General features: G+C 39.9%; 84 protein-coding genes and 1 pseudogene. 31 read left to right on the top strand and 54 right to left on the bottom strand.

The features are described from left to right. Window positions 1-242: 242 nt before the first annotated feature. From porN to QWZ08_RS23260, 8 genes are all read right to left on the bottom strand, one after another. Window positions 243-1,283 (bottom strand): type IX secretion system ring subunit PorN/GldN, encoded by a 1,041-nt coding sequence (porN, locus tag QWZ08_RS23295; protein WP_290340003.1) that lies wholly within the window; start codon window positions 1,281-1,283, stop codon window positions 243-245. Window positions 1,284-1,295: 12 nt separating this feature from the next. Next, window positions 1,296-2,816: a type IX secretion system motor protein PorM/GldM gene (gene porM, locus QWZ08_RS23290; RefSeq protein ID WP_290340002.1), complete on the bottom strand. Its 1,521-nt coding sequence runs from the start codon at window positions 2,814-2,816 to the stop codon at window positions 1,296-1,298. Window positions 2,817-2,915: 99 nt separating this feature from the next. Beyond that, on the bottom strand, window positions 2,916-3,674 hold the full coding sequence (gene porL, locus QWZ08_RS23285) for a type IX secretion system motor protein PorL/GldL (protein ID WP_290340001.1): 759 nt from the start codon (window positions 3,672-3,674) through the stop codon (window positions 2,916-2,918). A gap of 145 nt (window positions 3,675-3,819) precedes the next feature. Further along, window positions 3,820-5,115 carry a T9SS ring complex lipoprotein PorK/GldK gene (gene porK / locus QWZ08_RS23280; protein WP_290340000.1) on the bottom strand — a complete coding sequence of 432 codons (1,296 nt, stop codon included), beginning with the start codon at window positions 5,113-5,115 and terminating at the stop codon, window positions 3,820-3,822. Window positions 5,116-5,267: 152 nt separating this feature from the next. Beyond that, entirely contained in the window at window positions 5,268-7,337 is a 2,070-nt protein-coding gene (locus tag QWZ08_RS23275; protein ID WP_290339999.1) for a thioredoxin domain-containing protein, read from the bottom strand. A 187-nt stretch (window positions 7,338-7,524) separates the two neighbouring features. Continuing rightward, window positions 7,525-8,316, bottom strand: a complete 792-nt coding sequence (locus QWZ08_RS23270) for a uroporphyrinogen-III synthase (RefSeq protein WP_290339998.1) — start codon at window positions 8,314-8,316, stop codon at window positions 7,525-7,527. A 32-nt stretch (window positions 8,317-8,348) separates the two neighbouring features. Beyond that, window positions 8,349-9,284: a DUF4271 domain-containing protein gene (locus QWZ08_RS23265; RefSeq protein ID WP_290339997.1), complete on the bottom strand. Its 936-nt coding sequence runs from the start codon at window positions 9,282-9,284 to the stop codon at window positions 8,349-8,351. Between the two features lie 36 nt (window positions 9,285-9,320). After that, the gene (locus QWZ08_RS23260; protein ID WP_290339996.1) at window positions 9,321-11,129 is read right to left on the bottom strand and encodes a BamA/TamA family outer membrane protein; all 1,809 of its coding nucleotides are present in this window, start codon (window positions 11,127-11,129) and stop codon (window positions 9,321-9,323) included. Window positions 11,130-11,189: 60 nt separating this feature from the next. On the opposite strand from QWZ08_RS23260, the gene hemW reads away from it, so the two are divergent. Further along, window positions 11,190-12,341 carry a radical SAM family heme chaperone HemW gene (gene hemW, locus QWZ08_RS23255; protein WP_290339995.1) on the top strand — a complete coding sequence of 384 codons (1,152 nt, stop codon included), beginning with the start codon at window positions 11,190-11,192 and terminating at the stop codon, window positions 12,339-12,341. Window positions 12,342-12,359: 18 nt separating this feature from the next. On the opposite strand, the gene QWZ08_RS23250 is transcribed toward hemW, so the two are convergent. From QWZ08_RS23250 to QWZ08_RS23235, 4 genes are all read right to left on the bottom strand, one after another. Then, window positions 12,360-13,376 carry an NAD(P)H-dependent glycerol-3-phosphate dehydrogenase gene (locus tag QWZ08_RS23250; protein WP_290339994.1) on the bottom strand — a complete coding sequence of 339 codons (1,017 nt, stop codon included), beginning with the start codon at window positions 13,374-13,376 and terminating at the stop codon, window positions 12,360-12,362. Window positions 13,377-13,613: 237 nt separating this feature from the next. Further along, the gene (gene rnc / locus QWZ08_RS23245) at window positions 13,614-14,324 is read right to left on the bottom strand and encodes a ribonuclease III (RefSeq protein WP_290339993.1); all 711 of its coding nucleotides are present in this window, start codon (window positions 14,322-14,324) and stop codon (window positions 13,614-13,616) included. A gap of 262 nt (window positions 14,325-14,586) precedes the next feature. Next, a complete protein-coding gene (gene fabF / locus QWZ08_RS23240; protein WP_290339992.1) occupies window positions 14,587-15,840 on the bottom strand; it encodes a beta-ketoacyl-ACP synthase II in 1,254 nt (417 codons plus the stop codon). A gap of 36 nt (window positions 15,841-15,876) precedes the next feature. Next, window positions 15,877-16,113, bottom strand: coding sequence for an acyl carrier protein (locus QWZ08_RS23235; RefSeq protein ID WP_290339991.1), 237 nt, complete (start codon window positions 16,111-16,113; stop codon window positions 15,877-15,879). Window positions 16,114-16,411: 298 nt separating this feature from the next. Between QWZ08_RS23235 and QWZ08_RS23230 the strand changes: the two genes are divergently transcribed. After that, window positions 16,412-16,843, top strand: a complete 432-nt coding sequence (locus QWZ08_RS23230; protein WP_290339990.1) for a GNAT family N-acetyltransferase — start codon at window positions 16,412-16,414, stop codon at window positions 16,841-16,843. Window position 16,844: 1 nt separating this feature from the next. Here the strand turns inward: QWZ08_RS23230 and QWZ08_RS23225 are convergent, their stop codons facing one another. Then, entirely contained in the window at window positions 16,845-17,321 is a 477-nt protein-coding gene (locus QWZ08_RS23225; RefSeq protein WP_290339989.1) for a YcxB family protein, read from the bottom strand. Window positions 17,322-17,707: 386 nt separating this feature from the next. Between QWZ08_RS23225 and QWZ08_RS23220 the strand changes: the two genes are divergently transcribed. The 3 genes from QWZ08_RS23220 (at window position 17,708) to lpxD (ending at window position 20,715) form a co-directional block, all read left to right on the top strand. After that, window positions 17,708-18,580, top strand: a complete 873-nt coding sequence (locus QWZ08_RS23220; RefSeq protein WP_290339987.1) for a lysophospholipid acyltransferase family protein — start codon at window positions 17,708-17,710, stop codon at window positions 18,578-18,580. 29 nt (window positions 18,581-18,609) lie between these two features. Then, a complete protein-coding gene (locus tag QWZ08_RS23215; RefSeq protein WP_290339986.1) occupies window positions 18,610-19,608 on the top strand; it encodes a fatty acid desaturase family protein in 999 nt (332 codons plus the stop codon). A 69-nt stretch (window positions 19,609-19,677) separates the two neighbouring features. Next, window positions 19,678-20,715 carry a UDP-3-O-(3-hydroxymyristoyl)glucosamine N-acyltransferase gene (lpxD, locus tag QWZ08_RS23210; protein WP_290339985.1) on the top strand — a complete coding sequence of 346 codons (1,038 nt, stop codon included), beginning with the start codon at window positions 19,678-19,680 and terminating at the stop codon, window positions 20,713-20,715. Between the two features lie 425 nt (window positions 20,716-21,140). Here lpxD and QWZ08_RS23205 read toward each other — a convergent pair whose 3' ends face one another. Continuing rightward, window positions 21,141-24,524, bottom strand: a complete 3,384-nt coding sequence (locus QWZ08_RS23205; protein WP_290339984.1) for a vitamin B12-dependent ribonucleotide reductase — start codon at window positions 24,522-24,524, stop codon at window positions 21,141-21,143. Window positions 24,525-24,891: 367 nt separating this feature from the next. Here QWZ08_RS23205 and dtd point away from each other — a divergent pair, with 367 nt between their 5' ends. From dtd to QWZ08_RS23190, 4 genes and pseudogenes are all read left to right on the top strand, one after another. Continuing rightward, entirely contained in the window at window positions 24,892-25,344 is a 453-nt protein-coding gene (gene dtd, locus QWZ08_RS23200) for a D-aminoacyl-tRNA deacylase (RefSeq protein WP_290339983.1), read from the top strand. A 109-nt stretch (window positions 25,345-25,453) separates the two neighbouring features. Continuing rightward, window positions 25,454-25,873, top strand: a pseudogene (locus QWZ08_RS28260) (GxxExxY protein). Further along, entirely contained in the window at window positions 25,843-26,169 is a 327-nt protein-coding gene (locus tag QWZ08_RS23195; protein WP_290339982.1) for a nucleotide pyrophosphohydrolase, read from the top strand. The pseudogene QWZ08_RS28260 and the gene QWZ08_RS23195 overlap by 31 nt, the downstream one beginning before the upstream one ends. A 248-nt stretch (window positions 26,170-26,417) precedes the next feature. Next, the gene (locus QWZ08_RS23190) at window positions 26,418-27,878 is read left to right on the top strand and encodes a glycine--tRNA ligase (RefSeq protein ID WP_290339981.1); all 1,461 of its coding nucleotides are present in this window, start codon (window positions 26,418-26,420) and stop codon (window positions 27,876-27,878) included. A gap of 54 nt (window positions 27,879-27,932) precedes the next feature. On the opposite strand, the gene QWZ08_RS23185 is transcribed toward QWZ08_RS23190, so the two are convergent. From QWZ08_RS23185 to QWZ08_RS23120, 14 genes are all read right to left on the bottom strand, one after another. Next, entirely contained in the window at window positions 27,933-28,331 is a 399-nt protein-coding gene (locus QWZ08_RS23185; protein ID WP_290339980.1) for a hypothetical protein, read from the bottom strand. 10 nt (window positions 28,332-28,341) lie between these two features. Further along, on the bottom strand, window positions 28,342-29,745 hold the full coding sequence (locus tag QWZ08_RS23180; protein WP_290339979.1) for an NADH-quinone oxidoreductase subunit N: 1,404 nt from the start codon (window positions 29,743-29,745) through the stop codon (window positions 28,342-28,344). 68 nt (window positions 29,746-29,813) lie between these two features. Then, the gene (locus QWZ08_RS23175; protein ID WP_290339978.1) at window positions 29,814-31,304 is read right to left on the bottom strand and encodes a complex I subunit 4 family protein; all 1,491 of its coding nucleotides are present in this window, start codon (window positions 31,302-31,304) and stop codon (window positions 29,814-29,816) included. An 87-nt stretch (window positions 31,305-31,391) separates the two neighbouring features. After that, window positions 31,392-33,395, bottom strand: coding sequence for an NADH-quinone oxidoreductase subunit L (gene nuoL, locus QWZ08_RS23170; RefSeq protein WP_290339976.1), 2,004 nt, complete (start codon window positions 33,393-33,395; stop codon window positions 31,392-31,394). A gap of 39 nt (window positions 33,396-33,434) precedes the next feature. After that, window positions 33,435-33,749, bottom strand: a complete 315-nt coding sequence (gene nuoK / locus QWZ08_RS23165) for an NADH-quinone oxidoreductase subunit NuoK (RefSeq protein ID WP_290339975.1) — start codon at window positions 33,747-33,749, stop codon at window positions 33,435-33,437. Beyond that, the gene (locus QWZ08_RS23160) at window positions 33,746-34,264 is read right to left on the bottom strand and encodes an NADH-quinone oxidoreductase subunit J family protein (RefSeq protein ID WP_290339974.1); all 519 of its coding nucleotides are present in this window, start codon (window positions 34,262-34,264) and stop codon (window positions 33,746-33,748) included. Before QWZ08_RS23160 ends, nuoK begins: the two co-directional genes overlap by 4 nt. Window positions 34,265-34,508: 244 nt before the next feature. Further along, a complete protein-coding gene (locus QWZ08_RS23155) occupies window positions 34,509-35,036 on the bottom strand; it encodes a 4Fe-4S binding protein (protein ID WP_290339973.1) in 528 nt (175 codons plus the stop codon). A 114-nt stretch (window positions 35,037-35,150) separates the two neighbouring features. Next, on the bottom strand, window positions 35,151-36,200 hold the full coding sequence (nuoH, locus tag QWZ08_RS23150; RefSeq protein WP_290339971.1) for an NADH-quinone oxidoreductase subunit NuoH: 1,050 nt from the start codon (window positions 36,198-36,200) through the stop codon (window positions 35,151-35,153). Between the two features lie 213 nt (window positions 36,201-36,413). After that, complete coding sequence (locus QWZ08_RS23145) at window positions 36,414-37,529, bottom strand: NADH-quinone oxidoreductase subunit D (protein ID WP_290339970.1); 1,116 nt, start codon at window positions 37,527-37,529, stop codon at window positions 36,414-36,416. Window positions 37,530-37,635: 106 nt separating this feature from the next. Further along, entirely contained in the window at window positions 37,636-38,094 is a 459-nt protein-coding gene (locus QWZ08_RS23140; RefSeq protein ID WP_290339969.1) for an NADH-quinone oxidoreductase subunit C, read from the bottom strand. 57 nt (window positions 38,095-38,151) lie between these two features. Next, on the bottom strand, window positions 38,152-38,718 hold the full coding sequence (locus QWZ08_RS23135; RefSeq protein ID WP_353960501.1) for an NADH-quinone oxidoreductase subunit B: 567 nt from the start codon (window positions 38,716-38,718) through the stop codon (window positions 38,152-38,154). Between the two features lie 102 nt (window positions 38,719-38,820). Next, window positions 38,821-39,171: an NADH-quinone oxidoreductase subunit A gene (locus QWZ08_RS23130; RefSeq protein WP_290339968.1), complete on the bottom strand. Its 351-nt coding sequence runs from the start codon at window positions 39,169-39,171 to the stop codon at window positions 38,821-38,823. Between the two features lie 140 nt (window positions 39,172-39,311). After that, window positions 39,312-40,031 carry a ferredoxin--NADP reductase gene (locus QWZ08_RS23125; protein ID WP_290339966.1) on the bottom strand — a complete coding sequence of 240 codons (720 nt, stop codon included), beginning with the start codon at window positions 40,029-40,031 and terminating at the stop codon, window positions 39,312-39,314. A 123-nt stretch (window positions 40,032-40,154) separates the two neighbouring features. Then, window positions 40,155-45,458, bottom strand: coding sequence for a S8 family serine peptidase (locus tag QWZ08_RS23120; RefSeq protein WP_290339965.1), 5,304 nt, complete (start codon window positions 45,456-45,458; stop codon window positions 40,155-40,157). 192 nt (window positions 45,459-45,650) lie between these two features. On the opposite strand from QWZ08_RS23120, the gene mfd reads away from it, so the two are divergent. Beyond that, on the top strand, window positions 45,651-49,127 hold the full coding sequence (gene mfd / locus QWZ08_RS23115) for a transcription-repair coupling factor (protein WP_290339964.1): 3,477 nt from the start codon (window positions 45,651-45,653) through the stop codon (window positions 49,125-49,127). Between the two features lie 100 nt (window positions 49,128-49,227). Here the strand turns inward: mfd and QWZ08_RS23110 are convergent, their stop codons facing one another. Both QWZ08_RS23110 and gyrB read right to left on the bottom strand, forming a co-directional pair. Then, window positions 49,228-49,428 carry a hypothetical protein gene (locus tag QWZ08_RS23110; protein ID WP_290339963.1) on the bottom strand — a complete coding sequence of 67 codons (201 nt, stop codon included), beginning with the start codon at window positions 49,426-49,428 and terminating at the stop codon, window positions 49,228-49,230. Between the two features lie 107 nt (window positions 49,429-49,535). Then, entirely contained in the window at window positions 49,536-51,527 is a 1,992-nt protein-coding gene (gene gyrB, locus QWZ08_RS23105; protein WP_290339962.1) for a DNA topoisomerase (ATP-hydrolyzing) subunit B, read from the bottom strand. A 268-nt stretch (window positions 51,528-51,795) separates the two neighbouring features. Between gyrB and QWZ08_RS23100 the strand changes: the two genes are divergently transcribed. From QWZ08_RS23100 to QWZ08_RS23090, 3 genes are all read left to right on the top strand, one after another. Beyond that, entirely contained in the window at window positions 51,796-52,731 is a 936-nt protein-coding gene (locus QWZ08_RS23100) for a helix-turn-helix domain-containing protein (RefSeq protein WP_290339961.1), read from the top strand. 474 nt (window positions 52,732-53,205) lie between these two features. Continuing rightward, on the top strand, window positions 53,206-56,619 hold the full coding sequence (ileS, locus tag QWZ08_RS23095; protein WP_290339960.1) for an isoleucine--tRNA ligase: 3,414 nt from the start codon (window positions 53,206-53,208) through the stop codon (window positions 56,617-56,619). Between the two features lies 1 nt (window position 56,620). Beyond that, a complete protein-coding gene (locus tag QWZ08_RS23090) occupies window positions 56,621-57,622 on the top strand; it encodes a TraR/DksA family transcriptional regulator (protein WP_290339959.1) in 1,002 nt (333 codons plus the stop codon). 61 nt (window positions 57,623-57,683) lie between these two features. Here the strand turns inward: QWZ08_RS23090 and QWZ08_RS23085 are convergent, their stop codons facing one another. The 5 genes from QWZ08_RS23085 to mscL all read right to left on the bottom strand — a co-directional run bounded on the left by QWZ08_RS23085 (window position 57,684) and on the right by mscL (window position 61,883). Beyond that, window positions 57,684-58,394, bottom strand: a complete 711-nt coding sequence (locus tag QWZ08_RS23085; RefSeq protein ID WP_290339957.1) for a pirin family protein — start codon at window positions 58,392-58,394, stop codon at window positions 57,684-57,686. A 107-nt stretch (window positions 58,395-58,501) separates the two neighbouring features. Beyond that, window positions 58,502-59,302, bottom strand: coding sequence for a segregation and condensation protein A (locus QWZ08_RS23080; RefSeq protein ID WP_290339956.1), 801 nt, complete (start codon window positions 59,300-59,302; stop codon window positions 58,502-58,504). Between the two features lie 72 nt (window positions 59,303-59,374). Then, the gene (locus QWZ08_RS23075; RefSeq protein ID WP_290339955.1) at window positions 59,375-60,370 is read right to left on the bottom strand and encodes a DUF3078 domain-containing protein; all 996 of its coding nucleotides are present in this window, start codon (window positions 60,368-60,370) and stop codon (window positions 59,375-59,377) included. A 92-nt stretch (window positions 60,371-60,462) separates the two neighbouring features. Next, entirely contained in the window at window positions 60,463-61,383 is a 921-nt protein-coding gene (locus QWZ08_RS23070; RefSeq protein WP_290339954.1) for a DUF3078 domain-containing protein, read from the bottom strand. A 122-nt stretch (window positions 61,384-61,505) separates the two neighbouring features. Beyond that, window positions 61,506-61,883: a large conductance mechanosensitive channel protein MscL gene (mscL, locus tag QWZ08_RS23065; protein WP_290339953.1), complete on the bottom strand. Its 378-nt coding sequence runs from the start codon at window positions 61,881-61,883 to the stop codon at window positions 61,506-61,508. Window positions 61,884-62,044: 161 nt separating this feature from the next. On the opposite strand from mscL, the gene QWZ08_RS23060 reads away from it, so the two are divergent. Beyond that, entirely contained in the window at window positions 62,045-62,920 is an 876-nt protein-coding gene (locus QWZ08_RS23060; RefSeq protein WP_290339952.1) for a DMT family transporter, read from the top strand. Between the two features lie 49 nt (window positions 62,921-62,969). On the opposite strand, the gene QWZ08_RS23055 is transcribed toward QWZ08_RS23060, so the two are convergent. Both QWZ08_RS23055 and QWZ08_RS23050 read right to left on the bottom strand, forming a co-directional pair. Continuing rightward, entirely contained in the window at window positions 62,970-63,482 is a 513-nt protein-coding gene (locus QWZ08_RS23055) for a DUF1573 domain-containing protein (protein ID WP_290339951.1), read from the bottom strand. A gap of 29 nt (window positions 63,483-63,511) precedes the next feature. Beyond that, window positions 63,512-64,000: a DUF1573 domain-containing protein gene (locus QWZ08_RS23050; protein WP_290339950.1), complete on the bottom strand. Its 489-nt coding sequence runs from the start codon at window positions 63,998-64,000 to the stop codon at window positions 63,512-63,514. 120 nt (window positions 64,001-64,120) lie between these two features. Here QWZ08_RS23050 and QWZ08_RS23045 point away from each other — a divergent pair, with 120 nt between their 5' ends. Together QWZ08_RS23045 and QWZ08_RS23040 are read left to right on the top strand one after the other, a co-directional pair. Beyond that, entirely contained in the window at window positions 64,121-66,517 is a 2,397-nt protein-coding gene (locus QWZ08_RS23045) for an alpha-ketoacid dehydrogenase subunit alpha/beta (RefSeq protein WP_290339949.1), read from the top strand. A 35-nt stretch (window positions 66,518-66,552) separates the two neighbouring features. Continuing rightward, on the top strand, window positions 66,553-67,347 hold the full coding sequence (locus QWZ08_RS23040; RefSeq protein ID WP_290339948.1) for a PhzF family phenazine biosynthesis protein: 795 nt from the start codon (window positions 66,553-66,555) through the stop codon (window positions 67,345-67,347). Window positions 67,348-67,451: 104 nt separating this feature from the next. Here QWZ08_RS23040 and QWZ08_RS23035 read toward each other — a convergent pair whose 3' ends face one another. Further along, a complete protein-coding gene (locus QWZ08_RS23035) occupies window positions 67,452-68,162 on the bottom strand; it encodes a YebC/PmpR family DNA-binding transcriptional regulator (protein WP_290339947.1) in 711 nt (236 codons plus the stop codon). A gap of 227 nt (window positions 68,163-68,389) precedes the next feature. On the opposite strand from QWZ08_RS23035, the gene QWZ08_RS23030 reads away from it, so the two are divergent. After that, on the top strand, window positions 68,390-70,144 hold the full coding sequence (locus QWZ08_RS23030) for an ABC transporter ATP-binding protein (protein WP_290339946.1): 1,755 nt from the start codon (window positions 68,390-68,392) through the stop codon (window positions 70,142-70,144). 22 nt (window positions 70,145-70,166) lie between these two features. On the opposite strand, the gene QWZ08_RS23025 is transcribed toward QWZ08_RS23030, so the two are convergent. Continuing rightward, window positions 70,167-73,895 (bottom strand): TraB/GumN family protein, encoded by a 3,729-nt coding sequence (locus tag QWZ08_RS23025; protein WP_290339945.1) that lies wholly within the window; start codon window positions 73,893-73,895, stop codon window positions 70,167-70,169. Window positions 73,896-74,137: 242 nt separating this feature from the next. Between QWZ08_RS23025 and queA the strand changes: the two genes are divergently transcribed. Next, window positions 74,138-75,187, top strand: coding sequence for a tRNA preQ1(34) S-adenosylmethionine ribosyltransferase-isomerase QueA (queA, locus tag QWZ08_RS23020; RefSeq protein ID WP_290339944.1), 1,050 nt, complete (start codon window positions 74,138-74,140; stop codon window positions 75,185-75,187). A gap of 296 nt (window positions 75,188-75,483) precedes the next feature. Continuing rightward, window positions 75,484-75,948: an Mpo1 family 2-hydroxy fatty acid dioxygenase gene (locus QWZ08_RS23015; protein ID WP_290339943.1), complete on the top strand. Its 465-nt coding sequence runs from the start codon at window positions 75,484-75,486 to the stop codon at window positions 75,946-75,948. A gap of 1 nt (window position 75,949) precedes the next feature. On the opposite strand, the gene QWZ08_RS23010 is transcribed toward QWZ08_RS23015, so the two are convergent. The 3 genes from QWZ08_RS23010 to QWZ08_RS23000 form a co-directional block, all read right to left on the bottom strand. Then, window positions 75,950-77,272, bottom strand: a complete 1,323-nt coding sequence (locus QWZ08_RS23010; RefSeq protein ID WP_290339942.1) for an aspartate kinase — start codon at window positions 77,270-77,272, stop codon at window positions 75,950-75,952. Window positions 77,273-77,342: 70 nt separating this feature from the next. After that, the gene (locus QWZ08_RS23005; RefSeq protein WP_290339941.1) at window positions 77,343-78,419 is read right to left on the bottom strand and encodes an Ldh family oxidoreductase; all 1,077 of its coding nucleotides are present in this window, start codon (window positions 78,417-78,419) and stop codon (window positions 77,343-77,345) included. A 128-nt stretch (window positions 78,420-78,547) separates the two neighbouring features. After that, window positions 78,548-79,318: an AMP nucleosidase gene (locus tag QWZ08_RS23000; RefSeq protein ID WP_290339940.1), complete on the bottom strand. Its 771-nt coding sequence runs from the start codon at window positions 79,316-79,318 to the stop codon at window positions 78,548-78,550. 69 nt (window positions 79,319-79,387) lie between these two features. Here QWZ08_RS23000 and QWZ08_RS22995 point away from each other — a divergent pair, with 69 nt between their 5' ends. Further along, window positions 79,388-79,825 (top strand): type I restriction enzyme HsdR N-terminal domain-containing protein, encoded by a 438-nt coding sequence (locus QWZ08_RS22995; RefSeq protein ID WP_290339939.1) that lies wholly within the window; start codon window positions 79,388-79,390, stop codon window positions 79,823-79,825. Window positions 79,826-79,905: 80 nt separating this feature from the next. Here QWZ08_RS22995 and frr read toward each other — a convergent pair whose 3' ends face one another. Then, the gene (gene frr / locus QWZ08_RS22990) at window positions 79,906-80,469 is read right to left on the bottom strand and encodes a ribosome recycling factor (protein ID WP_290339938.1); all 564 of its coding nucleotides are present in this window, start codon (window positions 80,467-80,469) and stop codon (window positions 79,906-79,908) included. Window positions 80,470-80,550: 81 nt separating this feature from the next. Next, entirely contained in the window at window positions 80,551-81,675 is a 1,125-nt protein-coding gene (locus QWZ08_RS22985; RefSeq protein WP_290339937.1) for a glycosyltransferase family 4 protein, read from the bottom strand. 267 nt (window positions 81,676-81,942) lie between these two features. Here QWZ08_RS22985 and QWZ08_RS22980 point away from each other — a divergent pair, with 267 nt between their 5' ends. Then, window positions 81,943-82,779 (top strand): transketolase, encoded by an 837-nt coding sequence (locus tag QWZ08_RS22980; RefSeq protein ID WP_290339936.1) that lies wholly within the window; start codon window positions 81,943-81,945, stop codon window positions 82,777-82,779. Between the two features lie 99 nt (window positions 82,780-82,878). Here the strand turns inward: QWZ08_RS22980 and QWZ08_RS22975 are convergent, their stop codons facing one another. The 3 genes from QWZ08_RS22975 to dxs all read right to left on the bottom strand — a co-directional run bounded on the left by QWZ08_RS22975 (window position 82,879) and on the right by dxs (window position 86,832). Further along, window positions 82,879-84,102, bottom strand: a complete 1,224-nt coding sequence (locus QWZ08_RS22975; RefSeq protein WP_290339935.1) for an FtsX-like permease family protein — start codon at window positions 84,100-84,102, stop codon at window positions 82,879-82,881. 54 nt (window positions 84,103-84,156) lie between these two features. After that, on the bottom strand, window positions 84,157-84,549 hold the full coding sequence (gene rbfA, locus QWZ08_RS22970) for a 30S ribosome-binding factor RbfA (RefSeq protein ID WP_290339934.1): 393 nt from the start codon (window positions 84,547-84,549) through the stop codon (window positions 84,157-84,159). A gap of 348 nt (window positions 84,550-84,897) precedes the next feature. Further along, window positions 84,898-86,832 carry a 1-deoxy-D-xylulose-5-phosphate synthase gene (dxs, locus tag QWZ08_RS22965; RefSeq protein ID WP_290339933.1) on the bottom strand — a complete coding sequence of 645 codons (1,935 nt, stop codon included), beginning with the start codon at window positions 86,830-86,832 and terminating at the stop codon, window positions 84,898-84,900. Window positions 86,833-87,149: 317 nt separating this feature from the next. Here dxs and QWZ08_RS22960 point away from each other — a divergent pair, with 317 nt between their 5' ends. Genes QWZ08_RS22960 through QWZ08_RS22945 form a run of 4 tightly spaced genes read left to right on the top strand, consistent with a single transcriptional unit; the run spans window position 87,150 to window position 89,794 of the window. Beyond that, entirely contained in the window at window positions 87,150-87,926 is a 777-nt protein-coding gene (locus QWZ08_RS22960; RefSeq protein WP_290339932.1) for a prolipoprotein diacylglyceryl transferase, read from the top strand. Further along, window positions 87,898-89,304: a radical SAM protein gene (locus QWZ08_RS22955; protein ID WP_290339931.1), complete on the top strand. Its 1,407-nt coding sequence runs from the start codon at window positions 87,898-87,900 to the stop codon at window positions 89,302-89,304. The genes QWZ08_RS22960 and QWZ08_RS22955 overlap by 29 nt, the downstream gene beginning before the upstream one ends. Before the next feature lie 9 nt (window positions 89,305-89,313). After that, window positions 89,314-89,511, top strand: a complete 198-nt coding sequence (locus QWZ08_RS22950) for a hypothetical protein (protein WP_290339930.1) — start codon at window positions 89,314-89,316, stop codon at window positions 89,509-89,511. A 10-nt stretch (window positions 89,512-89,521) separates the two neighbouring features. Continuing rightward, window positions 89,522-89,794 carry a hypothetical protein gene (locus tag QWZ08_RS22945; protein ID WP_290339929.1) on the top strand — a complete coding sequence of 91 codons (273 nt, stop codon included), beginning with the start codon at window positions 89,522-89,524 and terminating at the stop codon, window positions 89,792-89,794. On the opposite strand, the gene QWZ08_RS22940 is transcribed toward QWZ08_RS22945, so the two are convergent. From QWZ08_RS22940 to QWZ08_RS22925, 4 genes are all read right to left on the bottom strand, one after another. Beyond that, window positions 89,791-90,492: a peptidoglycan DD-metalloendopeptidase family protein gene (locus QWZ08_RS22940; RefSeq protein WP_290339928.1), complete on the bottom strand. Its 702-nt coding sequence runs from the start codon at window positions 90,490-90,492 to the stop codon at window positions 89,791-89,793. The genes QWZ08_RS22945 and QWZ08_RS22940 overlap by 4 nt on opposite strands. A 51-nt stretch (window positions 90,493-90,543) precedes the next feature. Next, complete coding sequence (locus QWZ08_RS22935) at window positions 90,544-91,032, bottom strand: hypothetical protein (protein WP_290339927.1); 489 nt, start codon at window positions 91,030-91,032, stop codon at window positions 90,544-90,546. Window positions 91,033-91,143: 111 nt separating this feature from the next. Further along, window positions 91,144-91,554, bottom strand: a complete 411-nt coding sequence (locus QWZ08_RS22930; RefSeq protein ID WP_290339926.1) for a hypothetical protein — start codon at window positions 91,552-91,554, stop codon at window positions 91,144-91,146. Between the two features lie 454 nt (window positions 91,555-92,008). After that, on the bottom strand, window positions 92,009-94,828 hold the full coding sequence (locus QWZ08_RS22925) for a leucine--tRNA ligase (protein ID WP_290339925.1): 2,820 nt from the start codon (window positions 94,826-94,828) through the stop codon (window positions 92,009-92,011). 438 nt (window positions 94,829-95,266) lie between these two features. Between QWZ08_RS22925 and QWZ08_RS22920 the strand changes: the two genes are divergently transcribed. The 5 genes from QWZ08_RS22920 (at window position 95,267) to QWZ08_RS22900 (ending at window position 99,663) form a co-directional block, all read left to right on the top strand. Next, window positions 95,267-96,145, top strand: coding sequence for a cell division protein FtsX (locus QWZ08_RS22920; RefSeq protein WP_290339924.1), 879 nt, complete (start codon window positions 95,267-95,269; stop codon window positions 96,143-96,145). A 60-nt stretch (window positions 96,146-96,205) separates the two neighbouring features. Beyond that, window positions 96,206-96,460, top strand: coding sequence for a DUF3098 domain-containing protein (locus tag QWZ08_RS22915; protein ID WP_290339923.1), 255 nt, complete (start codon window positions 96,206-96,208; stop codon window positions 96,458-96,460). Window positions 96,461-96,533: 73 nt separating this feature from the next. Next, window positions 96,534-97,325: an undecaprenyl-diphosphate phosphatase gene (locus QWZ08_RS22910; protein WP_290339922.1), complete on the top strand. Its 792-nt coding sequence runs from the start codon at window positions 96,534-96,536 to the stop codon at window positions 97,323-97,325. 105 nt (window positions 97,326-97,430) lie between these two features. After that, window positions 97,431-98,711 carry an MFS transporter gene (locus tag QWZ08_RS22905; RefSeq protein WP_290339921.1) on the top strand — a complete coding sequence of 427 codons (1,281 nt, stop codon included), beginning with the start codon at window positions 97,431-97,433 and terminating at the stop codon, window positions 98,709-98,711. Between the two features lie 58 nt (window positions 98,712-98,769). After that, window positions 98,770-99,663 (top strand): MBL fold metallo-hydrolase, encoded by an 894-nt coding sequence (locus QWZ08_RS22900; protein ID WP_290339920.1) that lies wholly within the window; start codon window positions 98,770-98,772, stop codon window positions 99,661-99,663. Window positions 99,664-99,813: 150 nt separating this feature from the next. Here the strand turns inward: QWZ08_RS22900 and QWZ08_RS22895 are convergent, their stop codons facing one another. Continuing rightward, on the bottom strand, window positions 99,814-100,620 hold the full coding sequence (locus QWZ08_RS22895) for a DUF3108 domain-containing protein (RefSeq protein ID WP_290339919.1): 807 nt from the start codon (window positions 100,618-100,620) through the stop codon (window positions 99,814-99,816). Beyond that, a complete protein-coding gene (locus QWZ08_RS22890) occupies window positions 100,617-101,597 on the bottom strand; it encodes a lysylphosphatidylglycerol synthase domain-containing protein (RefSeq protein ID WP_290339918.1) in 981 nt (326 codons plus the stop codon). Before QWZ08_RS22890 ends, QWZ08_RS22895 begins: the two co-directional genes overlap by 4 nt. A gap of 161 nt (window positions 101,598-101,758) precedes the next feature. Here QWZ08_RS22890 and ruvC point away from each other — a divergent pair, with 161 nt between their 5' ends. Then, on the top strand, window positions 101,759-102,322 hold the full coding sequence (ruvC, locus tag QWZ08_RS22885) for a crossover junction endodeoxyribonuclease RuvC (RefSeq protein WP_290339917.1): 564 nt from the start codon (window positions 101,759-101,761) through the stop codon (window positions 102,320-102,322). A gap of 3 nt (window positions 102,323-102,325) precedes the next feature. On the opposite strand, the gene QWZ08_RS22880 is transcribed toward ruvC, so the two are convergent. Next, window positions 102,326-102,715, bottom strand: coding sequence for an HIT family protein (locus QWZ08_RS22880; protein ID WP_290339916.1), 390 nt, complete (start codon window positions 102,713-102,715; stop codon window positions 102,326-102,328). Between the last annotated feature and the right edge of the window lie 41 nt (window positions 102,716-102,756).

Raw genomic sequence — 102,756 nt, 5'->3', positions numbered from 1 at the left:
AGCAAGGTTGAGCTGATCGATTACACTATCAACAATGCGGACAGGATGACCCTGCGGTATCTTTTCCTCCCAGCTTTGGGGAATCAGCAGCAACTGATTGCGGGTGTAGGTTTTAAATTTTGCTTGTGCCATACTATACATGCCGCAAAATCAATGCAAATCCTGAACCCGTTTTTCCACAACTGTGAATTAAAAAAGGCTGCCCCTTTTGAGACAGCCTCTTTTAATATTTTACTGGAAAATTAGTAACTCCATAAGTCTTGCTCGTAATTAAAAATTTTCTCTTTAATGCGTTCGCCCTCAAGCAATTGAAATACGCCATTGTCTTTCAATCCTGGATTAGCAGCTATAAATAAATCGAACGGATTGTCCATCGTACTCTTTATGATGCGGCCACTGAACATCCTGGTTTCAAATAATTCTTCCCATGTCATCCTTGCTCCAAAGTTTTTACCATTATAAGTCTGGTACTTTGCGAAGATTGGACGCATATCTGGATAATAAACCCAAAAAACGTCAGCGGGTCCCTGATATTCGCCGCTTGAAGAATAAATATTCCTAACGGGAGCGATACCTAAAATACGCCAGAATAATCTCGAACTTTCTTTATCAAAAATTACCTCTTCCTTAATTTTAAACTTATAAATTGAATCCAGATTTATTTCTCTCGCTTTATAATCATAACGGTCAATCACACCCTGATCATTGTAATGTGGAACAGTATCACCACCTCCTCCAAGTAATTTAGATACCTGAGAAATAGTAAGTGGTGTAGTAAACCGGTCATCAATCGGGTCAAAAACTGTGACAGCACTATCCTGTATAGCTTTGAGTAAAATGCTTATGAATCGCTGATTGCCCGTGTTCTCATCGGCGGAGTACCTGAACGGCAAATTGACTTTTTCCCTGGTATCTATTTCTCTCCATATTTTATGACGAAAAACAGCATCGTCAGCCCGCAAATGTTCATAGGCCAGAGGAGTCCTATCCATAATATCTTTTGTTTCTACAGCTTCGTCCAACCGTAAAGACTTTTTTACTTTTGGAACGGGTAAGCTATCAATTCTTGGCGCAGCCGGAGGTGCTGATACCACTGCTGCAACAGAATCGACCTGGCCACCAGATTTAATATTTGCCTTGGTTTTACCCTTGGTTGTTTTTTTTGTGGTGGTGTTGCTTCGCTTGGTAGCCGCACGCTTTTTCTGTTTCTGTGCGTCTGCTACTGAGAATACAAGGGTCAGTACAACCGTCAGGCACAAAAATTTAGTAAGATACTTTTTCATATTTAAGATATTTTAGAATAACACAAAAGACACGGGCGGTATGGTTCTTTGCCTGCCATCAGGTCCTACTACTTTCAAATCATCAAAAGTCACTGTAGATCCGGGTTTACATAAATCAAGTTTACTTCTTATAGGTGCAAAACTTCCGCTATTCATTGTCGCTGTCTGTACGCTTCCGCTACTGGTAAATCCTGCTCCTGCAAAATAAACAGTCGCACTGGCTACACTGAATTTAGCGTCAAAATCAAAGTTTTTAAGTTCTGCCCGTAAAAAATCCTGTGCTTTAAAAACATTTGACTGTACTTTTCCTCCTGGGCTAGGACCAACCATCCCGATTGGATCAGGTATGGTTTTAATCCTGAAATCAAATTTGCTTGATTTTCCATCAGCAGTTACGGTTATGCTTGCCGCAGTTCCACCGCTAACAGTTACTACACGATTACCATTAGAACCACTCAGAGTACCACCAGTCATTGAAACAGTCGTCTTATCCCAGCCTGAACCAGATGAAATAGTTATTGGATTAGGAACTCCTATGTAAAATACATTCATTTTATCAAGCATAATGGCAGCTCCTCCGGGAGTTCCTACTGTGTACTCAACAGTTTCAGTTTTTGTCTGGGACACTCCATCCTGATCAAGATAGGTAACTGTTACCGGAACTGTATGGGGGCCTGCACCGCTGGCTGTTACTTTATAAGTAGCTTTCCCGTCAACAACCGCAGGATTTGTTCCTCCGATTGAAATTTTTGGCTGGGCGGCAGAACTATATGCTCCGATTCCGGCAGTAATTTCCATTTCCTGTCCAGGCATTAGATAATTGGAACTCTGTCCTACCAACACACCAGTTTTATCAAATTTAATTTTTACAGCACCGATTTGTTCGTGGCAAAATGTAACCACTTGATTTTCTGCATTCTTAATATTATTTTGAAATTTACTTAATAACGTTAAGGCTGCTACGGTTGGTGTCATATGAAAGTAACCTGTCGTAAAGTCTTTTTTAACCCCATCTTGTCCTACAGGGGGATCTGTATCTATGGGCAACGTCTTTTCAAATTTTGCCCTGATTTCTGGATCAACGTCCAGCATTGCCTTTTTATAGGCCGCTAGTCTTGCCTCCAGTTCTTTTCCCTTACCTTGGTTATCAAATAAACGGGTAGCAGCGTCTAGATTATCTTCTTTGAAAGACTCTTTACCATCTATCATAGTAAGGTCAGAAGCTTTTTTAAGTTCTGTCTTTAATCCATCAAGATAGGTAATGAAATCATCAGACAATTTTTTCGCCTGTTCAGCTTTCGGCTCCCAAATTTTAGCCTTTTCAGCAGTTTTGGGATCTGCCAGTTTTTCGGTTAGTGAGGCATATAAAGTGGTGTTCGCAGCAGTGAGGTTGGCGCTGGAATTTTGCAAACTTTTATCAACCACTTTAAAGGCATTCAGAATTTCGCTTGATACATTCAGTGCCAGCAATGCTGTCAACACCAGATACATCAGGTTAATCATCTTCTGCCGGGGCTCTTTAGGTAAAGCCATAGTATTTCAGATTTTACGATTGTTTAAGTGAATTGTTTCTTTAGGATAAAATTTACCTTTAAAAAGGGTTTTGAACTTGGTAACAAAATTATATTGCATTTATTTCACCTGCATAGCACTCAGCATATTTCCATACACAGAGTTTAATTTGCTTAGGTTGCCTGCCAGTAAACTGATTTGATCTTTTGCCTTTGTCGCGTCATCCACACTGCCCATCATGGCGGCACTTGCCTCAGCCATTTTGCCATAAAAGCCATTCAAGGCCTTGAGGTGATTGTTACTTTCCTTTAATTCCAATTCGTAAATAGTATTTAAAGAACCCAAATTTTTAGTTAAAACCTGAACCTGCTCGTGGAACCCCTGTGTGCTTTCAGAAGCTTTATTAAATGAAGCCATTGTAGCTGCAGTACTTGTAAATGTTGAAGCCATGCTTCCAATAGCCAATGTTGCTTCTTTTGTTTTAGCACCAAAGTCACCGGTCGATTTTACAACATCGCCAATTTCGCCCATGTTGTTAACAGTAGTTCCCAATTTCTGAAAACCTTCACCTAATTTTTTCAAGCTTGTAGGAGTAATATCAGCTTCGCTTAACATTTTGTCCATACTTTTCAGAGCAGGGTTACCTGTTTCAATAGGCGCAGCTGCAGCCATTGGTGCCTCTGGTGGGGGTGCAAATACATATAACAAAGCATAACCAAGAAATATGATCGATTCTGTCCACAGTCCTATTTTTAACCAAACATCAGCTCCCGGAGCGTGGGTGATTTTGAAAAGGGCACCTAATAAAACCGGCACAGCTGCCGCAGATACAAAGATGTTAAGAATACGATCGATTGGACGTGATTGACCAGCAGCCATAATTTTTGAATTTTAAAGTTTAATAAGGGGGTTATTTTATATATTGAATTCTTTATTACATAGTGATTAGAGTCTTACAGCATTTTTTGAAAAAATACTGTAAGACAATTCTCAACATTAGTTTAGGCAGGAAATAAGTTAGTAACTAGTTGCCACGCTTTTTCATTGCCGGAGGCAGATCAATTACGCAACGGAAACCTATATAAGATTTTGAAGTATCCTGGTACTCGTAATTACGTGTACTTGTCTGAAGAAAAAATCCCACGTCTTTCCAGCTACCACCGCGAATCACTTTGCGTTTCATACGTGGCACATCTGTATCTTTTGCATTCCAGCGAATGTCAGGATTCATATCGTGTTGAAAAGAGTATCCACCCTCATAATAAAGAGAAGAGGTCCATTCAGCTACATTACCAGCCATATTATACAAACCAAAATCGTTTGGCCAGTATGCGTCTGCTCTTACAGTGTAAAAACCACCATCTTCAGGGTAATTTCCGCGACCTGGTTTAAAGTTGGCCAGCAGGCATCCTTTTTTGTTTCTCAAATAAGGTCCTCCCCAGGGATAAGGTGACTGGGCACGACCGCCACGTGCAGCATATTCCCACTGGGCTTCTGTAGGTAATCTAAAATCAGATTCAGTTGCTCTTTTTTTGGAATCTAAATAGGAGTTAAGATAATGGGTTCTCCATTCGCAGAAAGCAGTAGCCTGTTTCCAGTTAACACCTACCACAGGGTAGTTTCCGAAAGCGGGATGACTGTAATATTTTTTAGCCATTGGCTCATTGTAGGCATAAGCAAAATCTCTAACCCAGCACAATGAATCCGGGTAGGCCATAATATCTTTTTTGATAATAAATTTAGAACGTTGTACCCCGGCATTTTCCCTTTTGGAAGCTTCCTTATAATCAAAGGTTTCTGAGTGGTAAACAATTTTACTTGGGTCAAGTTCCTTTTTATTGAAAATCCTGTTATCGGGGGTAAAGATCATTGCATCAATCTTTTCCAGGGTTGCTTTATCATTCCATTTAATACCACGTGCTTTCTTCCAGTCAACATACTCATTGCCATCTGTACCCTGCTTAATAAAACCCATTTGCTTTGCAGCAATAGAATCAGTTACCCAGTTGGTAAACTGCCGATATTCATTATTGGTAATTTCGGTAGCATCCATCCAGAAACCACTTATAGAAACCTGTTTGTTTCTTGCAGTATACGCAAAATTCACGTCTTCATCACTTGGCCCCATATGGAAGGTTCCTGGTGGAATATACACCATACCCGGGGGTTTGGGTAAAGACCACCCTTTAGCAGGTGCTACGCCATGCAACTGCCCATCATCCGGCAAAGCACTACCTTTTTTATTTTTACCAAGCAAATTACAGCCTGATAAAGAGACTATAGCACTGGCCGCTATAATAACTAATGAGTGATTCTTCATTGTTTTAACTTTGAGGGGTATTAGCAAATGTAATGATTATTTCCAATTTCAATAATCATACACCTGCCTGAATGATTATTTTTTGTGTTAAAAAAGCAACACAATTCTAAAACGTCTATTGTTTTCAATTATTGTATCCTTATATCTTCTTTTCATGATTCGTTGAGATACAATAAGATGCCATCGATTTGCTCCTCCGGCTTAAAACAAATGTTGTTTTTGCAGAGATAAATCAAGGACTGAATAGAAGCAGGTTTGCTTTTTAAAGGTAAAAATTCATCATTCGATAAGGTTGAAGCCATCATAATTTTGTACGGAATATAATAGTTGGCCACTTTTCGGGACAATTGAAAACAATCTCTCCCGATAATTGCCAGTTCATTAAAGCCAACCACATTTTGTAGCAAAAATGAAGCCCAAACCGCAAACGAAGACGGATATTTGATGGTTGCTTCAGAATTTATTATTAACATTTGTATAGATGTGTATTTCCAATCCGGAATGTTAAAAATTCTTGAAAGCTTAAATAGATTTGCCGCCATCACACTATTGCCTGAGGGCAAAGCTCCATCATATATTTCCTTTTTTCTAATAATAACATCTGTTTGATTTTTTGGTGTATAGAAAAAACAATTATTTTCTCCATCGCTGAAACTGTCAACAACAAAGCATGTAAGATTTTTTGCCTTTTGCAAAAATTCAGTATCGTAAGTCAGCGAGTACATTTCAAAACAGGCCGCTATAAAAAAAGCATAATCATCCAAAAATGCAGGATATTTAGCAACTCCGCTTTTAAAAGTGTGGTGCATTTCATATGAACCAGCGGTCTTTATAAAATTGGTTTCAATAAAGGCGAAATTTTTCAATGCAAGCATCCTTAATGTTTCGTCTTCCAAAATGAAAGCGGCCTTTGCAATTGCTTTTAAGGCCAGGGCATTCCATCCCAGTATTATTTTATCATCAAGTGAAGGCTTTATGCGGCCAGCACGAACTGCTGCCAACTTATGAAGACAACTTTGCAACAATTCAGTCAATGTGTGTTCATCTAAATTTTTTCGGGTAACAAAGTCATAGATGGGTTCAAGGATGCGCAAGATATTAGCGTCTTCCCAATTCCCTTTTTCCGTTACGTCAAAAAATTCACAAAAGATGGCCGCATTCTCCTTTAAAACCTCGTCAATCTCAGTTTTTGTCCAGACATAATATTTTCCTTCTACCCCTTCACTGTCTGCATCAAGAGCAGCAAAAAATCCACCTTCGTCATTGGTTAATTCCGACTGGATAAATCCTATCGTCTTTAAGATTGCGTTCCTGTATTTATCGCATTTGGTAATCTGCCAAGCGTCGCATAGGGCATCGATGAGCAAGGCATTGTCGTATAACATCTTTTCAAAATGCGGTACCAGCCATTCATTATCAGTGCTATACCGGGCCATTCCACCAGCAATATGGTCATAAATACCTCCATCTAACATTTTATCAAGCGACAATAAAGCTTGTTGCAGCGCTTCTTTATTTCCTGTGAAATGCTGGTATTGCAGCAAGAATTGGATAATAAAAGTCTGGGGGAACTTGGGCGCTTTTCCAAATCCTCCCCACTCCTTATCAGCAGTTGCCATTATATTTTTAAACATTTGATGGCAATTGTCCATTGAAAACAATCTTTCATCATTTGAGCTAATTGAACTGGTAGCGGTTTGAGTAAAATTTCCAGACCGGTTTAAATGTGCAATAAGATTTTCTGCCTGAGATTCTATTTCATCTCTTTTTTCCTGCCATGCTGCAGCAATCCCCTGTAAAACTTCCGGCCAGGAAGAACGGTTAAAGGCTCTGACAGGTGGATAATAAGTGCCCCCGTAAAAAGGCTTGCCGTCGGGAGTCAAAAATACATTCAGAGGCCAGCCCCCACTACCGGCAATCGCCTGCACTGCATCCATATAAATATGGTCAAGATCGGGGCGCTCTTCACGATCGATCTTAATATTTATAAAATTTTCATTCATCAATGCGGCAATAGTTACATTCTCAAAACTCTCTTTTTCCATAACATGACACCAATGGCACGCTGAGTAGCCGATACTCGCCAGAATTACCTTGTCCTCAGCTTTTGCTTTTTGCAATGCTTCTTCACCCCATGCATACCAGTTAACGGGGTTATGGGCATGTTGCAAAAGATATGGACTTGTTTCCTTAATTAAACTATTGGTAAAAGCGTGTGACATACAACTGATAATTGAATAAAATAAAATATGGCAGACAATCAGGTTAAAAAGTTATGCCACGATGAGTAGTTCAGGCCTTCAATAGCCGGCTAACCTTTTAAAAGAAACAGATAACCGAGGCGTTTGTTTTGACAAATAAAAAAGGTAACCTTGTTAAGTTACCTTTAATATATTCTAGTGGAAAGACTTATTTCTTTTTAAGGGAGGTTAAATACAGCTCCAGCGCACTCACCATACTGGGCACCTGCGGTTGTGGCGCCTTAATATCGAGTGTTAAACCAGCTTCTTCTGCTGCTTTAAAAGTGTTGGCGCCAAAAGCGCCAATCCTGGTTCCATTTTGCTTAAAATGTGGAAAATTTTCCAATAGGCTCTTAACGCCACCGGGTGTAAAAAAACATATCACATCGTAGTTTCTGGAAATAATTTCTTTTACATCATTGCTGATAATTTTATACATTACTGGGGTGGCATATTCGCAATTATTATTTTTTAGCCAGTTGGTAATCTCATTATCAAACGATTGCGAACAGGGATAAAGAAACTTTTCATTGTCCTTATGCTTATTTATTACATCGAACAAACTCTTATTGGTACCGTCGGCACCATAAAAAACTTTGCGCTTGCGGTAAAGGATAAATTTTTGGAGATAAAGTGCTACCGATTCTGTAATGCAAAAGTATTTTGTATCCTGTGAAATATTAATCTTCATTTCATCGCAGGCCCTGAAAAAATGGTCAATTGCATTCCGGCTTGTAAAAATAACTGCTGTATAATTTGGGATTTCTATTTTTTGTTTTCTGAATTCTTTGGCGGGAATGCCATCAATAATTATAAATGGATGGAAATGTAACTCGATATTGTGCTTTTTTGCCAAATCAAAATAGGGTGACTTTTCGCCTTCCGGTTTTGGCTGGGTAATCAATACTTTTTTAACCACCTGGCTTTTTTGATCTGTTTTTGTTTCCCCGTTCTTAACCATAGAAAAATGAGAATATTAATGGTTTTACAAAGTTAGATATTTTTACTTAATAAAAACAACAAGGCCTTATAAATCAACAAAAGCGGCATTAATTCCACGCCTGCAATGTAAAGCATAAAATGGGCGGCACTTATTTTTACCTGGTTTTGCAGCAAACTATATGACCTGAAAAATCTCAACAAAAACATAAGCGCAGTTAATAAAATTGCAATCATTACTGATACTTTTATCAACACAGGAATAGAAAAGGCCATTACAATAATAAGTGGTAATAAAAGAATACCCAGTATTTTATTAATAAGAAAAATTATAAAAATATAGGTGTTGGTTATATTGGAATAGCCTGACAACCATCCGGTAAATTTTAAGGAGACATATTTCAAAAAATAGATAGCCATTACAAAAAAGCTGCTTAATAGCATCACGTCCAACGGCTTTCGCTCATTCACCCAGCCAAAATACTTTAACAAAAAATAAAAAAAGATACCCCCGGAAAAAGCAGCCGTTAAATTAAAAAGCATAGAGGGTAACCTGGCCTGCAGTAATTGGTCAGTTAGCTGACTTTGCCGTAAGGATGTATTAAAAAATACCTGGAACAGGTTATTGAAATAACGGACATAAAAGAATCGTAAAAAAGATAAAGCAGCAACCAAAATCAGCAGTGCGTAAAATACACTATCGTCAGGTTGCTGTTTCCGGACATAAATTTTCTTTGCTAAAGGGGTGCTGCTGATATCCAGAAATTTGTTTTCCTTCAGGATTTCTTGCAGTAGGATACGATAAGGTGGTTGCAGTTTTTTTAACGAGTCCAATTTAATGGCAACGCTGTCTTTCGCTTTAATCCCGGCGCTATCCGGCATTTTAGTTGAAGCCGTATCGACTATTTTTGTATTGATACTATCGGGATGCTGTGCAGCAGTTAAAACAGGCAGAGCGATCAGCAGAAATAAATATAAAACCTGTTTCAATCAAAAAATTTATGCAGTAAAATTAAATTGAATTTTCTAAAAGTAATTGATATACCCAAAATGTATTTTGGATGACTGGCTTAAGTTAAAATTAACATCGTTGCGTTTGCCAACCGCAAAACTCATATTCAGCAAACCGAGTTTCGTTTCAAATAAAATTCCGATGCCAGTACTGATGAAATTACTGGTAACATCTACAGTCTGGTATTTATTTTTTACCCAGCCCGCATCCACAAATCCAAACAAATAAGAGTTTAGGCCGACAAGGTACCGGTATTCAACAGTTGAAACCAGGTAGCGGGTAGCATAAATACTTTCTTCATCAAATCCACGTAACAATTTGTACCCGCCAATTTGAAACAATTCGTTCCGGAAAACATTTGGACTGTTGAAAACGCCTGTATTAAGTACAACTTTTAAAGTGCTACGTTTACCGGTTGTAAAATAATGCGCCGCCATCGCTTTTATCCTTAACTGGTACCCCTTCAATTTAAGCGAATCATACAGGGAAGCGTAATTAAAGGCGGGGTCGGTCAGGCTTATGATATCATTGTTCCTGCTGATGGTTTTTATACCTATGGTAGAATACAACTGTAACTCATTGCCTGATTTTGGATTGAAGCGGTAATTCGTATTATTAAAATTGTAATCAATTCCAATATTAACGGCACTAACATCAATATTTGCAGGAAGCTGCTTGGTTGCCTTAATCTGATTGGTGTCTATACCGGCTGCCAGCAAAAAGGAATTTTGTTTTTGAATAAACAATTTACCGGATTGATTGGCTGATAAGAGATATTGCACTCCCAGCTGTGCATTTAATTGTACAAAGCTTGAGTCTTTTTTAAACATTTCAAACAGGAAATCAATACCAAAAGGAGAATTAAAAATATAGGGTTGTTGAAAACCTAAATTTAAACGCGGTGATTTTAATTGCAACTGCTGCCAGTTAAGCAAAATGGTCTCTCCTTTTCCGAGCGAATTTTTTAAATTTAAATTTACGTCTCCTGTCAACTGCAGTTTACCGGTAGCATCACTGGCGGGCAAAAATCCTATCAAAAAATTAACCTGGCTGCTACGCTTGGGCTGAAGGTATACATTCAATATAGAGCCGGTACCCAACATCATCAATTCAGAAGGTTGCTGCTCCTGCACGTAAGGCAATTCCAGCATACGTTTACTTACCAGTTCCAGTTTCTCTTTATTGTAAACACTTCCTTTAGGAATGCCCAGGTAATGCTGCAAAAAGTTATTGGAAATTTTTGCTTTGCCGTTGATGCGGATGCTATCGATGTGATACAATGGTCCAGGGGTAGCGCTTAATATGGCCGTGACATTATTTTCTTTAAGCTGGATGCTATCTAAAAATACAGCCGCGAAAGGATAACCATTCTTTTCATAATAATTCAGCAGCCGTTCTTTTATAAAGGTCAGTTGTGTGAAGTTGATGGGCTTGTTGGTAAAATTTTTACTCATGTAGCCACTTTCATCCAACGCCCTTTTTTCAATACCGACAGTTTTTAACTGAACCCAGTTTTGCTGAGTTCCCAGGTATAATGCTATTTCTGCAAAGCTGCTGTCGTACTTTACTGTATCAATAGACGAAGCCGCATATCCTTTGGAATTTAACAATGCAGTCAGCTTATTAATATAGTCTTCACAGGCTAACTGATTGGTGAAGCTGGTTTGCAGTTTTAATGCCTGCGGCTGAAAGAGAGTATCTTTGCTGAGATATTGTATACGAAGCTGGTATTGGGCAGAAACCTGTGCAACAAAAAAACAACTAACTATCACCACCACGAATAACCGGAGATTGAAAATTGTTTTCCTTGTTTTCCTTTGCATGCTTCTATAAACTGTTATCAAGATTAAATATTATATCGCAAAACTAAATTATTAAGCAGCTTGGCAGGTATTTATGTTCATATTCCATTTTGTAAACAGGCTTGCAACTACTGCAATTTTCATTTTTCTACTTCGCTGAAATTAAAAGATGAGATGATTGCAGCGTTGATAAAAGAGATTTCACTTACCACAATAGGTACAGAAGAAAGTGACCTACTTGTTACTAATAAAAAAGAACCTATTGAAACGCTGTATTTTGGCGGAGGAACGCCAAGTATCATTGATATAAAAGATCTCGAATTATTATTGGCAGCGCTACATGAAAAATTTATTTTTAGTGAGAAAATTGAAATTACCCTGGAAGCCAACCCCGATGACATTACACCCGCAAAATTAGAGTTGTGGAAAAAAATTGGAATCAACAGGCTTAGCGTAGGCATCCAGTCGTTTATAGAAGAAGAATTGGTTTGGATGAACAGGGCTCACACGGCGACTGAATCCCTTCAATGTATCGAGGATATAAAAAATGCCGGATTTACTAATTTTTCTGTTGACCTGATTTACGGCTCCCCCTTATTAACGAATGATAAGTGGAAAAAAAATACTGACACCATCTTTGAAAAAAACATACCGCATATCTCATGCTATGCGCTCACGGTAGAACCAAAGACGGCGCTGAATAAAATGATTAATCAACATAAAAAAGAGCCCGTTGATGCAGGCAAACAGGCAGAGCAATTTATATTACTGATGGACTGGATGGAACTGGCCGGGTATGATCATTATGAAATAAGCAACTTTGCCAAACCAGGGATGAAAAGCAAACATAACAGCAGTTACTGGCAGGGAAAAAGATACTACGGTTTTGGACCTTCGGCTCATGCCTTTGACGGTAAAAGCCGGCAATGGAATATTGCCAACAATGCCTTGTATATTCAGTCTTTAAAAAATAATGTTATTCCTTTCGAGAAAGAAAATTTAACAGCAATACAGCAATTAAATGAATACATCATGACTTCGCTTAGAACTATCGAAGGGCTGAGTCTTGGTGTTGTTGAAGAAAGGTTTGGAAATAAAATAACCCGTCAGCTGCAATCTGCAAGTGAAAAATGGAAACTGGGGGGAAAGGTTTTTGCTGATGATAAAAGAATCATATTAACAAAAGAAGGGAAATTATTTGCTGATGGTATTGCCGCCGATTTATTTTTTTAAATCAAAAAACGGTTACTACTAAACAAGATAAGGCTCAATCTTACCGAAGGCTTCTTTCACATCCAGGCCTTCCCACAAAACCTCATATACCGTATCCGCAATCGGCATATCTGCCTTTACAGTTTGATTAATGATATGCATTGATTTACTGGCATTGTATCCTTCTGCTACCATACTCATTTCTATCTGTGCGGATTTTACAGAATACCCTTTGCCAATCATATTTCCAAAGGTCCTGTTACGGCTGAAAAGCGAATAGCATGTTACCAGCAAATCGCCCAAATAAACTGAGGATGCATAATTGTGATTGCGGTTATGAATATGGCCTACTTCTACATTTTTTATACCGGCCATTTTTAAAAAGCCCGCCATCTCGTCCGCGGAATTGGCAATCAAAACGCTCAGAAAATTATCTCCATAATCCAGCCCGTGTGCCATGCCGGCCCCTACCGCATAAATGTTTTTTAAAACAGCTGCATATTGAACTCCAAAAATATCATTGTTCTCAATAGTGTTTAAATAATCGGTTTTAAAATATTGGGCGATATGATGCGTAGTCATTTCATCTATGCCAGAAAAAGTAAGATAAGATAATTTTTCAGCGGCCACTTCTTCAGCATGACAGGGGCCGAGAACTGTAAAGTAATCCTGTAGCGCAACACCGAATTTATTTTTTAAATAATCATTCAACAACAACGTTTGCGATGGCAAAATCCCTTTTACCGCACTGACAATTTTTTTCCCTTCAAAAGCATTCTTATCAAGCGGTTCCAATGTGGCTTCAACATAAGCAGATGGTATGGCTATCACAATACAATCAGATTGTGCAATAACTTCTGCCGCATCCGTTGTCAACTTCAACTGGTGCACATCGAAATAAGCAGCAGTCAAATAGTGGGCACTGTGTTTCCGAAGCATCAAATGATCAATAGCCTTCCGGTTTCTGTTGAACCAATAAATTGTCTGGCCATTGTCTGTTAAAACTTTTGCCAGTGCTGTTCCCCAGCTTCCACTACCTAATATTCCAAAATTCATATTTCTTTATTCTAACGTAGCCAGCATTTCAGTGATTGTACTGATATACTTAAAATTGGGATGACCGATGTTTACTTCTACTTCTTCATGCGCACAGTAAGGTTCATTTTACCCAAAATTTTATTATCTGCATCAAATGCAATTACCTAAAATCCATGCAATAAAGTTAGCACCTTCGTACTTAAATTTGAGCTATAAATTTTGTGTGAAATTCTTGTATGCAGATTTGCAAATGGCTTACAATCCGAGTTTGTCAACAGCGAGCTGTGCGGCAATTTGGCTGGCATCTTTTTTATTAAACCCCTTGCCCTGTGCAACCAGTTCTCCGTCTACTGTAGCACCAATCGTAAACAAGCGGCGGCCATTTTCAAATTTTTCTTCCAGTGTAGCAAACTCGAGCGCTTTGCCATTTTTGTTTGCCCACCCGTATAATTTGTTTTTAATGTTGATTTCAATGCCTTCCAAATCGTCAATAAACATGTGAGTAGAGATAATATATTTTTCAACCCATGACTGGGTTTTATCGTAGCCTTTGTCAAGATAAACAGCACCAATTAATGCTTCCAGCGTATTGCCAAATATCTGGGATATCTTTAGTGAACTGTCAAACTTATTATAGATGGTAATTTTTTTAAGGCCCATTTTTATACCGATGTCGTTTAGCTGTTGCCTGTTTACCATCTTGCTTCTCATCTCGGTTAAAAACCCTTCTCCCTTGTAAGGGTATTTCATAAAAAGGTAGTGGGCAACAATCGAACTTAATACCGCATCTCCCAAAAATTCAAGCCGTTCATTGTTTTCATCGGCTCCTTCCCTTACCGAACGGTGGCTTAAAGCAGTTCTGTATAAACTGAGATTACCGGGTGTAAAGCCAAGCACGTTGTTGAGTTGTTTTTTAAACTCTTTCTTTTTAATATTAACGGTAAAAAAATCTTTAAATAAATTCAACTTGGATAGAATAAGTGAATTCGAAATTAATATTATTTACTGCAATCAAAAAATATAATAACTAACAAACAAGCAGTCCGAAATTACAACTGTAATACTATTTTTTTTTGAGGATAAATCAATTTTCGTACAGGAAATCAAGTGTGATTTGAGAGAAATATTTTTTGTCGCTTGTAACTAAGAGTACGAGCGGTTAGATTGCCTGTACAAAGTTTTGTGCTGTCTAAAATAATTGAATGCCCATTGCAAATAACATGGGTAGTTAAGCAACGTATTTTTTAACAATAACAGAAGCGTTGTGACCGCCAAAACCAAACGTGTTGCTCAGTGCAGCATTTACTGTTCGGTGTTGTGCTTTATTAAAGGTAAAATTCAGTTTAGGATCCAGTTCCGGATCATCTGTAAAGTGATTGATGGTGGGCGGAACGATGTCTTTTGTAACAGCAAGTATACATGCCAATGCCTCCAAAGCGCCTGCTGCACCAAGGCAATGTCCGGTCATGCTTTTTGTAGAGCTGATATTTAAATCGTAAGCATGTTCCCCGAATACATTTAAGATCGCTTTGGTTTCTGCAATATCACCGAGTGGTGTAGAGGTACCGTGCACATTAATGTAATCTATATCTTCGGCTTTCATACCGGCATCTTTTAATGCCGCACGCATTACGTTTTGCGCACCCAGTCCTTCCGGATGCGGAGCGGTAATATGATAGGCATCAGCACTGGCGCCACCGCCGCCTATTTCACAATAAATTTTTGCACCCCTTGCCAAAGCATGTTCCAGGCTTTCAATGATTAGTATTCCGGCACCTTCACCCATCACAAAGCCGTCACGGTCTTTATCGAATGGCCTGCAGGCTGTTTTATAATCATCGTTTCTTTCGCTCAGGGCTTTCATAGCGTTAAAACCACCAACGCCTGCAGCGCTTACAACCGCCTCACTTCCTCCTGTAATTATCATGTCTGCTTTATTAAGACGAATGGTATCATACGCATCAATAATGGCATTGGTGGCAGATGCACATGCACTTACCACCGCATAATTAGGACCTCTGAAACCATGACGGATAGAGATATGGCCTGCGGCAATATCCAATATCATTTTTGGAATAAAGAAGGGATTGAAACGTGGGGTACCATCGCCGGATGCAAAGTTGATTACTTCTTCCTGGAAGGTAATTAAACCACCGATGCCACTGCCAATAATTACACCTACCCTGTCAACATCAACATTATCTTTGCTGATGCCGGCATCCTTGACAGCTTCGTCGCTGGCGATTAATGCAAACTGGGAAAAGCGATCTATTTTGCGGGCTTCCTTTCGGTCGAGGTAATTGGTAGGATCGAAATCTTTAACCTCGCAGGCAAACCTGGTTTTGAATTTAGCTGCATCGAATTGTTTGATTAAATCACAACCATTTACTCCATCAGATAAACCTTGCCAATATTCAGCAACGGATTTACCGAGGGGAGTGATGGCGCCCAATCCGGTTACAACTACTCTCTTAAAGTCCATAAAATTTGCCTGCGATAATTAAAAAAGAGATGAAGATTACTTGGCGTGTTCTTCCAGGTAAGTTACAGCCTGACCAACAGTGGTGATGGTTTCAGCTTGTTCATCAGGAATTGAAATGTTGAATTCTTTTTCAAATTCCATGATCAATTCAACGGTGTCCAAACTATCGGCACCTAAATCATTTGTGAAAGAAGCTTCCGGAGTAACCTCAGCTTCATCAACACCTAATTTGTCAACAATTATTTTCTTTACTCTTGTTGCAATGTCTGACATGGTAGTAATTATTTAGTTAATCAGGTGCAAAAATATACTTTTTGCAATAAATACAAAGAAATATAAATAAAGCCAAACTAGCCCCTTTTATGCCACCTGAACAGTTTTGTAATAGGCAAAATTGCTGTTGATAGTTGAAACCAACAAATATATTTTCGGTCTCTTCTTTTTCATGATTAAGCGGATTGATTTATTGCTTCTGCCAAATGTTGAGTGACGCGCCGGTAAATAAAAAAGTTTGTATATTGTACTCCCTGCTACCCGATATGAAACGTCAGAAACCAAAAAAACGATTGTTATGGCCTTAAAACAAATTGATCACGGTAGCAAAGCATACCAGCAAATGGTGAAGCTGCGGTTGGAAGTATTACGCAAACCGCTTGGGTTATCATTCACTAAAGAGGAACTTGACGCCGAAAAAAACGACATACTGATTGCAGCATTTGATGAAGAAGAAATATTGGGTTGCTGTATTTTAACCCGGTTAGATGAACGGCGTATAAGACTAAGACAAATGGCAGTGCAAAAAAACTTGCAGGGAAAGGGTATTGGTGAATCGATGATGAGTTTTGCTGAAAATATCGCCCGCGATAAAGGTTACAAAATATTAACTATGCACGCCCGTGACACGGCAATCGGTTTTTACGAAAAATTTGGCTACACTGTTAAAGGGGAACAATTTGAAGAAGTAAAAACCAAACATCATGTAATGGAAAAAATACTGATGTAAATTAATGGCGGATTTTTGTTGACAATATTTTTCTTGCTTCGTGTAAATCTTCAGCTTTAAAAGCATCTTTCGGAATTATAAAAAAAGAGCGGGTATCAAAATACAAATGAAAGAAATGCGGGCTTTCCATACTGGTGGTAAAGGCGGTCCATGGCCACTTGCGGCTTCCTCTTTCATTTTCAATACTAAAGTTTTCAGCTCCCAGCGTAGCCTTAAACTTATCTTTAAAAGTATCAGACTTTTTGTAAATGATTAGTGGCAGTAGAAACCAAAACGAGATCATCAATGCAAACCATAAAAAAGAGCTTAATAAAAACGATACGGCTGATACCTCTTTCATGAAGAACAAAGCCGCCGCTACAATGGCAAATACATTCACGAGGATCATCATGATTTTTATTTCCTTACGGGTAATAAAATGATACCGCAAAGCCTGAATAACTTTACCCTTGTTATATGTAAAAAATGTTGAAGTCATGTAGTAAAGATATTGTATAAATCATAACAGATTTTTAGCCGCAAACTGTTTTTACAACAATTAAAAAATTATAACTCTCATCTTTATAACCAATGAATACCTATTTTAAAGACCCACGGCTAAGCACCACGCCCTGGCTGAGAGCATGATACCATGGTGGAAAAATTTAGTTGAAAATCAGGTTACAGGATACCAAATCTATCAAACGCAGACAGCATGTTACCGGGCTTATACCTTCAGCGAAAACAGGCTTGCAAAGATTATGGCAATTGACGATATGGTAGTTGTTTTTACCCTACGCTTAATACCGCTGTTACCTGAAAGATTTTGTTAACAGCAGGAATTAATCACCGGATAATTTTAATTTCGCTCAAATTATTTACTCCTTGTCTGCACTCATCTATTACTTGACACTGCCTTTTATTTATCTTTTATCCGTGCTGCCATTCCGGCTGCTCTATGTTATTTCCGATGGCTTGTACCTTTTTTTATATTATATAGTTGGCTACCGTAAAGCAGTAGTGCGTACAAACCTTACCAATTCATTTCCACAAAAAACACCAGCCGAAATATTGGTGCTGGAAAAAAAATTCTTTCGCTATTTCTGCGATCTGGTGCTGGAGACTTTTAAAACCCTTTCCATAAGTCCGGAAAAAATGTTGAAGCATTGTAGTCTGGATCCTGCAGCAGCACTCTTGTTTAATGGACTGGCTGAGGAAAATAAAAGCATCATTATAGTAATGGGGCATAATGGTAACTGGGAGTGGGCGGGTAACACATTTAGTCTTTGTTGTAAACATCAGTTGTACGTAATTTACCACCCGCTGGCGAACAAATACTTTAATGGTCTTATTTGCAGGATGCGGGAAAGGTTTGGCACAAGACTGATACCTATGAAAGAAACCTTCAGGGATATTGTAAAAAACCGAAGCCAGCTTACTGCCACTGCTTTTATTGCAGATCAGTCGCCCAACCCAACCACCGCACACTGGATGAATTTTTTACAGCAGGATACTCCTGTATTTATGGGTACCGAAAAGATAGCGAAAAAGGTAAAATACCCGATCGTTTTCGTTTCTGTGAAAAGATTAACAAGAGGTTATTATACCTTAACGGCGGAGCTATTACAATCGCCGCCATATGCTGATGCTGAAGGTAATATCACAGAATTGCATACAAAAAAACTGGAGGCAGATATCCGCTCGCAGCCCGAAACATGGCTATGGGCGCATAAAAGATGGAAGCACAAACGTATTTGAAATTGAAATAAGTTATCTTTACTTTCTAAATGTCCACAATGCTCCTGGGGAAAAACCTGATATTAGCGACTAAGCCATTTGCGAAAGAAATAAGATCCAAAAGCTGGTTCCATACTATTTCCACGCTTTCTTTATTAATACTCTCACTGGCGGGCACTTTAGTTGCCCCGGTAATAATTTTTAAATTACTATGCAGTGTATTAGCCGGTTTATTGCTGATACGGATGTTTATCATCTATCACGATCACCAACATCACACCATCCTTACGCATTCTAAAATAGCTGATGCTATCATGACTGTTTTTGGTATGTATATGCTGTCGCCCACAAGTATCTGGAAAAGATCGCATGATCATCATCATAATCACAATTCAAAATTGTTCAGCGCCAGCATTGGCTCGTATCCCATTGTTACACGAAAGAAATACCTTGAGATGTCTGCGGCTCAAAAATTTATTTACCTGGCAGTCCGCCACCCCGTTACCATTGCGCTGGGCTATTTTTCCATGTTTATTATTGGGATGTGTCTGCGTTCATTCATCAGCAACCCACGCAAACACTACGATAGCCTGATTGCATTAATACTGCATTTTACTGTAGCTGTTTGCTTATTTGTATTTATTGGCTGGCAGGCCTGGTTTTTTATGTTTTTTCTTCCTTTTATTATTGCCTTTGGTATGGGCGCCTATTTATTTTATGCGCAACATAATTTTCCGGGAGTAGAGTTTTACGAAAATAAAAACTGGGTATACGAAAAAGCAGCTCTGGAATCATCCAGCTTTATGAAGATGAGCCCGGTGATGGAATGGTTTACGGGCAATATAGGTTATCATCATATACACCACTTGAATTCAAAAATACCTTTTTACCGTTTACCCGAAGTGATGAAACATTTTGAAGAATTACAAAATTGCAAAATAACCAGGCTCACACCAAAAGACATGAATGCCTGTTTCAAATTAAAGGTCTGGGACCAGGAAAGCAACCAGATGATTGGTGTAAAAGGTCTTCAGAAAATGCACGCTTAACAATGCCTTTTTATTGCTGAATTGTTTATAAGCTGCTACCTTTAATCAATACCTAAAATAATTATTGCCATGCAATTTACTGCCACACAAATAGCCGGTCTGTTAAACGGACAAATTGAAGGAAACGCTGATGTTAGCGTGAGCAAATTATCAAAAATAGAAGAAGGTGTTCCTGGTTCCATTTCATTTCTCAGCAATCCGTTGTACACGCAATATTTGTATGGCACACAAGCTTCCATCGTTATCATTAATAAAGATTTTGTTTTAACGGCTCCGGTAACGGCCACTTTAATAAGAGTAGAAAAAGCAGAAGATGCCTTTTCCAAATTACTGGAGATGTACAATGAAGTAAAGCTGAATAAAAAAGGCATTTCCAAATTATCTTTTATTTCAGAAAGTGCTGCCGTTGGTTCGGATATATACGCAGGTGAATTTGCCTTTGTAGGCGAAAATGCCATCATCGGTAACAATGTAAAAATTTACCCGCAGGTATACATCGGCGACAACGCCGTAATTGGTGATAACACCACGCTGTTTGCCGGCGTGAAAATTTATTCTGAAACTCAGATTGGTAAAAACTGTATTATCCATTCGGGCACCGTCATCGGTAGCGATGGCTTCAGGTTCAATCCAGAAAGTGATAATAAAAAAGTACCGCAAATAGGCAACGTTGTAATTGAAGATGATGTAGAAATTGGTGCCAACTGCGCTATCGACAGAGCCACTTTGGGTTCTACCATTTTACGTAAAGGAGTAAAATTTGATAACCTCATTCACATTGCCCACAATGTGGAGATTGGAGAGAATACTTACTTTGCTGCGCACGGTGTAGTAGCCGGCTCAACTAAGATTGGAAAGAATTGTATGTTCAGCGGGCAGGTTGGTATTGTTGGGCATCTGACTGTTGCAGACAATACCATTATCACTGCACAATCCGGCATTTCAAAAAGCATCACCAAAAAAGGTGAAGTCTTTATGGGTTCTCCGGCATTTGATGCCAACAAATACCGCAAATCATATATCCACTTCCGTAACCTGGATGCATTGGTACAACGGGTTGATAAAATTGAGAAGATACAAAAAGAAACTGAGATAAAGCAAGGATAATATTGGCCCTTTGCTTTTACTTTTTACCTTTTAAAAAGTATCGCTTATTTTCTAAATTGTTCTCGATCAATTTGCCGCTTTTATGGGCCGGTTGTTATCTGTCAATATATACAGCTGAATAAAACAAACCGGCAAGGTAAAACCTATAGATGTCAAATTGAAAAAAAGGTGATCGGTAAAAGAATATTGCGGTTCTTATTAAAAAGCAATTTACCTCATATATCAAGACATACTATTTAGTCTACAAAGCTGACAATAATAACCAGGAAGTCAAAGCTCAATAAAAGCAACTGTACAAGAGCCGATAGCTCCTGTCGGCTGCGGCGCCAATACAGTACCATAAAGCGGCTTATCCCGGACAGTAAAATACAAACGCCACTCAATTGAGTGGCGCTGTAATATCTACTTCCCCAAAAAGTAACTTGTTAACTGCATCCCATACTGTTACCGCAGTTTAGACATTTGTAACAGGTACCGCTGCGGATGGTGATGTGGCCGCAAGTGTTGCAGGAGGGCGCATCGCTCTGCATACTCTTCATATAATTTTGTGTACCGTCATTGCCTGCAGCATACTGCGCTTTAACAGCAGCGGAATTAATGTTGCCTGCGGGCGAAGAAGAGGCGGCGGCGCCCATTACCCTTACCTCACTCAGTTCCGGCTTTCTTTCGCCAATGGTTGGCGTTGTTTCATCCCAGCTGCTGTTGCCAAGATTTTCTACTTCCGGTTTATCCAGCACATGCACCAGGTCGGTGCGGCCAAGGTATTCAAACGCCAGCGAGCGGAAGATGAAATCCATGATAGAGGTAGTGCTCTTGATGTTAGGATGATCTACCATTCCGGCAGGTTCAAAACGGGTAAACACAAATTTTTCTACAAACTCGTCCAGCGGTACGCCATACTGCAAACCGATAGAAATAGCAATGGCAAAACAGTTGAGCATACTGCGAACGGTAGCGCCTTCCTTTGCCATGTCAATAAATATTTCTCCTACAGTTCCGTCGCCGTATTCGCCGGTGCGGAGGAATAATGCCTGCCCGTTTATTTTTGCCTTTTGCGTAAAGCCCCTGCGTTTGGCCGGCAGTTTTTTACGCTCAACAATTTTTGCCAGCTTACTTTTCAACACTGTATCGGGACTATTCTGCATGCGTTTGCTTACTTCATCCAGCAACTCGTCAACAGTTAGTTTACTCATGTCAACAATCTGGCTGTGATGGCTTGCGGTTGATTGAATATTGCTTTCTTCTTCTGTTGTGGTTGCTTCAGTTTCGCCGGCAGCTTTTTTCTTTTTATCTGATTTGTTGCTGAGTGGTTGTGATAATTTAGAACCATCTCTGTAGAGTGCATTGGCCTTTAAACCAAGCTCCCAGCTCATGCGATAGCAATCGGCAATCTCTTCTACCGTTGCTTCATTGGGCAGGTTGATCGTTTTGCTGATAGCCCCGCTAAGAAATGGTTGTGCCGCAGCCATCATCCGGATATGGCCATGCGCATGTATAAAACGCTCACCTTTTTGTCCGCATTTATTGGCGCAATCAAATACTGCCAGGTGTTCTTCTTTTAAATAAGGTGCGCCTTCAACAGTCATGGTGCCACAGACAAAAATATTGGCGGCTTCAATTTGTTCGTCCGTATATCCTAATGCTTCCAGCAGGCTCCATTCAAAATCAAAATATTGATCTGACGTAAACCCAAGACGTTGCAAGGTGGCTTCCCCAAAAGTGTATACGTTAAACACAAAGCCAATTTCAAAAGCGCTGCCTAAAGAAGCTTCTACTTTTACCAGTTCTTCTTTTGTAAATCCTTTTGCCAGTAATGTCTGTGTATTGATGAAAGGCGCTCCTTCCAGCGTTGCATTACCTTTGGCATAGTTTACAATTTCTTGCAGTTGCCTTTCAGTATATTTTAAATTGCGCAAAGCAGCAGGCACGCTTTGGTTAATGATTTTAAAATACCCACCACCGCTTAGCTTTTTAAATTTCACCAATGCAAAGTCTGGCTCTACGCCAGTAGTATCGCAATCCATAACCAAACCGATAGTACCAGTCGGTGCAATTACTGTTGTTTGTGCATTGCGGTAGCCATTTTTTTCGCCCAGCTGTACCGCTTCATCCCATGCTTTAATCGCGGCACTTAATAAATAATCCGGGCAGTATTTTGCGTTGATGCCCTGTGGTTTTATTTCAATGCCTTCGTAGGCTTCCTGTGCATCATATGCCGCAGCACGATGGTTGCGCATTACACGCAGCATGTGTTTTTTATTTTCTTCATACCGGGCAAAGGCACCTAAAAAGCCCGCCATCTCTGCAGAAGTTGTATAGGCAACACCCGTCATGATCGCTGTGATAGCGCCTGCAATACCTCTTGCTTCTTCACTGTCATAAGGAATGCCGCTTACCATTAGCATACTGCCGAGGTTGGCATAACCCAATCCCAATGTTCTGTAATCGTAACTTAATTGCGCCACTTCCTTTGATGGGAACTGCGCCATTAAAACGGATATTTCCAGTACTACTGTCCACAACCGGCTAGTATATTCAAATCCTTTTACATCAAAACTATTATTGCTTTCTTCAAAAAAACGGCGCAGGTTTACGGAGGCTAAATTGCAGGCGGTGTTATCCAAAAACATGTATTCGCTGCAAGGATTACTTGCTCTTATCGGGCCGCCTTCCGGGCAGGTGTGCCATTCGTTGATGGTAGTGTCGTATTGTGTTCCGGGATCAGCGCATTTCCAGGCGGCATGGGTAATCTGACTCCACAAATCTGCTGCTTTTACTCTCTTCATTATCCTGCCATCACTTCTGCCTTTTAATTCCCATACGCCATTTTTATCCAGCGTTTTAAAAAATGAATTGGGTATGCGAACAGAGTTATTGCTATTTTGTCCGCTTACGGTTTTGTATGCTTCGCCTTCATAATCGCTGGGATAACCGGCGGCGATTAAAGCCGCTACTTTATCTTCCTCCCCAACTTTCCAGTTTACAAAATTTTCAATTTCAGGATGGTCTAAATCCAAACAAACCATCTTGGCCGCACGACGGGTGGTGCCCCCGCTTTTGATGGCGCCGGCGGCACGGTCTCCAATTTTTAAAAAACTCATCAACCCGCTGGATGTACCGCCACCACTCAATTTTTCACCTTCCCCGCGAATGCTGCTGTAATTGGTTCCAACTCCGCTGCCGTATTTAAATATCCTTGCTTCTCTTACCCACAAATCCATAATGCCGCCTTCATTTACCAGGTCGTCATCCACGCTTAAAATAAAGCATGCATGTGGTTGCGGACGCTCGTAGGCAGAGGTTGATTTTTTTAATTTATCATCAACAGGGTCTACATAATAATGTCCCTGTGGTTTACCGGTTATGCCATACACTTCATGCAGGCCTGTATTAAACCATTGCGGACTGTTGGGGACGCAAGCCTGGTTCAAAATAGAATATACAAGTTCATCATAAAATATTTGTGCCGCATCATCTGTAGCAAAATAATTGTAGCGCTCGCCCCAAACACGCCAGCAATGCGCCATACGGTGCGCCACCTGCTTAACAGTAGTTTCCCGGCCTACACTTCCATCTGCCTGTGGCACGCCTGCCTTTCTGAAATATTTTTGTGCCAGGATATCTGTAGCAATCTGGCTCCACTGTTTTGGCACTTCCACATTGTCCATTTGAAAGACAATTTCGCCTGAAGGATTTTTAATTACCGAAGTGCGGTAATCGTATTCAAACATATCGTATGGTGAAACTCCTTCTTTTGTAAACTGGCGGCTGAAAGTGAGGCCGGGATTGCTTATATACTGTGCAGGCATGATAAAGAAACTTATTGATGGGTTATTGAAATGTTAACGACGGATAACGAAAATATTTGTTGTAGCTGAACAAACAAAAGGGTAAATATCAACACCTGTGCACAAATAGGGTGGATAAATTTTTCTATTACAAGCGCACAGGATATTACAGGTCGTCGATATGATTTTCATCATATGGCTCCGGATATTTTTTTGTAATTCTGTTTAAAATACTATATCAGCTACGTCATATCAACTTGTATTTTATGAGCTGGCAATTTTACATTAAGTAACAGAACCAATAAGTTTTCTTACCTGTTTTTTACAGTCAACAAGTTTTGCATAACTAACGCTTCCATGAAAATAAAACTGTCGTTATCTTTATTGCATGAGAGCATTAATACAAAGAGTAACTACTGCAGGAGTAACAATTGATGAAGAGCTAAAATCCAGTATTGCCAATGGTTTGCTGGTATTGCTGGGTATTGAAGATGCCGACACAGCAGATGACATCGTTTGGCTAAGCAACAAAATTGTTAACCTGCGCATTTTTGATGATGCAGATAAAGTGCCCAATTTATCGTTGAAAGAAACTGGTGGCGACATTTTGTTGGTGAGCCAGTTTACTTTACATGCCAATACCAAGAAAGGCAATCGTCCTTCGTATATCCGTGCCAGTAAGTCTGTTGTTGCAATACCTGTATACGAGAAGATGATTCAACAATTGGAAAACGATCTGGAGAAGAAAATATTTACCGGCGTATTTGGTGCAGATATGAAAGTATCACTTGTAAACGACGGGCCGGTTACCATTTGGATTGATTCTAAGCAGAAGGAATAACTTTAATTTTATAAACACGAATTTTGGGCACGAATTACACGAATTGAAATACAATTTTACGTCAGACATTGTTTTAAAAGAAGAATCTTATTAGCTGATTGGAATTTGTATGGAAGTACATCGGGAACTTGGAATGGGTTTTAAAGAGATTGTTTATAAAAGATGCGTTGGAATATGAATTTAAAACAAAAAACATTCCCTAATTCCGTGAAAACAATTTAAAATCAGTTACAAAGAAATCATACTTCCACACCAGTATAATGCTGATTTTGTAGTTCACGGTTCGATAATACTTGAAGTGAAAGCATGTTCGGTAATAATAAATGGGTTCGTAAAACAAACAATTAATTATTTAAAAGCTTCCGGGTTGCAATTAGGTATTATCGCCAACTTTGGTGAGCCCTCATTCGTATCAAAAAGAGTGGTATTTCAAAATGGCACTTTAATTCGTGTAATTAGTGCTTTGAAATTCGTGTTGCTAAAAATAAAATTCGTGTTATGGAAATTAAAGAAGCGCAAACTAAAGTAGATCAATGGATAAAAACAGTTGGCGTTCGTTATTTTAATGAATTAACCAATCTGGGTATTTTAATGGAAGAAGTTGGTGAATTATCAAGATTAATGGTTCGAAAATATGGCGAACAGTCTTTTAAAGAATCTGATAAAGGGAAAGACTTGGGTGATGAAATGGCGGATGTATTGTGGGTGTTGATTTGCCTGGCCAATCAAACCGGTGTTGACCTAACTGATGCTTTACACAAAAATTTTGAAAAGAAGAGTTTACGGGATGGAGAACGGCATAAGGAAAATGAAAAGCTGAAATAATTATCCGGTCGGCACCGAAGGTCAGACCGGATAACTGTTTCGGCAAAACGCGGTCTGACCTTCGGTACCGACCACTGCTATCTGGTTATCACATCCTCCTAGTGAAAGACTGCGGCAATTTATTGAAGACAATGATGCTATGTATAAAGCTCTGCTTCAAGTAAAAGAACTGGTGAAAAAACAATCCGTATCCAAATAATATTTTCAACGCATTTTTTGAGGGGTTTATTTTTTACTTTTGCAGGATTATGGCAAACGAATCGAACAATTTTGCAGAGCTGATTGCTCACTGTAAAGAATATGGATATATTTTTCAATCTTCAGAAATTTATGATGGCCTGGCGGCGGTGTACGACTATGGACAAAACGGTGCCCAGTTAAAAAAGAATATCCGCGATTATTGGTGGAAGAGTATGACGCAACTGCACGATAATATCGTGGGTATTGATGCTGCTATTTTTATGCACCCGACAACATGGAAAGCAAGCGGGCACGTGGATAATTTCAGCGACCCAATGATAGATAACAAAGACAGCAATAAAAGATACCGCGTAGATCATTTGATTGAAGCGCATGCAGAAGCTTTGGCGCTTGAAGGAAAAAAGGAAGAAGAATTTGCGCTGCTGAAAAACATGGATGCGTTAATTGCTGCAAGTGATTACGCGGGCCTTAAACAACTGATTGTTGACAACAATATAAAATGCGCTATCAGCAAAACTTGTAACTGGACAGATGTTCGGGAATTCAATCTCATGTTCAGCACACAGATAGGAAGTGTGGCAGAAGAAAGTGACACCATCTATTTGCGCCCCGAAACAGCACAAGGTATTTTTGTAAATTTTTTAAACGTGCAAAAAACTGGCCGTATGAAAATACCTTTTGGTATTGCACAAACCGGTAAGGCTTTTAGAAATGAAATTGTAGCAAGGCAGTTTATTTTCCGCATGCGGGAATTCGAGCAAATGGAAATGCAGTTCTTCGTTCGTCCCGGCACACAAATGGAATGGTATAATTTCTGGAAAGAAGAAAGAAAAAAATGGCATGAAAGCCTGGGTATACCGCCGGAAAAATTACGTTACCACGATCATATAAAACTGGCGCACTATGCCGATGCAGCGTTGGATATTGAATTTGAATTTCCTTTTGGCTGGAAAGAACTGGAAGGTATTCACTCAAGAACTGATTTTGATTTAACACAACATCAAACGTACAGCAAAAAGAAAATCCAGTACTTCGACAATGAGTTAAAAGAAGACGGTAAGCCTTATGGCAACTACATTCCATACGTAGTAGAAACTTCCGTTGGATTAGATCGCCTCTTCCTGACCGTGATGAGCCTGGCTTATGCAAATGAAAAATGGACGAAGGAAGATGGTACAGAAGACAGTCGGGTTGTGTTGCGCATTCCGGCTAAAATCGCCCCTACCAAACTGGCGATTTTGCCGTTGTTAAAAAAAGATGGTCTGCCTGAAATTGCCAAACAATTGATGGATGATTGTAAAGGCAGCTTTATGTGTTTTTATGAAGAAAAAGATGCCATCGGTAAACGTTACCGTCGTATGGATGCAATTGGTACGCCATTCTGTGTAACAATTGATCACCAGACAAAAGAAGATAATACCGTTACGATCCGTTACAGGGATACCATGGTGCAGGAAAGAATTGCATTGGCAGATGTGAAGCACCTGATATTGGGCAAAATAAACTAATTGAAAAGATACCTAAATAAACGAGGAACTGCTTGCAGTTCCTTTTTCTTTTAATTAAACACCTCTTTCATAGTACGGCACTTCATCATGGCTTACCGTTTCCTTCTGTTGCCAGTAAGCCTGCGTTACTACATGCCCGTCTGGTGTATGTAACAACCTGCCGAATATAGCATTGACAGGATTAAAAGTATAATCAGTTACACCCACTGTAAATGTCTCCGGTGCAGGAGGAGGTAGTGGTGGCACCGGTGCAGGTTCGGCTCCTTCTGCGACTTTTACCACGGGTGCCGGCGCAGCTTTTGGTGGTGGTGATGGAACTGCAACGACTGTAAAATGATTATACTCCAGTAACTTTTTTAAAAACTGAACTCTTTCAGGTGAAACATTTTTTTCCACGATGCCGCATTTTACACCGTCCAGTTCTTCAAACTCATGATTTTTATTAATCGCCATAATTTGTTTATTACATTGTTAGTGATGTAATGTAATCGTATACCCAGCTTAATAATCCAGTAAGTATAATACCTGCCCCGCAAATAAGCATACCCAGTTTGGTAGCAGGCAGTAAAATAATTTTTTCAATTGGCTGATCATTTTTATCCATAAACACTGCCCTGATGATCCGTAAATAATAATACAATGAAACAATCAGGTTTAACGCGGCCACGGTTATAAAGAAATAATTGCCCTTGGATGCACCGGCTGTGATCAAAAATAATTTACCAAAAAATCCGGCCGTTGGCGGAATACCTGCCAGGGAAAATAATGCCAGTGCCAGCACCCAGCTAATAAAGGGATTGGTTTGATACAGGCCCTTAAAATCATCAATGCGCTCTTTACCCGTTTGTTGTGAAATAGCACCTGCCACACCAAATGCAGCCAGGTTAGAGAAAATATAAATCAGGATAAAATACACAACCGACGCGGTTCCATGCGGCGAATTGCTGCTAAGGCCAACCAATATAAAACCTACCTGGGCAATAGATGAAAATGCAAGAAAGCGTTTGATGTTTTGTTGGCGCAATGCAAACAGGTTGCCGACAATCATTGTAATAACCGATAACAGCATCACCATGTTGTACCAAATTTCCTGCATGGGTGCAAACACTTTATACAATGTGGTAAGCAATATAAATGCAATAGAACCTTTGGATATCACGGATAAAAAAGAGGTGACTGCAACAGGCGAACCTTCGTATACGTCGGCCGTCCATAAATGAAAGGGCACGATGGATAATTTAAATGCAAAGGCCGTGAATAAAAATACAAAGGCTAATATTTGCAATGGACTTCCATCCAATAAAGCAGGTATTTCAGCAAAATTAATTGTACCGGTAGCCCCATAAATTAAAGAAATACCAAAAAGTAAAATGCCCGAAGAAAAAGCGGATGATAAAATCATTTTCATGGCCGCTTCTGAAGATAATTTTTTCTCCAGGTCAAAGTTGGCCATGGCTGCAACAGGAATGGTAGAAAGCTCCAGTGCTAAAAAGAACATGAGTAAACTGCCACTGGAAATCATAAAAAACATACCTAATACAGCCGACAACATCAGTATAAAAAACTCGGGCATGTGTTCGCTTTTCTTTAACCAGTCTGCAAACAATAATGAGATTAAATAAATACCAATACTTAAAATGCTTTTTTGGAAAGCCATTAATGCATTCGTAGTAAACAAGCCGCCAAATAACGTTCCCTCCTGGTTAAAAATAAAACTGGCCACTACATTTACCAGCAATAAAACCTGCACCAAAGGCACAAGTCGCTCGTTTGTCATATCTGTTCCCACCTTAATAAATAATAGCAGGAAAATGATGCAGCAAAGCACCAGTTCAGATTTCATCAATATCAAAAATTCGTTTAACATACAGTTTAAATGTGTGCTCTTTTTTCAGTTGAAATAACAAGAGCATTAATTAAGATGGCTCAGTCGTTCTACATACCGGCCGTAACAGCAGCCAGTTTTTTCATTATTATTTCTGTTGCCGGACTAACCAGGTCATTGAGCCAAAACGGAGCAACACCAATAGCTACAATGCCCGCAATTAAAATGATAGCAGCGGCTTTTTCATTCCAGGTTGCGTCCGTTAAATTTTCATACCCCGCTTTTAAAGGCCCCATAGCTGTTTGACCGATAGCCCTTAAAATATATACTGCGGTTACAACAATACTCATACAGGCGGCAATGGTAGCAATGCGATGAAACGCATCAGTATTTTGCCAGGAACCCATAAACACAGTCATCTCTGCAACAAATCCACTCAGCCCCGGCAAACCCAACGAACACAATCCAACTATGAATAACACCGTCGTAATAAACGGCATTACCTTCAACAAGCCGCCCATTTCATTTACCTGTCTTGTATGTGTACGTTCGTAAATCATGCCTATAACAGCAAAGAAAAGGGCCGTCATTAAACCATGCGATACCATTTGCATTACCGCACCTGTCATAGCTGTTTTAGTTAACATACCGATACCGAGTAAAACAAAACCGCAGTGACTTACTGAAGAATAAGCGTTGATATATTTCAAGTCTTTCTGCATCATAGTAGCGAAGGCTCCATACAAAATAGCGATGGCAGACAACACAATAATTATGTTGGCATATTCCTTCGCACCGTCGGGCATGATGTAGGTAGCTACCCGCAAACAACCGTAGCCACCGAGTTTCATGGATATACCTGCCAGGAACATAGATCCTGCAGTGGGCGCAGAAGAATGACCATCCGGTACCCAGGTATGAAATGGAAACAAGGCTGTAAACACACCAAAGCCAACAAATAATAACGGGAAACAAATATGCTGAACTGACACAGGGATATTCAATTGAGACAAAGTCATCAGATCAAATGTTTTTGTGGGGCTGCCGAAATAAGCACCCAGCAAACCTACCAGCACTAATGCTGAACCTCCCATTAACATCAGCGCCAGCTTATTAGCTGCATATTCTTTTTTACCACTGCCCCAGATACCAATGAGTAAATATTTTGGTATCACCGCAATTTCAAGAAAGAAGAAAAGTATGAAGAGGTCAAGCGACATAAAAAATCCATATGCACCGAGGCTCAGCAAGATGAGTAAAAAATAAAACTCCTTTGTCATCTTTTCCACATTCCACGAAACCAGCACACCGGCGATTACAACAAATGATGTAAGCAAAATCATGGCAACAGAAATACCGTCTACTCCCAAATGGAAACTGATATGCCATGCCGGAAACCAGTTGTACTGCAACTCAAATAACATCTGTGCTTCATTGCCTGCAGCCCTTTCGCTGCGAAAGGCAAACAGCAATGCAAACGCCAAAACAAATTGTGCAGCAGCACCTGCCAATGCCGCCCATTTAACCTGTGTTGCATTGCGCATCAGCAGTATTACAACCGCGGTGAGCAAAGGCAATAATATTAGTACTGGTAAATTCATGTATTCGTTTTCGAATTATCTTATTAAGTCTGGCCCTTTATCTTATTTAAGAAGCTTTATTCAGTTTCAACAGCAATATAAAATTTATCATTTCCAGATATAAATAAACAGCACTGCCAAACCTATTACACCTGCTAAAAAGTAAATGGCGTATTGCTGTACTTTACCCGACTGAAATCCTTTGATTTTATCAGAAATAGTTAGCGTCGTATTGCCCGTCATATTTACCAACCCATTCACCACATTTTTATCAAACCAGGCCGCAGGTCTGCCCACTAAATTGAACAGTACCTTTTTTGTGATGAAGAGGTATACTTCATCAATATAAAATTTATGATAAGCAGCTTTATACAGGCCACCCAATGAGCTGGCAATGGCAGCAGGTTTATTGTTTTCGTTTTTATATAGCCACATGGCTGTAAAAATTCCTGTTATACCAATGGCCACCGGCGCTATTGAAAACTGCCAGTGAAATTCGCTTTCCAATGATTTGCCATCAGCAGTTATAAAATTCCCGAAAGGAATAAAGCCCGCCGTTGCAGCACCGACTGCAAGCAATATCAGTGGCAGCATCATCACAAAGCCACCCTCTCCATGGTGTTCACCATGCACAATCGCTCCTTTGTTCCAGAAAATATTGAAGTATAACCTGAACATATAAAATGCAGTAAGACCGGATGTAAACAACGCAACATAATAAACCATTTTGTTATGTTGCCAGGCTGCAAGCAGTATCTCTTCCTTACTGAAAAACCCTGCGAACGGAGGAACCCCTGAAATTGCCAGGCATGCAACCAAAAACGTAATATGCGTAATGGGCAAATATTTTCTAAGTCCGCCCATATCCTTCATATCGTTGCTGTGAATAAAATGAATAACAGAACCAGCACCAAGAAATAACAAGGCTTTAAAAATAGCGTGTGTAAAAAGATGAAACATAGAAGCCGTGTAGCCTGCACCAAGGTTAGCATAATTTAACGAACCTTCAATTAAATTACTGCCTGAAACGCCCAATGCAAACATCATAAAACCTATCTGCGACATAGTAGAATAAGCAAGTACCCTTTTTATATCTGTTTGTGTGCAGGCGATTATTGCTGCAAACAGTGCGGAGAAAATGCCCACTGAAGTAACCAGGTGCATGGCACCGGCAGACATGCTGAAAACAGGAAACATTCTTGCTACAAGATAAACACCTGCAACTACCATGGTGGCAGCATGTATCAATGCAGATACCGGCGTAGGACCTTCCATAGCATCGGGCAACCAGATATGCAATGGAAACATGGCACTCTTGCCAGCGCCGCCAATAAAAATCAATATCGCACCCCAGGTTAGCGCAGATGCACCCAAAAACATGGAAGAGTAAGCAGTATGCAACTCATGACTGCCATCTATTGTGAGTCTTTCAATCAGCGTATTAAAATCCAGCGTTTCGGCATGAAAGGATAAAATTAATATCCCAATTAAAAACCCAAGATCGGCAAACCTTGTAACGATAAAAGCCTTTTTACATGCGGCAACAGCAGAAGGTTTATTGTAATAATATCCAATCAGTAAAAATGATGAAACGCCTACCAGCTCCCAGAAAAGATACATCTGGAAAAGATTGGAAGCCATTACCAAACCAAGCATAGAAAAAGTGAACAAGCCAAGAAATGCATAATAAGTTGCAAACCTTTCTTCACCTTTCATGTAACCTAAGCTATAGATGTGCACCATCAGTGAAATAAACGTAACCACTACCAGCATCATCACTGAAATTGGATCCAGCAAGATGCCTAAATCTATTGAAAGGCCAGGTGAAAACTGGAGCCAGGTATATTGAACTGCAATAAATTTTTGGTAAACCCCATTCACTTTTCCATAATCGAAAAAATATCCATATGCAGTGTAGAGAGATAGGGCTGCAGACACAAGCAATAAGGTTGTAGCGATAACCCCCGATGCGCTTTTGATATGTTTTCTGCCAAAAATCCCGAGCAATAAAAAACCAGCAAATGGTAGTAACGGAATCAGTAACAGGGCCAGTGCTGAACCTTTTCCTGCAGGCAGTATCTGCAGCAATGGCATTTGTAAAAAATCATTCATAATATAGTAGTCGTTCGTTGGTTTTAAAATAACGAACCTTTAAAATTTCATTTCTTCAGCATTCTCTACATCAATGGAGTGATGGCTTCTGTATAAATTGATAATGATGGCTATCGCCACCGCCGCCTCTGCCGCAGCAATGGCAATTACAAAAATGGCAAAGAATAAACCGTCCATTTTGTTGGGCCATACATATTTGTTGAAAGCAATAAAGTTCAGGTTTACACTGTTGAGCACCAGTTCAACGCTCATCAGCATAGTAACCAGGTTTCTTCTTGTAAAAAATCCAAACACACCAATAAAAAACAAGGCTGCGCTAATAACTAAAATATGGTTTAATCCAGGCTCCATCATGATGTTGCAGGTTTAGAACGTAAAGCAATTACAATACAACCAATCAATGCCGCCAGCAGTAACATACTCACAACTTCAAAAGGCAAGGCAAATCCATCCTCTGCAACGCCCAGCATACGATCGCCTATGTTAGCTACTATTGGCAGAACCGGCTGCCCGGCGGTAGGTTTAAATGAATGCTGAAATAATTGCAGCATGGTTAGTGCAAAGCCGCAAAACACGGCCAGTGCTGAAAAAATTTGTCTTCCGATTTTTTGTTTGGGTAATAACTCCCCGGCTTGCTGTGTCAAAAAAATGGAGAAGATGATCAGCACCGTTATGCCACCCACATATACCACTATCTGAACGGCTGCAATAAAATCATACTGCATCCAGAAATACAAACCTGCGATACCTATTAAAGAAAAAAGTAAAAAAATGGCTGCTCTGAAAATCTGCCGTGTGGTAACCGCCAGCACACCACTCACTAAAGTAAGTGCCGCCAGCATGTAAAATATAATTGTTGATCCGCTCATTTAAGGGTTATTATGTCAAGTTTTTAATACCAGTTTTTATACCTGGTAATATTATGGATGCCATTTTTTTGCCGGCATTGCTTTTCAATTTTGCATTGTTGTGTCACTCACTTGTACAACATACCATTTCTGATCCTTTCCCACATTATTATTCAAAACTCCTGTTATTCCGCTACGACTAACCCTGCGCAAATTCCAGGAACGTTGGATTTTTATAATTTCCGGAGGTAGCCAGTAAGCGCTATCACTCAACACCTTCCCTTATTTTTGATCCCGGCTTATTTAAGATCTTTGTCAGGTCTGCCCGGTTATATACACTGTGTTCAAATGTTTGCGCCATTTTTATTGCATCTGTTGGGCAGGCTACAATACATAAATTACACATTGTACATAGCTCAAGATGATATACAAATTTGTCAATGGCCTTTTTCTTTTTGCCCTCAGGACTTACATCAAATTTGGTAATGATTTTAATAGTAGCGTTCGGGCAAGCCAGTTCACAAGCGGTGCAACCAGTACAGGCGTGCTCATTATTTTCATCATGCGTCATCACTACTTCCCCCTTGAACCTTTCAGGAAAAACAAGCGTAGCCCTGTTATCGGGATATTGCTCTGTGATGATTTCTTTATGATGCGTAAAATAATACATGGTTCGCCTAAGCCCTACCAGTAACGACTTTACGCCATTGAAAACATCTTTGATATATTGAACAAGCCCTCCGCCAGAAGAAGGCGATGAAGAACTATTTTTACTATTTAAATTCTTATCCATTATTCAACATGTCTTTTTTTTTTAAAATTAGCAAGGACATTCAGCCCTTCCACTTTTAAAACCACTGCATTTCCCTTCTTCCCGCCGCTGCGGAGAGTTAGAAGGGCCGGGCTGTTAAAAATACCACCCCAAAATAGCCATTACCGTTACCAGTAAAATATTAAACATACTGATCGGCAATAAATATTTCCACTCAAGATTCAGCAACTGGTCAATCCGCAATCTTGGAAAAGTCCACCTGAACCACATAATTAAAAATATCAGGAAAAATGTTTTTCCGAAGAACCATAAACTGGATGGAATAAAATCCATCACATGATTAAATCCTTCCCAGTGCCCGATATGAAACGGCATCCATCCGCCAAGGAATAGCGTTGCGCCAATAGCACAAACAATAAATACATTGATATATTCTGCTAAGAAAAACAAAGCGAATTTCATCCCTGAATATTCTGTATGGAAACCAGCAGTCAATTCAGACTCGGCTTCTGCAAGATCAAAGGGTGCCCTGTTTGTTTCTGCCGTTACGGCAATGATAAAAATCACGAAGGATATAATCACCGGGATATGTCCTTTAAAAATCCACCAGCCATCTGACTGCGATAAAATAATTTCGTTCAGATTCAAACTACCCGATAATATCACTACTGTAAGAATGGAGAGCCCTGCTGATAGTTCATAACTTACAATCTGTGCACCGCTGCGCATAGCGCCCATCAACGAATATTTATTGTTGCTAGCCCAGCCTGCCATTAAAATGCTGATGACCATTAAGGACGAAACCGCAGAAATATATAATACACCAATGTTAAGATCCCATAGTTGAAAGTCTTTTGCAAAAGCGATTGGCGCCATCAAAAGCATTGCCACCATCATTGCGATAAAAGGCGCCAGGTTAAACAAAAATTTATCTGCACCATCTGGCGTCATTCCTTCTTTAACCAGCAGCTTCAACGTGTCTGCCAGTGATTGTAACATACCCCCTGGGCCAACCCTGTTGGGTCCAAGGCGAATCTGTATCCATGCAGCTACCCTTCTTTCCATCAGTACCAAAACCAGTCCCAATGCGGCAAACAGGCCGATGACACACACACCGGCAATTACCATCTCAATTACCATGGTCCAGGTAGCATTAAAGGTCGCCCTTAACCAGCTATCAATCAATTGCGATATTTTTGAAAAGCTCAGCATAAACACCTCCCAAAGCTTCCCCAACCCCTAAGGGGAGATTTAAGAAGCGAATTTTGATTTGATATTTTATTCATACTTAGAGATTCTTTTATTATTCTATTCAACATTGGATTCTATTCAGCAACACTATAGTCGCCATTCTCCGCATTTTGTTCTGCCCCATGGGGGAGTCAGAGGCGGTCGCTTCTATCTGTCAATGTCTGGTATCACTAAATCCAGCGTTCCCATCATGGCTACCAAATCTCCTAACTTACTACCCCTGGCCATGTGATCCAGCGCAGAGAGATTGGAAAATCCCGGCGAGCGAAATTTAATACGGTAAGGCGTTGTGCCACCTTCACTCACGATGTACACACCAAACTGTCCTCTGGCTGTTTCTACTTTTTGCAAAAATTCTCCTTTCGGTAACTTCAATACAGCTTTTGTTTTGGCCTGAAAATCACCCTCGGGTATGTTATCAATTAATTGCTCAATAATTTTTATTGACTGATTCATTTCTCTTATCCTCACCATATACCTTGCGAATGAGTCACCCTCCGTTTCCAATATTTCTTCAAACTGCAACTGGTTGTATATTTCGTATGGGTATGTTTTCCTGGTATCGCAACTAACACCGCTGCCTCTTGCCGGAGGTCCGCTTACACCAAATGAAACAGCATCTTCCGGCGACAGGTAGCCTACACCTTTCATCCTGTTTTGAAAAATAATATTACCGGTTACCAACTCATCGTATTCGCTGATTTTTGATTTATATAATTTAATAAAATCTTTTACTCTTTGTTGAAAATTGGGATGAATATCCTGCATCACACCACCAGGCACCATGTAATTCATTGTAAGCCTTGCACCACAGGTTTCTTCCATAATATCATTGATGGTTTCTCTTTCGCGAAAAGCATGAAAGAACGGTGTAAATGCTCCAAGATCCATCGCCATGGCACCCCACCACAATTCGTGGGATGCAATTCTTGTAAGTTCATCCATCAGCACGCGTATTACCTGCGCACGTGCGGGCACTTCTACCTGTAACCCATTTTCTACACAAAGTGCGCAAGCGTGGTTGTTGATGTGAGAAGATAAATAATCCATGCGGCTGGTAACGTATATGAATTGCCGGTAAGTAAGGCTTTCGCACATTTTCTCGATAGACCGATGGATATAGCCAAGGTGTGGTTCCACCTTTATAATGGTTTCACCATTGATGGTAATAACCAGGTGCAGCACGCCATGTGTAGCGGGGTGTTGTGGTCCCACGTTGATGATGATATTACCGTCTGCTGTTCTGCCTATTTCTTCAACCATACCCCTATCCCCTAAAGGGGAACTATTGTTTTTATTATTAAAAAATAGTTTTTAATATCCTGATATTTTAAAACTTCTGCCTTCCTCCCTGTTAAGCGCATGGGGGTTACAATTTTATCATATTGACCGGGTCTTCAAAATTCTTTAACAATGGCCTTTTGTTCTCCCATCCATCCGGTAAAATCAACAACCTTAAATCAGGATGATTGATGAAATTTACACCGAACATTTCATACACTTCCCGTTCATGAAAATTAGCTGTTTGCCATATATCACTCACAGTTGCTATTGACGGATCAGCAGCATCCAGTTTTGATTTTATTACAATGTTGTGGCGAAATTGTACAGATTCGAGATGGTACACCATGGTAAGATGTGTCTTCCAGTCAATACAGGTGAGGCAGAAAAGAAAATTAAAAAACAAGGCTTTGTCATTTCTTAATTGTGCGGCAAGTGAGTGCCAGGCAGCGGGCGTCACGATGATGGTAAGCCATTGGCCTCCTTCCTCAAAACTAACTGCCGGCGACAGTTGTAAAATTTTCTCTTTTAATGCTTCGTTGGTCATAATTATCTTTCGGACAATGGACGTGTCATATAATTCAAAGCAGGTTCAATTAATTCATCAGCCTGCTTTTATTTGTTCTCGTGTTAAACCACTTTTTATTTTTTCCTGTAAGCTAATCAGTGCATGCAACAATGCTTCCGGCCTCGGCGGGCAACCGGCAACATATACATCCACCGGGATAATATGGTCTGCACCCTTTACTACTGAATACGTATTGTAAAAGAAAGGCCCTCCGCTGATTGCACAAGCGCCCATCGCAATTACATATTTAGGATCCCCCATCTGATCGTATAGTCTTTTTAAAACAGGCGCCATTTTATTTACAATGGTACCGGCGATAATAATTACATCGGCTTGTCTTGGCGAGGCCCTGGCCACTTCGAAACCAAATCTTGAAAAATCATATTTTGCTGCTGCAACGGACATCATCTCTATACCGCAGCAACTGGTGGCAAAAGTAAGCGGCCACAAAGAGTTAGACCTGGCCCAGTTAATCACATCATCCAGCTTACTCAACACAATACCGCCTCCAGGCGTTTCGTGTATTTGACCTGGAAAAGTGCCACCCCCAACTCCCAGGGCGGAATTTGAAGAAGATCCTGAATTATTTGAAGTTTCACTCATTTACCAAGTGTTCATTTTTCGTTATCTAAATTTGAAATGCGGTTCAAATTATTATACTGTGCATTTCATTCCTCCACCTTGGGAGAGTCTGCGGGGGTTGCCCTACATCCATTTCAGCGCACCTTTTTTATGGGCATATAAAAAACCCATAAACAATATAAAAAAGAAGACAATGATTTCTACAAGTGCCATCCAGCCTACCTTTTTTGCTACTACTGCCCATGGAAACAAGAATACCAGTTCTACATCAAATATCAAAAAGATCAGGGCAAATAAATAGTAGCCTACATTCAATTGGGTCCATGTTTTTCCCTGTGTTGGAATACCGCATTCGTATGGCTGGCCCTTTTGTTTATTAGTGGTAGCCTTTGTTACAATTTTAGCAATTAAAATGGCAATAGAGGAAAATGTTAACGCTGCAAGAATCAAAACAATCATCGAAGATGCTCCCATAAAAACAATTATTTTACCAACATTTTAGAACTACAAGGTAGGAAAAAATACCAATACAGGTACCGCGGCAATCATAGGCACAAATGATATGTGTCATGCTCAAAGGCAACGGTTTTCACAATAAAGTTATGGGTAAAATACTATCCATAAATTTCGTAATGAATTTCTTTTTTGTCGTAACCCATATCTGCAATTCTTTTTCTTGCATCATCAATCATACCTTTCCAGCCGCATAAATAAAATTCGGCAGGCCTTCGGTCTGCACACAGCGACTCATACACTGGATGCACGTACCCCATTTGTCCATCCCATTCCTCTCTTGACAACGTGGGTAAGTAGGTAAACCCTTTTAATTCCTGTTCCAGTTGTTTCATCTCATCATAATACAACAGGCTGGCTTTTGTTCTGCAGCCAAATATGAGGCAGATGTTTTTATGTTCTACTGCATTGCGCTTTATATACTGCAACATACTCCTGAAGGGTGCAATGCCCGTTCCGGTACAAATAAAAACAAGATCTTTATCAATGGGTTCTTTCAGGGTAAATACGCCCTGCGGGCCGCGAAATTTTAATTCCGAACCTACGGTTACTTCATTAAAAAGATAGGGAGTGCCTGTGCCATTTTTATCAAGCACAATAATCAGCTCAAAAACATTTGACCCATCTGGACTGGAAGCGATGGAATAACTTCGCCAGCGCTTGTTTGGTTTTTCATGTATGGGTAAATCAAGTGTAACAAACTGGCCCGGTTTAAAATTGAGTGTTGTCAGTTCAGGTACCTGTATAAAAAAACTTCTTGTATCGTTGGTTTGTTGTTGAATTTGTATCACCTTGCCGGTGCGCCATGGTTCTAAAGACATTGTGCAATTGTTTGCAGAAAGGTACAAAGAATAGTGGTAGACCAGGATACAAAAAGTGATTATTTCCCAATTTAAAAAATGGAATCTCTTAAAAATTTACACTCATTCCGACAGTGCTACGATTTACTGTACCAGCATTTTTTGAATACTTAAGCCGTTTACCGACACCACTTTCAACATGTAAATCCCTTTTGCAATTCCTTTCAAACTAATTGTATTGAAGCTTCCCTGCAAAGCAAAACTTTTTACTAATTTACCGACACCATCGTACAATGCAGCGCCGCTGCAATTGGCACTTGCAGAGATAAATACTGTTTGCCCTGTAACGGGATTGGGATAAACCAGCACATCATCTGCATTATTACTGAAATCAATTTTTCTGATTGCAGAATACAAATAAGTTCCATCACGTTGCAATATTTTGAGCCGGTAGTAATTGATTCCATGCAAAGGAGTTGAATCGGTAAAATTATAATTGCCAGTGTTATTTCCATTAACAAGCCTGGAACCAATACTGGTAAAATTTCTACTGTCGGCACTTCTTTCTAATGCGTAATCAGCAACATTTACTTCATGTTCAGCTTTCCAGCTTAATAAGGCATTACCCGCTTGTTTCTCTGCATCGAAATAAACCAAGTTTACAAGCAATGGTTGTGTATTACTGCCATTGCCGTTATTGAACCAAATTTCGCTAAAACTATTTACGGCAAACTCTGCATAGTAGCCATTTCCGTGGGGTATTATCATTGTGTTTGCCGGCGTGATGTACTGTGTAAAACCGTTGTTATCATCCAGCAGTGAGCCATTTTCTTCTGCCAGCAATCCACTGTATTTTGTTACGCCCAATTCATACGCATCCCCGGGTTTGGTGCAAACCGCACAACCGGCAGCATCTATCAATGAATCTGCTTCTGCATCCGTAAAATACAGTCGTACCCCAACGTTACCTGTTGGTGGGTTGGATGGATGAATAACATAATTTCTATCCAGGTAATACTGATCGCCTGTATTCCTTATATGGCCTGTATTGTTGGGATAAACAGTGATGTCAACATTGCCCAGGTTCTGCCCGTTGGGATTTATTTCCGCCATGATATGTAAAGACCCGGTTGATTGATTGCCGCCGCTAAACGGGATCCAGCTATTTCCCGCAATAGCAGGCACGCTGATAGTTGTGATGGGTACAGCTGCAGCAACAAGGCTTTTTTCATGTATACTGATATCATCAATACCTGCACCTTCCATAGTAACTCCGCCATCGCTGCTCAGCACAAACCTGAAGCGTATATTCGTTCCCGTTACAGGAAGAGCTACACTGGCAACATGCCATCTAGCCCTGGTTAAGCTCCAGTTATTAAGTATATTGTCATACCAGTTGGTGCCACTTAAAGTATCCCCTAATTTTTGCCACACAATACCATCCGTTGAATACTCTACCCAGGTATAATCATAATCCTGTTCTACCTGAAAAATATGACTGAACGATAATACAGGTTGCTTTAAAGCGCTTAAATCAAAGCAGGGAGAATACAAGAAAGAGGTTTCGTTGTTATTGTAATTACCCGTTAAATTGGTAACCCATGCTTTGGTACCGTTGGGTGCTTTGTTGATCAGCGTTTTTGCGGGTGTACCCCATTGCCAGCTTGTATTGGTTCCCTTTGTAAAAAAATTGCCATCACTGTTTTCAAAACTTTGCAAATAAGGGTAATTGCTGACAACAGGTGAATTGTGAAAACTATAATTTAATATACTATCATTGGCAGGGTAACTGTCTCCCGCATAATGTATCCAGGCGTTGATATTGTAATCTATGTATGCAGACAAGTCTGCAGTTTTTGTAAATGTATAATCCAGGCTTTGGTTTGCTGCAATCAAGGGAATAATTTCGGTTATCACTGCTCCACCGTTTACCTGGTAGCTGACACTTACATTATCCAGGCTGGTATTGTTAAAGTTTTTTATTGTAACATTTACTGCACTGGCAGCAGAAAGACCACATCCAGCTTTGCCAGGTGAATTGATTTTCTTTAATTCAAGATCATTAAAAACCTGGTTCAGTGTAAGATCATCAAAAGTATATCCATCATCTATATCGATTACGGGTGTTGGGTCATTGGAAGATGTATTTCCTTCCTCCCCTATTTTTATCTGGAAGGTTTCAGCGATATTTTGTGCAGGTACTGCTGTATTAAGGACTTCATTGATATTAACCTGGCCGTGTGCCCATTTACCCAAATCGGCCTGGTTAAGGACCAAATCGTAGGCAGGTAGCCACACATCATTTTCACTGCCCCTTATCCATATTTTATTGTTGGCACTGCCTGCCTGGCCATGGTTGAAATAATAAAAATCAAAGCGGAGCTGATCAGTTTTATAGTTAATGAGGTTATAATTTAAAGTGAGCGAATCAACATTATTGATTTCAGTGTAGGGGGATTGATCCAATGTTAAACTGCGAACACCTGAGCGGGCAAAGCCTGTGTTAACAAAGGTCCTGGCTCTTCCATTGGAACTTGCCGCACTAAAATCAATGTATTTATTATTTCCTATACCTTGTTCTGTTTTTATAAAATCAGCATTGGCCATCGTTTCAAATCCTTCTTTAACCGGCATGGCAGCAATTGGATCGTTGTTGATTGATTTTACTGTTTTATATGCAGTATCATTCAGGTGATTGCTATCTGCAGGGAGTGTAATCCAGGCCTTAAAATCATACCGGTAGCCAGTAGGAATAACAGGATAAGAACCGGTAAATGCATAGGTGTAAGAACCTCCTGCAGCAATTGTTGTATTGGCACTTTCTGTAACAATGGTTCCGCCATAATTAAACGAAACATTAAAAGGTCCGGTTACCGGAACTGCTCCTAAGTTTTTAATCAGTATTGTAACCGGCGCTGTTGCATTGCCGGAGTTGGCAAAAAATTGCCTGGCTGTATTAGGCGTTAAAATGCTATCTACCTTAACGTCGTTATTAAAAGTACTTAGCGTACATGCGCCAGCGTCAGGCACCACTTTAACTGATACGGAACGCCTGCCGGAAAAGCTGCCATTTTTTGCGGCAACGCCCAGCCATGCCGCACTATTTTTATCCAGACCTTTTAACAGAAAAGAAGTAGTGGCAGTGTTACCGATCACCTTCATACTATCACCGCTTAACTGAAATATATCGTAGGTTGTTGCCCCGGCAATAGCTGTCCAGTTTAACAGCGCAGCACCTTCACAAACATTGGTTACATTAGTAACGGTCTGTCCCAAAATACCAAAACCAAAACTGCTTTGTCCGCTGAGTGCAGTCCCATTTCTGGTCACCCTTACAAGGCCATTGTTTGTAACGGCGGTTGGAACAGTCCATGCATACAGTCTGCTGTTGGCTGCAACATTATTATTAATCAGCGTCCAGCTGGCGCCATTGTTATCAGAATATTCTAGTGTGAATGTATTGCTTTCGTTACCGTACGCCAGCCAGCGTATGTTATCAATATCACCGGGGATGAGCTTTTCGCCACCGGCAGGGTATTGCACCTTTACTTCGTCGGGCATTAATTCATAACTAACAACATATTCCTGGGGGCCGAATGGAACGGCATAACCGTTAACATTGATGGTGTAGTTGCCCGCAACAGGATTTTCAATTACTACCTGCTCAATGTTATTTACATGATCGGCACCTTCAGTAGCTGGATTGTTTACTGTTGCCGGAGCGGGGTTTAAAATTAATGGATAATGCAATAACGCTGCGGGCGTACCAACTGTAATATCTAAATCGTTTACAAGTGAGGTCGCCGCATTTACGGCAGCTGCTGTATCTGCCCAATATAACATCACTTTTAGCCTACGCGTATTGGCGGGCACTGAAATGACTTGACTGACACTTCCTCCATTGGTGATTTTATTGATGCTATAACGATTTTGTTCCAATGCATCTACGGCCTTTGCAGCCTCCAGCATCCCAAAACCAAATGAATAGTCTGGCCCCGGATTACCTAAATCTTCTGCTGTATTACACACCAGTGTTTTCATTAAAGCAGCAGAAGGGTTGCCGCCGCCATGCAGCTGACGATATCTTTCAACCAATAACGCAATGGCACCGGTTACAGACGGAGCCGACATACTGGTGCCGTAATCTGCGCCATAATTGTTACCAGGTTTAGTGGAAACTACCGCCCATCCGTTGGCAGTAATTTCGGGTTTGATGCGGCCATCATTTACCGGACCCCGGCTGCTGAAACTTGCAACACTATAATCTCTTGCATTCATCGCACCTACTGTCAATACATTTTTGGCAGACTGCCAGCCCGACTTAACAGTGCCAAAAGATGCAGGAAAAGCACCACAGCTCAAAGCGCCGTCATTGCCGGCTGCCGTTATATGCAGCAGATCCTTGTAGCGTCCCATTTGCTCATCAATATAATTACTTAACACATCATAGCTTCCCTCTCCCGGGCAATTATCCTCCACGGAATGATAGGAATTATTGGTTAGTACCATATTGTTATCTGCAACATATACAGGCGCACTTGTAATAATATCACTAAAAAATTGATCGATGATAGTGGCTTTAGATGCCATACCCCTGTACCTGGCGTTCATTAAACCAGCTCCGGCTGCTGTACCGCTTACATGCGTTCCATGATCCCCAGGTATCCATGGCGTTCGGGAAATCAGTCTTCCTGAAAAATCAACATGAGTAGCAATATCTGCATTATCTCCAATACCTATTGTAACACCTCTTCCATTCAGATTTTTTCCATTTAATTCGTTCAGGCTCTCTACTCCGTGCACAGCCCGGCTATTGGAATTGAGCGGCTTATCACTTATTGTCTGTAAAGTAATACTGCTTACAAAAGGCATTGCCGCAATTGCATTAATCAGTTGCTTATTGGCTTGTATAAAAATAGTATTTACAGAAATAATTTTTGAAGGAACCAGTAAAGCTCCCGCTTTTAGCAATTCAACTGTTATTGTTGCCCTATCTACACCCGGAAAATAGGTTACTGCAAAAAGCGGATTCGCTTTCTTATTACCAGATGGGATGTAATTATACAATTGGCGGCTTATTTTAAAAACAGCCGGTACTGCATTGATGGATACTATGCCCCATTGAGATGCCTTGCCAACATCAAACTTATTTTTCATTATCGCCAGGTAAGCATTGCCAGGTAAGTATTCCTGCAATTGAATACCTGCTTTTACCAGGTCTTCCCTCACCTCCCGGGCAGGCAAATTATCAAACTGAACAAGTACAAAATAATTGTCGCCAACAAGGGCGTTGCGGATGTTTTCCTTTTTAAACTGTTGTTTTTTTATGTTACTGCCGGTAACAAAATTACCATTGGCAAAGCGAACGACCTTTTCCTGCTGCGCATACAGCGACAATGAAAAAAAGGAACTTAACAAACAAAATAGTACAAGGCAACATTTTTTCATCAGGAACATTTCTATTTTTTTACCTCGGCTGGTCTGCAATTTTAATTAACAAGCTGGCTTTTTTTGCAATTGTTTTTATGATGTAAGCAACGTTGCGTTTATTACGATCAACATCTTAATATAAATATATGTTGAGCTGGTAATGTATTTTGTTAACGGTTTTGCTAAAGATGTATTGCAGCAACCTAATTTTTGGCGTATAATTTTTTCAAACCATATCTTTGCAGCCGGATGAACCTGGAAGTGTTGTTGAAAGAATATGCAAATGATGGCCGCTGTTTTAAAATAGTGGATGGAATCTCATTGTCCAAACCAACGCACACACATCTTTCGGGCTTACATGGCAGTGCTAATGAATTTGTGATTGCCGCTGTTTTCAACCACCCTGCAGCAGCTCAGTTAAATCATCTTGTGCTTTTAAGAGATGCGGAGGAAGCTGCTTATTTTCACAATACATTAGAAAATCTTACCAGCGCTTTAGACATTTTTTATTTCCCATCTTCATTTAAAAATAAAAAAAATTACAGGCTGCTCAACAGCAGCCACGTAATGCTGCGCACCGAAGCGCTTACAAAAATAGCTACAGCGGCAGCAAGTTCAGGCATTCATAAAAAAATAATCATTACACATCCGGAAGCTTTATTTGAGAAAGTAGTGTTGCAAAAAACACTGTCCGCCAATATCATTTCCATCAAGCAGGGCGAAATGATTGATGTTAATGACATATTGTTCCGGTTTGTGGAGTATGGTTTTGAGCGTACTGATTTTGTGTATGAGCCGGGCCAGTTTGCAGTACGTGGTGGCATACTTGATATTTATTCTTTCGGTAATGAAAAGCCCTACCGTGTTGAGTTATTTGGTAATGAAGTGGACAGCATACGTTTATTCGATCCGGAATCGCAATTGAGCGAACGTAAATTGTTGCAGGTAAATATTATACCCAATGTTGAAACACAATTTGAAACAGGAGACCGTGTTTCACTGCTGGAATTTTTACCGGAGAACACTGTAATATGGACGGAAGACTGGCAACTTATAAAAGAAAAAATTCAACAGCAGGAAGAAGACCTGGAATTGTTTTTATCTATTGCCAAAGATGTTTCTGCAGATAAAAAACAATTGGCTGATGATGACAGCGAGATAAATGAGCGGCTGGATGTTAACGTAAATGATTTTGTAAAAGCGGCTGTACTTGAAGAGGAAATCAAGGAAAGGAATATCATTGAAATGGGCGGCAAATCTTATTTTACAAAATCAAACTCTAACCAACCGATCGTATTTCACATTAAAGAGCAGCCTTCATTTAACCGGCAGTTTGATCTTTTAATAAAAGATCTGAAAGCATATGAAGCAAAGAAATACAACATTTATTTATTTGCCGATAACCCAAAACAGCTTGAAAGGCTGCACGTAATTTTTACTGATTTAAAGGCCGAAATTAATGTAGTTCCTGTTCCCACATCTATTCATCACGGTTTTATTGATGATGATCTTAAGGTGGTTTGCTACACTGATCACCAGATATTTCAGCGCTACCATAAATACAAGGTAAAACAGGCGTTCAGCAAAAACAAAGCGCTGACTTTAAAAATGTTGCGGGAGCTGCAGCCCGGCGATTACGTTACCCATATTGACCACGGAGTGGGCGTGTACAGTGGCTTACAAAAGATTGAAGCCAATGGCAAAATGCAGGAAGCTGTACGTATTCAATATAAAGATGGCGATTTACTGTATGTAAATATCAGCAGTTTACATAAGATAGGTAAGTACAGTGGCAAGGAAGGCAGCATACCCAAAATGAACAAACTGGGTAGCGATGTATGGAATAAATTAAAAGAAAAAACCAAGAAGCAGGTAAAAGATATTGCGACAGATTTAATTAAACTGTATGCGGAGAGAAAAAGCCAGGAAGGCTTTGCATTTAGCCCGGATAATTATATGCAAACTGAACTGGAAGCAAGTTTTATTTATGAAGATACGCCCGACCAGGGTAAGGCAACAGAAGATGTAAAAAGGGATATGGAAAAGCCTTCTCCCATGGACCGGCTCGTGTGCGGAGATGTTGGTTTTGGCAAAACGGAAATTGCTATCCGTGCAGCTTTTAAAGCGTGCTGCGATGGAAAACAGGCTGCAGTACTGGTTCCTACCACGATATTGGCCTATCAGCATTTTAAAACTTTTGGTGAACGATTGAAAGATTTTCCGGTAACGGTTGATTACATTAACCGTTTTAAATCAGCCAAAGAAAAAAAGGAAACATTACAAAGAGTGGCGGAAGGAAAAGTAGATATCATTATTGGCACCCATTCTTTATTAGGTAAAGAAGTGAAGTTTAAAGACCTGGGTGTAATGATTATTGATGAAGAACAAAAATTTGGTGTTGCTGCAAAAGAAAAATTAAAACAATTACGCACAACAGTTGATTCCCTTACATTAACGGCTACACCTATCCCCAGGACATTGCAATTTAGTTTGATGGGTGCAAGAGACCTTAGCATCATAAATACCCCACCGCCCAACAGGCAACCTATCCAAACGGAAGTAATGGTATTTAATGAAGATGCCATCAGAGATATTATCTATTATGAAACCGAAAGAGGTGGTCAGGTTTTCTTCATACACAACAGGGTAAAGGGATTAGCCGAGATGAAGAGTTTGATACAAGGTCTTTGTCCGGATGTCAGTATTGCTTTTGCACATGGCCAGATGGATGGCGATGATCTGGAAGATACCATTCTGGATTTTATGGATAAAAAATATGACGTATTGGTATGTACTAACATTGTAGAAAGTGGTGTAGATATTCCGAACGTAAATACCATCATTGTAAACAATGCTCACCAGTTTGGATTAAGCGATTTACACCAGTTACGGGGAAGGGTTGGCCGTAGCAATAAAAAAGCGTTCTGTTATTTGGTAGCTCCGCCCATGAGCACTTTACCGGAAGACAGTCGTAAACGGTTAAGTACTTTAGAACAATACAGTGACCTGGGCAGTGGATTTCAAATTGCCATGAGAGACCTGGATATACGTGGTGCCGGCAATATGCTCGGTGGTGAACAAAGTGGTTTCATTGCTGAAATTGGTTTTGAAATGTACCAGAAAATTTTAGATGAAGCAATCCGTGAATTGAAAAGAACTTCATTTAAAGAATTGTATAAAGAAGAAATTCAGCAACAGGATGACTTTGTAACAGACTGTACCATTGATACGGATCTGGAAATTCTAATTCCTGACAGTTACGTGGAAAGTATAACTGAAAGACTGAGTTTGTACAGCCGCCTGGACAATTGTGAAACAGAAGAAGATTTGCAGCAATTTCACCAGGAAATGTTAGACCGTTTTGGGCCAATACCAGCTCCGGTAGAAGATTTATTTACAACGGTAAGATGCCGTAAACTGGCTGTAGCGCTTGGTTTTGAGAAGATGTTATTAAAAAATGAAACACTAAAATGCTTCTTTGTAAGCAATCCTGATTCGCCCTATTTTCAAAGTGAAACATTTCTTGGATTATTGCAATTTTTACAAAAAGGTACTAATAAAGCCAAACTGAAACAGGTTGGTAAAAATGGAATTTTGGTGGTTGATGAGGTTACAACGATGAATGAGTTATTCCGGTTTCTTCATAGAATGCATCAAAACATTCTCAAGGCTCCTTTAATGGCATGATGATGCAAAGCAATGTTAGCTTATCAATTTACCAAATAGCTATGGTCACAAAAAAGGCCATCTACACAGACAGCCTTTTAATTCTTTGGTACCAACTGAATTACCAGCTTTTTTTAGCTACGCCATTTTTTACAGCTTCCAACGCTGTTGCTTCGCTTAACATGGTAGTCATTTTGTTTCCCTTGCCGTCATGACCTTGTGCCATGTAGCCGCCACGGGCTGTTTTGGTTATTACTGCATCCTGCAATGGAACGTTTTTTTCTTTCGTTTTCATGCAATAGGCTGTTAACATTTTTGACATTTTGTAGAATTTATGGTTAGTAAATATGGGGAAGTTGTAAACTTCAGGATACAAGCTACATAAATTATTGGGTTTACCAAAATTTGCTGCTTATTACCACTGTTGGCTTACACATCAATTTTTGCATACTTGGCGTGGCTTTCAATGAATTCCCTCCGTGGAGGCACTTCGTCTCCCATCAGCATGCTAAACACCCGATCAGCTTCTGCAGCACTTTCTATGGTTACCTGCTTTAAAGTCCTGGTAACCGGGTTCATGGTTGTTTCCCACAGTTGTTCAGCGTTCATCTCTCCCAAACCCTTGTAACGCTGGGTGGTAACACTCTCATCTTTACCCTGTCCAAACAGGGTAATCAATGCTTTTCTTTCTTCATCCGTCCATGCATAATCCTGCTCTTTTCCCTTTTTGACAAGGTATAACGGTGGCTGGGCGATAAATACATAGCCCTGCTCAACCAGTGCTTTCATATAACGGAAAATGAACGTCAGTATCAGGGTGGCGATGTGACTGCCATCCACGTCGGCATCCGTCATGATGATTAATTTATGATACCGGAGTTTGGACGTATCTAATGCTTTGGGGTCTTCAGGCGTACCGATCTTAACACCCAATGCAGTAAACATATTTCTAATTTCCTCATTGTCATAAATCTTGTGTTCCATCGCCTTTTCTACATTCAATATCTTTCCACGCAGTGGCAAAATAGCCTGGTAACTCCTGTCCCGTCCCTGCTTGGCAGTTCCACCGGCGGAATCTCCTTCCACCAGGTATAGTTCGCAGCGGTGGGGATCTTTATCACTACAGTCAGCCAGTTTACCTGGCAAGCCTCCACCGGTAAGCACACTTTTACGCTGTACCATTTCACGGGCCTTTTTTGCAGCGGCTCTTGCCTGGGCAGCCAGTATTACTTTTTGTATAATAGTTTTGGCATCCTTCGGATTTTCTTCCAGATAGGCGATTAGTACGCGGCTTAAAGTACTGTCAACCACACCCATTACTTCGCTGTTGCCCAGCTTGGTTTTAGTCTGACCTTCAAATTGTGGCTCCGGTACCTTTACAGAAATAATAGCGCTCAACCCCTCGCGGAAATCATCACCCTCAATTTCTACTTTGGCCTTTTCAAACATGCCCTCCTTTTCGCCATAACTTTTAAACACCCTAGTAATTGACCGGCGAAACCCGGCAACATGGGTACCTCCCTCAATAGTATTGATATTGTTTACATAGCTAAAAAGATGCTCCTGGTAGCCTGTATTGTACATCATAGCTACCTCTACCATCACATTACTGTTGACATCATGCCCGTCACAATAAATAACAGTCGGTAATAAAGCGTTTCTGTTGGCATTTTTATCCAGCATTTCCACAAATTCTACTATACCGCCCTCGCTGTAGAAAGTTTTTGTATAGGTGCTACCATCATCTTCTTTTTCCCTGAAGTCGTTCAGCGTAATGTTGATCTTTCTGTTTAAAAACGCCAGCTCTCTTAAACGGCCTTCCAGTATTTCCCGTTTGTATACGCTTTCTGTAAAAATGCTCATGTCGGGCCAAAAATGCACCCGGGTACCAGTCGTAGTAGCTGTACCAATTTCCCTAACGGGATATTGAGGTACGCCCTTGGAGTATTCCTGTTCAAACTTTTTACCTTCCCGTTTTACGGTCACATGCAGTTTAATACTTAAAGCATTCACACAACTAACACCTACACCATGTAACCCGCCTGAAACCTTGTAAGAACCCTTGTCAAATTTACCCCCCGCGTGCAAAACTGTCATCACTACTTCCAGCGCACTTTTGTTTTCTTTGGTGTGCATCCCTGTAGGTATACCCCGGCCATCATCCTCTACCGTAATAGAATTATCTTCGTTAATATTAACGGTAATATTTTTGCAATAGCCAGCCAGCGCTTCGTCAATGGAGTTATCAACTACTTCATATACCAGGTGATGCAAACCTTTTACACCGATATCGCCAATATACATGGCAGGTCTTTTGCGGACAGCTTCAAGACCTTCTAATACTTGTATACTGTCTGCCTCATATCCGCCGTTAACAGATGGTGATTTCACTGGCAGTACTTCTTCTGTTTCTGTAGTCATAATTGAGTGCAAATTCTAATTTTAGTGGTCAAAATCCACATTCCTGCAAATATAAGGAAAATCAGGCTCTCAGGTCACTGAAACAGGTCTTTTACACCAGCCATTTATACAAAGATTTCCACACAAAATAGATTCCTTTACCCCTGATTTGGGCGCCAATACGTTTTGTCAATATCCTGCTATTTAATGACACAATATTTACAATATATCGTTCGCTAAGCCCCGGCAGATTCAGCTATATGATGTATATTTGCATCGAAATTTATCAATGAATCAACAGCCTGACATATTGAGTATAGCGCACAATCAGCCATTTATGTTGAATGAACTGGCAATGTTGCAGGATATCAACCGGTCTGTGCCTGGTTCCGTTCATTATTCTATAAAACGGTACCGCAGAGACGCTCACTGGAACATGGAAGATACCGGTATGCTTGTGTACAATTATGAAAAAAATAGCCCGCAGGCAAATTACCTTGAATTAAAATTTTGTGTTACAGGCAATGTGTATTGCCGTGAAAAACAGGCAGAATGTGATTTCTGTAAAATGAATGCTTCCAAAACTTGTGTAGAAAAAGTAAATAGCATTGATGTACTAAGCTTCAGCTTTAAGCCGTCCTATTTAACCCAGTTTGTCGGGGGTAAAAAGCAAAGAACCATTTCGGACGAAGTGCTTTCATTTACTCATACTGCATCTTTTAGTAAATTATTGCCTTTATGCGGCAAAACCCGTATGGCAATTGAAGGTTTACTGAATCACAATTATACAGATACTTTGGAAAATATTTTCATTAATGCCCAAACGCAGATTTTGCTTTTATACAGTTTGGACTGTATGTTAGATGAAAAAGAAGAAGTATTTACCTGTAAATTTTTAGCAAACGAAGCAGACAGGGAAAAAATAACCAAAGCAAGAGAGGTGTTACTGCAGCATATTGGCGAACCTTTAACTATTAAGGAATTAAGCCGGAAAGTGGCTATTAACGAGTGTTACCTTAAAAAAGGATTTAAAGAAATGTTTGGAACTACCATCTTTGACTTTTATCAAAGTCAGCGAATGGAGCATGCAAAATATTTACTTTACGAGAAAGGCCTGAGTGTAACAGAAGTTTCCATGCTGCTGGGCTATTCTTCCATTTCGCACTTCAGTACAGCTTTTAAAAAACATACCGGAATCAAGCCCTGCGAATTGCTTCTTCATTGATTTGTTCTCGTTCTAATTAAAATTTGCGAAAAAAATAAGGCGTTCTAATAATGTTAGAACGCCTTTTACATTGTACTCAAATCATCTAGACTTTTCAATAATCAAATTTGAGCTACGTTGGTTTCAAATCGATATTGATTAACAATAACGTAAATAAAATGGAATTAAACTATTGGATATAAAGCGAGAACAATTAACGAATCAAATGAAAAAATAACGGGAGTAGGATTACTCCCGTCTTTACCCTAATAAAACCCTAAACCAGCAAAAATTTAGCCCTCGATGGCAATTTTTTTAATATCTTCAGCTAAAAGCTACATTTAAAAAAGAGCCAATACTATGCCAAATGAAAATAATGTGCAAAACTTAGAAACGAAGCTACAATATTCAACAATTGACATTTATTCAGTTGCTTCTAACAAGCCTATTTTACTACCTTTGCACACATTTTAATGTTTACATAGCAGGAATATTATGGCAACCAGGTATAAAGAGTATCAGCATTTGAATTTGCCCCGGATAGGCGAGGAGGTACTGGCGCAATGGAACGAAAAGAATGCTTTTGAAAAAAGTGTTGCCCTAAGAGAAGGGCATCCGCCTTTTGTATTTTACGAAGGACCTCCAAGTGCCAATGGTTTACCAGGTATTCACCACGTTATATCCAGAACATTGAAGGACCTTGTTTGCCGCTATAAGACTATGCAGGGTTTTCAGGTAAAGCGCAAGGGAGGCTGGGATACCCATGGCTTGCCGGTTGAATTGGGCGTTGAAAAATTATTGGGCATAACAAAAGAAGATATTGGCAAAAAAATAAGTGTTGAGGAATACAATGCCACCTGCCGCCGTGAAGTACTGAAATTTAAAGACAAGTGGGACGATATTACCAAAAAAATGGGTTACTGGGTAGATTTAAATAATCCATATGTAACATTTGAAAATAACTATGTGGAAACACTGTGGTGGTGTTTAAAAGAATTGTATAAAAAAGGCTATTTGTATGAAAGTGTGAGCATTCAGCCATATTCTCCCGCCGCTGGCACGGGTCTGTCCAGCCATGAATTAAATCAGCCGGGTACTTACAAGGATGTGAAGGATACGAGTGTGGTTGCTATGTTTAAGGCAGTTAAAAATAAAAAATTACAGATTGAGGAAGTGGATGGCGACGTTTTCTTTATAGCATGGACGACAACTCCGTGGACGCTTCCTTCAAATTTAGGTTTAACCGTTGGGCCGGATATTGAATATGTTTTGGTGAAGACTTTTAACCCTTACACCCATCTGCCTGTAAATGTAATTTTGGCTAAAGCATTGGTTGGCAAATATTTTAAGGCAGAAGCGGAAAATGCTGATTTCGATGCTTATAAAGAAGGCGATAAAATACTGCCCTGGAAGATTTTGACTTCGTTTAAAGGCAAGCAACTTGAAGGGGCAGATTATGAACAATTGCTGCCATCTGAGGCAAATACAATTGAAAAAATACAGGAAGGCACAACGGCGGCAATTCCCTTTAAAATTATTTTGGGCGATTTTGTTACAACCGAAGATGGAACAGGCATTGTCCACACTGCCCCAGCATTTGGTGCAGATGATTATAAAGTAGGTAAAAAAAATAATCTTGGTATTTTAACCCTTGTAGATAAGCAGGGTAAATTTATTGACGGTGTAGGCGAATTCAGCGGTCGCTATGTAAAAAATTACAAGGATGAAAAGGATTATGTTGATGTTAATGTTGATATCAGCGTAAAACTAAAAAAAGAAAACCGGGCTTTTAAAGTTGAAAAATTTGAGCATAACTATCCGCATTGCTGGCGCACCGACAAACCAATTATCTATTACCCGCTGGATGCCTGGTTTATTAAAACTACTGCTGTAAAAGACAGGATGGTTGAGTTGAACAAAACCATCAACTGGAAACCATCAGTAACAGGTACGGGTCGCTTTGGCAACTGGCTGGAAAACATGGTTGACTGGAACCTAAGTCGGAGCCGGTACTGGGGAACACCTTTGCCGGTTTGGCGTACAGCTGAGGGGGATGAAGAAAAATGTATTGGCTCCATTGCAGAACTGAATAGTGAAATAAAAAAGGCTGGTGAAGTATTAGGCGGCGAAACAAATAAGCATTACCTGCATGAAAACTTACTCGATTTACATAAACCTTATGTAGATGACATAATATTGGTAAGCGATAGTGGCAAGCCAATGAAAAGGGTGGCCGACCTGGTGGATGTTTGGTTCGATAGTGGTGCTATGCCATACGCCCAGTGGGGTTTACCTGATACCAGTTCAAACGAATTTGGTCCGCTAAGCACAGCAAATTTTTGGCAATATCACGCAGCCTCAAAAACCAACCCGATAAGCGGCGCCTTTCCGGCAGATTTTATATGTGAAGGTGTTGACCAAACCAGGGGCTGGTTTTATACTTTACATGCGCTGGGCGCCTTGCTGTTTGATAGCGTTGCGTATAAAACGGTAGTGAGTAATGGTTTGGTTTTGGATAAAAATGGCAACAAAATGAGCAAACGGCTTGGCAATGTTGTTGATCCCTTTGACACCATTAACAGTTTTGGGGCTGATGCTACACGTTGGTATCTTATTACCAATGCTTCTCCGTGGGACAGTCTTAAATTTGACGTAGAAGGGATTAAAGAAGTACAACGGAAATTTTTTGGCACGTTGTATAATACTTACCAGTTTTTTGCATTGTATGCGAATGTGGATGGGTTTGCCTTTAAAGAGGCAGATATCTCCCTAAAAGACAGGCCGGAAATTGATCAATGGATATTATCTTGCCTTAATTCTTTAATAAAAACTGTACAACTCAGTCTGGAGGATTATGAGCCAACTCAGGCGGGTCGGGCAATTGAAGAATTTGTTGATACGCTTTTAAGTAACTGGTACGTAAGGCTTTGCCGCAGGCGGTTCTGGAAAGGAGATTATGCCCACGATAAAATATGTGCCTACCAAACCTTATATGAATGTTTGGAAACGGTATGCAAATTAATGGCTCCCATAGCTCCTTTTTTTGCAGATTGGTTATATAATAATTTGAATTCTGTTGGCCAGCGATTTGACGAAGAATCAGTTCATCATACTGATTTTCCGCTTGTGAACGAAGATATGATAGATATTGATCTTGAAAAAAGAATGCAGTTGGCCCAGGATGCCTGCTCGCTCATTTTGTCTCTGCGCAAAAAGGTAAATATTAAAGTACGGCAACCGCTGCAAAAAGCTTTTATACCTGCTATTGACTCCGAAATGGCTGCAAGAATAAAAATGGCGGAAGAAATCATAAAAGCCGAAACCAATATTAAAGAGATAGATATTTTAGGTGCTGAAAATGACTTTATTAAGAAAAAAGCAAAGGCCAACTTTAAAACGCTCGGCAAAAAACTGGGAACCAGGATGAAGTGGGCTGCCGGACTTATTGCATCATTCAATAACTCGGAAATAAATAAAGTTCAGGAAGGACCATATTTATTGAATCCTGCATATCTTTCAGATAATCAGGAGCCCGTTTATATAACATCAGATGATTTAGAAATATCTACAGACGAAATTCCCGGCTATGAAGTGGCGAATAAAGGAAGTTTAACCGTAGCTTTAGACGTTACTATTACCGATGAGTTAAAAAAGGAAGGCAACGCAAGAGAATTTGTAAACAAGATTCAGAATATCAGGAAAGAAAGCAATTTTGAGTTGACTGACAGGATAAATGTGACAGTATTGCAAAATGAAATATTACAATCTTCGTTAAATCAATATAAAGATTATATTTGCGCCGAAATTTTGGCAGATTCGCTTGCTTTTTCCCCGGTTGTAAACAACGGCACTGAAATTGAAGTGAATGACGCCATCTTAATAGTAAACGTAGTTAAACAAGTAGAGTAGTATGGGAACAAAAAAGAAAGCAGCAGCAAAGCCTGTTGTAAAATCTGCCCGAACTTCTGGTAATAAAACAGCCAAACCAGTAAAAAAAGCTGTACCTGTTAAAAAAGCCATACCTGTTAAAAAAGTGGCGTCAAAAAAAGCGCCCGTTAAAGTTGTCGCTAAAAAAGTAGTTAAAGCTGCGTCTAAACCTAAAAACACCATAGTTAAGGCTGCGCCTAAAAAAGCTGCGTCCGTTAAAAAAAATGTGCCTCCGCCAAAAGTGGTTCAGGCTAAAAAACAAATTAAGCCAGCTGCAAAGCAAGTTAAGATACCTGCTAAATCAGCAAAACCGGTTGTGAAACAAGTTATTAAAAAACCAGCTGCCGTTAAAAAAGCTGCTGCAAAAGCTGTTAAACCAGCATTAAAACCTATGGCAAAAAAAGAAGAAATTACAAAACCAGTAGCCAAACCAACTGGCGAAAAAGCCGCTGCAACTTCAAAGCCAGCTGCAGATGTTAAAGCAAAAGATATTAAAGTGCCTGCCCCCAAGCCTGTAGTAATTCCTAAAATTGCTACCAAAACAGTTCGAAAATACCAGCCGGATTTTACAAAATCTGTATTGGATAAAACTGAAAGAGATCCGGGTGCGCCTTCACAACGTTACAGCGATCCTGAATTACTTGAATTTAAAGAATTGATTCAGCGTAAACTGGAAGCGGCAAAAAAAGAATTGGCTTACCTGCATGGTTTAATTACCAGGAAAGATGAAATGGGCGGAGATGAAGGTGATAACCGCTACATGACAATGGAAGATGGAAGTCTGAGTATGGAAAGAGAACAACTGAGCCAGATGGCAAGCCGCCAGATCACTTTTATTGATCATCTGGAAAAGGCCATTATGCGAATTGAGAACAAGACCTATGGAATTTGTCGTGTAACGGGCAAATTAATTGATAAGGCCCGCTTACGAGCGGTACCTCACGCTACATTAAGTATAGAAGCAAAAATGGGTTCTGTAAAATAATTTAATTGATATCAAAAAGGAGAGTTGTGAAGACAATTCTCCTTTTTTTATTCAGGTATCTTTAATTCATTGGGATTTCGATTGCCAATAATTCCGCATCTTCATTTGCCGTAACGGAAAAGCTCTCTGTTCCGTCAATACCAAGTGCATCCCTTCTGCCTAATGTAGTTTCCCCTACGGTTACAGTACCGCTAATATTTACCAGGAAAACGCCATTGCCGGAAAATTTATTGCTGTATGTAAGTGTGCTTCCCGCCTTTATCGAGGTTAATGCAAAGCGGGCATCCTGGTTAATCCAGAGCGCACTATCTTTTTCATCAGCACTAACAATATATTGCCATTTATTGATTCGTTCATTTAAATCAAAAGTCCGCTGATCATATCGTGGCTGTATGTCATTCACCTTTGGAAAAACCCATACCTGAAATAGCGTAACCGGATCCGTTGCTGACGCATTTGCTTCCGAATGTTGTACACCTGTACCGGCACTCATAATCTGTACATCCCCAGCCTTAATAATACCAGCCCCGCCTGTGCTGTCTTTGTGTTTCAGTGCACCTGTAAAAGGTATGGTAACAATTTCCATATTGTCATGTGGATGGGTTGGAAAGGCCCCACCCCCTGCAATATAATCGTCATTCAAAACTCTTAATACCCCAAAGTGTAAGTTTTTTGGATTGTGATACTGGCCGAAACTAAAATAATAATTAGGCTTTAACCAACCATAATCTCCTGTGCCCCTGTCGGCTGCTTTATACAATACTGTTGTCATAAACTATTATTTTTTTTCAAAATTCAATGTTTAAACTTCAAATTTGGTACCGCTTTAAATTACCTGACAAAACAGCAAAAAAATACCCCCTTTAAGAGGGGGCTTAATTAGTTAAAACTGGTCATTTCGTTATAATCTAAGGGAATGCTGTTATCTTCCTCCCGGTTTTCATTGTACTCTACCAGGAAATTATTTCGTCCTTCCCCGGTTACAATAATTAAATATTTCTGTTGTGACAACTCCAGTAAACTTAAAAAAAGGAACAGTGCATGTATACGATCCTGGCATACTTCAAATATTTTTTCGAATGAAGCATTTTTAGCAGCACGGCAGGTAGTTAACATATAATCACGACTTTCTTCCATTGTATAATTGTATTGCACAACTGTGTGCACCGGCCTGTTATTTTTTTCGTGTAGTCGCTGCACCACTTTTTCGAAGGCTTTCATCAGTTTAAATAAAGTAACAGCCTGTATCTCTGTACCTTCACCAGCTTCTTCCCCTATTTGCGATAATTCTCTTTGCAGGTTGCCACGCTTCAGCATCAGCATGCGTGTTTCCTCCAACTCCGCCATTTTTGCCGATGCTTCTTTAAATCTTTTATATTCCAGTATTTTATTGATCAGTTCCTGCCGGGGGTCAATTTCATTGCCCTGTTCATCAATTTCCTTTCTTGGAATAAGCATTTTTGCCTTTATTCGCATCAGGGTGCTGATAAATAAAATAAATTCACTACTCAGTTCAATGTTCAGCTTTTCTGTTTGATGGATAAAATCCAGGAAATCATTGGTTATTTTTGTAATCGGAATATTGTAAATATCCAGTTCATCTCTTTCAATAAAGAAGAGAAGCAAATCAAACGGTCCCTCAAACTGGTCCAGTTTTATCTGGTATGTATTATTGGCCAAAGTAAAAAGTTAGGTTACAAAAAATCCTCCGGCTAAACCGGAGGGCAAATGTATAAATAAGTTAAGAGAGATTTATAAATTAAGCGCAAAACCCATACCCAAGGTGGATAACATCTGCAAACCTATTGTCTGCGACGGCACTGAAGATTTTTTTACATCATCATCATATAAAAGATCTAAAGAATAACTTACCTGGATAAATCGATTTACCTTTAGCTTAAATTGATTTGTCCAAAATAGATCAACATTTTGCGGATTTCTAAGGTAATTACTGTATAAATCCAGCTTGCCGGAATAGGCAACATTTTTCACAATATCTTTCCTGATCACTGCTGTAACAAAAGTACCAAACTCTCCCCTATGCTGTTTCAAAGGATTTACACCATAGAGTGTGGCCAGTGGAGTTTCCATGTGACTGTTAAATATACCGCCCTGGGAAAGATAACTGTAAGGACCGTTGGTAACAATTGTCCATCTTGTTGCGAGAGGAGAACCAAATAAAGAAAACCAGGAAAGTGGAGTCCAGTTGATGCCAGGTGCTATCACAATATAAGCAGGGGCAAAAAAGCCTGAATTCCTTCTTTTGTTTGCAGTTTCAAAATAATTGTATTCATATCCGCTGGTTAATTGCGTCCTTAACTGGCCCAAAATTGAAATATTTACTTTCTTCCAGTTTGCAGGCGCATACCCATATTTTGAAACCAGGTCAATGCGGTCATTGAATTTTCGCGAACCAAGAGAAGTAGTTTTTATCAGGCCATAGTTAAAATCCAGCGTGTTATCCCAGCTTTTTCTGCCCCATTTTTTGGAAGCAAAAGCATTAACAGTTGCTGCTGATGAAAGAGAAAATCGATCGCCTCCTGCTGAAATCCAATTGCTGTTGCTTACCTGGGTAAGACTGATACTGCATGCTAAGCCTTTAATCCACCCGTTTTTATCTGCTTTTTTTATAGTATCATTTTTTACAGCGTTTTCTGCAATTACTTTCATCTCTTTAAGAGATGTATCCTGAGCAATGGCAATATCCAAAACGCACAAAAAGACTGCAGTTACAAATAGGTATTTCATTGAAAATATTTTGAACTAAATAAACGGCTGGCATTTTTTAGCACCAGCCATTTACTAAAAAATCCAAATTGTATAAGAAAATCTTACAGCTATTAAAATTTATAGTTGAAGCCGATACCAATTCCATGTTGCGTTTGCATTCTGGCAACTTCCAGATCATTATAACGTAAATTAAAACTAACTGTTGCGGCGATATACTTATTTACTGTAAAAGCAAACAGGTTGTTCCAGTTTACAATCAAATTGCCCGGATTTTTCAGGTAATTTGAGTAAACATCAGCAAAACCGGTATATAAAATTCCTTTAGACAAATCGTAAGAAAAACTGGCCCTGGCATAGGCCCCTAATCCAAAAGCAACTTTTTTACCTGCATCTACACCGTACAGTGACAATGGCTTGGAACTGGCAGTTAATTTGGTGGTTAAATTGGCCATTGCCGGAGAAATAAGCAAGTTGAAATGATTACTTGGCTTGTATAAAAACCCTGGGCCAAGTTTGATATAACCGGGAGTCATGAACCGCTCAAACTGACTTTCCAAACTAAAGAAGGCTGCATAACTCCATTCTTTACTAAACTCTTTTCCGTAAATAGAACTAAAGTTTAAATAGTCGTCACTCTTTGTAAAAGGCACTGACTTGGAACTGTTTGTTGCAGGAACATAGACTGAAGAACTAGTGCCTGCATATCTTCCATTTAAAGAATTTAACCAGTTTGTCTTTCCTTTTTTTCTGTTGAAATCGTATGATATAATACCCTTAACACCAAAAAAAGAAGTGTTACCACCACCTTTAACAGCTGTCCAATAATTATTTTGTCCTAATTCTGTCAGGCTGATATTGATTGTTCCGGCTTTAACCCAACCATCTTTTACAGTGGTATCTGATTTATTTTTTGCTACTGTTGAAATTGCTCCATCTACATTGGTTGAAGTCTTTACATTTGTTTCTGACTGTGCCTGTGAAGTAATAACTCTGATTAATAACAGGGAACACAGATAAATAGCTTTTTTCATTCTATTTGGTTTTAATTGAAATAAATAATTTTACCGCTAAGACAACTTTTTGATAATATAAGTTGCCTGATATAAAAAATACACCTTTGCAGGTGTATTTTTATATAACATAAAAAATTGCATTATTTTTTAAGCTCGTCTCTTATCTGCATTAATAACTTGTCAGTTGAAGAAGGTTCTGCAGGTGGTAGTGGGGCAGCTTCTTCTTTCTTCTTTACCGCGTTGGCAGCTTTTATAATAGAAAACAGCACAAGGGCTATAACAATAAATTTAATTACAGAAGATAGAAATTTGCCATATTTTACAGCCCCCCAACTAAGATGTTCGATGTCGGCTGCTCCCGCCGCTTTCAATGCCGGAGTTAATAATAAAGGTGTGATGATATCATCTACGAGAGAAGATACAATAGCACCAAACGCTGCACCAATAATAACAGCAACTGCAAGATCTACGACGTTGCCTTTCATGGCAAAATCTTTGAATTCTTTGATAAATCCCATAATAATGATTTTTAAATGGTTAATTGATAGAAAATAAGACGATACGAAAATATATTTTTATTGTTATGTTTCCAACAAAATATTAAGAAAAACAATTAGGTAACATAATCTGGATACAATTTAAAGATTTGATTTATTTACTGCTACTTTGCAGGCTCAAAATGAATAAAACTGTTATTGACTGGCTGCTGTTTATGTTACTTTCATTGATTTGGGGCAGCAGCTTCATCTTAATGAAAATAGGTCTAGGACAATTGTCATCTTACCAGGTAGCCGCTGTGAGGATTGCGGCATCCGGACTGATATTATTACCGATCGCTCTAAAATGTATTAAAGGTATTCCCGCAAAAAAATTACTACTTATTTTTTTGTCAGGAAGTATCGGAAGCCTCATACCTGCTTTTCTATTCTGTATGGCCGAGGAAAAAGTAGATAGCAGCCTGGCAGGCACACTCAACGCATTGACACCCGTGTTTATAATTATCAATGGTGTTATTTTTTTTCATACCCATACGTCAGTAAATAAAGTAACCGGTATTGCAATTGCTTTAAGTGGCAGCGTATTGTTACTTCTAAGTAAAAGGCATTTACAAGCCGGTCAAAATCCCATGTCGGTATTGCTCATTGTGTTAGCCACCTTTCTGTATGGTTTTAACGTAAATATGGTTTCCAAAAAACTATTGCACATTCCTTCCCTTCACATTACAGCTGTAGCTCTTTCATTAAATGCTATTCCTGCACTGCTGATACTTGTATATACGGGATATTTCAATTTGCCATTACAGCACACCTTAATACTGATATCAACGTCAGCGGCAGTTGTGTTAGGTGTTGGCGGTACAGCTATCGCCACGATTATATTTTATATGCTGGTAAAAAGAGCGGGGGTAATTTTCGCAAGTATGGTTACTTATGTGATTCCATTTGTTGCTATTGCATGGGGAATTATTTATGGAGAATATCTTGGCATTCTGCAGGTAATCTGCATGGTGATCATTCTGGCTGGCGTTTATGTTACTAATAAAAAAGCAAAATAAAAAAGCCTCCGTTGTGGCGGAGACTTTCTTAAATCAAATTTTTATTTTGTTATTTCTTACTGCTTTTTGTTTTTACTTTTTTAACCACTTTCGCTGGAACAGGTGCTGCGACAGCTGTTGTTGCTGGTTTTGCTTCAACTGCCGGAGCCGCTGCTTTTGCTTTATCAAACTCCTCTGCTGTTATAACCTCACCTGTAAAAGTGATGCTTTTCATTTCATCAATACCAGCAAACTTTACAGTTAAATGTTTTTCAAAATGACCTGCATTGGCTGCATTGTAAGTTGCATTGATAACACCAGTTTTACCCGGAGCTATTGGCTCTTTTGTATAATCAGAAATAGTACATCCGCAAGTTGGATTTGCTTGCTCAATAATTAAAGGTGTGCTGCTGATGTTGGTAACTGTAAAAGTACCTTTAGCAGGAACACTTTGTTTTATTTTCCCAAAGTCAATTGTCTCATTCGTAAATTTGGCAACATCAGCTACTTTTTTTGCCTGTGGTTGTGCAAATACTGTTGACGTCATCGCAAGTACAGCTGCGGATAATAAAAATGTTTTCATGATATTCTTTTGAATTGTTTTTAAATTTATTATAAATCTTTTAAAATTCCTAGTTCTTTATTTTCGGGTGCAGAAGTAGCTGGCGTTTTCCAAACCTCTCCTGTAATAGTTATCTGTTTGGTTTCGGTTCCGTTGTAAGTGATGGTAATAATTTTTGTAAAAGGTCCTTCACTTGCTGCATTATAACCAACCGTGATGGCTGTTTTTTCTTTTGGAGCTTGTACTTTATTTCTATCCCAGTCGGGCGTAGTGCAACCGCAACTTGCCTGCACATTGCTGATTTTTAATGAATCTTTTCCATTGTTTATCACTTCAAAAATATGTGTAACCGGTCTGCCTTGCGGAATTTTACCAAAATCAAATGCTGTTTCTTTTAAACCTAAAATCTCTGCTGGTACAGTAGTTGTTCCGCTTAAAGAAGAAGGTTGCTTAGGAGTATTTTTGCCTAAATCTGTTGACTGTGCATGCACGTAAAGTGCAGCAAAACAAACAACAGCCAGTGTAAATACTTTTTTCATTTGATGTGTAAGTTTTCAAATATTGATCCAAAGATACAAAAACGATTAAAACCATTACAAATTGTCAGGGGGTTATGTTTTTTTTAACAATCATCACAACTATTATTTTACATTTGTTGAATGGATACAGTAAATACCAATGATACTGCATTGCAGGAAAAATTAAGTTTTGATCATTTCCGGAATGAAGTGCTGAAAGATTACCGTATTAGCTGCGAAAGCAGGGAAACCAGCCTGATGGGAAGAAAAGAAGTGCTTACAGGCAAAGCAAAATTTGGCATTTTTGGAGACGGCAAAGAAGTCGCTCAGGTAGCAATGGCCAAATTTTTTAAACCTGGTGATTTCAGGGCAGGGTATTATCGCGATCAGACTTTTATGTTTGCTGCAGGTATGGCTACAGTTGAACAATATTTCGCTCAATTATTTGCAGATCCCGATATTAACAATGACCCATTTAGTGCAGGTCGTCAGATGAACGCACACTTTGCGACAAAAAATGCAGATGAAAATGGCGATTGGCTTGATCTTGCCAATATCAAAAATACCAGCAGTGATATGGCCCCCACCGCTGGCCAAATGCCCCGTGCACTAGGTTTGGCACTGGCTTCCAAATTATTCAGAAATGTAGACGTTTTTAAACAGTATCGTAACTTAAGTGATAACGGTAACGAAGTGTGCTTTTGTACCATAGGAGATGCATCTACAAGCGAAGGACATTTTTGGGAAGTAGTAAATGCAGCAGGCGTTCTGCAGGTACCGTTGGCCATTTTTATTTGGGATGACGGATATGGCATTTCTGTTCCGAAACATTTGCAAACCACCAAAGGCTCTATTTCTACTGCATTAAGGGGAATGCAAAAAACAGAGGGCACAAATGGTCTTGATATTTATAAATTAAAAGGCTGGGATTATGCCGGCATGTGTGAAGTATTTGAACCGGCGATTCAGAAAATAAGGGACACTCACATCCCTGCCATTTTTCACGTAGAAGAAATAACACAACCGCAGGGACATTCAACATCCGGTAGCCACGAGCGGTATAAAAAACCAGAAAGACTTGCCTGGGAGAGAGAATGGGATTGCATTAAGCAAATGCGGGAGTGGATTTTGGCAAATGCACTCGCCGAAGAAAATGAATTGGTTGAAATTGAGATAAATGCAAAATTATTTATTAAGGAAAGTAAACAAAAGGCATGGGAAAAATACATCGCTCCCATAAAACAACAGGTAGCAGAATGCCTTCCTCTATTAAGTAATCTTTCGCAAAAATTAACTGCCGAAAAAGGTGCAGAAGTCAGCAATATTATCCTGGAATTGAACAACAACAGGGAACCCTTGCGGAGAGAAGTTTTAAAGGCGATGGCTACTGCGCTTGATGTTGCGGGCAATAGTACGGGGACTGAGGAATTGAATAATCATTACCAGCAGCTAAGAAGGGCTAACGCAAAACTGTATAATTCTTTCTTGTATAACGAAGGACCTAAATCTGCATTGAATGTTACCGTAATTAATCCATACTATTCAGAAGATGCCAAAATTGTAAATGGGTATGAAGTGCTTAACCATTATTTTGATGCGCTGTTTTCCAGTAATGATAAGGTAACAGCCTTTGGCGAAGACCTGGGCTTTATTGGCGACGTAAACCAGGGCTTCAGCGGACTGCAGGCAAAATATGGAGACCAGCGCATATTTGATACCGGCATAAGGGAGCTTTCAATAATGGGGCAGGGTATTGGGTTAGCACTAAGAGGCTTGCGGCCTATTGCCGAAATTCAATACATTGATTACATGTTGTATGGTTTACAAACGTTAAGTGATGATTTGGCAACTACACATTTTCGTACTGCGGGGCAGCAAAGTTGCCCCATGATTATACGGACCCGCGGACACCGGCTGGAAGGTATCTGGCACAGTGGTTCCCCTATGGGAATGATCATAAATTCATTACGCGGCATTTACATTTGTGTACCACGAAATATGGTGCAGGCTGCAGGCATGTACAACACGCTGATGCAAAGCAATGACCCTGCGCTGATGATTGAGTGCCTGAACGGCTATCGCCTTAAAGAAAAATTACCCGATAATTTACTCGCTTTTACGGTGCCGCTGGGTGTACCGGAAATTGTGCATGAAGGCTCTGATGTTACCATTGTGACTTATGGTTCTACCCTGCGTGTCGTGCTTGAAGCAGTAAATTCGCTTGATAAACTAAGTATCAGTTGCGAAGTAATGGACGTACAAACTTTGTTGCCATTTGATATCCATCACATCATTGCAAAATCGTTGCAAAAAACCAACCGCATTTTGTTTGTTGACGAGGATGTGCCCGGAGGCGCCGCTGCATTTATGTTTAACAAAGTGATGGAAGAACAGGGAGGTTATAAATATCTGGATGTTGCGCCAAGAACAATCACTGCGCAGGACCACCGGCCATCTTATGCAAGTGATGGCGATTACTTCAGCAAGCCCAACGTTGAAGATGTGGTAAGGGTGGTGAAAGAAATGATGGCAGAATAATCTTTACTGTTAATTTAAATCTATCGTTTGTTGTTATGAATTTAGCATTATACCAGGTTGATGCTTTCGCTAACCGACTTTTTTCCGGCAATCCTGCAGCCGTCATTCCGCTGCAGCAATGGCTGGATGATACAGTAATGCAAAACATTGCACTTGAAAATAATTTATCTGAAACCGTCTTTTTTGTTCCCTCAGGCACAGCCGGTGCAGATTATGATATCCGGTGGTTTACGCCGGAAGTAGAGATCAATCTTTGCGGTCACGCCACGCTGGCAAGCGCTTATGTATTGTTCTCAATACTCGGGTTTGATAAAAATGCAGTACGTTTTAATTCTAAAAGCGGCGTTCTTACCATAACCAAAAAAGAAGAGTTGATAACAATGGATTTCCCCAGCTGGAAGCCGGAAAGGCTGGAATTATATGATGATTCTTTAAGTGAAATATTGGGTAATCCAATCATTACGGGGGTATACAAGTACCGTGATATTTTAGTAGAGCTGGAAACAGAAGAGGATGTAAAAAATTGTACTCCTGATTTTACTTTAATGAAAAAGCATTTTGATAAAATGATCATTACCGCGCCGGGGAAAAAGGCCGATTTTGTTTCAAGATTTTTTGCACCCGGCGCCGGCATTAATGAAGATCCAGTTACCGGTTCTGCGCATGCTCAATTAATTCCTTTCTGGAGCGAAAAACTCGGTAAAAATAAACTGCGTGCATTGCAATTATCCAAACGTGGCGGCGAATTATGGTGCGAACAACTGAATGCGGAAAGGGTAACTATCAGCGGCCAATGCGTTTTTTATATGAAAGGGGAAATAACCATTTAACGATGGTTGATTATGATGGCTAATGTATGATCCTTCAACTCGACGACGACTTTTCTTTTTAAAAAATAACATCCCTAAAGAAAAACAGACATAAGCCATAACAACTATTTCATATTGTGATATACTTTCTGTACATCTTCATCCTGCTCTAACTTATCAACTAGCTTAAACACGTCCTGGGCGGCTTCTTCACTCAACTCTGTCGTATTCATTGGTATCCTTGTCAATTCTGCAGTAATCACTTCAATCTTTTTTTCTTCCAATGCTTTTGCCATGTGGCCAAATTCAGTAAAAGTGGTACGGATAACAATATTCCCTTCGCTATCTTCACCTATTTCTTCCAATCCATAATCAATCAGTTCCAGTTCCAGATCTTCTATATTTAAGCCGGTATTTTTTATTTTAAATTCTCCCAGCCGATTGAAGGTAAAAGCAACACTTCCACTCGTTCCTAAGCTACCACCACTTTTGGTAAAATGCATTCTTACATTGGCAACAGTTCTGGTAGGATTATCGGTCGCAGTTTCTACCAATATAGCAATACCATGCGGCGCATATCCTTCGTACAAAATTTCATCATAATGCACCATTTCTTTACCCATGGCCCTTTTAATAGCCGCCTCAACCCTATCTTTTGGCATTCCCACACTCCGGGCGTTTTGGTAACATCTTCGCAACGCCGCATTGCCATTAGGATCTGGTCCACCGGCTTTTACCGCAATAACAATTTCTTTACCAATGCGGGTAAAGTTCTTCGCCATCTTGTCCCAGCGGGCAAACATGGAACTTTTTCGTACTTCAAATATTCTTCCCATGGTCTTACTTTTACTTTTATTAGGTTGCCGGTTATTGAACCGGATTGCAAATTTAGGGAAAATCATTTTTCCCATATCATTATAACGCCTAAGCAGGCATCCTGTCTTTAACTGCATAACAAACCGGCTGTAAAATGCGGCGTCAAATAATTATTTACCAAGCGAAACGACGCACTTCCCACAATCCAAAGCAGCGATTAAATGTTAATTAGCTAATTTTAACGGCCATGATTAAGCCTCTTCTACAGGTACAAAATTTATCGGTTAGTTTTACATCAGAAGCATCTGTAAACTGTGCTGTGCAAAACATTTCATTTACCGTTGATGCCGGCGAAATCCTGGCGATTGTGGGTGAATCGGGTTCGGGGAAATCTGTTACCGCTTTGTCATTGCTCCAATTACTTCCACAACAAGCTTTGGTAGAAGGCAAATTGTTATTTGCAACAGCAAATCAACAGGCGGTTGATTTGTTGCAAACAAGTGGCAGGCAAATGAATTCGATTCGAGGAAAAGACATTGCCATGATTTTCCAGGAACCAATGACATCGCTCAATCCAGTCATTACCTGTGGCCGTCAGGTAATGGAATCAATTCAATTGCATCAGCATATTTCTGCAAATGCAGCCAGGCATAAAACCATTGAACTTCTTCAACAGGTAGAACTTCCCAATCCCACGGAATTAATTGACCGTTATCCGCACCAGCTGAGTGGTGGTCAAAAACAACGGGTGATGATTGCGATGGCGATGAGCTGTAACCCTTCTCTTTTAATTGCCGATGAGCCAACGACAGCACTGGATGTAACCGTTCAAAAAACAATACTGGAACTGATAAAAAATTTGCAGCAAAAGACTGGCATGGGCGTTATTTTCATTACTCATGACCTTGGCATTGTTGCCGATATAGCTGACAGCATATTAGTATTGTATAAAGGACAGATTGTTGAACAGGGTACAACAAATCAAGTGTTGCAACACCCGCAACAACCATACACAAAGGCTTTATTGGCGTGCAGGCCGGCCCTGCATAAACATGGAGTAAAACTACCAGTTGTCAGTGATTTTTTTGATGGCAATGAAAACAATCATGCACACGTGAAAAAGACGCTTGTTACTTCGGAAATTGATGAGCATAAAACTTTGTTAAATGCAGATAATCAAATTGCTGACAATGCAGTATTGACTCCGGTTTTGAATGTTGAAAAATTGAGTGTGCATTATAGTGTCAACCGGTCATTTTTATTTGGCAAACCTACCCAACCCTTTAAGGCCGTAGATGAAGTAAGTTTTAATGTCAGTAAAGGCGAAACGTTGGGACTTGTGGGCGAAAGTGGCTGTGGAAAAACAACGTTGGGCAGGGCGATTTTACAATTAACTCCTGTCACATCCGGCAGCATTATTTTGAATGGATCAAACCTGGCGTCATTATCTTCAAACGAATTACGGCCGTTAAGAAAGGAATTACAAATGGTTTTCCAGGATCCTTACGGCTCGTTGAATCCAAGAATAACGATTGGTAATGCCATGACTGAACCAATGAATGTGCATGGCATTTTAAATAGTAAGGGTCAGCGTAAAGAACGGGTGGTGGATTTACTTGAAAAAGTAAATTTAACGGCGGAACACTTCAACCGCTATCCCCACCAGTTTAGCGGCGGGCAAAGACAACGTATTTGTATTGCCCGTGCGCTTGTTTTAAATCCTTCATTTTTGATTTTTGATGAGAGCGTAAGTGCGTTAGATGTGAGTGTTCAGGCGCAGGTATTAAATTTACTAAACGATCTTAAAAAAGAATTTGGCTTTACCTCCATTTTTATATCACATGACCTTTCTGTAGTTCGGTACATCAGTGATCGTATACTGGTAATGAATAAAGGAAAAATTGTAGAAGAAGGTCCTGCTGATGAAGTATATACCAACCCTCGAAATGACTACACTAAAAAATTGATAGCTGCCGTACCGGGAAAATCAATTGTCTTTTAATTGCTTACGGTGAACCGCATGCCTAATCTTCTTCAGTCATTCTTCTTTTAAACTGATAACCGTTTGTATCCATCTCAAAAAAATTGCGGGCACTCTTATGGACATTAAACAAGATCTTTTTAAGTTGCTCCTGAAACTGCGCCAGCACCGGAATATCTTCTTTAATTTTTTTATCCGTCATAAGAGATAATTTATCATCACTGCTTACATCTTTTCCATTTTCAGGTTGCAGGCCACTGATACCAATTTTCCAGTCATCCTGCTTTTTTACCCGGTACTTAAAAAAATAAACGGTACCCCGCTTTTTATCATACGCTGTAGTTTGTTTCGATACATAAACAATACTGTCAATCGCTGCATAATTTTTATTCGCCACCAGGTAGCTGCGTGCCATTGCCAATTGCGTTTTATACAGCGATGGAAATTTATCAAGCCTGTTTATCTTTTCCATTTTTTCAAACAATAAACCTCTTGTTTTATCTTTTGCCGCCAGTGCAAACAGTACGCTATCTGCAACTGTTTTTTTATTCCGCAATAATAGCAAGGCAGTATTCATTACAATATCATCTTCCCGGGACCGGAGCAGTTTATCAAAAAATTTAGGTATAGTAGCATTACTATCATAAAAGGGAATCAATAAGGTAGCATAGTTATTCAAAGCTTCATTGTTGTTATTGGCATCGTATCCTTTTACCCGCATCAATTCGTTGTCATCGTCGCCATCATCTCTCATTTTATTTTCAGCCAGTTTTTTCTCTTCTTTTCCCTGCTGTTTTTTCAAGGCTATTTTTGCATCAAAATAAATCTTGTTGAAGAAGCTGCTGTATTGTGCCGCTTTAATAAAACCGCTGTCAACAAGTTTTACAAGAAGGGAAGTCACAGGTTCTTTATAATCTTCTAAAGATGTCAGCTGCAAAATTTCCGGGTACAATGAAGCTGCCAACTGCAACGAATCTTCCAATCTTTCAAACAAATTGGTGTAACCATAATCTCTGTCAAAAACAGCAGGATCCCGTAAAATCAATTCCTTAAAAAGATTAACAGCCTTGGTGGTTTTATGCCTTGCCAACGCTTCTATCACTTCATTTTGAAAAATGCTGGTATCGGCAGTTTGTTCATATATGTTTTTAAGATGATCAACTACAACCTGGTGGGATGTATCTTTGATATAACCCAGTTCTGCAATCAGTTTACTTTTAAGAGTCAAATAATCATTGTCTTTTGGCGATAATTTCTGCAATGCATTCATTATTTTCGGCACCCCTTTTTCTCCATAATATATATTGCTCAGGTCCTGCACGGCCTTTGCATGGGTGGAACTGTCTTTACTAAAAAGATCGGTAAAAAAGCTGTCAAGACAATCAGTAAAAATACTTCTTCCTGTTTTTTTACCGGGTTCAAATTTGTCAAAAAAAGTATGGATGAAACTGCTTTGAACATTCATCGTATCTCCCATCGTAACCAGGTTAAAAAGGTAATTACCCTGTAATAAACTGAGGCGGTTGATGGTCCCGGAAGAACCGGAATCCCGTAATACAAATGATAAACCCCTTGTTCCATTGGAAAGTAAAAAGGAATCTTTGCTATACAGTAAAAGATCACTTTTCTCTGTATACTTTTTCATTTCATCAGTCCAGAATTTTGCTGTATCTCTTACATAAAAATATTTAGGGTAACGCTGAATGGAAACCCCGATCATTTCTCCTGTGGAATCACTTCTAAATACCGCATTGCGGGTTTTAGGCCAGTAACTGTTATAGTTGGCATACCTTCTGCTGCCTGCAACTTCTTTACTCACCTGTTCCAGTTTGGCCCGGTAGCCTTCATCAAAATCAGGCGAAACGGGGGTTGTTGCAATAAAGTGCATAAAAGTATCTGTATAAACTTTAGGAGAAGTGTAATTATAAGGTGCAAAATGAAAAGAATTAAAATAGTCACTGAAATCCCTTTTTTCGTTTTTACTCCTGGCGGCAATCACAAAATATTGAGGCCCTTTTATTATGTACTTTGCGGTAACAAAACTGCCGTCTTTTAATTTCTCCTTCACATCAAGCATAGGGTAGCCATTAAAATTGCCAATACGCCGTTGCAGCTGCTTTGAAAAATAATCTGGTGAACGAAAAGATTCCTCTATCAACTTTAAATCAAAAGTATCCTGATCGAGGAACTTAAAATTGTATACCATTTTTTTAAGAATAAGGTAGGCATCTCCTGTTGTTTTATCCATTGCTTCATACTCCCATCTGTCAATACCATCACTGTTGCTGCCATCCATACTCTCTTTGGGTTGGTGAATTATTTTAACAGAAAATCCGCCTTGAGCCGGGGTGTAAACCATGGGTTTGTCCTCCATTTTTTTTAACCGGATGGAGGAAAAGAAATGATTGGCTTCTTCACCCTCTACATAACTTTCCTTACCGCTCATTTTAAAAACTAATATTTCGAATGGCGTTATAAAAATATTATAACGCTGCAGATCGCCCGTTCTTGTTTTGTTCGTTATATCAAATCCACGGTAACCACTTTTCTCTAAAGCCAATTTTTTTACGATTTTACCTGGTATATTTTCATACAGCATGCTATCCACTTTCTTCATCACCTGTTCTTCACTTTGACCAGTAAAAGCTGCGTGTGTGTTGATTCTTGTTACCAGGTAGTAACTACCATTACTCATGTCTGAATATTGTCTTCTATCCAACCCATGAAATTCGTCCGTCATTTTAAATAAAGGCCCGGGCATATCAACACTGTAGAACCCATCATCCGCCTGTCTTTCAACAAATACCACCGGCACTTTTAATTTATCTGTTTCTTCTTTTTTTGCAGCATCCCTATCGGTCATTTTTATCGGCCGCAAATGGTATCCCATTTTACGCAGCATTTCTATAACCCCTCGTTGGCCGGGCAAATGCGCCGCACCAACACCAACAAAAAGGCTGCTTTTTTTTATAATGGTATCAATGGAGTTGGCTTGTACTTCATTGCGTTTGTATAAAAAATTTTCCCTGAAAGCAATGGATCTTTCTGTCATGATGTCCAGCGAATCCATCAAATCAAGATCACCCCGGCGGTAAGCTTCCTGTATTTTCTTGGTAATATCTCCCATTGATTCGCCATCCGTATCTATCTGCTTTTTATTTTTTTCTGTTGCCATATCCGCATACGCCTGTAGCACTATTTTTTCCGTTTCATAAAAATCTTCTACCCCGGCAGAACGCTTTCCCATTTTTTTTCCGGTCTGAAAAATATACATATCCAAAAATGTATTCTCTTCAAAATCTTCCCTGGCCTTGTAACTGCGGTACAGCAAATTATTTACAACAGTAGGCTCGGTGCTTAGCGCAATTTTTAATTCGTCATCGTAAGGCTTAATTCGGAAGGAGTTCTCGGTTAGCAAATCATCACCCGGTGCTTTTACAAAATTGGAGTAGTTCTGCTTTAACCTGTCGAGGTTAACCATCTGGCCCTGCCAAACATCGGGGTTTAACTCAAGCGCTACTGCATCCACATTTTTCATGGCGTAGTAAAAAGAATCGCTCAGATGAAATACCATTTTATTGCTCACATGCATAGTACCAAAAAGATAGGAAGGCCTTTTTAACCCGTTTCCGGTGATTTCCCAAAACAGGCTGGGATATTTATTTGAAGCGTTTTTTTGACTCACACCCTGCAGGCAAAACAGTACTGCCACTATTACCATGATCACTTTTCTGCTCCTGTAAAACATCGTTTTTGTATTAAATTTTCCCATTGTTATAAAGTTGAGCAGAATAGCACATTTTACAAAATATAAAGGCATATTTAACGAATTAAAATATGCATATGTTGTACCAATGCGGTTTCCATAAAACTTAAATCAAATTCCTTAAAAAGCCGTAGCTTTGCACTCTTAAAATCATGCCGTAACATGATAAGTGCCTTTCAATGGCTACATATCTCTGTAAATCACTACAGTATCAGGGCTGGTTATCATTCAAAAATTTATTGATCAATATGAAATTAAGTCAGTTCCGATTCGACCTTCCATTAAACCTTATTGCCCAAAACCCAACCAAAAGAAGAGAAGACAGCCGGATGATGGTAATTCATCGCAAAACCGGTGAAATTGAAAATAGAAACTTCCGTGATATTATTGAATACTTTGATGACAAGGATGTAATGGTTGTAAATAATACTAAAGTTTTTCCTGCCCGTATGTATGGACGCAAAGAAAAAACAGGTGCCAAGATTGAAGTGTTTTTATTGAGAGAATTAAATAAGCCCAACCGTTTGTGGGATGTAATTGTTGACCCAGCCCGTAAAATTCGTGTTGGCAATAAATTATATTTTGGTGAAAATGATGAACTGGTTGCAGAAGTAATTGATAACACCACCAGCCGTGGACGTACCATTCGTTTTTTATGGGATGGCACAGAAGAAGAATTCAGGACTATGCTGGACTTTATGGGTGAAACGCCTTTACCAAAATATATCAAGCGCAAGCCGGATGAAGAAGATAAGGAGCGTTACCAGACAGTATATGCAAAACATGAAGGAGCTGTTGCAGCCCCAACCGCAGGATTGCACTTTAGTAAAGAATTAATAAAAAGACTAGAAATCAAAGGGCTTCGTTTTGCAGAAGTAACGCTTCATACAGGCCTTGGTACTTTTCGCCCGATTGAAGTGGAAGATCTTAGCAAACACAAAATGGATGCTGAATATTATGGCATTGATGAAACAGCCTGTGCTATCGTAAACAAGGCAAAAACTGATGGCAGAAGAATTTGCTCTGTTGGCACAACAACCATGCGGGCAATGGAATCTTCTTTTACCGCTCAAAAATTATTGAAACCTTCGGAAGGCTGGACGAACATGTTTATTCATCCGCCATATAATTTTTCTATTGCTGATGCACTCGTTACCAACTTTCATTTGCCAAAAACAAGTTTGTTAATTATGACTTGCGCTTTTGCAGGTTATGATGTAGTGATGGAAGCTTATAAAAAAGCCATTAAAGACAAATACCGTTTTTTCAGTTATGGAGATGCCATGCTGATCGTTTAGGAATGAAGTGAAATATTTATAAAAAGAAGCTGCAAAATTTGCGGCTTTTTTTGGGCCACTTTGAGAAGCAATTTGTTACCGATTGGGATACTGACCTAAAAAATAAAGGGGTGAGATAAAAATCTCTCCCCGTTTTAAATCCAATATCCTATGAAAAACCAATGCTAAGACATTCAGTTACTACTAAAAGTTGCATGCTTTTTAAATAAATAATTTCCTGGCACTCTTCCCTTAGCGGCGAGTCTCCGTTTCGAATATGGACAGGATGAATTAACTTGAGATATAAAAACGATGTCATGCCGACCTTACAACAATGGCTGTCTGAATATGGAGAGAGCCATCAAAACGTTACCAATAAAACGATTCACTGGATATGTGTACCCGCCATCTTTTTTTCAATTGTTGGATTTCTATACAGTATCAAACTCCCTTTTGAAATAACAGGTCACCGGGTAAATGTGGCTTTGATTGCGTTTGTGCTGATTATTTTTTATTACTTCCTGCTAAGCAAAAGTCTGTGGATTGGCATGCTTTTATTCGGCACAATTTGCCTGCTGGTATGTCACTTAATTGAACTACATTTTTTTATGCCGCTCTGGGCTTTTTCGCTGTTAATATTTATCGCAGCCTGGATTGGCCAGTTTTACGGGCACAAAATAGAGGGAAAGAAACCTTCCTTTTTTAAAGACCTTCAATTTTTGCTAATAGGTCCTGCCTGGCTGATGAGTTTTATTTATAGAAGATTGGGTATATCCCTATAAATCACATCAGCCCAAATAAACCTGAATTTAATAACTGCAGCGTTTGTACTTTATAATTTTTAGGAATCAGGATGGAGATATTGTGACTGCTTCCTCCATAACTTACCATGCGGATAGGAATTCCACTTAAAGATTTAAAGATTTGTTCCATTACATCTTTGGTCTCTGTAATTTCATTGCCAACTATAGAAACAATAGTTTGATCAGCGTCAATTTCTACGGTACCGAATGGCTCCAACTCCTGGATGATTGCAGGCAAGCTGCTGTCACTGTCAATGGTGAGGGATACACCTACTTCTGAAGTAGTGATCATATCAATTGAAGTGCGGTGCTTTTCAAACACCTCAAATATTTTTCTTAAAAAACCGTAGGCCAGTAACATACGGCTACTTTTGATTTTTATAGCAGTGATGCCATCTTTAGCCGCAATTGCTTTTACCCCTACACTCCCCGCCAATTCTGTTATCAACGTACCTTTTGCATCCGGCTGCATGGTGTTTAATAATTTAACCGGCACTTTATAAAATTGCGCAGGCCAGATGCTTGCAGGGTGTAAGATTTTAGCACCAAAATAAGCCAACTCCGCAGCCTCATCAAAACTCATCTGCTCTATCGCAAATGTTTTCTTTACTATTCTCGGATCGTTGTTGTGCATGCCGTCAATATCTGTCCATATTTCACATACAGAAGCATTTACCGCTGCTGCAATCAACGATGCACTGTAGTCGCTTCCTCCTCTTTTTAAGTTATCTACTTCTCCTTTTGCATTGCGGCAAATAAACCCTTGTGTAATGAAAATCTTTTTGTCTTTCAAGCGCTCCAATACTACATCCAGCTTTGCTTTTATGCTGGCTACCTGTGGCTCATCATCGGCGTCAATCGCCATAAAGTCCAGCGCAGGAATCAATGCATGATCAATTGCCTGCTCTGTTAAATAGACTGAAAATAATTTGGTACTGAGCAGTTCTCCCTGCGCAAGGATATCCTTGTTCAGTGCTTCGCTGAAAGAGATTTTTAAAATGATGTTTAAAAATTCAAAATGTTCGGTGACAATATTTTTTGCACTTGCAAGGGCAGCGTCGGTTTTAACCAGCTGGCCGATGAAATTATGGTAGTGTTCCTGTAAAGTTTCAATTTGTTTCTTGGCAAGGTTTCTATCGCCGCCCGCAAGCGAATTGCTTATTTCTACCAGTGAATTGGTGGTGCCGCTCAAAGCTGATAATACTACAATTTTTGGCTCTTCATCCTTTGTTATCAGTTTTGCTACTTCATGCATCCGCTCTGGTTTTCCTACACTGGTACCACCAAACTTCATTATTTTCATTACCGTAAATTTTAAATTGGATTGCAAATATAATCAGCGGGAGATTATGAGGATAATTTTTCCTGAAATGTTATATCTCCAGGCTGAACTTCTGGGCCAGTTCTTCCAGTTCATTTATTACCGATGCCTGCAATGGAATGCCATTCCTCCTACGTTCCGCTTCCATTGCCGTTTCAGGTTCGCCGGGTATTACTACTTTTTGTTCGCCTGCAACCGTTTTAGCTGCGCTGAAACGTTGTATCCACTGATCCATGTGCTTTTTAAAATCTGCCGCCGGGCGAAAGGCATCAATGCGCATGGCACCAAAAAAATGCCCGATTCCCTCACCCGGCATATTTTCGGGCATGGGAACATAGGCCGGAAAAGGCGGTACCCAGGGACCATAATTAGCACCGCTGAGGATGGCAGAAAAAATATCTACGATGCTGCCAAGCATATACCCCTTGTGACTACCGTGTTCTTTATCGCCACCCAATGGTAACAAGGCTCCCCCATTTCTAACTTCAGCGGCATCTGTACTTGGTTCACCGGTTTTGGTTTGTACCCAGCCTGCGGGTGTCGGTGCGTTTTTTCGCTGGAGTATTTCGAGTTTTCCGTTAGCCGCAGTCGTAGTTGCAAAATCTGCAACGAAAGGCGCCTCACTGCCTGCCGGTATGGCTACTGCAATGGGATTGGTACCCAATAATCTTTCTACTGAAAACGTAGGTGCTACCAGTGGCGAAGCATTGGTCATTGCAATCCCAATCATATCATTTTCCAGTGCCATCATGGCGTGAATGCCGGCAATACCAAAATGATTACTGTTCTTCACACTTACCCAACCTGTACCAGCCTGCTTTGCTTTGTCAATCGCTATTTGCATGGCTGCCGGTGCTACCACCAATCCTAATCCTTTATCACCGTCTACTGTGGCGGTAGACGGTGTCTCATGAACAATTGTGATGGTTGGGTTTGCATTGATACGATTAACCTCCCAAAGCCTTATATAGCCAGTTAAACGGGCAATACCATGACTGTCCACCCCACGCAAGTCTGCCGACAACAACACTTTAGCCGCTGTTGATGCATTTGTATTGCTGCAACCTATTTTGATAAAAATATTTTTTGAAAAAGTATAGAGTTGCTGGTAAGAATAATTAGAAGCCATTGAAAATTGTTATAAACTGAGAATTAAAAAGTGCATTAAAATGAATGTAGCAGTTGCTTTTGAATAAAAGTACAAGAGGGCGATGCAACGATGCTGATCAATGAAAAAATGTTTGGACCAATTGTCTTTTAAAATTGCAGGTGTCGCACAGTAAGTCCGTTATTCATCAATTGCTTTAAAGAATCGATACCGATTTTTAAATGGCGCTCCACGTATTCGGAAGTTACTTTTTTATCGCTGTCTTCTGTTTTAACGCCTTCGGGAACCATGGGACTATCACTCACCAGCAATAAGGCGCCAGTTGAAATCTTGTTGTAAAATCCTACCGTAAAAATGGTGGCTGTCTCCATGTCGATGGCATAAGCCCTTACCTTTTGGAGGTATTCTTTAAACGCTTCATCATGCTCCCAAACCCTTCGGTTGGTGGTGTAAACTGTACCCGTCCAATAGTCGCATGCATAATCCCTGATGGTTGTTGAAATGGCTTTTTGCAGCATAAACGCCGGCAACGCCGGCACTTCCGGTGGAAAATAATCGTTGCTGGTTCCCTCGCCTCTCAACGCTGCAATCGGTAAAATAAGATCGCCGATTTTATTGCGTTTTTTTAATCCTCCGCATTTGCCCAAAAACAGTACTGCTTTGGGTTTGATAGCGGTAAGCAAATCCATTACAGTAGCTGCACCTGGGCTACCCATTCCAAAATTAATAATCGTGATATTGCCTGCTGTAGCACATTGCATCGGTCTGTCTGCACCTATAATTTTTACCTTGTTCCATTTGGCAAACATGGCAACGTAATTAGAAAAATTGGTCAGCAATATATATTCACCAAAGTTTTCAAGCTTTTCACCTGTGTAACGGGGTAACCAGTTTTCTACTATATCGTCTTTTGTTTTCATTTATTTGTTTTATCGGTTTATTCGTTTATTTGCCATTGATAAAAGTACAGAATATATTATTTACAACAGATGATAAAGATAACATACCCGGATTACCAGGCTAAAATTAAACAGGAACCGGGTAGAGAAATGATATTTGATGAAGTACGAAAACAGTGGGTTTTGCTTACACCTGAAGAATGGGTAAGACAAAATTTTTTACAGCATTTAATACAAATCAAAAAATATCCGGCGGCATTAATTGCTATAGAAAAAGAAATTTACCTGGGGGATATCAAAAAGCGTTTTGATATTGTGGTGTATGATAAAAACACGCAGCCCTGGATGCTGGTTGAATGCAAGGAAATGAATGTGGAGTTAAACAACATGGTATTAAGCCAGGCACTCCGTTATAATATCAATTTACAGGTACCTTACCTGGTAATTACCAACGGTGTTTATGGATATGCATTTACGCTTTGCAACCAACAGCTGGAAGAGATCAATACATTACCAGACTTTTTGTAAAGGTCCGGCTAGCGAATAAAAAAATGACGAAGGTTGGAACTATCCCAGCTTCGCCATTTTTAATTTTTAAAAACCGGTTTTTATACCACCATAATTTCTTTTTCTTTGGCTTCCAGGTGTTTTTCAATCAACGTGATATAGCGGTTGGTCTTTTCCTGTATGTCTGCTTCCGCATCTTTGGCCGCATCTTCACTTAAGCCGTCTTTTTGCAATTTCTTTATCTGTTCAATGGCATCCCTGCGAATGTTACGGATAGAAACCTTCCCGGTCTCACCTTCGCCATTACATCTTTTTACCAGCTCTCTCCTTCTTTCTTCTGTCAGTGGCGGCAAAAATAAACGGATGTAGTTCCCATCATTCTGCGGGTTGATGCCGATATTGCTGGCAATAATGGCCCGCTCAATTGGTTGAAGCATCTTCTTTTCCCAGGGCTGAACGGAAATAGTACGGGCATCCAGCACAGAAATATTGGCAATTTGTGCAAGCGGCGTTGGAGAACCGTAATAGTCTGCAACAATACCATCCAGCATATTCGGGTTGGCTTTACCTGCCCTTATTTTTATCAATTCTGTTTCAAGGTGTGTAATCGCCTTTTTCATCAGGGATTCTGTATCCAGTTTAACAAGTTCTAATTCTTCTGACATATAATAGAAAATTAAGTGGATGCAAAACTAAAGAAAAGAACAATAAGCAAATAAATAAATGATGAGGTGGAAAAAAAGCAGTTAGTTTACTTCTACGGAATTGGGTATAACAGGTGTCATTTTGCGATATTTAACGACCGGCATTTTTGTATTGGTATCTTTCATTTCGGTTACCTTCTTTTTTGGCCTGCTATAATAAATCACCGCAGTGAAGGCACAGGAAACAATCATTAATATGCCTACTACTATGGTTGTGCCGAAGCTGCGCAGGAAGTAAGCGGTTAAGAGCAAACCTATGTTTGACCCTACACAAAGAAGCGTTATTTTACGATGACTAAAACCAAATTGTAGTAAAAAATGGTGTACATGATTTCTGTCGGGGCTAAATGGAGAACGCTTGTTGAAAATGCGTAACGCGAATACCCGAAGGGTATCAAACAAGGGAACAATTAATATAGCAAACCCAATTGCAGGAGCGGCTTCTAATGGAACAGGTACTGACTGAGAACCGGCAATGTTGATAAATTTGATTACCAGGATAGAATTGATCAGGCCAATAAGTAAGGAGCCTGTATCGCCCATAAATATTTTAGCCGGAGAATGATTGTATAATAAAAAACCAACAAGACTTCCTGCAAGTGATAGTGCCATTACAGAGTATAACAACTGGCCTGCATAAAAAAAGTAGATACCAAAAACAAGGGATGTTAATAGCCCAAGGCTGCCTGCCAACCCATCAACACCATCGATTAAATTAAAAGAATTAATTATAACGATAACCGTAAATAGGGTTAATACAATACCGGCAACTTGAGGAATGACAGTGATACCTAAAAAGCCATGCATATCCATTATGCGAACACCGCCAAATTTAATTATTATACCAGCAGCAATGAGTTGACCTATGAATTTTTTGGCAGGCGAAAGCACTAAAATATCATCTTTAATACCTAGAAAAAAAATTACAATGGCTGATGCAACAAAATACTGTAACTCATGACTGCCTTCAGGGGAACCGATGAGGGTGGCTAAAATAAATCCACCAAAAATTCCAAGGCCGCCCAGCGTGGGAATAACCATTTTGTGAACTTTCCGCTCATCAGGTTCGTCAAATAATTTTTTTCGCCTTGCCACTTCGATAATAATGGGGATAGCGAAAAATGTAATCAGGAATGCCAGGCCGAAACTGAGTATTATGTTATCCATGCATGCACGATTAATATGGTAATGATTACAACTAAATACCTAAAAAAGGCTAAAATTATCGGAATACAGCAAGCAACTTACAAGCATATGGTATGAATGGTAAATCTTATATTGACTGATTAAATAAAAAACAATTTTTAAACCGAACAATTTTACAGCAAATTAACGCATAAATTATGAACTTATTATTAATGGGGCTCATACATATTTTTTTTTACTTTGGAGATGATACTAATTGAAGTAGGTTTGCATACAAAAATTTAAAAAATGACCAATTTAAAAGAAACAGCCAGCCAGGTAAGACGAGATATTGTACGAATGGTTCATGCCGTTCAAAGTGGCCACCCGGGCGGATCGTTAGGATGTGCAGACTATTTAACCGCTTTGTATTTTGATATTATGAAACACAATCCCGCGTTTGATATGAACGGGGAAGGCGAAGACCTGTTTTTTTTAAGCAACGGCCATATTTCACCGGTTTTTTATAGTGTTTTGGCAAGAAGCGGCTATTTTCCTATACAGGAACTGGCCACGTTTAGAAAATTAAACAGCCGCTTGCAAGGACACCCTACCACCCATGAACATTTACCCGGCGTGCGTATTGCGAGTGGCTCTTTGGGCCAGGGAATGAGTGTAGCTTTGGGTGCGGCTTTAGCAAAAAAGCTGAATAATGATTCGTCCACCGTTTATTCTTTACACGGAGACGGAGAGCTGGATGAAGGACAGAACTGGGAAGCGATTCTTTTTGCTGCCCACAAAAAAGTAGATAATTTAATTTCAACAATTGACTGGAATGGTCAGCAGATAGATGGCCCGACAGATAAAGTAATGAGCCTGGGTGATTTGGCAGGCAAGTTTACTGCCTTTGGCTGGGAAGTGGTTCATCTGGACAAGGGAAACGATATGGATGAAATTGTGGCCGGATTGAAGAAGGCTAAATCGCTTTCAGGAAAAGGTAAACCCGTTGTTATTTTGATGAAAACTTCCATGGGTAAAGGAGTTGATTTTATGGAGGGAAGCCATGAATGGCACGGAATTGCACCCAATGACGAACAATTGCAAAAAGCCCTGGCGCAGCTACCTGAAACAATGGGAGATTATTAAGAATGATTTTATTGCCTGTTGTTTAATGAATACAGGTTTAGATATTTAAGAAAAAGCTTCCTGCAACGGAAGCTTTTTTATGCTGTTTATTTCAGATTGTTATCGTAATTCAATCAGTTGCCTCGCAGCTTTGCGGGCGGGCAACCAGGAAGCCAGGAAGGCGATGAGTGTTCCTGTTAAACCAACAAGTATAAAATCTGTTAACTGGAGTTGTACCGGAAAATAATCTATCAGAAAGGAGCCACCCTGTAATTTGACTATTTTAAAACTTACCTGCAACAGGCAAACAATCAGTGCGAGCAAAATACCCGTTACTGTACCAATTCCTGCAAGCAACAAGCCTTCACTGAGAAAAATTTTCAATATCATACTTTTATCAGCTCCCATACTCTGCAAAACGCTGATGTCTTTTTGTTTTTCCAGCACCAGCATAGTTAATGCGCTTACCATGTTAAAAGCAGCAATAAAAAGTATCAGTGTGAGTACCGCGTAAATAATCCATTTTTCCATACGCATTGTATTGTACAGGTTGGCATTTTGCTGATATTTTGTTTGTACAGTATAGTTAGTTCCTAATAACGAACCGAGTTGCGCTTGGATGTCGACGGCACTTAACTGGCTGTTGATTTTTATTTCAGCACTGCTGTATTCATCTGTACCGAAACCCATTTGCTGTTTTACAAAATCGATATTGGTGATGGCGTATTTATTGTCAAAATCCTGCTGAATGGCAAATACACCGGTTGCTTTAACCGTGCCTTCGCTGATGGACTGCATTGGATCTGATGTAGTGACCTTTCCTTTTTTGGGTAAGATAAGTGTGAGGGTGGATGCTTTGAAAGCAGCATCAACATTGACGGCAGCGGCATTTTGTATTCCGGCACCAACAATTAAACCCGGCTCATCAATGGTACCTGTATTAAACTTTCCCTGGTAAGTCTTGGCTGCCACCCCGGTTACATTTTCGTAATTACTGTCAACTCCTTTCAGAAATACAATTGTTTGCAGATCTTCATTTTGCAACAATGCTTTGTCTTCGGCAATTAAAGAAACGGCAGCTATTCCCGGCTGCTGTTTTATTAATTTAACTTGGTTGTTGGTTAGTGTAAATGTTTTTCCTTTGGTGGGAATAATTTTTATGTCTGCGTAAAATGAAGCGTACAAAGATTTTACCAACCCTTCAAAACCGTTGAAAACACTTAGTACAAGTATTTGACAGGCGATGGCGAAGGTTATTACGCCAACCGTTACCCAGGAAATGATATTGATGGCGTTGGCACTTTTTTTAGCTTTGAAATACCGCCACGCAAAAGTTAAATACATATCCTGTCTCCACCGCGGCGGATTATTTAGCAGTTAAAAAATTGATTGTGATTTTTATTCGCCTTCATTCGTTTGTTTTGGTTCAGCGCCTTCGTCTTTTTTTATTTTTTCAAATAACTCTTCCATTTTAAACACATAGTCAAGCGTATCGTCAATAAAAAATTTAAGCTCGGGAATGCTTCGCAACTGGTGGCGAACGCGGGTGCCCAGTTCCTTGCGAATTTCTTTATTTTTCTCTTCAAATTTTAATAAACAGGCCTGTGTATCTTTTACCTGGAACATGCTGAGATAAACTCTGGCTTCAAATAGATCCGGTGTAATTTTTACAGATGAAATGGAAATCATACCGCCATCCATCATAGTCATACCCATACGACGAAAAATATCATTGAGTTCTTCATTAATCAGCCCGGCCACTTGTTTTTGTCGTTTTGTTTCTGTTGTCATTGTGTAGTTGCTATAAGATGCAAAGTTAATCAGTTTTACCGGACTTTACCGGAGAGCAAATTGCAGGGGTAGATGTAGAGGTTTGATGAAAATCTCCTGAAACAATACTTTAATTGGAGTCAGGTATACCTTGAATGAATTAGTTTAAATTCAATACTGTGATAATAAATTCAGTTGCCATATTGTTTGCAACAATTATTGTAGCTGTAATGTATTTAGAAGTTTTTGCTCTATGAACCGCATGAAAAATCTTCAATAATAAAAAAATGTACAGGAGTGCGACGCCAATGAAGCTAAATAGGAGCACAACTGCATGGCTAAAATTATCAAATGCGATGAGATTAAGCTTTACTGGAAAGTTGTAGCAACAGTTACCTTATCCTTTACCATCTCTCTCAATGTCGCAGCAATAGCATTGGCATCAAGGCCGATTTCATCGTACAGTTGCTTCACAGAACCATGCTCTACCAGGCGGTCAGGAATACCCATGATTTTTACATCGGCTTTGTATCCGTTGCCATTCATAAATTCCAGTACAGCCGAACCAAAACCGCCCACAACGGTTCCATCTTCAATGGTAATTATTTTGTTGAATTTGCTGAATACTTCATGAAGCAGTTCTTCATCAATGGGCTTTACAAAACGCATGTCATAATGCGCTGGGTTAATGCCTTCTGCTTTTACATCACGTATTGCAGCGGCAGCAAAATTACCGGGATGACCAAAAGAAAGAATCGCTACATCCTGTCCATCTCTTAATTTTCTTCCCTTGCCAATCTGAATTTCTTCAAATGGCGTTTTCCATTCAGGCATAGTGCCTTCGCCGCGTGGGTAACGAATAACAAAAGGATTGGTAGTAGTTGTTAATTGCGATGTGTACATCAGGTTGCGCAATTCCTTTTCATTCATCGGTGCACTGATAATCATGTTGGGTATGCAACGCATATAGGCTATATCATAACAACCGTGATGCGTGGCGCCGTCTTCGCCTACAAGGCCTGCCCTGTCTAAGCAAAACACTACCGGTAGTTTTTGTATGGCTACATCATGCACTACCATATCATATGCCCTTTGCATGAAGGAGGAATAAATATTGCAGAATACCCGCATGCCCTGTGTTGCCAGGCCAGCGCTCAGGGTTACGGCATGTTGTTCGCAAATGCCGACGTCAAAAGCGCGGTCGGGCATTTTTTCCATCATGTATTTTAAGGAAGATCCACTCGGCATTGCCGGGGTAATTCCCATAATCTTATCATTCATTTCAGCCAGCTCAATAATGGTATAGCCAAATACATCCTGGTATTTGGGCGGCTGAGGAATGTCAAATTTTTTCTTTTGTATTTCGCCGGTTACTTTATCAAACAGGCCTGGGGCATGCCATTTGGTTTGGTCTTTTTCTGCCAGCTCGTACCCTTTACCTTTCACCGTTTTTATGTGCAATAATTTAGGGCCGGGAATATTTTTAAGATCAGATAAAGTGTCAACAAGCTTGGTAATATTATGTCCATCAATAGGACCAAAATAACGCAGGTTAAGTGCTTCAAATAAATTGGCGCTGCTGCTGACCATGCCTTTTAAACCATCGGTTAATTTTTGCGCCATAGAGCGGGAAAACGTCGTTCCCACGGGTAATTTTCCCAGCAGGTTCCAAACATCATCCTTTACTTTATTGTAGGTATGCGAGGTGGTAATATCAGTAAGGTATTCTTTTAACGCACCCACATTGGGGTCAATGCTCATGCAGTTATCGTTCAAAATAATGAGCAGGTTACTATTGGCAATGCCGGCGTGATTCATAGCTTCAAAAGCGAGACCTGCCGTCATTGCGCCGTCGCCAATTACGGCTATATGCTGACGGTCTTTCTCCCCTTTATAATAACTGGCCATTGCCATTCCTAAAGCCGCACTGATGGAGGTTGACGAGTGTCCTACTCCAAATGTATCATATTCACTTTCGTTCCTGTTGGGGAAACCGCTTAAGCCATGGTATTTTCTGTTGGTAGGAAACTGATCCCGCCTGCCTGTTAAAATTTTATGCCCGTAGGCCTGGTGACCTACATCCCATACCAGCTGGTCGTATGGTGTGTTGAAGATATAATGCAGTGCAACGCTCAATTCCACCACACCTAAACTGGCAGCAAAGTGGCCACCATGCACACTTACAACGTCGATGATGTATTGCCTCAGTTCGTCACAAACCAGGTGCAATTGTTCTTTGCTTAGTTTTTTAAGGTCATCAGGGCTATTGATTTCACTTAACAGTTTGCCGGCTTTGATATCCATTGTTTACTTTTTGCGGTGCAAAGTTACTATTTCAGGCGCTTTACACGGTGATTCTAACAAATGTACAACGTTAAAAGTTGTGCATTATTTAAGGAAACCAGTTTTATTTAATCAGGGAGATTTTCCTTACGCCATCCAGTCTTTTTAATAATCCTCATTTTAGAACTGCCCTCTTAAATAAATCATTACTAAATAGTGTACTATAATCAAAGATTGATCTGACCATCAGCAATATGTAGCTTAAATATTTTGTTCAAATAATAGTATCATTGCTTTTAAAATATTACAGCCTGTAGGCTAATGCCAAACTAATTCACATGCAATTTCCGGTAGTAATTCATTTTGGGAAAAGCAATCTGCCACTGCATGCTGTGCTGGAAACGGCAGGATTTTTTATTGGTTTCAGGTATTTTTTATTCCTCAAAAAAAAACAAGGTGATACTATAGAATCAAATACCAGAACCTGGATATTAATCGGGGCTATTTTTGGGGCATTGATAGGAAGCCGCCTGATTGGTGCGCTTGAAAAACCACACGAACTACTTACGACAAAAAATACCTGGCAATATATCTACACCAACAAAACCGTATTAGGTGGCTTTCTAGGCGGCTTGTTTGGCGTAGAACTGGTAAAGAAATTAATTGGCGAAAAACGAAGCAGCGGGGATCTGTTTACTTACCCGATGATACTGGCGCTCATTATTGGCCGGATTGGTTGTTTTAGTATGGGCGTTTATGAGGAAACTTATGGTACACCTACTACATTTTTTACGGGAATGAATTTAGGCGATGGAATACTGCGCCACCCGGTAAGTTTATATGAAATTGTATTTTTAATTGTACTTTGGATTGGCCTGCAACAAGTTGAAAAAAGATATGTGTTGGCCGAAGGCGCCAGGTTTAAAATTTTCATGATTGCATATATCGCTTACCGGTTTTTACAGGAGTTTATCAAGCCATCGGATATTGTTGTTGCCGGTTTGTCTACCATACAATTAACAGCCATTGCCGGATTATCATACTATTACCGTTACCTGATTCACCCCCCAAAATTATTACAAACAAATGCCAGTACGCCCCTACACTTACTATGATTTTACCCTCAGCATTTGCAGCACCTGTTTACGCCGGGTAGATGCCAAAATTGTTTTTGAAAATGGCAATGTGTACATGCACAAAAACTGCCGGGAGCATGGCTTTGAGAAGGTACTGATTGCAACTGATATCGCTTACTACAAAAAAATCCGCAATTACAATAAGCCTTCCGAAACGCCTTTGCATTTTAATACCAAAACACATTATGGATGCCCGTATGATTGCGGCCTTTGTACCGATCATGAGCAGCACAGTTGCCTCACCGTAATTGAAATAACTGACCGTTGCAACCTGCAATGCCCCACCTGCTATGCCATGAGCAGTCCGCATTATGGGCGGCACCGAACCATTGAAGAGGTTGAAAAAATGCTGGACATTATAGTAGCCAACGAAGGCACACCGGATGTGGTGCAAATTAGTGGTGGAGAGCCAACCGTGCATCCTGATTTCTTTGCCATTATGGATATTGCGAAGCAAAAGCCCATTAAACATTTAATGCTAAACACCAACGGCATACGCATCGCAAAAGATTTTGAGTTTGCAAAACAGCTGGCAACTTACGCACCCGACTTTGAAATTTATTTACAGTTTGATTCTTTTAAATCATCCGCATTAGAACAATTACGCGGCAAAGATTTAACCGAAGTGCGTATGAAAGCCCTGGAAAATTTAAATGCGCTGAATCTTTCCACCACTTTGGTAGTAACGCTTCAGCAAGGCGTAAACGATGATGAGATTGGTAAAATAATTAACTTTGCTTTACAGCAAAAATGTGTTCGGGGCGTTACGTTTCAACCTACACAGGTTGCAGGACGAACCCAAAACTTTAACCCGGCAACCGACCGCATTACGCTAACGGATGTACGCCAGAAAATACTGGATCAGACGACTGTATTTAAGCCGAACGATCTGATACCAGTGCCTTGTAATCCGGATGCGCTGGTGATGGGATACGCATTAAAATTAGCCGGGCAAACGTTTCCTTTAACCAGGTATATCGATCCGGCGCAACTGCTGGACAACAGCCGCAATACCATTATTTATGAACAGGATGATGCATTGAAAGAAAAGATGATTGATATTTTCAGTACCGGCATTTCCGTTGACAGGGTGGAAGAAAATATGAAGCAACTGCTCTGCTGTTTGCCACAGATTGAAGCGCCCGGTTTGGGTTATGATAATTTATTCCGTATCATTATCATGCGGTTTATTGATGCGTATGATTTTGATGTAAGGGCAATCAAGAAAAGTTGCGTACACATTGTACATAAAGATGGCCGCATCATTCCGTTTGAAACAATGAATTTATTTTACCGGGATGATAAGGAAACTTATTTAAAGACACTGCAACAGGAAAGAGCTGCATTGCCTGTTTAATTTATAACAATGGAATTTTTATTTCTATTAATTTTTGCACCATTTATTTTAATGATTGCCGGTATTGTTCAATTAAGCAGAAACGATGCAACAAAGAAACAGAATGATAAAAAGTTACTGCTGATTGGTGTCGGAATATGGGGTGTTGAATTATTAATTGGTTATTCCATTTGCAGTAATATGCATTTGGGTGGCGGAATGCACTAATTTAAAAGATATGAAACCTGTCTTAAAAAATACGTTGATTGGTTGCTCTGCTGCTTATGCAGTAATAGCTTTATTAATTTTGCTGACCACCAAAGAAGCCGCAACTGGCATTGGTTTAACGGGATTGCTGTTAGGCGTGGCCTACTTTTTTTTCGGCTTGATTTTGTGCATTCCATCCGGCAGCAGGGATATTGGAAAAGGATTGCTGCTCAGTGCAGGATTGGTATTTTTAATAGGCGTAAGTGTCTGTTCTATTTTCCCCAGTAACATTAATTTTCATTAAACATACTGCATCATATTCAATATCAAATCCGCATCAGGGCAATTGTGTAAATATTTTTCTTTTTCAGCGATCGTGCAAACTCCGGGATAATCGCCCTTACTTACCCGCATATCTCCAATGATTTGAAAGTGCAGATGCGGCGGCCAGTCGCCATTTTCGGAGGGTCCGCCAAAATGTGCCAGCAATTCTCCGCGGCTGATATATTTTCCTTCCTGCATATTGGAAAGATCGGCCAGGCTTAAGTGTCTGTACAAGGTATGAAATACAATCGTTTCCAGTTGGTGCTGTAAAATAATAGTAGCGCCATAATCACCAAAATTATCATTGTAAGCAAAACTGTGTACCGTACCACCAACCGGCACAAAAACTTTTGTACCTGCCGGTCCCCAAATGTCTATGCCGAGATGAATAGAGCGTATTGCCGTATCAGCAGATCCTGTTGCAAAGTGATTGCTGCGCTGGTACAATACCCTGTCTTCGCCATAACCACCGATGCCATAGGTTGCATTGGCAGCAGCCAATTTGTTTTCGATGTAATGAGTAAATTTTTGTGTATCAGTTATAAGTTCTTCCGAAAGTTCCTTATTGACTGCCGTAAAATCAAGGGCTACTAATTTATCTGTAGCTGGATTAAAATTTACAACGTTGCGGAAGTGAGGCTGGTTTTTTTGCAAGACATTTTCGAGCGGGCTGTTCATAAAATGAAGGTAAGCATATCTTTTAAGGTGGGCTAAAAATGGCCATCCCCTTTAATAAGCCAAGGCTAAATCTTGTTGCTTAACCGGTAAGGTAATATTTTCCAGCCGCACATCCACCTTCTGCAGCAACTGATCTTCCAGCACATTGGCAAAGGTTTCAAAATAAAGAATAGCGTCTTCTTTTTTATTGCGTTTCAACCAGCGAAAGCCACCAGGCAATTGCCGCAACACTGCCTTATCTGACAAATATTCAATGTGGTGAATGTCGGTTGGTGTTAAACCGATTTCATTCAAGCGGGCAAATATCAAACCCAGCGGTGCATTTGTTACCGGGCAAAATTCTATGGCCAGTTCAGTCCATTCACCGGTGCCGGTATGCGCATATCTTAATACTTCTTCCTTGCTAAAACTGGTAACAGACTGTACCAAATTACCACAGTTGCAGGCGCCATGATGGCCCCAGCTATGATAAGCGCCGTTGCGGAGATTGGTTGCGGTTAAACGAAGAGCGTTGATGAGTTCAATAGTTGGATTTGCCATGCGATAAATTTACCCTATAAAACACTGCAGATGAAATTTTGTTCAACCTCCCCACGGCTTCTGCATTTGGTGCGTCACCCCACATGGGTGGCTCACCCTGGAGGATGGTGGCTATTCTAATTTAGAATCGGGAAATCCGTGCTCATAATAATACTTAGCTTGTGCTGCATGCAGTGCTATAAATTGATCTAATCCGCCAAAAAATCGTAGCACATCTTTCGTTGCACAATAAGTGTTGCATTGCTGCACAAAATAAAAATAGGAGCCATGCAAATAAGCAGCATAATCACTGAACACTTTATGTTTTAAAGAATTGAGATGTACATAAATAATAGCAGTCTGTAACCAGTTATCTGTATCAATTTCCAACCGTTTAAACGGCTTTTGAAAAAGACCGCCATGATGCCGATACTTATTTTTGGTGTAATTAGCGAATGAAACCATAAAGCTATTAACCTGCCGTTCCAACATTTCATCAACTACTGCTGCTTCTTTATCACACGCTGTCAATAACTTTTTCATCGTAACAGTCTGCTTTGCAAAATCAATGTTGCTGACAGCATTCGTTATTGCATCTATGGATTTTATTTTTACGATAAAATGTGCATGATTGCTCAATAGGCAGTATGCCCAGGTATCAATTGCAAAACGGGTGAACTGCTGGAATCGTTCTAAAAAAATATCATAATCAGCACTTTGACGAAATAATAGAATACCATCAATGCTTTTAAATACCAGGTGATAATGGTTGTCAGGTAGAAAGGGCGATTTGAGCGATTCGGAAACCGGCATGGGGATCTTTTCCGGTGGGTTAAACTGAGGCAGGATAGCTCATCAAGGTGGGTCACCCCAAAAAGGGTGGCTCACCTTGTGATGTGTTGTTTGATTTATATTTCGGCATTTATCCTAATAAACAGTAACGCTCATCCCTGCCGGATGAGCCACCCTTTTTGGGGTGACCCACCCGGCAACCTTTTTACACCACCACATTAATCATCTTATTCTTAACATAAATAATCTTCTTTGGATCTTTTCCTTCCAGCCATTTTTGTACTACTTCATGCTGTAATACAATTTCCTCCACCTGTTTTTGATCGAGGTCTAAAGCCAGGGAAAGATTGGCCCTTACTTTTCCATTGATAGAAATAGGATATTCCTTGGTGCTTTCTACCAGCAGCGCAGGATTGAACGTGGGATAAGTTGCATCTAAAATACTGCCTTCGTTACCTAATTGGTGCCACAATTCTTCAGCAATATGCGGTGCATAAGGCACCATCAAAATCAATATTTTTTCCAGCACTTCTTTTTTATGACACTTCACATCAAACAAGTCGTTGATGCAAATCATAAAGGCACTTACGGCCGTATTAAAAGAAAACTTCTCGGTATCTTCTTCAATTTTTTTGATGGTGCGGTGCAGGATTTTTAATTCTGCATCGGTAGGTTTTTCATCTGTCCAAACCCTGCCTTTAAGGTCATCATTAAACAACCGCCACAGCTTTCTTAAAAAACGGTGTACGCCTTCAATGCCTTTGGTATCCCATGGTTTGCTGGCTTCAACCGGACCGAGGAACATTTCATACATGCGGAAAGTATCAGCGCCGTATTTTTCACACAGGTCATCCGGATTATCAACATTGAATTTCGTTTTGGACATCTTTTCAGACTCTTCCTTTAGAATGATATAATTCTCCTCTCCGTTATTTAGCCAGTCAATATCGTCAGTAACCTGATCATTCGGATGTTCACTATTATATTTCCGTAAATTATTTTCAGTTAGTTTACCAGTTGCATCGACATATTGATGACCGAATCTAAATCTTCTCAGCACATTGGAAGGACTGTCTTTTACAAATGAGCCTAGCTTGTTTGCACCACCTTTCCTATCTGCCAGATCATCTGTAACCACAACATTAAAGAAATATGATTTTCCAGTTATCATCCCCTGATTAACCAACTTCCTAAACGGCTCATCAAAACCAATCAAACCCAGGTCAAATAATACTTTCGTCCACATACGGCTGTAAAGTAAATGGCCAACTGCATGTTCGGTACCGCCAATATATAAGTCTACCTGGTTCCAGTAATCGCTTGCCTTTCGGTCACAAAAAGTACTGCCATTGTGCGGATCCATATAACGCAAAAAATACCAGGAAGATCCTGCATAACCTGGCATTGTAGAAGTTTCTCTTCTGCCGGCAGGAGTGTTCACCCACTCTGTAATATTCGCCAGCGGCCCTTCGCCTTCCGGCCCCGGACCGTATTTATCTACATGCGGTAATTCAAGTGGCAGCTCTTCGGCACCCAACGGTATGGCTATGCCATCCCTCCAGATAATCGGGAATGGTTCGCCCCAATACCTTTGACGGCTGAAGCCTGCATCCCGCATTCTGTAATTCACCTTGCGTGTACCGATGCCCAATTCTTCAATTTTATCCACCGCAATGCCAATCGCATCTTTCATCAACAGGCCATTTAAAAAACCACTGTTTTGCAAAATGGCTTCCTTGGTGGCATTGGCTTCTTCACCAGTATAATGGTCGCCAATAATGTTGGTGATGGGGATATTAAAATGTTTTGCAAAAGCAAAATCCCGTTGATCGCCGCAAGGCACAGCCATAATAGCACCGGTACCATAACCCGCCAATACATACTCCGAAATCCAGATAGGAATTTCCTTTCCATCAAAAGGATTGATGGCGTAGGCACCTGTAAAACAACCGGTGATAGTTTTGGCTTCCGCCAGCCTTTCTCTTTCGCTTCGGCTCTTTACATACTGCAAATATTTATCAATGTCCTCTTTCTGCTCCGCACTTGTAATAGCGGCTACCAGCTCATGTTCGGGCGCCACCACCATAAAGTCCACACCAAAAATAGTATCCGGGCGGGTCGTATATACGCGTAGTTTTTTATCATTGCCTTTTATAACAAAATCCATTTCAGCACCCTGGGATTTGCCGATCCAGTTGCGCTGCATTTCCTTCATGCTCTCACTAAACTCCACTGTTTCCAGGCCTTCCAGCAAACGATCGGCATAAGCTGTAATACGCAAATACCACTGGCGCATTTTCTTTTTTTCTACCGGGTGGCCACCACGTTCGCTCACGCCATTTACCACTTCATCATTGGCCAGCACAGTGCCCAAAGCTTCGCACCAGTTTACTTCACCGTATTTGCTGAAGGCCAGCCGGCGGTTCATTAAAATTTCTTCCTGCTGCTGTTTGCTATATGCTTTCCATTCTTCCGCAGTAAAATGTTTACCAGGTATGGGTTCACCGGTTTTGGGCAAAGCACCTTTTGTTTCGTACTTTTTAATCAGCTGCGAAATGGGCAAGGCTTTCTTTTCAGTATTGCAGAAATAACTATTGAAGAGTTGTAAAAAAATCCACTGCGTCCATTGATAATAATTGGGATCGCTCGTTTGCACTTCCCGTTCCCAATCGTAACAAAAACCAATTTTATCCAGCTGACTTTTAAAAGTGGCGATGTTCTTTTTTGTGGTCTCGGCCGGGTGCTGACCAGTCTCCAATGCATATTGTTCTGCAGGCAAACCGAAGCTATCAAAGCCCATCGGGTGCAGCACATTAAATCCTTTTAATCTTTTATACCGGCTGTAAATATCACTGGCAATGTAGCCCAGCGGATGCCCCACATGCAACCCTGCACCACTCGGGTACGGAAACATATCCAGCACATAATACTTTGGCTTTGCCGACTCGTTGGATACCTGGTACACTTTATCAGCCTTCCACTGATCCTGCCATTTTTTTTCAATCTCGTTAAATCTGTATTCCATTACTGCTTATTTATTATTCCTTGCTTAAAAGGGTATGTTCTATTAATTTTTGTCCGGGTAATTACACAGCATTGATCAACATTGTTGTGTCACTCACTTGTACTGAAAACCACTATTCAACACTTCCTAAACTTGCTACCTTATATCAATTACAAAACTTTCAGTTTGATGTGTCCATACTGTCTGAAGACTATAACAAGCCGGAAAAAATCAGACATCCGGAAATCAGACATCAGCCATTGCTTACTGTTTTGTGAAAGAAAAGTTATTTAAACGTTCTTCTCCAACAAGATATCCAACAATAAAAATATATTTGGCAGGCAATCGTTTTGCAGTGGGCAAAAGTACAGTAAAGCAGCTAAAAACCTTTATTTTTGCGCTCCCCCTCGTTATGGGGAGATAAAATTAAAAACTCCTTTCCACCAAACAATAAAAATTATGTCTCAATTCGGAAAAGCAAGCAGTAAACGTGGTCAGCCGACGTACGCGTATGCCATCATCGGCGTTGCATTGGTGCTATTTTTATTTGGTATTGTGGGCTGGTTTTTTCTGAATCTGCGCAAATCGGGTGACTATTTTAAAGAAAATATCCAGGTACACGCCTTCTTATATCCCGATGCAGGTAAAAAGAAAATTGACAGCCTGAAAGACTATATCACAGCCATTCCATATGCTAGAGATGTAAAACATGTTACCAAAGAAATGGCGGCCATGGAATGGAATAAAGACAATGACAGTACCTGGAAAAAATTGCTGGACTATAACCCGCTGCCCGAAAGTATTGATTTTTACATCAAGGCCGATCATGTGGAAAAAGATAGTCTGAACATGTTGTCAGAAAATTTGGAAACCACTTTTCCGGGTGTAATTAAAGAATTCCAGTTTCCTACAGAAACAGTGAGCAAAATAAGCGGCTATGTAAAAACAGGTGCCATTGTATTCTTAATCGGCGCCTGCATTCTTACTATCCTCGTAATATTTTCTATTGACAATACTATCCGGCTGGCGATGTACAGCAACCGCTTTATAATAAAAACCATGCAGATGGTAGGGGCAACCAGGGGCTTTATTGCCAGGCCAATTACCTCAAGAGCGGTGCTCAATGGTTTGATTGCCGCGGGCCTGGCCATTGCTGCCATTTGGGGCACCATACTGCTCACGGAAAGTTTTATACCCAACTTCAAATTGCTGCATGATAACAAAAGCCTGATCATTTTATTTTTAGTCATCATCGTACTCGGCATTGCCATGACGCTGGTAAGCACTTACCTGGCCGTTTTGAAATACCTTAAAATGAAACTGGACGATCTTTATTAACGGTGCCGCAACGTTCAATTAAATATTATTGCCTTTATTTGCATTTCTAAAATAACAAACATGATCACGAATAAAAAACAGGCCACCCCAAATCCCTTATTTGGTAAAGAAAATTTTACCTGGATGCTGGTTGGTTTGGTTATAATGGCCATCGGATTTTTTTTAATGGCAGGTGGTAAAAGCCCTGACCCTACAAAATTCAATGATAATGAGATTTACAGTTTCACCCGCATAACCCTGGCTCCTTTTTTAATCATTGTGGGTTTTGTGGTGGAAATATTTGCGATTATGAAGAAGCCTAAAATAAGCGAATAATTTATACGTTAATAAAAGCAGTTGCGAAGTATGAGCTTCGCAATTTTTATATCCTGGTTACAAAACAACCTGCATGAACACCATACAATCCATTATTATAGCCATTGTTGAAGGGCTTACCGAATTTCTTCCTATCTCTTCTACCGGTCACATGATCATTGCTGAAAAAGCATTGGGTGTAACAGAAACCGATTTTATAAAAGTATTTACCGTAGCAATACAATTGGGAGCCATTCTGGCTGTTGTGGTGTTGTATGCCAAAAAATTTTTCAACTTTAACCGTTGGCAGTTTTATGCAAAACTGGCTGTGGCAGTTGTACCCGCTTTAATTTTTGGATTTTTATTCAGTAAAAAAATTGATGCCCTTTTGGAGAGTTCTTTAACAGTTGCCATTACCATGCTCGCAGGTGGTATTGTTTTATTGTTTATTGATAAGGCCTTTACAAAGCCTGCCATTCAATCAGAAGAAAAAGTATCATATGGTAAAGCCGTAATTATTGGCATTTGGCAATGTATCGCAATGGTACCAGGTGTCAGCCGCAGTGCGGCTTCTATCATTGGCGGTATGCAACAAAAATTAACACGCAGTGCCGCTGCTGAATTTTCTTTCTTCCTGGCCGTGCCCACCATGCTGGCAGCTACAGTCTATAAATTATTAAAATATTATAAAGAAAGCGGTGGCTTTTCAGCTGAAGAAATCAAACAGCTGGCCATTGGCAATATCGTAGCCTTTATAGTTGCAATGCTTGCCATCAAATTTTTCATTACCTTTTTGAAAAAATACGGCTTTCGTGTTTGGGGTATTTACCGCATTGTTTTGGGCGCTACGCTGCTGTTACTTATCTGGAAAGGGGCAGTGCAATAAACAAAACTTATCTACTGCATTTTCTTATCCGGACTCTTATCATGTCGCCAATAATTATCCTGCCTTTGAATTAAAATACCTAATTTAAATGCTTAACCTTAATTAATGCAAACCGCTTCCAAAAAAGTAATTACCGGCTGGGCCATGTACGATTGGGCTAACTCGGTGTATAACCTGGTAATTACTACTACTTTTTTTCCCGCTTACTATGCAGCCATCACCGGCCTTAAGAATTTCCCGGATGGCATTTATTTTTTAGGTCGTCATTTTGTAAATACCGAACTGAAAGATTATGTACTGGCATTTGGATTTTTAATTGTCGCCATCATGTCGCCCATACTTTCTTCCATGGCGGATTACAAAGGCAACAAAAAAAACTTTATGCGCTTCTTTTGTTACATGGGCGCAGCCAGTTGTTCGCTGATGTTTTTCTTCGATAGAGACCATGTAACCCTCGGGCTAATGTGTTTTATGTTCGCCGGCATTGGCTTTTATGGCAGCCAGGTTTTTTACAACTCCTACCTGCCTGAAATTGCCGCAGAAGCTGACCAGGACAGGGTTAGCGCCAAGGGCTATACATTTGGATACATAGGCAGCGTACTGATGCAAATGGTAGGTTTTGCCTTGGTTATATTTATGCCCGACAATCCGCTGCCGTTAAAAATTACTTTTTTACTGGTAGGTGTTTGGTGGGTTGGCTTTGCGCAAATTACTTTTAACCGGTTACCCATCAGCAGCATTACAGAACGTAAGGCAAAGCACCATGTGTTGGTGAATGGTTTTAAAGAATTAAAAATTGTATGGAACCAGTTAAAACATATGCCGGTCTTAAAACGGTATTTAACCGCTTTTTTCTTTTACAGCATGGGCGTACAGACCGTAATGCTGGTAGCGATTGATTTTGGTATTAAAGAATTAAAACTGGCCGATCAGAAACTCATTATTACAGCGGTGATCATTCAGCTGGTGGCGATTGTCGGCGCCATCGGTATGTCAAAATTATCGGCCCGGTTCGGTAATGTAAATGTGCTCATCTTTACAGTTTTGCTTTGGATAGGTGTTTGTATTGCCGGCTATTTCATTACTACAGAAACGCATTTTTATATCATCGCATCGTTGGTTGGTTTGGTGATGGGAGGCATACAATCTCTCAGCCGTTCCACCTACAGCAAGTTTATGCCTGAAACAAAAGACACGGCTTCTTTCTTCAGTTTTTATGATGTTACGGAAAAACTGGCCATTGTAATCGGCCTTTTTACATTTGGTTTTATCGAAGGCATCAGCAGCATCCGCCAATCTATTTTATCACTGGTGGTATTTTTTGTGCTGGGTTTTGTGTGGTTACTGCTTACGTCAGCAAAACTGAAAACAAGCAAAATAGCATAAGCAGGATTTATTAATTTAATTTTGAGGACAAGAAATTAAAAATAAATCCATTTGCATCATGAAATTATACTCCATCAATGCTGGTTATTTTAAGTTAGATGGCGGCGCCATGTTTGGCGTTGTTCCAAAAAGTATGTGGAACAAATTAAACCCTGCCGATGAAAACAATATGTGTAGCTGGGCCTTGCGTTGCCTGTTAATTGAAGACGAAGGCCGATTGATTTTGGTGGACGCAGGTATGGGTGATAAACAGGATGCGAAATTTTTTGGACATTATTATTTGCATGGTGATGACACCCTTGATAAATCGCTGAATAAATATGGTTTTACAAAAGATGATATTACAGATGTTTTTTTAACGCATCTTCATTTTGATCACTGCGGTGGTTGCATTGAAAGGGCTGGGGACGAATTGGTGCCCGCATTTAAAAACGCTGTTTACTGGAGCAATAAAAACCACTGGCAATGGGCCACACAGCCGAACGACCGGGAAAAGGCCAGCTTTTTAAAAGAAAATATTTTACCCATTCAGCAAAGCGGCAGGTTGCAATTTGCTGAGATAAATAAACAGTCATCCATTGTACAACACGATGTTGAAAACGGAGTTGAAAAGATTGGGCGATCAGCTTTTACAAAAAATGTTACATTCATTATTGCCAACGGTCATACAGATGCGATGATGTTGCCGATAATTGAATACAATGGAAAAACCATTGTTTACATGGCTGACCTGTTGCCTTCTGCGGGGCACGTTCCCCTGCCCTATGTGATGGGATATGACATGTTTCCTTTAACAACCCTGCACGAAAAGAAAATATTTTTAACCGAAGCGGTTCAAAATAACTACATCCTTTTTCTGGAACATGATCCGGTAAATGAATGCTGCACGTTGCAACAAACCGAAAAAGGTATTCGTGTAAAGGATGTATTTAAGCTGAGCGAAATTGTGTAAGCTTTTTATTACAGCCGGCACCTCAAATTGGTGCGTGAGGGATTGAAGCGGAAATACTTTTTTGAGGAACGAAAAAAAGATTGCTGCGTAAAGCCCGGCCCTTGCGCAGCCTGGGACACGCCATGATTATTCCTCTGTTTGTTGTGAAAATTAAAGTCCTCTTACACTGATGAGGGAAGTGAGCGGATACCGCAAATTTTTGTAACCATACATATCCACTTTTATTGAACCAACGCTTACAGGGCTTTCAACACGCAGTAATAAATGATTGGGATCGTCGCTAACCCAGGCGTTCATTTTTTCACCGCCTTCAAAGATGGTTCCCTTTACCAGCAAGGGTTTAAACCGGATGGCCTTAAATTTTCCGTATTGTGTTTTTACAGTTTCCTTGCCCATATAACGGAGGTACAGATGATAGACTTCGTCATCTAAAAACATGTCAAAAGGAATTTTATCGCCTGGTTTGTATTTATTAAAATTGATATTGCGGGCGTAATATATAGCACTGATTACATCCTGTATGCAGCGGCTGGTTTTAAACACTCCATTATTGCTGATAGCGGTGCCTGTGCCCTGGTTAAAAGTTACATTGTTATAAATTTTATGGCCCCCTTCATCTACATTGCGGATGAATTTCATAGGCAGCATAGTGGCTGTATCTATATAGGTTTCGTAACGGTCACGTACTTTGAAGAAGTTGTCGAAAAATGGATAGTTTTTTCCTTCGCCCAAACAATGATAGGCAGTTCTTCCATTGAACCTTTCCATGGTAGTTGTAAAAGTAGCCTCGCCTGCGCCTACGTACATACCCAACGTATTATAAAACACCTTCATGGTAACCACTTCGCCGGCAATAAAAGCGGTGTTTTTTATCCCGCAAAAATCATCCTTCTCTTCACTTTGCGCAACAGCGCCAAACCCCAACGTTAAAAACAAGGCTATTAAAATTCCTTTCATCTTTCTTTTACAATTTTGATACTTAAAATTAATAAACTGCCTATAATAGCCGGTATTACCAGGTTAATGATCCAAATACCAAGGGCGGCAGCGCTAACACCTGTTTGATTACCGGTATAAAACTGAAAAATGGCCCAGCTTGCGCTTAACCTCACCGGTAATTCAATAAAAGCAAATGTCGGTGCAACGGCCATCACCAGGTAAAAAATAGTGAGCAGCCAAAAAGCAAGCCCTGCGGCAATCTCCACATCCATCACCCTTAACAGCAGCAGGTATTGCAAAACAAATACCACATACCGCACAAACGATAAAGATAGTATCTGAAGCAACTGCATATTGTTAAATTCATCTAAAATAGCAATGTGCCGAACTACCCTATCCAGTGCCGGTATTTTTTCCATTGTGCGTACCAGCCACCCTAAACGAACATAAAATAACAACAGCAACACCGTTAACGCAATACTAAGTGATGTTATTACTGTTTGCCAAAAAGGCGGCAAAATAGTTGTGACACCACTGGCAGCCTGCGAAAAATATTTTAGTAATGTTAACCCGACACAACCCATTATCATCGTGACCAGCAATTGGCTGATGCTACCAACGATCGTAAGTGAAATGGCTTTAATGCGGTTGCCATCATCTACATATAAAATACGGCCACCATATTCACCGATCCTGTTGGGAGTTAGCATGGTGATACTACATCCAGAAAGCACTGATTTAAACGCCCGGTAAAAAGAAAACGGTTGAACATGTTGTACCAGCTTTTGCCACTTACGGGCTTCGATACCCCAGTTCACCAGCATTAAAAAAACCACCAGCCAAAGCCGGGCATCTATCCAGCTGCTTTTTATTTGCTGCCACTGCGTACCCACATTGGGGCGGTTAATTATTTGCCGGTATAATGTCCACGACAAAATGATAAATAGCAAAGGCCCTAAAAAATAATTGATTAATATTTTTACTTTTTTATTCAAGAGGGATTTGTTTATTTTCACCTGCATGTTGCCTGCGCAGGGAAATGAAGCATTTAATTTACTTTTGTTACGGACCTTGTGCTACTTAACTGCAGTTAATTAATTACAAGTATAGTTGAAATATTCAGTTAATCCATCAATCTAACAATACCAAGCAGCAGTTGCAAAAAAAATCAACCATCATTTTAGGAATTGATCCGGGCACCGTGGTGATGGGTTACGGATTAATAAAGATAACCGGCAGTACAATATCATTAATAGACCTTGATATTTTAAGACCCGGCAAAGTGGATGATCCATATAAAAAATTACAGTTGATTTACAATACAGTCAGCGGGTTGATTATAAAATACAAACCGGATGTATTTGCTATTGAAGCACCTTTTTTTGGCAAAAACGTACAGAGTATGCTAAAGCTGGGACGAGCACAGGGCGTAGCCATAGCGGCTGCCATGCGGCATGGCCTGGATGTTACTGAATATGCTCCAAAAAAGGTAAAACAATCTATTACGGGCAATGGAAATGCAAGCAAAGAACAGGTATTAAAAATGCTGCAACGATTACTGAATTTTAAAGAAGACCCTAAATATTTTGATGCCTCAGATGCACTGGCGGTGGCCGTTTGTCACTATTTCCAGGAAAACACGGTGATGCCAGGCAGCGGCAATAAAGTAAACGGTTGGGATGATTTTCTAAAAAAAAACCCGGCACGCTTAAAAAAATAATTGTTACAAATTGGCAATAATTTTTTGCTGAATGGCTTTAAATTCTTCCGGCGATAATTTCAATTTTCCACCGGTAAAGCTGATGTCTTTTTCTGAATTGATCGGCATCAGGTGCACATGCGCATGCGGCACTTCCAAGCCGATAACACTGATCCCGCAACGGTTACAATCAAATGACTTTTCGATTGCATGGGCGATGGGTTTTGCAAAAACCATAATCGAATTTAAATAGTCATCAGGTAAATCAAAGAACTTATCCGTTTCAATTTTTGTAGTAATTAATACATGCCCCTTTACCAGTGGGTAGATATCTAGAAAAGCAAAAAACTTGTCGTCTTCTGCAATTTTATAAGAAGGAATCTGGCCGGCAATTATTTTTGAAAAGATGGTCATACCTGGTAAATTTTGGCTAAATGTACAAACAAAAAACCCAC

This window comes from Ferruginibacter paludis, from assembly GCF_030409685.1.
In the GTDB taxonomy this organism is placed as follows: Bacteria; Bacteroidota; Bacteroidia; order Chitinophagales; family Chitinophagaceae; genus Ferruginibacter; species Ferruginibacter paludis.
Note: the sequence above shows the minus strand (reverse complement) of the source record. Positions and strands in the feature narration are given on the sequence as shown.

Excerpts from the sequence above, each read along its gene's own strand:
- porN (WP_290340003.1), bottom strand. The coding sequence starts at position 1,283 with ATGAAAAAGTATCTTACTAAATTTTTGTGCCTGACGGTTGTACTGACC.
- porM (WP_290340002.1), bottom strand. The coding sequence starts at position 2,816 with ATGGCTTTACCTAAAGAGCCCCGGCAGAAGATGATTAACCTGATGTAT.
- porL (WP_290340001.1), bottom strand. The coding sequence starts at position 3,674 with ATGGCTGCTGGTCAATCACGTCCAATCGATCGTATTCTTAACATCTTT.
- porK (WP_290340000.1), bottom strand. The coding sequence starts at position 5,115 with ATGAAGAATCACTCATTAGTTATTATAGCGGCCAGTGCTATAGTCTCT.
- QWZ08_RS23275 (WP_290339999.1), bottom strand. The coding sequence starts at position 7,337 with ATGTCACACGCTTTTACCAATAGTTTAATTAAGGAAACAAGTCCATAT.
- QWZ08_RS23270 (WP_290339998.1), bottom strand. The coding sequence starts at position 8,316 with ATGGTTAAGAACGGGGAAACAAAAACAGATCAAAAAAGCCAGGTGGTT.
- QWZ08_RS23260 (WP_290339996.1), bottom strand. The coding sequence starts at position 11,129 with ATGCAAAGGAAAACAAGGAAAACAATTTTCAATCTCCGGTTATTCGTG.
- QWZ08_RS23250 (WP_290339994.1), bottom strand. The coding sequence starts at position 13,376 with ATGAATTTTGGAATATTAGGTAGTGGAAGCTGGGGAACAGCACTGGCA.
- fabF (WP_290339992.1), bottom strand. The coding sequence starts at position 15,840 with ATGGACTTTAAGAGAGTAGTTGTAACCGGATTGGGCGCCATCACTCCC.
- QWZ08_RS23235 (WP_290339991.1), bottom strand. The coding sequence starts at position 16,113 with ATGTCAGACATTGCAACAAGAGTAAAGAAAATAATTGTTGACAAATTA.
- QWZ08_RS23230 (WP_290339990.1), top strand. The coding sequence starts at position 16,412 with ATGGCCTTAAAACAAATTGATCACGGTAGCAAAGCATACCAGCAAATG.
- QWZ08_RS23225 (WP_290339989.1), bottom strand. The coding sequence starts at position 17,321 with ATGACTTCAACATTTTTTACATATAACAAGGGTAAAGTTATTCAGGCT.
- QWZ08_RS23215 (WP_290339986.1), top strand. The coding sequence starts at position 18,610 with ATGTCCACAATGCTCCTGGGGAAAAACCTGATATTAGCGACTAAGCCA.
- lpxD (WP_290339985.1), top strand. The coding sequence starts at position 19,678 with ATGCAATTTACTGCCACACAAATAGCCGGTCTGTTAAACGGACAAATT.
- QWZ08_RS23205 (WP_290339984.1), bottom strand. The coding sequence starts at position 24,524 with ATGCCTGCACAGTATATAAGCAATCCCGGCCTCACTTTCAGCCGCCAG.
- dtd (WP_290339983.1), top strand. The coding sequence starts at position 24,892 with ATGAGAGCATTAATACAAAGAGTAACTACTGCAGGAGTAACAATTGAT.
- QWZ08_RS23195 (WP_290339982.1), top strand. The coding sequence starts at position 25,843 with ATGGAAATTAAAGAAGCGCAAACTAAAGTAGATCAATGGATAAAAACA.
- QWZ08_RS23190 (WP_290339981.1), top strand. The coding sequence starts at position 26,418 with ATGGCAAACGAATCGAACAATTTTGCAGAGCTGATTGCTCACTGTAAA.
- QWZ08_RS23185 (WP_290339980.1), bottom strand. The coding sequence starts at position 28,331 with ATGGCGATTAATAAAAATCATGAGTTTGAAGAACTGGACGGTGTAAAA.
- QWZ08_RS23180 (WP_290339979.1), bottom strand. The coding sequence starts at position 29,745 with ATGTTAAACGAATTTTTGATATTGATGAAATCTGAACTGGTGCTTTGC.
- QWZ08_RS23175 (WP_290339978.1), bottom strand. The coding sequence starts at position 31,304 with ATGAATTTACCAGTACTAATATTATTGCCTTTGCTCACCGCGGTTGTA.
- nuoL (WP_290339976.1), bottom strand. The coding sequence starts at position 33,395 with ATGAATGATTTTTTACAAATGCCATTGCTGCAGATACTGCCTGCAGGA.
- nuoK (WP_290339975.1), bottom strand. The coding sequence starts at position 33,749 with ATGATGGAGCCTGGATTAAACCATATTTTAGTTATTAGCGCAGCCTTG.
- QWZ08_RS23160 (WP_290339974.1), bottom strand. The coding sequence starts at position 34,264 with ATGAGCGGATCAACAATTATATTTTACATGCTGGCGGCACTTACTTTA.
- QWZ08_RS23155 (WP_290339973.1), bottom strand. The coding sequence starts at position 35,036 with ATGGATAAGAATTTAAATAGTAAAAATAGTTCTTCATCGCCTTCTTCT.
- QWZ08_RS23145 (WP_290339970.1), bottom strand. The coding sequence starts at position 37,529 with ATGGTTGAAGAAATAGGCAGAACAGCAGACGGTAATATCATCATCAAC.
- QWZ08_RS23140 (WP_290339969.1), bottom strand. The coding sequence starts at position 38,094 with ATGACCAACGAAGCATTAAAAGAGAAAATTTTACAACTGTCGCCGGCA.
- QWZ08_RS23135 (WP_353960501.1), bottom strand. The coding sequence starts at position 38,718 with ATGAGTGAAACTTCAAATAATTCAGGATCTTCTTCAAATTCCGCCCTG.
- QWZ08_RS23130 (WP_290339968.1), bottom strand. The coding sequence starts at position 39,171 with ATGGGAGCATCTTCGATGATTGTTTTGATTCTTGCAGCGTTAACATTT.
- QWZ08_RS23125 (WP_290339966.1), bottom strand. The coding sequence starts at position 40,031 with ATGTCTTTAGAACCATGGCGCACCGGCAAGGTGATACAAATTCAACAA.
- QWZ08_RS23120 (WP_290339965.1), bottom strand. The coding sequence starts at position 45,458 with ATGAAAAAATGTTGCCTTGTACTATTTTGTTTGTTAAGTTCCTTTTTT.
- QWZ08_RS23110 (WP_290339963.1), bottom strand. The coding sequence starts at position 49,428 with ATGTCAAAAATGTTAACAGCCTATTGCATGAAAACGAAAGAAAAAAAC.
- gyrB (WP_290339962.1), bottom strand. The coding sequence starts at position 51,527 with ATGACTACAGAAACAGAAGAAGTACTGCCAGTGAAATCACCATCTGTT.
- QWZ08_RS23100 (WP_290339961.1), top strand. The coding sequence starts at position 51,796 with ATGAATCAACAGCCTGACATATTGAGTATAGCGCACAATCAGCCATTT.
- ileS (WP_290339960.1), top strand. The coding sequence starts at position 53,206 with ATGGCAACCAGGTATAAAGAGTATCAGCATTTGAATTTGCCCCGGATA.
- QWZ08_RS23090 (WP_290339959.1), top strand. The coding sequence starts at position 56,621 with ATGGGAACAAAAAAGAAAGCAGCAGCAAAGCCTGTTGTAAAATCTGCC.
- QWZ08_RS23085 (WP_290339957.1), bottom strand. The coding sequence starts at position 58,394 with ATGACAACAGTATTGTATAAAGCAGCCGACAGGGGCACAGGAGATTAT.
- QWZ08_RS23075 (WP_290339955.1), bottom strand. The coding sequence starts at position 60,370 with ATGAAATACCTATTTGTAACTGCAGTCTTTTTGTGCGTTTTGGATATT.
- QWZ08_RS23070 (WP_290339954.1), bottom strand. The coding sequence starts at position 61,383 with ATGAAAAAAGCTATTTATCTGTGTTCCCTGTTATTAATCAGAGTTATT.
- mscL (WP_290339953.1), bottom strand. The coding sequence starts at position 61,883 with ATGGGATTTATCAAAGAATTCAAAGATTTTGCCATGAAAGGCAACGTC.
- QWZ08_RS23060 (WP_290339952.1), top strand. The coding sequence starts at position 62,045 with ATGAATAAAACTGTTATTGACTGGCTGCTGTTTATGTTACTTTCATTG.
- QWZ08_RS23055 (WP_290339951.1), bottom strand. The coding sequence starts at position 63,482 with ATGAAAACATTTTTATTATCCGCAGCTGTACTTGCGATGACGTCAACA.
- QWZ08_RS23050 (WP_290339950.1), bottom strand. The coding sequence starts at position 64,000 with ATGAAAAAAGTATTTACACTGGCTGTTGTTTGTTTTGCTGCACTTTAC.
- QWZ08_RS23045 (WP_290339949.1), top strand. The coding sequence starts at position 64,121 with ATGGATACAGTAAATACCAATGATACTGCATTGCAGGAAAAATTAAGT.
- QWZ08_RS23040 (WP_290339948.1), top strand. The coding sequence starts at position 66,553 with ATGAATTTAGCATTATACCAGGTTGATGCTTTCGCTAACCGACTTTTT.
- QWZ08_RS23035 (WP_290339947.1), bottom strand. The coding sequence starts at position 68,162 with ATGGGAAGAATATTTGAAGTACGAAAAAGTTCCATGTTTGCCCGCTGG.
- QWZ08_RS23030 (WP_290339946.1), top strand. The coding sequence starts at position 68,390 with ATGATTAAGCCTCTTCTACAGGTACAAAATTTATCGGTTAGTTTTACA.
- QWZ08_RS23025 (WP_290339945.1), bottom strand. The coding sequence starts at position 73,895 with ATGGGAAAATTTAATACAAAAACGATGTTTTACAGGAGCAGAAAAGTG.
- queA (WP_290339944.1), top strand. The coding sequence starts at position 74,138 with ATGAAATTAAGTCAGTTCCGATTCGACCTTCCATTAAACCTTATTGCC.
- QWZ08_RS23015 (WP_290339943.1), top strand. The coding sequence starts at position 75,484 with ATGCCGACCTTACAACAATGGCTGTCTGAATATGGAGAGAGCCATCAA.
- QWZ08_RS23010 (WP_290339942.1), bottom strand. The coding sequence starts at position 77,272 with ATGAAAATAATGAAGTTTGGTGGTACCAGTGTAGGAAAACCAGAGCGG.
- QWZ08_RS23005 (WP_290339941.1), bottom strand. The coding sequence starts at position 78,419 with ATGGCTTCTAATTATTCTTACCAGCAACTCTATACTTTTTCAAAAAAT.
- QWZ08_RS23000 (WP_290339940.1), bottom strand. The coding sequence starts at position 79,318 with ATGAAAACAAAAGACGATATAGTAGAAAACTGGTTACCCCGTTACACA.
- QWZ08_RS22995 (WP_290339939.1), top strand. The coding sequence starts at position 79,388 with ATGATAAAGATAACATACCCGGATTACCAGGCTAAAATTAAACAGGAA.
- frr (WP_290339938.1), bottom strand. The coding sequence starts at position 80,469 with ATGTCAGAAGAATTAGAACTTGTTAAACTGGATACAGAATCCCTGATG.
- QWZ08_RS22985 (WP_290339937.1), bottom strand. The coding sequence starts at position 81,675 with ATGGATAACATAATACTCAGTTTCGGCCTGGCATTCCTGATTACATTT.
- QWZ08_RS22980 (WP_290339936.1), top strand. The coding sequence starts at position 81,943 with ATGACCAATTTAAAAGAAACAGCCAGCCAGGTAAGACGAGATATTGTA.
- QWZ08_RS22975 (WP_290339935.1), bottom strand. The coding sequence starts at position 84,102 with ATGTATTTAACTTTTGCGTGGCGGTATTTCAAAGCTAAAAAAAGTGCC.
- rbfA (WP_290339934.1), bottom strand. The coding sequence starts at position 84,549 with ATGACAACAGAAACAAAACGACAAAAACAAGTGGCCGGGCTGATTAAT.
- dxs (WP_290339933.1), bottom strand. The coding sequence starts at position 86,832 with ATGGATATCAAAGCCGGCAAACTGTTAAGTGAAATCAATAGCCCTGAT.
- QWZ08_RS22960 (WP_290339932.1), top strand. The coding sequence starts at position 87,150 with ATGCAATTTCCGGTAGTAATTCATTTTGGGAAAAGCAATCTGCCACTG.
- QWZ08_RS22955 (WP_290339931.1), top strand. The coding sequence starts at position 87,898 with ATGCCAGTACGCCCCTACACTTACTATGATTTTACCCTCAGCATTTGC.
- QWZ08_RS22950 (WP_290339930.1), top strand. The coding sequence starts at position 89,314 with ATGGAATTTTTATTTCTATTAATTTTTGCACCATTTATTTTAATGATT.
- QWZ08_RS22945 (WP_290339929.1), top strand. The coding sequence starts at position 89,522 with ATGAAACCTGTCTTAAAAAATACGTTGATTGGTTGCTCTGCTGCTTAT.
- QWZ08_RS22940 (WP_290339928.1), bottom strand. The coding sequence starts at position 90,492 with ATGAACAGCCCGCTCGAAAATGTCTTGCAAAAAAACCAGCCTCACTTC.
- QWZ08_RS22935 (WP_290339927.1), bottom strand. The coding sequence starts at position 91,032 with ATGGCAAATCCAACTATTGAACTCATCAACGCTCTTCGTTTAACCGCA.
- QWZ08_RS22930 (WP_290339926.1), bottom strand. The coding sequence starts at position 91,554 with ATGAAAAAGTTATTGACAGCGTGTGATAAAGAAGCAGCAGTAGTTGAT.
- QWZ08_RS22925 (WP_290339925.1), bottom strand. The coding sequence starts at position 94,828 with ATGGAATACAGATTTAACGAGATTGAAAAAAAATGGCAGGATCAGTGG.
- QWZ08_RS22920 (WP_290339924.1), top strand. The coding sequence starts at position 95,267 with ATGTCTCAATTCGGAAAAGCAAGCAGTAAACGTGGTCAGCCGACGTAC.
- QWZ08_RS22915 (WP_290339923.1), top strand. The coding sequence starts at position 96,206 with ATGATCACGAATAAAAAACAGGCCACCCCAAATCCCTTATTTGGTAAA.
- QWZ08_RS22910 (WP_290339922.1), top strand. The coding sequence starts at position 96,534 with ATGAACACCATACAATCCATTATTATAGCCATTGTTGAAGGGCTTACC.
- QWZ08_RS22905 (WP_290339921.1), top strand. The coding sequence starts at position 97,431 with ATGCAAACCGCTTCCAAAAAAGTAATTACCGGCTGGGCCATGTACGAT.
- QWZ08_RS22900 (WP_290339920.1), top strand. The coding sequence starts at position 98,770 with ATGAAATTATACTCCATCAATGCTGGTTATTTTAAGTTAGATGGCGGC.
- QWZ08_RS22895 (WP_290339919.1), bottom strand. The coding sequence starts at position 100,620 with ATGAAAGGAATTTTAATAGCCTTGTTTTTAACGTTGGGGTTTGGCGCT.
- QWZ08_RS22880 (WP_290339916.1), bottom strand. The coding sequence starts at position 102,715 with ATGACCATCTTTTCAAAAATAATTGCCGGCCAGATTCCTTCTTATAAA.